This is a genomic window from Bartonella sp. CE47NXGY, from assembly GCF_042195415.1.
In the GTDB taxonomy this organism is placed as follows: domain Bacteria; phylum Pseudomonadota; class Alphaproteobacteria; order Rhizobiales; family Rhizobiaceae; genus Bartonella.
In genome coordinates, this window is sequence record NZ_JBHIOI010000002.1 from 75,523 (window position 1) to 190,865 (window position 115,343).

Genomic DNA, 115,343 nt, shown 5'->3' on the forward strand with positions numbered 1-115,343 from the left:
CGATGACACTTTCGGCTCCACAATTTTTCTTTGCGCGTTCGCGCCAAATTGCTGATCAAGCCTATGCTGGTGATATCGTAGGGATTCCTAATCATGGAACATTGCGTATTGGCGATACTTTGACGGAAGGAGAAGATATTCTTTTTAAGGGAGTACCAAATTTTGCACCAGAGATTTTGCGTCGTGTTTGTTTAGGCGATCCAATGAAAGCAAAAAAGCTCAAAGAAGCTTTGCAACAAATGGCTGAAGAAGGGGTTGTACAATTGTTTATTCCTGATGATGGGTCGCCTTCTCTCATTGGTGTTATTGGTGCTTTGCAAATTGATGTCTTAAAAGAACGATTAAAAATAGAATATTCTTTGCCAGTGAATTTTGAGTCTGCGCGCTTTAATTTATGCCGTTGGATTTCAGCGCAGAGCAAAGATGAGTTGCAAAAGTTTCTCAGCAATCACCGCTCTGCTATTGCGTATGATTTAGAAGGTGATCCAGTTTTTTTAGCGGAGAACCATTTTTCATTAAATTATGAAGCAGAAAGAGCTCCTAAAATAAAATTTTCTGCTTTTAAAGATTATCAAGTACGCTCTTAAAATAAAGAAGAATTTTTTATGTAACAATTTGGTTGATAATGATTTTTCATATTGAGTTGGGGATCTGAATATTGTTATTTTTTCTGAAAACAAAAGGAGTATGTAAAGAACACTTTCAGATTGCACTGTATAAAGAATACGGTAAATTTATTTTATAATATTCAATAAGTTATAATATATTTGTAATTGTAACGTCTTTTAAAATTTTGATATATTTTTTCACAATAGCTTAAGACAAGGTCATATATTTCAGTATTTTGAATGTCAGCTAAAAATCTCCTGTATAAATAGAGCTTTTCAGTTTTTTCTTGTATGAAAATTGTATACAGTCAAAATAAAGCAAATAATCAATAAGATGAAATTTGTTATTCCCAATATGAGATCATATGACTTATAAACCACGTGTCTTTTCTATATCTTCTGGAATGGCTTTTTTGCCTCACTTTGTTGAGGCACTGCTCTCCGGTACCCTTATTGATAATTTCGCTCCCAATGGAGACATTCAAACTGCCCTTGCCGATAGCCTTATTTATGTTCCGACACGTCGTGCTGCTCGCGCTTTACGTTTAGCCTTTGTTGAAAGAAGCGATACACAATCAACTTTCTTACCAACCATTCGTGCTCTAGGAGATGTCGATGAAGACAGTTTCCTTTTTGTTGAAAATCATACCAGCACTCTGAATCCACCCATTGGAAAAAGTGAACGCTTACTGCTTTTAGCGCGCCTTATTCGCCCATGGCGTGAAAATTTACCTGCGCATCTGCGTGCCATGTTTGGTACAGAAGATGTACTTATTCCGGCTCATAGTGCTGATGCAATTTGGCTTGCTCAGGATTTAGCGCATTTGATGGACGAAATTGAAACAGAAGGAGCAGATTGGTCGAAACTTAAAGATATTGCACCTGATATGGTCGCTGAATGGTGGCAAATAACGCTCGACTTTCTGACTATTGTTACGCAAAATTGGCCACAAATCTTGACCGAAAGGCAACGAAGCAATCCCGCGGAATGGCGTAATCAAGCACTCACAATGCATGCAGAGACTTTGCGATGCACGCAGCCTGATAAACCTATCATTGCTGCTGGTGTGTCAGGTTCTATGCCCGCAGTTTCTCATCTTTTAAAGGTTATAGCTTCTCTGCCCAAAGGGGCTGTTGTTCTTCCTGGCCTTGATCTTCATATGGATGAAGAACAATGGAATGCACTAAGCACAAGCAATAAAGAAAAAACAGCTTGTGATTTTTTTGATCCTGCAGAAAATGTTTTTAGCCATCCTCAATATCATTTAAAAAAACTTCTAACTCTCATAGAGTGTCAACGTCATCATGTTTGCGAAATTGGCCAACAAAGTATAACAAAGAAAAAACGAATGGCTCTTTTATCAGAAGCACTCCGACCTGCTTCTACAACAGATAAATGGATACAAATTATCCGTGATGATTATGAAAATCTTTGTGCAGATTGGTCATTTATTGAAGCTATAAATGAACGTGAAGAAGCTCTCGCTATAGCTGTTACCTTACGCAAAGCTATTGAAGAACCTCAAAAAACTGCAGCCCTTATTACAAATGACCGTAATTTAGCACGCCGTGTTGCTGTGGAATTACAGCGATTTGGAATTGAAGCAAATGATTCAGGCGGAATACCACTTGCACAAACATTGCCTGTAACTCTCTTACGACTTATCTTAGAAAATGTATTGCAACCTGATGATCCCATTGCTTTTCTTTCTCTTCTTAAACATCCCCTTACAACACTCCAACAAAATCGTCATCGTTTACGGGAAATGGCAGAAAATTTTGAACTTTTTGTTCTTCGAGGGAATACAGGGCGTATTAATCTTTGCGAATGTGATCAATTTCTTGAAAAATGGATTGAAACATCTTTTCATAATAGTTCTGAAAATAACACCCTTGATCAGCAGAAATGTGAAGAAGCACGTCTCTTTTGTCATCTTTTAAAAAAAGCTGTTGAGCCTTTAATGTCTCTTATGAAACAAGAGAAAGAATGCACCATCAATGAGGCTGCAATAGCAACTGTTGAGGTTTTTGAAAATTTTGGTCGCAATGAGGATAATTCTCTTGCACATCTTTATCAACATGAAGCAGGACAAGCCTTATCAAATTTTTTGCGTGAATTGGTCAGTGATCAATCGGGATTAACATTTCATCTTTGTGAATGGCCCGCTATGTTTTCTGCCATAATAGCAACCCGTTCCGTCGCACCTTCGCCTGGAGGACATCCACGTTTATTCATCTGGGGTACTTTGGAATCGCGTTTGCAAACGGTTGATACAGTGGTCATTGGTGGTCTTAATGAAGGATCATGGCCGATATCAACCCGAAATGATGCTTTTTTATCGCGACCGATGAAAATGATGTTAACTCTGGAACCACCAGAACAGCGTATTGGTCTTTCCGCGCATGATTTTCAATGGGCGATGGGAATGGATAAAGTGGTGATGAGCCGAGCACTACGAGTTGATCATGTTCCTTCTCTCCCTTCACGCTGGCTACAACGCTTAGAAACTGTCGTAGGACAACAAGTTTGGAAACAAATCCGTGCACGAGGTGAAAAGATACGCCATTGGGCAAAGATGCTTGACAATACGGACATGTCTGCTTGTGCAACACGCCCTTGCCCTGTGCCACCCATTGCAGTGCGTCCACGTCATTTTTCCATCACCGAAATAACAACGTTACGCCATGACCCTTATGCCATTTATGCTAAAAAAATCTTAAGGCTCAAACCACTTAAAGCCCTTATTCATGACCCTGGTGCTTCTGAACGCGGAACACTTTATCACGCTATTCTTGCAGATTTTTGCACACAAATAAAAAATCTAAATGCTGCAAATGCATTAGATGTGTTGCTCGCTATTGGACGTAAAGAATTTGATAAGTTTAATTTGCCTGCTGATGTTGAAACAATCTGGTGGAATACATTTGAAAATCTTGCTCCCTTTATTTTGCAATGGGAACAAAGTCTAGAACCCCGAATACGACATTCGGAAGTGGAATCGCAAAAAATACCCATAGGTACAACAGGGGTAACTCTTTCAGGACGTGCTGATCGTATTGATATATTGCCAAACAAAACGGTTGAAATACTTGATTTTAAAACGAGTACACCCCCTTCATCAAAACAGGTTCGCGAATTATTATTTCCACAATTAGCATTGGAAACCGCTCTATTAATGAGAGGAGCTTTTACAGATTTTCAAAATCTGTCCCCCTCAAAACTATTTTATATTCCTCTTAATGGAAAAGGTAAGATTACTCCTCAATTAATTCTTTCAGAAAAAGCGGAAAAAGATCACCAAAATGTTATTAATCTTGGTGAAAGGGCGTGGGAACATCTTATCGCGTTAATGGAGTATTATCAAAATCCACAACAAGGCTATCTTTCACACGCAGTCCCTATGTTAAAACAATATGAAAGTGACTATGATCATCTGGCACGCTTATGGGAATGGTCAAATGGATTTCATAAAGGAGATCAATCATGACTCTTTTTTCTATTCCTGAAGCAGCCCTTGATGCACAAGCAACAGCAACACATCCAAAAACACATGTATGGGTTTCTGCAAATGCAGGATCTGGAAAAACCCATGTTCTAACCGAACGCGTTATTCGTTTGCTTTTAAACGGTACTTCTCCAGCACGTATTTTATGCCTTACTTACACGAGAGCCGCCGCCGCTGTTATGCAATCGCGGATTTTTCGCACACTCTCCAGCTGGAATGAACTCGATGATGCACAGCTTAAAGAAATCTTATCGAAGTTTGAAAACAAACCTATCAGTGCAACAAAAATAACCTATGCGCGCCAACTCTTTGCTCGTGCTTTAGAAACACCTGGTGGTTTGAAAATACAGACTATTCACGCATTTTGCGAATCTCTCTTGCATCAATTTATGCTAGAAGCCAATATTGCTGGACATTTTGAACTTATAGATGATATCAACCGCAAGAAATTACTACAAGAAGCCCGCTGCCAACTTTTAAAGCATCATGATATACAACCCGCTCTAAAACAGCTGCTTAAGGTTATCAGTGAACATACTTTTAACCAATTGCTGTATGAAGCAGCTGAAAAGCAACATAAACTGTCTGATTTTTTGTCTTCTCTTCTGTCTGAAAATGGAGAAGAGAAATTGCGGGCGCTGTTTAATTTAGCACCTGATGATACAAATCAGCAATTACTAGAAAAAATTCAACAGACTGCTCGTCTTCCTCTTTATGCTCTTAACCATTGTGAAACCCATGGGAATAAAAACACTAAGAGTATCATTGAAAAACTTCCCCAATTAGAAACTGCTTGTGATGAAGAAACTATCATTGATATTGTTTCAAATATTTATTTTACAACAGAAGGTAAACCTCGTAATTTTGCACTTATATCGTCTAAAAAATCAGATGAAATTTGGCCTTTTATTCAACAATTGATTAAAGATAAACAAAGCAAGCTTTCTGTTCTTTTAGAAAAATATCACTGTGCAAAAGTTGCCACCCTCAATATGGCTGCTTTTCAGCTTTGTGCCCTTTATCTCAAAATTTATGCAAATTTAAAAAAAGCCAATGGTTTTTTAAACTTTGATGATCTCATTGAGCGCACACTCCATTTGTTACAGCGCAAAGGTGCAAGCCAATGGGTGCACTATAAACTTGATAAGGGTCTTGATCATATTTTGCTTGATGAAGCACAAGATACGAACCCTGATCAATGGAAAATTATTCAACTTTTAGCGCAAGAATTTTTTACAGGTCATAGTCAACGTGACAATATACGTACTCTTTTCGCTGTTGGAGATGAAAAACAGTCTATTTATTCCTTTCAGGGCGCTGCACCAGAAAATTTTGCTGCAAATGGCAAAATTATTCAAAAAAAAGCACAACAAGCAAAGCAGAAATTTGAAAAAATACAATTGAATTACTCTTTTCGCTCCACAGCCGATGTTCTTAAAAGTGTGGATCTTGTCTTTGAAACACCAGAGAATTATAAAGGGCTTTCAGCAGAAAATACAAAAACCATACACGAAGCTATCCGTACTCACAGTCCAGGTGAAGTTATTTTATGGGATGCCATTTCTAAAGAAAAAGACGAATTTCCTGATGATTGGCATGTAACTGTTGATCATTTAGATATACCAGCAGTACGTTTGGCAGAAAAAGTTGCTGAAACGATTGCAGGCTGGTTACACAAAGGAGAAATGCTTCCAGCAAAAGGGCGGTTATTGCGTGCTAGTGATATTATGGTTTTGGTTCGTAAGCGTGATCAATTTGCCCTAGCGCTTTCTCGTGCCCTTAAACAACGCAATATACCCGTCGCTGGTGCAGACCGTTTACAGCTTATAAAACATATGAGTGTGCGTGATTTAATGGCACTCGGACGTTTTGTTTTGCAACCACAAGACGATTTGTCTCTTGCTTGTGTTTTAAAAAGTCCACTCTTTGCGCTTAGCGAAGAGGAACTTTATCAACTTGCCGCTCACCGTACAGGCTCCCTTTGGAAAAGCCTTTGTGAACAGGCATCGTCGCATATTCCTTTTAAAGATACTTTTGAAAGCTTGAGTCAATATCGTACTTTAGTGGATAAAATACCAGTCTTCGAATTCTATAGTCATATCTTAAATGATGATAAGGGACGACAAAAAATTTTAGCGCGCTTAGGCTCGGAAGCCAATGATGTGCTTGATGCTTTTATGGACTACACACTCGCGATTCAAAAAACGGGGTTACCAGGATTACAAGCTTTTTTGGAAACATTAAGTGTCAGTGAACCAGAAATTAAACGTGAGTTTGACCAAAATCATGAAGAAATTCGCATCATGACTGTTCACGCCGCAAAAGGACTGGAGGCTGCTGTTGTATTTTTAGTTGATCCCGGTAGTGCGATTTGGCATCCCCAGCATTCACCTCACTTGCTTGAAGTTCCCTTGAACAATGCATATTTGAGTGACCAACAAGCTTTTATCTGGCGCCCTAATGCAGAATTCGATACAATGCCTTCTAAACAAGCAATTTTGCGTTTAAAAGAGCGTGCTGAAGAGGAGTATAGGCGCCTTCTTTATGTAGGAATGACACGCGCTGAAGATCGCTTGTTTGTTTGCGGGTATAAAGGTCCGAAAACGCCATCTCATACATGGTTACAACTGGTAAAGAGAGCTCTCGAACCACATGCGGTAGCTATAAAAGGTCCTGCGGAAGATATTGCAGCTTGGCGTTATTGCATTACACCGCCTTCTTCTACTTCTATAAACCAAAAAATTTCTTCCGTTGAGTGCCAAACACTTCCACCTCTACCAGACTTTTTCTCCCATAAAGTACCAGCAGAACCAGTGTTACCAAAACCGTTAAAACCGTCAGTGGCGAGCCTTTCCATTGAAGCTGATACAGAGCTGTCCTCAAGTCCAAAACAGCTTACCACTTCACCTGTTTTAGGAGCCATGAACACAAACAGAGCTTTTTCCATTGAATATGGTAATCTCGTTCACCGATTGTTACAGTATTTACCCGATTGTCCCCCACAAAAACGTCGAGATTATGCTCGAAACTATCTCAATATCAAAGCCTCTCATTGGCATGAGAGCCAAAGAGAAGATGCTCTTTGCCATATTTGGAAAATATTAGATCATGTTTATCTCAAACCCCTTTTCTCTGAGCATTCACGTGCTGAGGTCTCCTTAATGGGTATTGTGAAAATTCGTGGAAAAGAACAAGCAATCTCTGGTCAAATTGACCGTCTCTACATCACGCAAAACAGCGTTATCTTTGCAGATTTTAAAACAGGAACCCCGCCAGAAAATGAAGCTGCTATTGCTTCTCATCATTGGTTGCAAATGGCTCTTTATCGAAAGTTATTGCAAGCTATTCATCCCGATAAAGATATACAGGCTCTGCTTATCTACAGTAAAGAAGCCAAAATTTTTAAACTTCCTCCAGAAAAACTTGAGGCATTTCTTAGTGAAGTTGCCTTATAAGTTACTCTTTTCCTTGCAAAGCATTTTTACATTTTATTTACTTTCATAAAATCGCTCAAACAAACACAACGCACAATCCCTAGTGTAAAAAAGTCCTTTAATAATTTATCTTTGCAATAACTTGATATGAATTGTTATTATACCAATCTATAAAAGGTGAATATAAAGGATAAATCAATGACGTGTATAAAAGTTGATAAGGACAATTTCGAAAGTGAAGTTCTAACTTCTTCCACCCCTGTTGTGGTTGATTTTTGGGCAGAATGGTGTGGCCCTTGCAAAGTGATTGCTCCAATGTTGGATGAAATTTCAATAGAAATGCAAAATCAAGTTAAAATTGCTAAGGTAAATATTGATGAAAATCCGGAACTGGCTACCCAATACGGAGTACGTTCTATCCCTACATTATTAATGTTTAAAAATGGAAATATTTCATCGAATATGGTTGGCGCTACCTCTAAAGGACGTCTTTCTGAATGGATAAAAGATGGGCTTAGTTAATTCCACGTATAATTACTATAAAGGAGAGAAATTTTGTCTCTCCTTTTGACTTTTTTAAAATATTCTTTTTTGCATTATGTTATAATGAAAAGACAATAAAAATCAAAATTTTAAATGAATTTAAGAATTCGTGCTTTTATGCATGATTCAATTGGCCATTTTTTATAAAAAATTGCTTTGTATGAAGAATATATGCAATTCTTTCCTTATAGGCGCGTTAAAAATATTGGGTGAATGATAATTTCATTAAAGGTATTTCTTCTTAGATAAGACTATTGAGATAGATAGTGTTTTCAACACATAAAGGGAGATTTTAAGCAAAAACTTTGCAAATTACTTTTCTGAAGCTCACAATTTTTAAGCAGAAAGAGACAAGCAATTCACTACAGGTTATATAATGCTCTTCTAAAGGGTTATCACTTCAATTTAAAATTCTCTTATACTATTCTCTAAAATCAAAATTGTAGGTATCAGATTCTCTAAAATAAATTGATGAATTTCTATAAATTAACGGCTGTCCTTTGCAATTTATGTCATTGTTATATAAAAGAGTCATCATTTCGTTTCATCTTCCATGGTTGGTGCCTCCATGAAGCCTTCTTTATGTTGTCTATCATCTCAGATTTCATAGGTAGTACTGAGGTATTATCAAATTAAAAAATGATGATGTTCATGTTTTTTTAAAATGTACGAATTGTAAAAGACTGTTGCAAACATTCAATGGAATGTTGCGCTGATCTAACTGTTACATGACGCCCATGTTCTTTATAGTGTAAGGTGAGTGCAAAAGTGGCGAGTTCTAAAAGAGCTGTATTTCTTTCTGGCCATTCAACAAGTAAAATATTTTTCTCACGAGCTTCATGAAGCCCTAATTCATCAATTTCTTCTGCCATAGAAAGGCGATAAAGATCAGCATGAATAATTTCAAACTTTGGAAGTTGATAGCTTTGCACAAGAGTAAAAGTAGGGCTTGGAACATCCATAGTGTTATCGTTCGCAAGTGTTTGAATGATTGTACGTGCAATGGTTGATTTTCCAGTTCCAAGATCTCCTTGCAGCGTTACAAGATCTCCTGGCTTTAAAGAAAGAGCTAAATTTTGTGCAAAAAGCTTTGTTGCCTCTTCATTTTCAAGAAAAAAACTAAAATTCATTAAAAGTTCCATGAAATGGATGAAAAATTTTTGTTATCATAAAGGTTAAAATTAAAAAATCGTATCTCCTTTGGAGAGTGGGAAAAAACATTTAACTGTTGTTCCTTTTCCAGAACCGGTAAGAATTTCAACATGTCCACCGTGTAGTTCAACGAAACTTTTTACAAGGGAAAGGCCAAGACCCGCTCCCGCACGCCCACCATGGTGTGAATGGGAAGAAAAACGTTTAAAAATACGATCAAGAACGTCTTCTGGGATGTCAGAGCCCTGATTGTGAACGCTAAAGACAATGTTATCATCTTGTTCATCGACGCAAAATTCAATAGTACTCGCCTCCGTTGCAAAATTAATAGCATTACTCAGTACATTCACAAAAATTTGATGCAAGCGCTTTTCATCAGCAGAAATAGAATTTAAGGAAGGAGAAATTTGTTGTAAAAGCGTAATATGCCGTCCATTAAGGCGATCTTCTACACGTGCTACTGCTTGTATCATAGCATCTGCAATATTAACCGATTTTATGTCCAACTCCATAATGCCTGCATCAAGGGTAGCAAGATCAAGAATATCGTTAACAATATTTAAAAGAGTTCCTGATTCTGAATGAATATGCCCAAGATATTCTTGTTGACGTTTATTGATAGAGCCGAAAATTTGATCACGTAAAATATCCGAAAATCCAATAATATTGGTGAGAGGTGTACGCAATTCATAGGAAACATGTTGGACAAATTCATTACGCAAACGATCAGCACTTTCTAATGCTTCATTTCTTTCTTGAAGAGCACGTGCAACATGGACAGTATCTGTAACATTCACAAAAGTAAGCATTGTTTGTCCATCGGGAAGAGGAACCAGAGTATAGTCAATAATCATATCATTTTTAAGATCTATACGACCTGAATATGTTTCACGTTTTTCAGCAAAACCGGTAATGAATTTGGTAAATTGATCCCATTCTTGTCCTAAGGTTAAGGCTGAACAATGGCTTTGTAACTGTGTAATATGGGTCCCTTCTACCAGTAAATTATAAGGAAGAGACCACAATTTCGACAAGGCAGGATTCGATAAACGAAGGCGTCCATCAGTACCAAAAACAACCACGCCTTCGGAAAGTTTATCAAGTGTTTCACCTTGTATTTTAATAAGTGTATTATAACGGCGTTCAAGATCAATTTTTTCTGTAAGGTTTTCGTAAAGCCAAGTGACACCTCCTTGTGGATGAGGGTTCGAGATAACACGCACCGTACGCCCATCTGGAAGATTCCAAATTTGTTGGTTCGATTCTGTTTGTCGATAGGCTTTAAAAAGTTCTTCTTTCCATGCGCGCCAATCGGGGTGTTCAGCAATGAGCCCTTTTTCACGTAGACGTTCAAGAAATAATGTATGGCTTGGTTCACTTTCTAAAAAGGAAGTCTCCAACGGCCATAAAATTTTAAAAGCATGATTACAGAATTTTAATTTTTGGTTTGTATCAAAAATAGCTACAGCTGTTGAAATTTGGTCAAGTGTTTCACAATGGCTTTGAAGAACATAACTTAATTCATGAGCAAGATTTTCATATGCGCTGTCATCACGCGCAAAAGCTGCCATCCCTTCGGCTGTTGTAATACGTGTGAGATGAAAACGATGTCGTTCTCCATCAATAACTGTGTGAACATGTTCTTGAAAAATTGTTTCTATTTCATCTGTTTTGCGTTGTGTATTTTCATTGAAAAGATCCCCCACTTCATCACTGCCTTCACGAAAATCTGTCATTTCTCTAAAGGCGCGATTGATAAAACAAACTTTTCCTTCACAATCTTTTATCCATACGGGCTCTTGAATAAGATCAAGAAGATTACGCTGCATTCTCAGTTCAGTAAGAAGGCGGGCGATATCTTTCTGTAAACGAGCATTTTCACTCTGTTGTTTTGAGATATCTTGAAAACGAGCAATAGCGACTGTTCCTGCGATGACTCCTGTAACTTGTAGCGGTACATTGTTTGTGGTGGTGATAGAAAGATCAAAAGGGTGACATTTACAACGTAGTTGAGTCAATGCATAATCAAGTTCTCGCAGAGAATTTTCTTCAACCCAGAGCTCAAAACGCTGAAAATCTTTCTGGTCGATTCCTATTTTTTGCAATGCAGAAAGGGCACCAACGACACGGGGTAAGGTTGTTGGATTTTCCCAAATAAGAAGGAATTGCTCGGTTTCTTCCAGAAGCCATTCATAATATTTAAGTTTTTCAGAAAAATTTGCCTGAATTATCTTCAAAGGCTTCTGTGCAGTTTTTTTTGCACGCATAATAACAGCTAGGCACGTGAGAAGTGAAGCACAAGAAATTCCTCCACACAGCGCTAAAAGCAGCCATGGACCATTCGGCAAAGTGAAGAAAAATGGTAAATAACCTTCCAATGACTGAGCAAAAGCGCATGTTGGAGAAAAAAAGAAAAAAAGGCAAAATATATACGTATAGATTCGGATCTCTTTTTGAGCTTTTTCTTTGGGGTTATAGTCACCAAAGCTGAGCACGGCATCTTTCCCTTTTTTAACCCAAGGAAACGTATTAGTAACGATAATGGTTTGGTTTATAAGGTCCTTGTGGTGAGACTCCAATATAAGCGGCTTGTTCTTCTGATAAAACACTTAATTTTATTCCTAACCGATCCAGATGTAGACGTGCAACCTTTTCATCAAGATGTTTAGGCAAAACAGTGACTTCATTTGTATAGTGTTCTGAACGGGTAAAAAGTTCAATTTGCGCTAAAACTTGATTAGTAAACGAGGCTGACATGACAAAAGAAGGATGCCCAGTCGCATTCCCGAGGTTTAACAAACGCCCTTCAGAGAGCAAAATGATGCGTTTTCCATCGGGAAAGGTGATCATATCAACTTGTGGTTTAATATTTGTCCATGGCAAATTTCTAAGGGCAGCGACTTGGATTTCGTTATCAAAATGACCAATATTTCCAAGAATACACATATCCTTTACTTGTCGCATATGATCTAAACGAACAACATCTTTATTGCCTGTTGTCGTGATGATAATATCAGCACTGGAAGCAGCATCATCCAAATTAACAACTTCATAGCCATCCATAGCGGCTTGAAGAGCGCAAATAGGATCAATTTCTGTTATTTTAACACGAGCCCCAGCACCAGAAAGAGATGCTGCTGAACCTTTTCCTACATCACCATAACCACAGACAATGGCAGTTTTACCAGCGATCATCACATCTGTTCCACGTCGAATACCATCGACCAATGATTCTTTACATCCATATTTATTATCAAACTTTGATTTAGTGACGCTATCATTAACATTAATAGCAGGAAAAGGTAGAAGTCCTTCTTTTTGTAACTGATAAAGACGGTTTACACCTGTTGTGGTTTCTTCGCTTACACCTTTAATTGCCGCGCGCTGTCGTGTAAAAAAAACTGGCGTTGCATCCATACGCTTTTGTATTTGTTTGAAAAAAATTTCTTCTTCTTCTGTTTTGGGATGCGATAAAATATCTTTATTTTGTTCTGCACGACTTCCCATTAAAATATAGTTTGTGGCGTCAGCTCCATCATCTAAAATAAGATTGGAAGGATTACCATCTGGCCATTGGAAGATTGCATCTATATAAGTCCAATATTCTTCCAATGTTTCACCTTTAATGGCAAATACAGGAATGCCTGTTGCGGCGATAGCTGCTGCTGCATGGTCTTGCGTAGAAAAAATATTGCTAGAGCTCCATCGTATATCGGCGCCAATCGCTTTTAATGTTTCAATTAAAACAGCTGTCTGAATTGTCATGTGCAATGAGCCAGAAATACGCGCTCCGCGCAAAGGTTGGCTGGAAGAAAACTCCTTACGACAAGCCATCAAACCAGGCATTTCAGTTTCAGCAATATCAAGTTCTTTACGACCATAAGCGGCAAGTGCAATATCTTTGACAACAAAATCTTGAGCTGCCATTCTTCATTCCTTTAAAATAAGTTTTTCCAAGACGGTAGGAGAAATTAAAAAAAAATGCAAGACAAGAAGAGGACTTCTTTATGTGAAAAAGCTCTTTTAAAATCTCCATAAATTTGTGCAAAAAATATGCATTTATGGATCTGAATAGTGATATTACTGACAGAATAAGAGATCTTCATGATAAGTCTTATTATATAAACAAAATTCTATCCTTTTCACGTAACTTTAAAGCTTTTAAAAGTCTCCAGAGGGAATACCTTTTAAATAATAAAAATGGTGCATTGCTTTACAGTTTTTATATTGATTTTTATGGGATAATATCGAAAGTAGTATACTCGTATTCTACTCACTTATGCGGTTGTTGAAAAAGGAAGAATTACTTTAATCTCATTATTAAGCTTTTTAGCAAAATAATATAAATGCAAAGCCATAGATTATCATGTTTATGGATAGGCAGTTCAGAATCGGTTCTTTAGGATTCCAATGTTGAACCTGCTCTTTGATAAAGACAGTTTATAAGAAGTGCTTTTCTCCTGTTTTCAACGATTTTTATCAAAAGACTATAGATATACGATTAAACATTTTTTGTGATACTAAATGGAGCATTAAAAATGCAAAAACATCACTCTATTGAACACTCTGATTCTAAAACCGCTAACAACGCGCTATGAATTATAAATCAAATAATTAACTCAGTTTTGGAAGAATTTATTCTAGACGAGTAGATTTTGGGAAAATTGACCATGTGGACGAAATCGCCAGAGATAACTTGGCAAGAATGCTGCCATTGCTCTAGGAGTAACTCCTACTCCTTCTAGCGTATATCCATTCTCTATAGCTTCTTTAGAGACAATGTTATCCATTTGCAAAAAACGTATCTGATTGGCTGTTACGAGTGTTGGTACAAAAGGCAATTTACCGATTGTTCCCAAAATTCCTCCAATCAATAGACCGACAGAAAGAGGCATAGATAGGATTGTTTTTTTACGACGAATGATTTTAAGTATATTTTCAAGAGCATTTTGGAGGGTGATAATCTGGGGACCACCAAGATCATAATTTTTTCCCCAAGCAACCTGTCCATCTAAAGCGCGCACGATAAACTCAGCAACGTCACCAACATACACGGGTTGCAATTTGCTTTGTCCACCTCCAAAAAGAGGCATAATTGGTAAAAAACGTGACAAATCTGCTAAGGTGTTAAAGAAACAATCCTCTGGTCCAAAGATAACGGATGGACGGATAATAATTGCTTGAAGATGCTTGTTATGAATGATTTGTTCACCCATAAACTTAACACGTGCATAAAGACATGAAGCATTCTCGTTAGCCACAAGTGTTGACATATAGATGAGCGGAATACCAGTTTCTGCTGTTAATTCAGCAACATTGTAAACACCATCAATTTGTGTGTTTTTAAAATTCGATTGATTTGCTTGTTTTAAGCTACCGGGTAAAAACACTGCCGCATCAGCTCCAAGCAATGCGCGTGCAACAGAGGCACGATGCTTGATATCTGTTTTAAGCATTTGGGTTTGTCCTACTTCTCCTATTTGGAGCATATAATAAGCTTTTTGTGGACAACGAACAGCGATGCGAACGCGATATCCCCGCTTAGTCAAAGTTTCAACGACATGTCGTCCTACAAAACCGGATCCGCCAAAAACAGTAATGAGTTTAGGATGTTGATAAAGTGCACAATCAAGTTGCATGATTAAAAAGTCTATCTTTCAAAGCTTTAAAAATAGTTAATTATCTAGCACGGTGGTGTTTTATTGTCACGCAAAATATCACCCGCAAGATAAAGAGAACCACTAATAAGGACAATAGCCTCTTTATATTCCATTTTAATTTTATGCAAAGCATCTTGTAGGTGCGCTTTTGGGGCAGCAGGGATTCCTACTTTTTGGGCTGATTCAGCTAAGTCTGTTGGAGAGATACTGGCATTATTGTCAAGCAGCGGTATCGTATATACTTTATCGACAAGGTTAGCTAAAGGACGAAAATAACCGACAGCATCTTTGGTATTAAGCATGCCAGCAATCATAATAATGGGGCGATCTGTTTTTTTTCTCCATTGTGTAAGTTCTGCCGCAATAACTTTTCCTGCAGCAGGATTGTGACCACCATCTAACCATAAATCAATATCAGGAGATAGTTGATCAACCAAAAGTCCTTGGGTAAGATGCTGCATTCGTGCGGGCCAATAAATATTTTTTAAAGCGTCATTTATGGTTTGTTCTGAAAGTTGAAAACCCGCTTGATAAACTGCTTCAAGAGATGCACCAGCATTGGCAACTTGGTGGTCTCCAATAAGGTTAGGAAGGGGAAGATCCATGAGACCTTGATTGTTTTGAAAAACCATACGTCCATGTTCTTTATAACTTTGATAATCTTGATCAAAGAGAGCATAAAATGCTTTATTTTTATTAGCAAGGGGTATTAAAGTAGCAAGAGTTTCTTCATAATTTTGCTTCCCAATGACTACAGGAACGTTTGGTTTGATAATCCCTCCTTTTTGAAAAGCGATTTGAGCAATTGTATTTCCAAGAAAGCTCTCATGATCATAATCAATGGGCATAATAAGCGATACAGCTGGTTTGTTAACGACATTGGTAGCATCAAAACGTCCTCCCAATCCAACTTCTAAAATGACAACATCAGCTGGATGTATACTAAACAACATAAAGGCAGCGGCTGTAAAAATTTCAAAAATAGTAATCGGCTCTTGACGATTTACTTTTATAATTTCACGGATTGTCTCAGCCAATTGGTTTTCTGTAACAAGTTGACCACCTCCTTTTTGACCTAACCGGCAGCGTTCATTCCAGTTGACGAGATGAGGTGAGCTATAAACATGAACGCGGTATCCTGCACTTTCCAAAAGAGCACGGCAAATTGCTGAAGCAGATCCTTTGCCATTTGTTCCAGCGATGTGAATAACAGGGGCAAGTTTTAAATGTGGGTTACCAAGACGCTCTAAAAGGTGAACAATACGCTCTAAAGAAAGATCAAATTTTTTCGGATAATTTTTTAGTAAATCATCCACCACCCTTTGTATTTGACTTTGTTGCATAAACTTAAGCTGCTTTTGTCCTAGAAAGCGATGTTTGAGAGTCTGTTGGGGATGGATCGGAAGGGTTAAAAACAGCAGGGCGTTTCATCATCAAGCGTAAAATACGCGCAATTGTTGTTTTCATTTCTAAACGCGATACAACCATATCAATCATACCATGTTCAAGCAGATATTCACTACTTTGAAAACCTTCTGGTAGGGTTTCGCGTATAGTTTGTTGAATCACACGTGGACCAGCAAAACCAATCATAGCGCCAGGCTCGGCAATGTGAATATCACCAAGCATGGCGTAAGAAGCAGTAACACCACCGGTGGTTGGATTAGTCAGCACAACAATATAGGGAAGCTTTGCTTCTTTCAACATTTCAATCGCTACTGTTGTACGGGGCATTTGCATCAACGAGAGTGTTCCTTCTTGCATGCGTGCACCACCAGAAGCAGCAAAAAGAACCAGCGGACGCCTTTCAGCAATGGCAGTATCAAAAGCTTTGATAATAGCTTCTCCTGAAGCCATACCAAGTGATCCACCCATAAAGGCGAAATCTTGAACAGTTGCAATAATTGGCAAACCCTCAATCGTACCACGTGCACTTAAAATATTGTCATCAACCCCAAGTTTAGAACGATAATCTTTTAACCGGTCAATATAGCGTTTTTCGTCACGAAATTTTAAAGGATCTGTTACAACTTTTGGATTTTCAAGAGCTGTATAAACACCATCATCAAAAAAATGCATGAGACGATTTTTAGCACTGATACGCATATGATGACCAGAATTGGGAGCTACAAATTGATTAGCTTCCAGATCTTTATGGAAGACCATTTCACCACTGGTAGGATCTTTAATCCATAGATTTTCTGGAATTTCACGGCGCCCCAATATAGAGTTAATTTTAGGACGAACATAATTTGTAATCCAGTTCATCTTTATAACCTTCCTTTAAATATTGTGCATCTTTTGCATGATTTGAAAGAATATAGAACTTAAGCAGTCACATTTGCTTTACCGGTTGAACAAAGGAGTCTATTTAATACTTTTATCAGTGTACGTATAGCTTGTTTTTTAATTTTTAATTTTTCCCATATTATAACAATCATATGCATCATGAAGAGTATTCCCTATAATAAATTTCTCATAAGTTTTAAGAACTTACATGTTTGTATTTTTTACTTTGGTGTTAAAATTTACTCCTTGCGATGGTTAACAAACGCCTTATTTTTTAATAAAAATGAATATCCAATTAATCATTCGTATCAACAGTTTTGAAGAAAAGAAACCTTATAGTATAAGGCGCTAACAAGGCTAAAATAATCCATTAAAGATAATGAATACAATAACGCTATATTAGCGAAACGCTAACATCAGAGCAAGATTTTTTTCAAAAGGTTTCTTTAAAGCGCACGCTTTTTACAATTAAAATAGAATACGCTCAAAATACCATTATATTACTCATTTACGTGCTTGTTTTACACAGATATCTTTCAATAATTTCCAAAACTCTCTTATGAAGAATATACACTCTCCATGAATGGTATAAAAGACATTATGCTATCCGTTTTTACTGAAATAGAAGGTACAAAGCGGCACCATCATACTCTTTTTCAGTTTTCAATGCGACGATAATGTTTGCATTAAGAGGATTCATATAAAGATATTTCACGCCTTTTTGAAAGTACTTTTATCCGCACACCACCTCCGTTTATGACATTTCAACAAACGATTTCAATTGATCCAATATGAATAGGATTAAAATGAGAAACCCTCATAATATTTAGGTTTTTCACTCATGTTGTGAAACGATAAGTTATCATTATAAATCAATATATTGCTTTAATAAAAGATAAAGCATAAAATTTTATATTATGCTTTCTTTGGCTGGCAAGTTTTATTAACCTTAAAGTCAAGGAACACTATTTTTGTGTAATGCGTGCTATGGTCTTTTGGGAAAGCATTTTGTGTAAATGTGTCATAAAGGCGGCGGCAAAAAGCGGTGTTGCTAGATTAATAATAGGAATCGAAACAAAAATCGCTATCAATAATCCTGCGCCAAAAACTGTTGTGTAATGAGTATGTAAAAAAGCACGCGCATTTTGCTCTGTTCGAAAACGGTAAGCCGCAAACAAGAAATATTCATGACCGAGCAAATAACCATTAATAAGATAAAAAGCAATTAAATTAATACCTGGTATGAAGAATAAAATAAAAGCAATTCCATTACCAAGAAGGCTTAAAATAACAAATTTAAAGGAAATGATAAGAGAACGCTGAAACGGCAAGGCTTGTCCAATAGGCTCGTTTGGGTAATCCTCCTTTTCAATGATTTCAGCAGCAGAGTCAATGAAAAAACCACCAATCATAGCTGTGATGGGTGCAATCAAAAAAGCCAACAAAAGAGCCAACCCAAGATTAAAGATGATAAGCATGCTAAAACCAATCCATCCCGCCCAACTAGGGAGTCCAGGAAGAAATTGAGCAATCCAGGGCCAAAAGTAAGACACAAAAAGTTGGTGCACACATAACCATAAAATGGTGAGAATGAAAAAAGTAACCCCCAATGCTTTCAGTATCATAATACGATATTGCGAGGTCAGAAGACGTTGTAAAGCACGATAAGCAGCAGTAAAAATCATAGATTAATAAACTAAGGAAAGAAGCAAAAAAAACAAGAAATATATTTAAAGTATGTACAGTGTAATTTTTTCTTTCTTTGAATTACAAGATTTTTTTCAAGAACATTATAAAAAACGGTTAAGGTTTCTTTGTTAAAAATAAAGTTTGAATAAATAGAAATTTTGATTTTTAAAAACAAAGAAGAATTTAAAAAGTAGCTGTTGTAGAAGAAATTTTTAGTATTTTTGTACATAGTGTAGATTATTGCGTTTATATGATATATGTAAAAAATTAAGGAATAAGAACTATTTGGGAGAAAAGTTGTTTATTTCTATTTATTCAGTAGAGTTATCTAACTTCGTTTATCTAAATGTTTAATTGTTTTGCACAATTCCTAAAATTCTGTACTTTTCTACTATTTGGCGGCATGCTTTTGCCTCTCACTTTCAAAAAAATATTGAGTTCAATGGAATAGGGGTAACGTAGTAGCTCCGTAGATATTCTAATTTTGGGCAACAGAATGATTAATATGATAGAAGTGGAAAAAATAAGCTTAGGCGATTGACTGTCAGATCCCATAGAAGAGCAGTTTTTTGAGAAGAAGCAAAGAAAGGGAGATGTCACTGATGCTTAAAAATGATGAGATTTTGAATTTTAAAAGCCATAAGTGCAATGAAGTAAGAATTCATTGAAGCACTTTTCATACAAGTGGTTCACTGTATCAAATAATTTTTAGATAATAACACCACTAATTTATCGAAGAGAATTGATCATTTTCAACTTGAATAAAATCCCAAATATAGAAATATTCTTTAATTTCAAAGACTCTATTCAACATCAAAAAATTATTTACGTACACATTATAGGCGAGACCAATGTATGGATACAAAGCTTTCGATAAAGGAATAAAAATGCTTCTCATGAAACATCACAATGTGAAGATATCATGGATAAAATTCTAGTCTTTGTGGTCTTGGTATTCTGGAGAGAGGACACAGACATTTAATCTTAAAGACCGATCACTGAGGAAAATAATAAAGGCTTCAGTTTCATAAACTTATAGACAGTGGTACAATGAATTTTGTCTACATTCTTTATGAGCGTCAGCATGAAGTATGCTTAAAATTGCATTGAGATGTTATAATATCATTGATTTATACATTATTTTTCATAGCGAATAAGAGCTCAAAATAAAGTTGTCATATTTTCTCATTAGCTGCTCTCATCATGAAACAATCAAAATCATTTATTTGCATATCATAAATATGACCAATATGTGGATAAAAACATTGAAGAAAGAAAATGCTTTTTATAAATTTTATCCATTACAAGAGCTTTGTCAAAATTGATGGTAGCCAAAGTGAATGATAGCTTGTTTTTTTATAAGCTGGCGAGACAGTGGTGCAATAGATCCTGCTTTTATGAAGGCTAGGGTGAGATAGGATTTTTTAAAAAAACATTTCCCAACGGCTCATCACACCCATTTCGCAACAGCGTTTGTGAATGGTATATGGGTAAAGCTCTCGTGAATAATATAAAACTTATAGGGCATCACTAACTTTACGCTTAATAAAAAGAGCACGTTGGCACCATCATCCTCAGTGTTGTCCGAGACAAGCCCTTGGTTCTTGAGACGGTCCATTATAAGCGCTTTTAGTTCTTTCTGAAACGTTTTGTATTCATACAGTTATCCTTGTTTACAACGTGCAAGAAAATGATTTTTATTGATTCAACATGAGAGAGATTAGGAATGAGAGAATCTTATGATATCTGGGATTCTAATTTAATATGAACAATGCGATATTATCATTATAAACCAGAAATATTATATACTAATTGAGATGGATAGACACATATTGTCAGTTCTATTTTATAAGGTGTTTTAATATCAACGCGTTTGAAGAGTTCTTATTTGCAAAGGGGTATATTTTCCTCATGAGGAGTAGGTGTTTTGGGGGCAAAAAATGATACAATCACGTTTGCTAATTTTTGCGCTACGTGTTGTTTACTCATATGGGGCCATTGTTCAACTTTTTTTCTACTTACGAGATAAACTTGATTTGTATCAGCACCCATGACACTTGTACCATCTAGTTGAAGAGAAATATCATTAGCAAGAATGAAATCAGCTCCTTTTTCAACACATTTTTTTTGCGCATTGGCAATGATATCACATGTTTCAGCAGCAAAACCAATGACCAATGAGGGGCGGTTTGGAGCGTGTCCAATCGTTGCTAAAATGTCAGGATTTTCAACCATATGAAGGGATGGTGGTATTTTATGAGCATTCTTTTTAATTTTGTGTAAAGACTGCGTTTGACTGCGCCAGTCACAAACAGCGGCAACAAAGATAGCACCATCAGCAGGCAATGCGGTTTGAACGGCTTGTAACATCTGTTGTGCTGTTTCAACATGGATGGTTTTTACTTCTTGTGGGTCTGCAAGATTAACAGGTCCACAAATAAGTGTTACTTTTGCACCCAAATGCGCAAGAGCGGTTGCGATGGCATGGCCTTGTTTACCTGAAGACCGATTAGCAATATAACGCACTGGATCAATTGGTTCATGGGTAGGGCCAGAGGTAACGATGAAATGGCGGCCAAAGAGAGGTTTTTCATGCACATTCAAAAGATTCTCTATAGCAGCGATAATAGTTAAAGGTTCGCTCATACGTCCATATCCAATCTCGTCACGTTCAGCCATCTTTCCGATTTCTGGTCCGATGATATGAACGCCATCTGCGTGCAATTGTGCAACATTACGAATAGTTGCTGGATGCACCCACATGGACGGATTCATGGCGGGTGCAATCAAGAGTGGACAGCGTGCTGCTAAAAGGACACAATCAGCCAGATCATCTCCTATGCCATTGGCTATTTTTGCAATGCGGTTGGCTGTAGCAGGAGCTAAAATAATCAGGTCAGCATCACGTGCTAATCGGATATGTCCGATATCGTGTTCTTCTTCACGTGAAAATAAATCAGTATATACAGTACCACCGCTTAAAGCTTCAGCGGCTAAAGGCGTAATAAACTTTTGCGCTGCTTTTGTCATCACAACTTTTAAATGTGCTCCACGTTCTTGTAAACGGCGAATCAAATCAAGGGCTTTATAGGATGCAATACTTCCACCAATAATAAGAAGGAGAGATTTTGATTTCAATGATTGCACTTCAACAGCACTAGTATGAAGGGGTTGTGTGGTGAGAGGAGTGGGATTGCTTAAAAGGCGTCGAACTTCTTCTTCCATAGAAATACCATTTTGCGCGGCGCGTATGCGTAAAGCTTCTTTGGTTTCAGGAGACAGGTTACGAATGGTAATACTGGCCATAAAATACCTCCAAGAAATAAAATGATTGCAATGATTTCATTGTTGATATTTTTAGCATATTAAGGAGATTAGAAAAGGTGAAAAAAGTAAAAAGTAAGACAAGCGCAACAAAGTGCAATGATGAAAAGACTATAACGACCATAACGGTTTCTGTGACTTTGTTCTACAGCAAGTTGTTTGAGGGTAGCAGGAGAAAGATTAAAACCTGTTTTTCTCATTTGATTGAAATCTTCTTCTATTTGTTGGAAATTTTGAACCAATTGTGGTGTTTTGCGTGCCAGCGAAAGGAGAGCTTGTGCTCCTTCACTAAAGTCTTTTACAACGCCTACGGGTCCTAAATTTTTACTAATCCATTCTTTGACAATGGGTTCAGAAGCTTTCCACATATTAAAAGTGGGGTCTAATGTGCGGGCAACACCTTCCACGACAACCATCGTTTTTTGCAGCAATAAAAGTTCAGGTCGCGTTTGCATGTCAAATAATTCAGTGACTTCAAACAATAAAGTGAGCAATTTAGCCATGGAAATGCTTTGTGCTGATTGTCCGTGAATTGGTTCGCCAATAGCGCGGTTGGCTTGCGCAAAGCTTTCGATATTATGGTGTGAAGGAACATAGCCGGCCTCAAAATGGGCACGTGCAACTCGATGGTAATCGCGGGTAATAAAGCCGTAAAGAATTTCAGCAAGGAAATGCTTTTCTTTTTTGCCAAGCCTTCCTGTAATGCCTAGATCAACAGCAACAATACATCCTTTTTCATCTACAAATAAATTACCAGGATGCATATCGGCGTGAAAAAAACCATCACGCAGTGTATGACGAAGAAAAGATTGAATAAGCGTAATAGCAAGCGCCTTCAAATCAAATCCTGCTTCTTTGAGTTTGGAAGTTTCGGATATTCTTATACCATCAATCCATTCCATTGTAAGAACATTACGTCCTGTCCGTTCCCAGTCAATACGTGGAACCCGAAAGCCTGTATCATGTTGAATATTTTCAGCCATTTCAGATATAGCTGCTGCTTCTAAGCGTAAATCCATTTCAAGTCGTGTTGTTTGTGCTAAAGTATCCACCACACAAACAGGACGAAGCCTTCGAGAGGCAGGGATATAGCGCTCTTGTAAATGAGCAATGAGATAGAATCCTCTAAGATCTTTAGAAAAACGTGCTCTGATATTGGGACGAATAACTTTTACAGCACATTTTTTCTTATGGCCAGTTTCATCACTGTATTCAGCTGGATGAACTTGAGCAATAGAAGCGGCGGCAATGGGGGGATAAAAATTTACGAATAAATCATCAATAGAGCGACCAAGAGAACTTTCAATTTGAGCAATAGCGGCAGTGCAAGAAAATGTTTGGACACGATCTTGTAGCTGTGACAAATCTTCCGCAATATCACGCCCAACAATATCAGGTCTTGTGGCAAGAAATTGACCAAGTTTTATGTAAGAGGGTCCAAGCTTATTAATGGCATATGAAATATTTTCAGATCGCTGTTTCTTTTTTGTTTTGCGTCGTGCTAATGCACTCGCTATACGATGACATAGCGCTGGAAATCCTTGAAGATCATCATGAGGAAGAGCACTTAAAACACCTTCACGTGTTAAAACCCATCCTGCACGCATCAATTGAAAGTAAGGGGAAATTTGCACCATTTTTAAATTTTCCAACCTGAATGCAGCGCTGCAATCGCACCGGTGAGATTGCGGTACGATACCCGCGAAAACCCCGCATGCTTGATCATATGGGAAAAATCATCTTGCTTAGGAAATTTGCGGATAGATTCAACCAAATAACGATAAGCATCGCCATCATTTGCGATAAATTGACCTAGCTTAGGGATAGCATGGAAAGACCAAAGATCATAAATTTTATCGAGCCAAGGCATCTCGACATTTGAAAATTCTAAACATAAGAAACGTCCACCGAGCTTTAAAACACGAAAAGCTTCTCTAAGAGCTTGATCAATATGAGGAACATTGCGAATTCCAAAAGCAATCGTGTAAGCGTCAAAGCTTTGATCTTCAAAAGGTAGATTTTCTGCATTGGCTTCAACAAAATCAATCAGAGGGGCAAGACCATTTTTTTGTGCGCGTTTTTTGCCAACGCTGAGCATTGAGCCATTAATATCAAGCACTGTAGCATGGGCTTTTTGGCGTGAAGCATTAAGAATACGAAAAGCAATATCACCTGTACCGCCAGCGACATCAAGAACTTTCCAATGAGAAAGTGCTGGTGGGGAAAGCCAAGCAATCATGGAATTTTTCCACACACGGTGTAGCCCTAAGGATAAGATATCATTCATCTTGTCATAATTTTCAGCAACAGAATGAAACACACCATCCACCATGGATTGTTTTTGTGTTTCATCTACTATTGTAAAACCAAAAGAGTGCTCCATGCCACCCTTGGTTCCTACACGTTCTGTTTCAATTGCCATGTATATGATCTTCCTTATTTTTCTTTTATCGTAAATGAAATAGAGAGGGAATGTTCAACTACGAAAAAACAACGTATAAAACTACGACGTTTACACAGCCAAAAACAGAAGAGTACCTTTAGATATCAAGATTGGCAACGCTTAAGGCATTGTCTTGAATAAAAATACGTCTAGGTTCAACTTCATCACCCATGAGACGAGAAAAGAGTGAATCTGCATCGGTTGCATCATTAATCTTTACTTGTAAAAGAGAACGTGCATTGGGATCAAGCGTTGTTTCCCAAAGTTGTTCAGCATTCATTTCCCCAAGACCTTTATAACGTTGAAGAGTAACACCTTTTTTACCGTTTGTAAAAATGCTCTCTAAAAGGCTCATAGGACCAAAAATACGCTCTGTTTTATCTTTGCGACGTAAAAGAACAGGAGGATGATATATGTCGATAAAATTTTGGGAAATGCGATCAATTTGGCGTGCGTCAGTTGAATTTATAAGTCCCACATCAAGCGTAACAACATCTTTAACACCACGCAAAATACGCTCAAAACATAAACTTCCATCTGCTGTATATTGTCCACTCCAACCTTGTTCCATATCATCAGCAATCAGATTAAGGCGGTGTGCTGTAGTATCTGCTATTTTTTGCGCTTTTTCTTGTGTTGCAAAGACTTCAAGATTAAAAGCGCCAGCAATTGCTGCTTGTTCAACAATATTACGGTCATAACGGGTATGAAGACCATTTAAAAGTTGACGTAATATACGAGCATCTTTAGCGAGTTGATACAAATCAGCCCCTGCACGAACTTCTCCCGTTGAAAGCTCAAGCGTTGTTTCTTCTAATCCAGTATCGATCAAGAATTCTTCAAACGCTGCTTCATTTTTAATATATTGGGAAGATTTTCCACGCGATACTTTATAAAGAGGAGGCTGAGCAATATAAAGATGTCCACGTTCAATCAACTCGGGCATTTGTCTAAAAAAGAAAGTGAGCAGCAGAGTACGAATATGGGCTCCATCAACGTCCGCATCCGTCATGATAATAATCTTATGATAACGTAATTTATCCGGCGAAAATTCATCCTTACCGATAGACGTTCCAAGAGCTGTAATAAGTGTTCCAATCATATCAGATGAGAGCATGCGGTCGAAACGTGCTCGTTCAACATTGAGGATTTTACCACGAAGGGGTAAAATTGCTTGATTTTGACGTGAGCGCCCACTTTTTGCTGAACCGCCAGCCGAATCCCCCTCGACAATAAAGATTTCTGATTTTGCGGGATCTCGTTCTTGGCAATCGGCAAGCTTTCCTGGTAGAGAAGTGATATCAAGCGCCCCTTTTCGTCTTGTGAGTTCACGTGCTTTGCGTGCTGCTTCACGTGCTGTTGCAGCTTCTACCACTTTACTAATGAGAAGTTTTGCTTCATGAGGATGTTCTTCCAGCCATATTGAAAGACCTTCATTGACCAAACTTTCAACAATAGGGCGCACTTCAGAAGAGACTAACTTATCCTTTGTTTGTGAAGAAAATTTTGGATCAGGAACTTTGACAGAAAGAATAGCTGTTAATCCTTCACGGCAGTCATCACCGGTTAAGTTCACTTTTTCTTTTTTAGCAATACCTGAAGATTCAGCATAGCCATTAATTTGGCGTGTAAGGGCACTTCTGAAACCTATCAAATGCGTTCCACCGTCACGCTGAGGGATATTATTGGTAAAACACAAGACCTTCTCATGATAGGAATCATTCCACCACAGGGCAACATCAACGCTCATACCATCCTTTTCACTTGCAATATAAATAGGAGTATCAAGCAGAGCTTTTTTTGATTGATCAATATATTTCACAAACTCTATTAATCCACCTTCATAATGCAATTCAACGGATTTAATATCAGCATGACGCTCGTCAACAAGAAGAATATAAACCCCAGAATTTAGAAAAGCTAATTCCCGTAAACGACGCTCTAAAGTTTCAAAATCAAACTCAACCATAGTAAAGGTTTCAGAGCTTGGTAAAAATCTAATTTCTGTTCCACTTTCTTGATCGCAATCGCCAACAACTTTTAATGGAGCATCAGCTACCCCGTGGGTAAATGATATTTCATGAATTTTACCATTGCGTTTGATTTGCAATTTAAGCCAAACGGATAATGCATTCACAACAGAGACGCCAACACCGTGTAATCCGCCTGAAACTTTATAAGAGTTTTGATCAAACTTTCCACCGGCATGAAGCTGTGTCATAATAACTTCAGCGGCAGAAATACCTTCTGTTGGATGGATATCTGTCGGAATTCCACGTCCATTATCACGAACAGAACAAGAACCATCAGCATGGAGTGTGACGTTTACAAGAGTTGCATGACCGGCTAAAGCTTCATCGATAGCATTGTCTACAACTTCATAGACCATATGGTGTAACCCCGATCCATCATCAGTGTCACCGATATACATACCAGGACGTTTGCGTACAGCATCAAGACCTTTGAGAACTTTGATAGAAGCGGCATCATAGTTATTGCTTTGTGCTGGTGAGGTTATTTCATCACTCATAAGTTAGTCCATTCCTGTGTTCAATTTACAATATTTTATCCGCTTTTTTTAAAGCTCAATGTTCTGATCAGTTATTTATGGAATAACCACATTAAATATTTACCGTATATCAGATCTAGATTCAATATCTGTCGATATATAATGGAGAGAATGATAAAATGATAGTGTACTGCTATGCTGTAAAACACTAGGGCGGTGATATAAGGCGAATAAACACTTATGACTTATACAAAAAGCTGTTTCATAAACGATGCTATTTACTTTGTTTATTTTTGCATATGCGTAATGTTTCAGAATTAGTTATGCATTTTTGTGTTACACTAATAAAGGTCTCACTTGTTTTATCCATAAATCAATTTTTCAATCCTAATTCTACCATATATTTAAAACAAAGGTTGCGAGCTCTCTAAGCAGTTCAAACTTTTGTATGTTAGATTGAGGCGAAAATATTGTGTATATTGGTTTGTGTCATCTTTAAAATGTGAAAAAAGCTTCATTTGAGGAAAATATAAATGCGTAAATGTAAAAACACGTTTCCACGATCATCTTTTATATTCAACTTTACAATTTAAAAAAACGTCTACGGTGATGTTTTTGAATAATGAGGGTAATGACGAATTATCTTACGCTTTTGTTTCTTGCATTCTCGTGAGGTTGCATCGCTCATTCAAAACAAAACGCCATTGTACTGTTTATTCACGCGCTTTTTTAAGGAGCATCTCTCAATGTTCCCAAACTCATTTTACAACGATGTTTGAATAGTATAACGCAAAATACCCTGTGAATACTACAAGATTTATGTCCCCCATCTTTCCCATCGTGACAATAAAGTGCAAATCAGAATCATCATTTTATTTTTCAGCTCTTAAATGTTGATGCAACCTTAATGTTGAGAAAACCCTCGGCATTTGAGGGGTATTTTTACTCTTTTCTTCAATATATCTATATACTTCCCAGGTTGTGATACGCAAGGAAATGGTCTTAATATTTTAAGATACGCAATAAAGTATATACAGCTTATTTCTTATATTAAAAAATTAAATCGCTTTTCTCTAAAATTACTTTTTATATATTCATTTTGGAAAATTAACATCAGAAATCTAAGCATTTTCAATGGTTTCAAAAATAGCAAGAATTTTATTTATTAAACGCCAGATATTTTGGTGAAGTGCGTTAGATAATAGTTAAGAAGTGTTGCATCTTAGTTTTGAAAAATGGGGGAGAGATTTTGAAAATAAAAAAATCTATATATGTGAAACATCTTCAATTGCGTTTACAGTACTTTTTATTCAATAATCCATACAATATTTTTATTCGTATTTTATTTGTAGCGGGGGGGGTTCTATTTTCCTCTTACGCAGAAGCTGAAAGGTTGCCTTCTTTTTTTGATTCGCATGAACATTTGGTACAACCTGATACAACGGATATCTTTCGTTTGCGTTTTGTAACAACTTTTGATTTTCCTCCTTTTAATTTTATTGATCAATCGGGGTATCTTGCAGGTTATAATATCGATTTATTGCGTGCTATTTGCTCAAAATTAAAATTAGAGAAGCTTTGTGAAATAGAAGTGATTCCTTGGAAAGAGCTTGTAGAACATGTTAAAAATGGTGGTGCAGAAGTCATTATTGCGGGTTTAAAAGAAACAAGTAAAACCCAGCAAGATCTTGTTTTTACAAAGTCATATTTGCGCTTTCCAGCGCGATTTGTTGCTTCTCGACGTTTAAATCTCGATGAGCCAATAAGCGATCAATTGATACATTTAACCAGTGGTGTTTTGTCTAAAAGTGTTCACGAAAAACTCTTTCAATATTATTTTCCTAAAGCCAAATGGCAAGGGTTTAAAAAGAGAGAAGAGCTCTATAAAGCATTACAAGAGCGTAAAATTGACCTTATTTTTGATGATGGATTTGCTTTATCATTATGGTTCAAAAAACAAAAATCTGTTGATTGCTGCCATTTTGTTGGGGGGGCATATATGGCGCCACAGTTATTGGGGCAAGGAATGCAGCTTGCTGTTGCAAAAAAGAATGAAAAATTGGTTGATATACTCAATTATGCGCTGAAATCTCTAGAAGAGGATGGTAAACTTACAGAACTTTATTTGCGTTATTTTCCAATAAGTTTTTATTGATGAGTAGTTTTTTAATTAAGGGCTGTTAATCTTTCTGCGCCTAGTCGATAGGAAATAGCTTCTGCGAGATGATAGCGTGAAAGAGTATCTGATCCGTCAAGATCAGCAATTGTGCGTGCAACTTTGAGAATGCGATGATAAGCGCGTGCGGAGAGGTGCATTTTTTCACTCACATCTCGTAAGAGTATGGTCGCACTTTTATCAGGAATGGCAATCTGTTCTATAATTTTGGCAGGGCAATCGCCATTGGTACGAATATGATCAAACCCCATTGTTGAAAAACGTTTAGCTTGAATGGTACGGCACCGTGCGACGCGTTTGGCAACGTCGCAGCTTTTTTCTGATTGTTCTGGTTGCATAAGGTCCATAGCCGTCAAAGCAGGGACATCAATCCGTAAATCAATTCGGTCAAGCAGAGGACCAGAAATACGGGACTGATAATCGATTTGACAGCGTATCCCTTTAGGGCAAACATGGTCTTTTTCGCCTGCCATACCACAACGGCAAGGATTCATTGCGGCAATAAGTTGGAAGCGAGCAGGATAGCTAATATGGTGATTAGCACGGGCGATAACTGACTCCCCACTTTCTAAAGGTTGACGAAGAGAATCAAGAACCCGTGGAGAAAATTCAGGCAATTCATCAAGGAATAACACACCATTATGAGCAAGGGAGACCTCTCCCGGTCGTCCTTTAAGCCCTCCACCAATCATTGCGGCCATGGAAGCAGAATGATGTGGGGAACGAAAGGGGCAATGAAGTGAAATGGTATTATGAACCGTTTCTCCTGTAATAGAAGCAATCAGAGAGACATCTAAAAGCTCACGGCTATCAAGAGGTGGCAAAATGGAAGGTAAGCGTTGCGCTAGCATAGATTTTCCAGCACCAGGGGGACCTACAAACAAAAGGTTATGGCGTCCAGCAGCACAAACTTCTAAGGCACGTTTGGCTGTTTTTTGTCCTTTGATTTCGCAAAGATCTGGAAGTTCAGTTTCGATAGTATATTGGCGCGGTTGTGGACGTTTTTGAATTTGGGTTCCTTTGAAATGGTTGACTATAGTGAGCAGAGTCTCTGGGGCAAGAATATTTATTTCTGCATTTGCCCATGCTGCTTCAGGTCCACATTGGAAGGGACAAATCAGTCCTTTATCGAGTGATAAAGCTGTCATGGCAGCTGGTAAAACACCATTAACGGCGGTAAGTGAACCATCCAGTGATAATTCTCCTAAAATGACATAGTCTTGAGCTACTTCGGGAGGGAGGATTCCCATAGCAAGCATTAAGCCTACGGCGATTGGCAAATCATAATGCGATCCCTCTTTAGGCAAATCAGCTGGTGCAAGATTAATCGTAATTCGTTTAGTAGGCATAGAAAGTCCACAAGCGTGGAGGGCTGCTTGTACACGTTCACGGCTTTCTGCAACTGCTTTATCAGCTAATCCAACAATAGCCATTCCTATTTTACCAGACGAAATCATAACCTGTACATCGACAGGGACTGCTTCTAGACCGCGAAAAGCAACAGTTGTAATACGTGCGATCATTTATTTATTTTCCCCCTTTAGACTTGGTAGAGACAATCATATCTATTTATAAAAATCAAGAAGCATCTCTATAGCTTTTTTTATAGAGAGAACTATATACGTGGGCAGTTTTTTAGCATTCCCATGGAAAGTCATTTGTACAAATTTAACCATGATGATATGGGACGCAATAAAACATTTATAATAAGCTAAATAAATATGTTAAGAAAAAAAGAATGAGGCTGTTCGTGTTATACAACAGTGCAAAATTTTATGAAAATATAAGGGGAGGATAACGTTATGTATCGCAGAGTGTTATTTGATGTGATAAAACGTGTAAAATGTGCAAAGTAATTATATTTACCTTTCTTATTTTTATATTATTTAAAGCGTAGTAGATGCAAAGTGTATTATAAGGTATCTGATTTTATGGTATACCAGACAAGAATTTTGTTAAAATCAGGGACTGTGCGCTGTGTATTTATAGGCTTGTGTTTTACTTTTTCTTTTCCACAGCCACTTGCTGCATTTGATTTTTTCGGCATCCCTTTTTTTGGTCAAAAGAAAACAAATTCTTCTTCACATTATACCAAAAGTACAGAGAAATTTTATAAAGTTGATGTTGTTGCACCGCCAGGTGCACCATTAGAAGGTATAAAAATAGTTAAATCTGTTTCTTCTCTTGTTGCTGATAAAGAGAAAGCATCCGCCAGTTCTTCTGGTTTGCTCGCCAAGGCGCGTTCAGATTATCGAGCAATTCTTTCTGCTCTTTATGCTGATGGACGCTATGGTGGTGTTATTAGTATTAAAATTAATGGCTTAGAAGTCGCTGATTTAAGTCCGGTAACTCAACTTCCAGCACAATCGAATATCGTTATTACAATTAATGCTGGTCCACAATATGTTTTTAGTATTGCCAATATTGATAAAGTAGCTCCGTTTGAAAAACGTAAAGCGCATAAAATGCCCACAATTGAAGAATTGGGCTATAAATTTGGGGCTATTGCTAAATCTGAAACCATTTTGAAAGCAGAAAAATGGGCGATAGAAGGATGGCGGCAACAAGGTTATGCTAAAGCTAAAATTATGAAGAGTGAAGTCGTGGCTGATCATGCTACATTGCGTGTTGAAGGACGGATTGTTGTTGGTCCTGGACAAAAGGCTTATTATGGTCCTTTAAGTGTGCGTAATATAAGTAAGAAACCACGTGTAGATTCAGCTTATATCGCGTGGATGACCGGATTGAAACCAGGGCAGATATACGATTCTGATGCGTTAGCTAAGGCAAATGAACGTCTTGCGCGCCTTGGTGTTTTTCGTGCTATCAATATACGTGAGGCTGATACTATTAATCTAGATGGTAGTTTACCGCTTGCACTTGTTGTACAAGAACGTAAACCGCGTCGTTTTGGTGTAGGCGGTAGCTATTCAACTTTAGACGGTGCTGGTTTTGAGACTTATTGGATGCATAATAATCTTTTGGGTCATGCAGAGACTCTTAAAATTGAAACAAAAATAAGTGGTGTTGGTAGCAATAAAAAGCAATCATATAATTTTAAAAATTTTGATTATCTTTTCGGTGGTACATTTGTAAAGCCCGGTGTACTCACGCCAGATACAGATTTCAGATCAGAATTAAAAATACAACAAGATGTTTTAGAAAATTATACGACAAAAGCCATCAAAGGAAAATTAGGTATTACGCATATTTTTAATGGTAATCTATCGGGACAGGCTGCTGTAGAAGTTTCAAATGGTTATTCACGTGATATCTATTTTGGGAGCCGTAATTTTACAACAATCGGTTTCCCTAGCGGCTTGATTTACGATAGTCGTAATAATAAGTTTAATGCAACAAAAGGTTTATATGGTGAAGTTTTCATTGAGCCTTTTTATGAGATGCGTTTTAGCAACTTTGTTGCAAAAGTAACAGCAGAAGGTCGTTCTTATTGGGCGTTGGATGAAGGGGATCGTTTTGTTGTTGCTGCGCGGGCAAAGCTTGGTACAATTCTTGGGAATGATACAGCACAAGTACCCGCAAATACGCTTTTTTTTGCTGGTGGTGGGGGCTCTGTTCGTGGTTATGCTTACCGTAATATTGGTATCAAAACAGAAAATGATGGGGTTGTTGGTGGACGGGCGCTTATTGAGGGGTCAGCAGAATTGCGTGTTTCTTTAAATGATAAAATAGGGTTTGTCAGTTTTCTTGATGGAGGTTTAGTAGGGAAAAAGGCGAATTTTGATTTTTCTCAAAAAATTAAATGGGGAGCCGGTATAGGAGGTCGTTATATGACGGGTCTTGGTCCTTTACGCGTTGATTTAGCCTTTCCTTTAAAGAGAGAGAAGGGTGACCCTCGCATTGGTTTTTATGTGGGTATAGGGCAAGCATTTTAATGAAAAAAGGTGTACGTTTATCAGCTTTCTTCTTTGTATTTTTGTTTTTTGGGGTGGGTAGTTTTGTTTTTGCGCAAAGAGGAGACATTCTTCCCTCTAGCGAAATGAAAACAGATGATCGCTCATGGTTTGTTTCTTTAATTGAACGAAAGCTTTCAGCGCCTAATCGTCAAGTTCGTTTACACAATATGCAAGGGACACTGTCTTCTCAAACATCAATTGATACTATTACTGTCAGTGATAAAAAAGGGGTTTGGCTTAAAATTACCAATGCTAAAATGGATTGGAATCGTCTAGCGTTGCTGAGAGGGCGGATGGATATTAACCAGCTTTCGGCAGAACAGGTTACATTTTTACGCAAACCGCAAGGCAATTCTTCTTTTGTTTCTTCCCTTGAGACTGGTAAATTCTCTTTACCAAAATTACCGCTTGCTCTTTCTATCAATACGCTTACAGCTCAACATGTGACATTTGAACAGAATCTTTTTGGTTTTTCTGCTGATATGTCCTTAAAAGGCAATTTCACCTTGGCTGGTGGTAATTTTGATGTCGATATAGCGGCGCATCGTTTAGATGCACCGGGTTCTTTTTCTGTTCTCACCAAGATATCTGATAGTAATCGTACAGCTCAAATTGATATTTCTGCTAACGAACCACAAAATGGTATTTTGGCGAATATTTTTAACATTGAACAACGTCCAGCATTAAGTCTCGTCGTGAAAGGTGATGGTACTTTTGATGATTTGGTTATCAAACTTTCTTTAGAGTCCGATCATCATTCTATTTTAGATGGTAATGTTATTCTTGCAAGTGTTCCAGAAGGACAGAGTTTTTCTACGAAATTAGAGGGAACACTGAGCCCTTTAATACCTGTTCAATATCGTAGTCTCTTCGAATCTGATATAACATTAAAAGCAAAGGCAAGAAGAACAAAAGAAGGTGTGACACACCTTGATCAGATGGTTATTCAGAACAAAGCAATGAATGTTATAGCCAATGCTGAAATAACCGCTGATGGATTCTTGCGACGGCTTTTTGTTGATGGCAAAATGGCTCTTGATAACGAAAAGGAGTCTATTCATTTACCTATATCAGAAGTGCCAAAACCTGCGAATACTCTTGCTTTGAACATTGACTATGGTCGCGAAGGTCAACAATCTTGGAATGGGCGGTTGGTTGTAAATCATTTAAGCAATAAAAATATTTATATTCGCGATGCAATTTTTGATATGGGAGGAGTAAGCGAAAATCTTGATAATGCAGCTTCTCGTCATGTTGGTGTTCAGGTTAAAGGGACGCTTCAAGGGGTTAAAAAGATTAAGGGAGCGTTAGTAGAAAATTTAAGCCAAGCGGTTCATGTGCATTTAGATACGGATATTGTTTCGAACAAACCAATTTTGATTCATGATCTGAGTGTTACGGCTCAGGGTTTTTCTTCTTGGTTAAAAGGGACAATGGAGAATTTTGTTTTTAAAGGCGATCTCGGTTTAAAAGCTCAAACATTAACTCCTTTGGAAGTGTTCAGTAAACAATCACTTTCTGGTAATGCAGATATTAAAGCCAAAGGAACGATCAGTTTATTGAGTGGCATTTTTGATCTCCAATTATCAGGAATGGCTGACGATATGAAAATAGGCGTGCAGTCTTTTGATCGTTTATTCAAAGGAAATACTACTCTTTCAGGTGGCACTGCTCGAAATACAAAGGGCTTCACTTTACGTCATTTTAATTTGAAAAATCAATATACAAATATAGAGGCTAATGGTTATTTTTCAGATGAAAGCGCTAAAATGGATCTATCTGCTCAAATATCTGATTTGTCCAAATTAGACTCAAAGATAAGCGGTGCACTTACAATTCAAAGTACGGCGAGAGGGCGCAATAGCCATATAAAACTAAATACGCGTGCCCATATTTCTGAAGCATTAATTGTAGGGAAGAAACTTCAAAACACAACATTTAACATAGATGCATTTGTAGATAATACAGCACCAGTTACTTCTTTAACAGGGGTGGTAAAGGGTGAAGGAATTTTTGCTAAGAAACCTTTGCATTTATCGGCCTCTTTTGAAGATTCTCATAAAATTCGAAAACTTGAAAATATCGATATTAGAGGGGGAAGTGCAAAAATAACGGGTGATCTTTCTCAACAACTTGGCGGTTTTTTGAAAGGAGCGCTGCATATTGATGCCGATGATATTTCCGTACTTTCAGCGTTATTTTTGCAGGATGGTAGTGGAAAAGTAAAAGGAGATTTTATTTTTGATGAACAAAATGGCAGACAAAAAACCAATGTGAAGGCGCATGTTAACCATTTGAATTTTTCCAAGAATAAAATAAAAAAATTGGCAATAGATGCTGACATATTCGATCCTTTTGGCATGACTCAGTTTGAAGGAGTTATCAATGCAGAACATATTCAAACACCTTTGGTAATGGTCAATCGTTTAAATGCTCACGCTGATAGGAATAATGGACAAACGGTTTTTACTGTCCAGGCGATGTTGCATGATACTCTCAATGCAAGGCTTTCTGGTCGTTTAATGGTTGAGGAACTTCCAGAAAGTATAAAACGAGAAGTGCAAATTGAAGCTGTGGACTTAAAACAACATACTTTTCATGCAACATTGCCGAAGCCATCTATAATTTCTTTTGATAAAGATGGAATGACAATCAATGAATTAGGAATTGCAATAAATGGAGGCAACATCATTTTAGCAGGAAATATTCAAGATACCCTGAATTTACAACTTACAATGAATGCGCTTCCTGCTGCTTTAGTCAATCTGTGGAAATCCGATCTTGGAGCAGCAGGGAGTGTAACAGGGCAGGTTATGATTCGTGGTCATTTAAAAAAACCTGATATAACTTACGATATAAAAGGTGAGGGACTGACAACCGTTGCTTTTCAAGATAAAAAAATTATGCCTTTTTCTCTTTCTGCTACGGGAAATACTGTAGATCAAAATCTTACTTTGAATGCAAATTTAACAGGAGAAGGAGTACAAGCACAAGCTCAGGGGCGTGTATCTCTAGAGAAAAATGCGCTTGATCTTCATATTAATTTGCAAAATTTATCTGCACGTTTGGCGAATGGTTTTATTGCAGGACAAGCGCTTGATGGGACAGTGATAGGTAAAGTTGATATTGGTGGAACAATGAAGGATCCATCTGCTCATTTTGAGCTTTCTAGTCAAAATTTAACCGCTATGACGCATAAAGGACCGATGTCAATCAATATAAATGCTCGTGGTTCTTATAAAAAATCGACATTTCATATTGAAAATATGATAGCTACTGGAGATAAAGGATTAGATCTTTCCATCCATGGGCCTGTATCTCTTAATGGTTCAGAGGCAAAATTAAACGTTAAAGGGATAATGCCTCTTGATTTTGTTAATCTCTTATTAGCTAAGCGTGGTGCACATATAACGGGTACAGCAAGAATTGATACAGCTCTTAATGGGTCATTATCAAAGCCACAATTGATAGGAAATATTTCTATAGGCGACGGTAGCTTTTTTGATTCACAAACAAATGTAGGATTAAATAATATAACAATTGAAGGCAAATTGAAAGGTGATCATATCCTTATAGAAAAAGCTTCAGCTTCTTCGTTTGAGGGGGGAGGAATTTCTGCTTCAGGTCGTATCTCTAATGGTCTAGAGACAGATTTGATATTTCATCTTGATAATGCCAATTATAATGATGGTTCTATGATTCTGGCAACATTATCAGGTGAGATGACAATGACAGGTCATTTTTTAAATAGTCTTGTTCTTGGTGGTGATATCATCGTTGAAAAAGCTGAAGTTTTTGTTCCTGATCATTTTAAAAGTGCCAAGTTTCTTGATGTTAGAAATAAGAATTTAACTAAATCGATTCAAACAACACTTGAACGTGCTGATGTTAAGAACACGAACAAAAGCAAAAGCCGTATAGTTACACAAGAATCTTCATCTGTCGTGCTATCAAACATGCGTATTACAGCACGCAATCAATTTTTTGTACGCGGAAAAGGCTTAGATGCTGAACTGGGAGGACGCATTAATCTAGCAGGTCCATTGAATGATGTGCATCCAGTTGGTGAATTTAGAATGATTCGTGGACGTTTTGATATCCTGTCGCAACGTCTTAATTTTGATCAAGGACAAGCGAGTTTTAGTGGTAATCTTAATCCTACGGTTTATTTTGTAACCAACAATAACAGTGGTGATATTCGTGTCACTGTAACTGTAAGTGGGACGGTTGATAATCTTGATATTAATTTTTCATCACAACCAAATTTGCCTCAGGATGAGATTTTGGCGCGTTTGATTTTTAATCGCTCTCTTAATGAATTATCACCATTTCAGATTGCTCAACTTGCAGCAGCAGCGGCTGATCTTGCAGGTAGTTCTAATACATCTTTGTTGAATACTTTACGAACTAAAATTGGACTTGATGATCTTGATGTTATCGTTAATGAGAAGGGGAATACAGGCTTACGTATTGGACGCTACATACACAATAATATTTATTTGGGTTTTGAAGCAGGGTCTGATGGAACGACGAAAGGGACAATTAATTTAGATATTTCGCGTCATCTCAAAGCTAAAGGTGCCATAGGAAATGAACAAAATTCTAGTATAGGTCTCTTTTATGAAAGAGATTATTAAAGATTGAATTTTAAAAAAACAATTTCTTCGTTTTGTCTCTCATTTCTAAATCTGAGGAAGGAGGCATAGACTAGAAATCCTATAAAAGAAGAAGCTTTTTGTTGAGGCGTGAAGAGATATATCTGAAATATTCGATTTTTGTTATGCTATTCTCTAAAGGGACAAAATCTTCACGAAAGATAGTATGTTATTTTGCTGCTATATATTTATTTTAGAGAAGTACCTTACCTTGTTTTCAAGCCCATATCATGCTGTTGCCTAAAGAATGGAGTCTGTGCAATATATTGATTTATAAAGATAATTTATTGTTATTCAACTTGAATTAGAACTTTGCATATCGTACGAATCTCTTTCGTATTGAATCAATCAAAACCATTCGGTTTGTATACTACAAGCGGAGAATCCTGTGTGGATAAAACTATTAAGAAATGACTAAAAATGCCTCTTATGAATCATCTCGAGAGCTAAGAGCTGTCGCAACATTAGGAGTTGGCAGAATAGTGTGAATGGTGCCAGCTTGTTACTCCATAAGCGTAAAGATAGGGCAGCTTAATGGATTTATCATTATACAATTCACGGACGTTATCGCGAAATGGGCTTGGGGAAGACTTTGAGAGAGGTTTCTTTAAAACAAGCAGGTGAATTTGCAACACAATGGCATTCTGTTTTTACGTGAAGGACATGATTCCATTAAAGACCGTCAAAAACGTGAGGCAAGCAGAGAATTCATAAGATATCGATTTTATTGTCAAACGCATTTAAAGCAATATTTTTTAATAATAAAAATTACCTATTATTTTAGATTTTGTTTATTGTGTCTGGAATAAGATCACTTTTCTTATAACGAATAGCTCCCCAAACAGAATACTCCAAAATATAACATTATTGTGTTGCAAGTTTATGTACTTGTTTTAAAGGAACATTTCTCAGTGTGCGCTTGAGTCTATTTCATAAGATTGCTTGTGAAATGGTATAAAGTATCTCTTATGAATGGTATAAAATCTACACTACCGTTATTAATAAAGGTATAAGTATTTACTAAAGCTATAAGCCGGCATTATCATTCTATTTTCCAGCTTCTCATGTTGCTGACAATCTTTTCACTTGAAAGTGTAGAGGTATTTTTATTGCTTATCTTAAGAGTTTTTATGCATATACCAATATCTCTTATGACGTACAACAAGCGCTTTTGATTGATTCATCATAAATATAAAGAAAATTTGCAATAAGCAAATTACATCTTATCTTTTGCATTCAACAAAACAACGAGTAAAGTTTTCATCTAAATCCAAGAATTTTATTTTCAATAAACCATAAATTCTTTACCAATTCTTGATTGAAGTAATGCTTTTTCTTGATAACAAGTCTTTTTTTATAAATGGAGCATTACCTTCTATCCATTTTTTATTTCAAATCTTATTTAAGGATCTAGAAATTAGGGGGTATGTTTTTTGAACTGGATATTATGAAGTTTTTTATAAAACCCATGTTCTTTTGCGAGCAATTCTTTTTGAGTACCTTGTTCAATCAGTTGTCCATTTTGTATGACCACAATTTTATGAGCACGAGCAATCGTTGAAAGGCGATGAGCAATAATGATTGTTGTGCGTCCTTTAGTAAGGTGGTGAATGGCTTCATTAATTTGTGCTTCGGTGTGTGAATCGAGCGCACTTGTTGCTTCATCAAGAATCAGAATTTCACTATCGTGAATCATTGCTCTAGCGATAGCGAGTCGTTGTTTTTGCCCCCCTGAAAGATTACAGCCATTATCACCTATCTGTGTATCATAACCATTTGGCAAACGCATAATAAAGTCATGAGCATTTGCTGCTTTTGCTGCTTCGATAATTTCGTCATCACTAGCCCCTTCTTTTCCAAGCCCGATATTATATTTAACAGTTCCTTGAAAGAGAAAAGTATCCTGTCCTACATAGGCCATCAGGTTTCTCAGAGAGCGAAATGTTGTGTAGCGGATGTCTTGATCATTAATTAATATGCGTCCTTTTGTGGGATCATAGAGTCGCATAATAAGGTTAATAAAGGTAGACTTTCCCGAACCTGATGGTCCCACCAATGCTGTCATTTTCCCAGCTTCTATTTCTAGGTTGATGTCTTTCAATACCATTTTGTTCTCAGTGTATGCAAAAGAAACGTGTTCGAAGCGAATAGCTCCTTGCGTTTTATTCAGATCTTTAGCTTCTTTATGTTCTATAACTGTAAGAGGATGGTCGAGTATTTCAAACATCGTGCGGATATTGACCAATCCAGATTCAATTTTTACACGTACATTTGCTAGTCTTTTTGCGGGCTCATAAGCTAAAAGTAAAGCAACAATAAAAGACATAAATTCACCTTGAACACCTGCGCGTTGGGTTGCAAGGTAACCGGAAAAACAGATAATACCAGCAATGGCAACACCTGTGAGTGTTTCCATAATCGGATTGGTAATAGCTTCGAGTGTTGCAATACTGTTTGTTTGTTTTTCAACATCACAAATGGCTTTGTCCATCCGTTTTTTCATGACTTCTTCTAGTGAAAAGGCCTTGATGATTCGAATGCCAACAGCCGTTTCCTGTACGATTTTGATAATTTCACCAAGTGAAAGGAGCTCTTTTTCCATCAAGCTGCGAACGCGTTTTAAAGCCATTCGAACGCCTAAAAAAGCTAGTGGTCCTACGATTAAAGTAATGGAGATTAACACAAAGTTTTGAATGAACATGACAAGCAACAGACCACTAACGGAAAGCAAATCACGTACAAAAGTTGTGATAATAGTATCAATTATATTACGTACGGCTGTCGCGTTATGAGTTACACGAACAAGAAGATCAGATGAAGTGTTATTATGATAAAAAGAGACTCCTTGTTCCATAAGTCGTGCAAAAATTTTACGCTGTTGTTCAGCAATGATACTATTGCCTGCTTTGTTTAGAAAGTAAGTTTGGAAAAAAGTTGCAACTCCTTTGAGAATAAAGATAAAAGCAATGAAGCTAGAAATCAAAACAATCATAGGAAAATTTTGTGCATCAATAATCTGATTAACAACATCCCGCATAATCCATGCACTGGTTGCTGTGGTACAAGAAATGATGATCATTGAGAAGATAGCTGCACTGTACCAACGCATATGTTTACGAAAATTTTCTCGCAAAAGGCGGATAATAAGATGTTTGTCAAAAGAGGAAATTTGTTTTTTAGCCATGAAGAGCTTCTATATTCTCTCATTATTTTATGCAAGATTGAAACACTCTTAATTAAAAAGCCCCTTAATCTTTTTTACAAAAATAGCTTTTTCTTTCAAGGTTCATCACATCAATTTCACGACGGTGAGAGTGAAGAATGTAGTGCAAAGTTTCTGTGAAAGGTATAACGAAAATTCGTTGTTCATCATTATTTTTAGTTTTCAATAAAAGGTACCGGCGAGTTTCTCTATTGTATTTACCAATTTCCATATTGTGATAGTCTTTGGCACTTGAAATGGTTCACAAAAAACATTTCTGCTTTTTTAATAATTTTATGTATCATCTCCATTTGTGATGTGTAAGCAAACAATTTTGCCGCATTGCATGATAAGAGAGATTGAAATAAGAAGACCTTACAATGTTTGAGCTTTCTCATTAATATGCAAAATAACGAATTCTTCTTATAAATTGATAAAGCATTATTAAACTCTTAAAAGGATTTATACACATTTATAAAACCTTAAAAGCACCACAAAAATTCTATGTGGTGCTTCTAAATTATAGCTATACGCTCATTTGATGAATTGCATGCGAATATTATTCCAATGCAAAACTATTTAGGTGCTATCACCATCATCATTTGCCGGCCTTCAAGCTTTGGCTCCAATTCGATTTTGGCAATTTCACTTGTATCTTCTTTTACACGCTGAAGAAGCTTTAATCCAAGATCTTGGTGAGCCATCTCACGACCACGAAAACGCAAAGTAATCTTTACTTTATCACCATGATCAATAAAGCGATGAACAGCCTTGAGTTTAACTCCATAATCATGGACATCAACATTTGGGCGCATCTTAATCTCTTTGATTTCGATGACTTTTTGCTTCTTACGTGTTTCAGCAGCTTTTTTTTGGGTTTGATATTTTAATTTTCCCAAATCGATGATTTTACATACAGGTGGCTCCGCATTTGGTACAATTTCAACCAAATCAAGTCCCGCATCTGCAGCCATAGCAAGAGCTTCTTGTATCGCAACAACTCCCTGATGTTGTCCCTCATCATTGATAAGCTGAACATGAGGTACCCGAATATCCTGATTTGAACGTGGTCCGTCTTTTTGGGTAGGTGTCATTTTAAACGGTTTACGAATGGTTTATGCTCCTTAAATTTTGATTCAACTACAGTTAATTTAATATACAATTATGTACCTAAAAACAACTATAATTCGTGTTATTTTCATTATTTGATTTATTACTTTTTGGAATGATTTAGATTATAAAAGTTTTTCTCTTAATTTAAAGAAATTGTTTTATAGAGGATAAAAAATCATGGATCAAAATATTCCTTGTCAGTTTTTTTCATTTGAGAACACCGCACTTGCAGTACGCTATCGCAAGGGGCGCCAATCTCCAGGTTTGGTTTGGCTTCCTGGCTATCAATCCGATATGTTAGGAAGTAAGGCAACGTTAGTTGATCAGTTTGCTCAGAAGAATGATTTGTCTTGTTTACGTTTTGATTATTCTGGACATGGAGAATCTGAAGGTGATTTTTTTCAAGGAACAATTTCGCGTTGGGTTAAGGAAAGTTTAGCGACTTTTGAAACCTATTGTGAGGGTCCACAAATTTTGATTGGTTCCTCTATGGGGGGGTGGATTGCGCTAAGGCTTGCAATGATGCTAGCACAGAAAAATAAGAAGCTTGCTGGCATGATATTGATTGCTCCAGCACCTGATTTTACACAAACATTGGTGGAACCAAAATTAGGCCCAGAAGAATGGAAGATTTTGGAGGAGAAAGGCTATATTGAACGACCTGCAGTTGATGATACAGAGCCAATGCCCTTTACAAAAACATTGATTGAAGATGGGCGCGAAAATTGTGTTATGAAAGGATGCATTGATGTTGGATGTCCAGTCCATATTCTACAAGGGATGGAAGATGAAGATATCCCCTATCAGCATACATTGACTTTACTTGATCATTTACCTCTCCATGATGTAACATTGACACTTGTTCGTGATGCGGATCATCGCTTTTCTCGTCCACAAGATTTAGATTGCCTTGAAACAGTATTGAGATCTTTTATTAATCAGATTAATGCAAAGTAAGGGGTACATTTATTGATGAAGATAAAAATATATGAGCATTTCTAAACAGCATTTTATTTTTTCTGAGCGCTCTGTACCTGTACGGGTGCGGGAAAATAAGTATGCGCGCCGTCTTACCTTACGTATTGATGCCAGAAGTCAGGAGATTTGTGTAACAACACCACCAGCAATAAATCTCTATGCGGTTGAAAATTTTATTGAAAAGCATCGATCTTGGATTGAGGCACGTCTTGCTCATGTACAAATCTCTCATAAAAATGCTTATCTCAAAGAGGGGGCGACAATTCCCTTATTGGGTGTTTCTCATACCATAAAGCATAGAGAGGGACGTGGGGTAACAGAAATCATTACAGCAGATGCGGAGCAAGGGCCTGAAATTATTGTTTATGGTCAATTAGAATATCTCCCAAGACGCATTGCTGACGTTTTGAAAAAACAAGCGGCGCTTATTATAACGCCTTTGGTGGCACATTATGCTCATCAGGTAGAGCGTAAAGTCAAATCCATTTGTTATAAAGATACGAGAAGTCGTTGGGGCTCTTGTTCAATCGATAAGCGTCTTTCTTTTTCTTGGCGCCTTATTATGGCACCAAAAGAAGTTGTTGAGTATGTTGTTGCCCATGAAGTTGCTCATCTTGTTGAAATGAATCATGGGCCAAGATTTTGGGCTCTTTGTGAAGAGCTATGTCCTGATAGTAAAACATATCGTGCTTGGTTGAAAGAAAATGCTCCTAGACTGCATGCAATTAATTTTGATTCATATAATTTAGAGGCGTAAAAAACTTTCAAATGAAGGCAATATTTAACGGAACTTTTTGTTGAGTGTTTTGTTGAGTGTGTGCTTGCTCATGTATAATGAGGAAGCCATTGAAGCTCTCAGCACGATTGTTCTCCCCTGCTTGGTTTGCTGAGTGTCTTCAATGTTTTGCTTTATCTTTTTTGTAATTCAGCGTAATAACCCTAAGTTCCGATGACTTATAAAAAAATGGGAAGGTTTTTTATGTCTGTTCTTACAGATCCACTTCAGCTATTACAGGCACTTATTCGTTGTCCTTCTGTTACACCTCATGAAGCAGGGGCTTTATCAACTTTGGAACAATTTTTGAAAAAAATGGGATTTCACGTCGATCGCCCTGTTTTTACGGATAAAAATACAGATAATGTTGAAAATCTTTATGCAAAAATGGGGAGTGAAGGACCCCATCTTATGTTTGCGGGTCATACGGATGTCGTACCGCCAGGTGCATTGGAAGATTGGACTTACCCACCTTTTGAAGCTGTTATAGATCAGGGGAAATTATATGGGCGGGGTGCTGTTGATATGAAGGGTGGTATCGCTTGTTTTATTGCGGCTCTAGCGCGAGTTCTTGAGAAACGACCCATTAAAGGAAGGGTAAGCCTTTTAATTACTGGTGACGAAGAGGGGCCTGCTGTTAATGGTACGGTAAAACTTCTCAAGTGGGCAGAAAAAAAAGGCGAAAAATGGACTGCGGCTCTTGTGGGAGAACCAACAAGCGTAAAGACTGTTGGTGATATTATCAAAATTGGTCGCCGCGGATCGATTTCTGGTGTCATTACCGTGAAGGGTCGTCAAGGTCATGTTGCTTTTCCAGAGAGGGCTGCCAATCCCTTGCCTTTGGCAAGTAAGCTTATTCAAGCATTGACACAAATCGTCTTAGATAAAGGGACAGAAAATTTTCAACCCAGTAATTTAGAGCTAACAAGCATCGATACCGGTAATTTAGCGGTCAATGTTATCCCAGCGCAGACAACAGTTCATTTTAATATACGCTACAATGATCTTTGGACAAAAGAAACACTGATGAAGGAAATTGAAAAGCGTCTTGCTTTGGTGCAATCAAAAAACAATGGTGATCAATATCCCTCTTATCAGCTTGAATGGATTCCAAGTTTAGGAGATGTTTTTTTGACCAAAAATGATAAACTCATTCAAACTTTATCCAATGCTATTAAAAGTGTAACAGGGAATATACCAGAATGTTCCACTTCTGGTGGTACTTCAGATGCGCGATTTATTAAGGATTATTGCCCAGTGGTTGAATTTGGCTTACCAGGGCAAACGATGCATATGGTAGATGAGTGTGTAGCCCTTGATGCAATGGAAACACTTACTACTATTTATGAGCGTTTTATTATTGAATTTTTTGCATAAAGAAAAGGTTGCTGGTTCAAAAATACCTTTATCTTGTTGTGCCATAAGATATTGCCATTTATGGTGTGGTGATACGAGACTCGTAAAACTTAATATATTAAGTAGTCTTAGAGTAAGTAATGAATATTCTTAAGTTGGGATTCTTGCCTGTAGAGTCTTTAAGTTAAGTGAATTACATAATTGAAAAGCCAAAAGAGACCTGCTTGAAGAAGCAGAACTGTTTAGACCATATTGGATTGAAAATATTCGTTCTTTAAGGTGTAGAAAGGCGGTGCAATCATATATGGAAAACAATGAATATTATATCATCATTGTGTAGTGACAGGTTGAAGCCATGAAGACACACAAAAACATGCTGCTATTGTAAAAAGTTCGTACAACATAAATGCGCTCATTCACAGCTCATGTTTTAATATGGTTTCTGAGCTCTCACAAAAGGCACTTCTTGTTCCAATTAGACTCTCTTAGAATAAAGACTATAGGAAAAGCGCTTTAAGTTTATTTTATTTCATATATTTTGCTCTGCTTTTTTTGTCCCCAAGAACTTCCGTTGCAATATCATTACGAGATAGAAGGTGAGGTTATTTAATCAGCTTTAATATTGGTTATGATAAAGGTACACAGAAATTCTTTTGTAGCATCACGTTGACTTCTTTAGCCAAGGATTGTCCTAGTATTATTCTCAATTTTTTAATTAAATAACTTTAAAGGACGCGTATAGACACTTATAAGCATATACGCATACAAGTAAGATCATATGAGATTAACATCGTTTCACTCGCTAACAAAGCAATACCGATTCATATTTAGTATATTTGTCATTTGAGTGCATTATTTGTTTAGTAAAGCTCATGATGTTGCTGTTACCTATAAATTAATACCGATCATACGGCCGCGTATCTCAAATAAATATTGGTTCAGTATTTTTTGCGATAACAGCTTTTACATGCCAGAATAGGATAAAAGCATTGTGTATATCTATTTTTTATAATCTCTGAAACAGACATACAAACATAACCTCATTGAGGGAAAATATAAAAGGTATAAAGGTGAAAATCAGCGTGCTTTTTTTACTTTCTTTTTTATTCGGCTTTACGGTTTTCAAAAGTAACTAGAGTAATATCTTTTTAAATAATCAGAGACTGATGCATGGCTTCATGCTTATTTCTCTGGTTCTTTAAATGGTGCCACGATTTCATAAAGAACAATACATTATCGTATTATGCATTCACATACTTGTTTTAAAGAAATTTTCTCAATGTTTGTCACATTTGTGCTACTACGGTGCTTATGAATGTTGTAATATAAAATCTATAATGCCTCCCCATCTTTATGTTTATGAAAAATAAAGTTAGAGCACCATACACTTTCTAGCTCAAAATATTGCAATAGCTTTTAGCACTTAAGAGTGTTCATAAGAGGCCTTTTTACTCCTTTTTTATAGTTTTTATCCACATGCTTCTCCCTTTTTAAGGTGTAAGCAAATGGCGGTAACTAGCTTGCTATAAATAGTTTTGAAATGAGAGAATCTCACGATATTCTAATCTCACCTTTGCTGTGAAAAATGATAATTATGATTAAAATAAGTATGTTGTTATAAAAACTTTAGTTTGCGAGTTGGCTGATGATGTGATCAAGAACAATACGTCCTTTGGTTGTTGCTTTTAAGCGTTGGTTATCCACCATTTCTATCAATTCTTGGTGTTGTAAATCGATCAGTTTTTCCATTGGAATGCGTTTAGGGCTTAAGGTTTCATAGCGTATAAGTTCTAAGCCTTCGCAAAGGCGTAATCCCATAAGGAGCATTTCATTTGCCTGTTGTTCAGTGGTTAAATGTTCCGTTTCAATACAGCCATGTCCTGTTGTTTCTACCAAATTAAGCCACTGTTCGGGATGCTTTTCATTTATTGTGACATAACGTTCGCGGTTTTCAAGGTGTGATGACAATGTTTTTGAACAGAAAGAGGAATGATTCGGTGTATGCTCAATGAAACGTCCATGTGCTCCTGGACCAAAGCCTGCATATTGGTGATAACGCCAATAAAGAAGATTGTGTGCTGATTCGGCACCGGGCATTGCATGGTTTGAGATTTCATAGGCAGGAAGTCCATGTAGTGCCGTTATTTCTTGAGTAAGATGATACAGATCTGCTGCTAGCTCTGATGGGGGAAGGATAAGTCTTCCTGCATCATGAAGCCGTTTAAAGGCGGTTCCTTCTTCGATCGTCAATTGATAAAGAGAAAGATGGTCCGCTGCTAAATCAATTGCTTGTACAAGTTCAGATTTCCATTGTTCAAGGGTTTGTTCGGGGCGGGCATAAATGAGATCAAAAGATAAACGTGGAAAAATTTGCCGTGCTAAAGTAATAGCGCAAAGAGCTTGTTCCACATTATGGAGTCGGCCAAGTTTGCGCAATACTTTATCATTGAGCGCTTGTATCCCTAGAGATAAGCGATTAACACCTGCCGCACGGTATCCACGAAAGCGCTCTGCTTCCACACTGGATGGATTAGCTTCTAATGTAATTTCAACTTTATCATCGACTACCCATTTTTTTGCAAGTGCTTGCAATAGGGCATCGACAGTTTGCGGCTCCATAAGAGAAGGGGTTCCTCCACCAATAAAAATACTTGTAATATGGCGTGGGCCTATTTTGTGGTATTGCGTTTCTATTTCGCGCTTAAAGGCGGTGACAAAACGTGGTTGATCAACACCATGGATGCGAACATGCGAATTAAAGTCACAATAAGGACATTTAGCTGCACAAAAGGGCCAATGAATGTAAATGCCAAAAGGTTCATTCATGAGAATGCTAAAAGGTTTTCTGCCAAAAGTTTGAAAGCACGTGCGCGATGTGAAAGAGGGGGAATATCATTACATTTCCAGTTGTGTTTTTGCTCTGTTGACATTTCTCCAAAGGTATTTTCATATCCATCGGGTAAAAAAATAGGATCAAAACCAAAGCCTTTGTCTCCCCGTGGAGGCCAAATGAACGTTCCTTCAACGCATCCGCGGAAGTAATCTGCATGAGCATCAGGCCATGCAATGCAAATGACGGATATAAAACGGCATTTCCGTTGGTTTTTTTCTCGTGCTCCGACTTTTTGGAGTTCATTTTCTATTTTTTTCATAGCTTTTGGAAAATTACGTGTACCATCGGCTTGAATTGCCCAATCAGCGGTATAAACGCCTGGCGCACCCTCCAATGCATCTACCTCTAAGCCTGAATCATCAGAGAGGGCAGGAAGTCCTGTCTTTTTTGCTGCTGAAAAAGCTTTAATATAAGCATTTTCTTCAAATGTTTTTCCTGTTTCTTTTGGTTCTGGCAAGCCCAGTTCTTTTGCCGATTGTATTATTAAACCGAAAGGCGTAATTAAAGTAGTGATTTCATGCAATTTTCCGGTGTTATGTGTAGCAATGACAAGTTTTTTATCTGCTATGCTTCTCATATAGATTTCTCCAAAAATGAAAGGGGAATTATTTTTGTGCTAAAAACGGTTTAAATGCTCATACACACACATTCTGCTTGCTCTAAAGGGTGAAATTTTCTATTTACAGCGGTTTTTAATCAAGCTAGATTCTCTTGACAAGTCCCTACAGCAGACCACTTTACAGATCAATTCTTAATCTTAAATATTTCTCACACACTCTAACAAAAATATTTCCTGCGTAATTTATCAAGCATCACTCTGAAAGGTAGCATTTTACAGCTCAATAGGATAATATGTTTTTATACTACTTTAGACTATTTGACCAAACCTTGGCAAAACTTATATAAGAGATGAGGATTTTAAAAGTAGTGAAACAATTGTGATGAAGCACAAAACTATTGATAATGAACTAAAATATCTTGATGAACGTTCGCGTGATATTTTTCGCCATATTGTTGAAGCTTATCTTAATGATGGTGAACCTGTAGGATCACGTAATCTTTCGCGGCTTTTACAACAGACATTATCGCCTGCGACGATTCGCAATGTGATGAGTGATCTTGAACACCTCGGTTTGATTTATGCACCACATGTTTCTGCGGGTCGAATGCCAACACAATCAGGTTTACGCTTTTTTGTTGATGCATTTATGGAAGCGGGTGATTTGCCAAACGAAGAGCGAGAAAATATTGAAATGCAAGTCAAAGAGGCTGGTCATGCACAATCGGTTGAACATTTTCTTGTTCAAGCAAGCCGAGTTCTTTCAGATCTTTCACGTGGGGCAGGGCTTGTTTTAGCAACAAAACAAGAAGGAACATTGAAACATATTGAATTTGTGCGCCTTGATAGGGAGCACGCTCTTGCCGTTTTGGTGACTCAACAAGGTGAAGTTGAAAATCGTATTGTTCATTTACCAGAAGGGGTTACCCATGCACAATTGACGGAAGCAACGAATTTTCTCAATGCCCATATTCAAGGGCGTACATTGAGTGAAGCTAAAGGGGAAATTGCCCGCTTATGCGCAGAAACAAGGGCCGCACTTGATGATTTATCACATCATCTTGTTGAAACGGGATTAGCTCTTTGGGGAGGAGAAGATGCTGATCATAAAATACACCTCATTGTTCGCGGGCGTAGCAATTTACTTGAAGATGTGAAAGCAGAAGAAGATTTAGAACGGTTACGCCATTTGTTTGATGATCTTGAAACGCGCGAGAGTATGGCACAGCTTCTCGATTTAACGGATGAAGGTTCTGGGGTTAGAATTTTTATTGGTTCAGAAAATAAGTTATTTTCACTTTCTGGTTCTTCTTTAGTTGTAGCACCTTATCGAGATTCACAACAAAGAGTCATTGGTGCTTTAGGTGTTATTGGTCCTACACGGCTTAATTATGCAAGGATTGTGCCCATGGTTGATTATACAGCTCAACTTGTGTCACAGTTATTGCGTTAAAACGATGCAAGTAAGTATTTGTACTATAAAAGCTCATTGTATTATATACATCGCTACCCCTTGATTTTTGTCTGTAGAATTTCGATATCGAGAATAACGAATCTTATGAAGGAATAAAATTTTTATGTCTGATGAAAAAAACAAATTTACTGACGCTTCATTTGAAAATTGTGATTTAAAAAATCCAGCTGATCGTAATACACTTAAACAGGCAGCCGATGAATTTTTAAAAACACATAAAACAGAGGAACACGAAGTCGTTGAAACAGAAAGCAATGAGGTTAGTGATCTTTTAGCGTCTTTGCAGGATGAAAATAAAGAACTGAAAGATCAGCTTTTACGTCTTGTTGCAGATATGGAAAATCTTCGACGCCGTACTATGCGAGATGTGGCGGATGCAAGAGCTTATTCCATTGCTAATTTTGCACGGGATATGTTATCGGTTTCTGACAATCTCAATCGTGCTTTGGAAGCTATTCCAGAAGGTGCACGGGAGAGTGATGCTGGTTTGAAATCATTGGCAGAAGGCGTTGAAATGACTGAACGTGCCATGATGGCAGCATTAGAACGTCATGGGGTGCAAAAAATTCATCCAGAGGGGCAAAAATTTGATCCTCACTTTCATCAAGCGATGTTTGAAATTCCCAATGCTGATGTTCCAGATAATACTGTTCAACAAGTGGTTCAGGCAGGTTATATTATCGGGGAAAGGGTACTACGTCCAGCTATAGTGGGTGTAGCTAAAGGAGGAGCAAAAGAAGCTTCTGTTGAAGCTGATTCGGCTTAAAACACATCAATAATAAATCTCCAACATAAAATGCAGTATTCCCTGCAATTACACATATATGAAGTCTTTTCTTAAAGGGTTTTTAAAGGGTGTTATAAACACCCTTTTATCTTTGAAGCGCCCAACTTCCTTTTACAATATAGGGAGCCTTATTTAAGGGAGAGGCCGATAACAATAAAACAAAATGATCAACTTCAAAAGGAGGGACAAAAAAATCATCTTGAAAAGATAGATAAGAAGAAAGATCTTTAAGATTAATATCAAATATTCGTGCAAGAGTGATATGCGGAATAAACAGTCTTTCATCAGGCTTTAACTCTAATTTATTCCGAATATATTGCATCTTTTCATGTAAAAGAGTAAGCTTTTCACAAGGTTCAATGCGAACCACAAGAGAATGAGGAGCATTTTCTGAACCAAAAACTTCAAAACCTTTTATCTGTAGCGTAAAAGAAGGAAGTTCTATAGTGTTAAAGGTATGCATAATTTCATCTGCTAAGGAGCTTTCAACTTCGCCAAAAAAAGATAAGGTGACATGAAAATTTTGCGGGTTGATCCATTGCGCTTTTGGTAAGCCATTTTGCAATGATACGAGGGCTTTTGTTGTTTGTTGAGGAATCTGAAGAGCACTAAATAGACGACCCATGATATTATCTCCTTATAATGAAAGATGCTATCCCAAGCGCAATATAGATAATAAGGGCGGGGCACGTACCACAGAAAACAAGGCAATAGTATAGAAAAAGAATGTCTAAAAAATGCTTACTATAATTATGGTCGTACAAAGCTTATTCGTTTTAAGAAAATGGTTATGATATTGATAAGAATTGCGTTTTCAGGATCTGTATCACAATGATGTGCAATGGAAGATTACTTGTGTATTATAAAGGCTACAAAGTTAGCAGAAAATAAGAAAAGTTGATAGATTTTTGATGTGCGAAATTATTTTGACATTTATCTTTAGCCTAAAATAAAGCATACTTTAATACAAGGTGAAGAGTTCTCTTTTCTGTAAAAATTTAATTATATGATTAAGTCGGGGAATAGCCATAATACGCAAAACTATTCAAATTGGTCAAATAATGTTAGGAAAGGAAGAAAAAAATCGAGCATAACAAAATTACTATAAGCTTTTACATTTATGATCATTATGCCAATCTATAATGGATATGAATATTGGTATAAAAGCGGGAAGAGAAATTAAAATTCAAAATAATGATCGAAAGTTCCTATTTTCTAAGAATTATCATCTTTGTTTATGATGAAAAAGCACTAGTTTTCCTCTCCAAAGTTGTTATTGATGAGCTTTTCAAGAGCATTAAGAGCATCTGTTGCTTCTGGTCCTGAAACACGAATGGTGAGGTTGCAACCGGATGAAGCCGCTAGCATCATAAGTCCCATAATTGATGATCCGCCAACAATTTTCCCGTCCTTTTCAACTTCAACAGTAACATTAAAATTGTCAACAGTTTGTACAAATTTTGCAGAAGCACGTGCATGCAACCCACGTTTATTACAGATATTGAAATGACGACTTATACATGGGAGGGTATCTTTGGAAAACATTGGTATTTTATTATCCGCTATAAAATCATACTTGGTACATTAATATATTTACGCCCTGCTTCTTGTGCTATTCTTAACGCGTCTGATAATGAAATATCAGGACATTTGCGAATAGAAATTAGTTTAATAAGCATGGGCAAATTAACACCCGCAATCATTTCAACGCGTCCTTTTTCAATAGCAGGAATAGCTATATTTGATGGTGTTCCACCGAACACATCTGTTAATATGATGACGCCATGATCCGTATCTGTATCGGTTACTGCGGCTATAATATCACCTCGGCGCTGATCTATATCGTCATCGGGATAAACGCATATTGTTGCGAACTTTTCTTGTACTCCAACAACATGTTCCACGGCATGTAAAAATTCGACAGCCAGCTCACCGTGCGTTACAAGCACGAGTCCAATCATTTACGCAAACTCCTGTTAACTAATAAGACCCAACCATAGTTGGTGGGAAAGACATTGTACAAGGCTTTATCTTGCTGCCAAGAAAAATTTGCAAAAAAAAGGCAAAAATTGTGATTTTTTTATCTTTAGAAAAAAATTAGACAGATTTTTGCCATATTTTTCTAAACAAAAATGCTTCAATAGCTTGACAAATGGCTGTACAATCGGCTTCACGAAGAGAGGGAAGTTTTAAAAGAGGAATGTGCAAATTTTCAAATTGAAAAGTTTTATTTGTGGAAAAACGTTCATATTCCGGACCGAGAAAAATAACACAATCGATAGTTGTGTGCTTTTTGAATTCTATCATATAAAGACCAACGCCACGAATCTCGATGCCGCCCTCTAAATTATCGGGAGTGTATCCGTGAAGCTTTCCATTTTCCGCACGCAACATTGTATAATCATCACTGATAAGCTTCGCTTCACGTTTTGACCACTCAGCGCGGTCAAGCAAAGAAAGGGTGATGGTTGATTTTCCTGATCCCGATGGACCTATAATTAACAGCCCCTTGCCGCCCAGTTGAAGGCAATTTGCGTGGAGTATTTCACATTTTGTTTTCATGCCTTTTACTTTGGATAAAAGATTTATTTAGCAAGCGGAAGCATAATAGTAAAACGTGCACCAGTTTTACACTTCCCAAGTGTAGGATCGATAATATTTTCGGCTGTAATTGTCCCATTATGAGCCTCGATGATTTGCCGACTAATAGAAAGGCCAAGTCCAGAGTTTTGTCCAAAAGCATCTTCATTTGGTCGATCTGTATAAAAACGTTCAAAAATGCGTTCAATATTTTCTGAACGAATACCTGGGCCATTATCTTCAATGGTTAAAATAAGGGTTGAAGCATGACTTTTCATAGTAATGCAAATTTTGCCACGATTCCGAGGAATAAAAGAACGCGCATTTTCAAGAAGATTTGAAATCACTTGTCCTAAACGAAGTTCATGTCCCAATACAAGATAAGCTTTTCCATGAGGACGTGGGACAATATTAAGGCTTATATCAATAGTTTGCGTATTACGATACACTTCCTGAACAGCATGAACAAGACTTTCCAAAAGCGGTGTCATATCAACAATCTCTGCGGTTTCTCGTGCAAGCTCTGCATCGAGTCGCGATGCATCAGAAATATCTGTAATCAACCGATCAAGGCGGCGCACATCATGTTGAATAATTTCCAGCAATTTTTCTTGTGCTTCTTCATTTTTAGCCAGAGGGAGCGTTTCAACAGCACTGCGTAGAGAGGTGAGAGGATTTTTTAATTCGTGGCTTACATCAGCAGCAAAGCGTTCAATGGCTTCAATACGCATATAAAGGGCATTGGTCATATCACGAATAGAAGTTGAAAGGTGACCAATTTCATCTTCACGCATTGAAAAATCAGGAATTTCTACACGCTGATTATTACCATTACGCACTCGATTAGCCGAGGCAGATAATTTACTTAATGGATGGGCAATCGTATGGGCCAAAAAGAGAGAAAGAACCAAAAGTACGCTACCTACAACGGCAAAAACTTTAAAGATAACCAGTCTTTCGCCTTTTACAATGTTATCAATATCGGAACCAGTGGTTGAAAGAAGAAGAGCTCCAACCACTGCGCGATAGCGTTGAACAGGAACGGCAACAGAAACAATTAATTGCCCTTGTCTGTTGCGTCTTTTAGCCGTAGCAAGAGATCCGTTTAATGCGCGGTACACTTCTGGATAAGCAATACCACTGGTTTTTGTTTGTTCTCTGTCAAGAGCAATACCTTTGCCATAAAATGCGCTTGAATACCATGAAGTAAGGCGATCCCACATGTTTTGTTCTGTTTTAAGTGGGGGTAAATCATAACTAAAAACTTCTCCACTAGAATAAAGAACGCGCGAATCAAGAAGGAGAGTAGCATCACGATCATAGATACGTGCTCTTGTCGTTTTAGGTGTAATAAGACGCCGTAAAAGAGGGGCAACTTGCTCAGGGTTAATAGGAAAATCCCAAGAATCGGTTGATTGAGGAGCGGGTGTAACGCTTTCACCAGTCTGTAACTCTAAGAGTTTTTGAGGGTCAATGAGGATAGAATTTGTATCTACTGTTGCAGAAGCAGCAATAGCCCCAGCAATAATTTTTCCTTGGGTACATAAACTTTTGATTTTTGCTTCAATTAAACCATCGCGAAATTGGTTAAGGTATAAAATGCCTGTAACTAAAACGGCAAGAGCAGCAATGTTTAATATAACAATGCGACGTGTGAGGCTGGAAAAAAGCAATTGTCTAAAGAGACGTTGTGTTCGAAGATGCAAACGAGCGAACATAAGAAATGGCGTTGAGGATGTACCATTAACGGTTGTTTTTTGTAAAGTTTCCAGTTGAGAATTGTCTGTCATCGATTTGATTGCCATTCAAATTTTTGCGACAAAGTAGTTTTATACCTCGTGGAAACGATAACCTACACCATAAAGTGTTTCAATCATTGCAAAATCATCATCCACTTGTTTAAACTTTTTACGCAGACGTTTAATGTGACTATCAATGGTGCGATCATCTACGTAGACTTGATCACTATAAGCAGCATCCATTAAAGCATCACGACTTTTTACAACTCCTGGTCTTTGTGCTAAGGTTTGCAGAATCAAAAATTCCGTAACGGTTAAAATAACAGGTTTATCTTTCCATGTACAGGTGTGGCGTTCTTGATCCATCACAAGATCTCCGCGTTTGAGAGAAGAGGTGGAAGAAGTTCCTGTAGAAAGCGGTTGGTTACGTGCATTAGAACGGCGTAAAATAGCTTTCACGCGTTCAATAAGAAGACGTTGGGAGAAAGGTTTAGTAATAAAATCATCAGCTCCCATTTTGAGACCAAATAATTCATCAATTTCATCATCTTTAGAGGTAAGAAAAATAACTGGAAGATCAGATTTTTGACGCAAACGACGCAAAAGTTCCATCCCATCCATTCGGGGCATTTTAATATCAAAAATAGCTAAGTGTGGAGGGTGAAGTGTGAGACCCTTGAGTGCAGATGCTCCATCTGTATAGCTTTCAACCCGATATCCTTCTGTCTCAAGCGCAAAAGATAAAGATGTCAAAATATTGCGATCATCATCAACAAGTACAATCGTTTGCGTGATTGTTGGTGTATCTTTCATGGTTTCTTAGACCTTTCTATTGCTGTGGTAGCAAATTACCCACACTTATTTATATGGGAGTTCATATTTTTTTTGCAAAACAAATATGATACAAATTGTAGCAAAGTAAAAAACCTTTTGTCATTACTGTAAAATCTTGTTTTGCTTTCATAATTTATAATGTTTCTACGTCTATTAAGATCCCTTCATTTGAGAGAAAATTTTCATAAAGGCTTTTTTTATCAAGGTTTATTACAAAGTTTATTATTGTATTTGTCTCATAATTGAACAGATGTAGTTTTGATTGTTGAAGTTTAGAAAATCTGCCTATGTGTTTTAAGAGCAAAGAAAAGAATGTGGCAATATATGCACAAAAATTTGTTTCTGCTACACGAAAGGAGGTCGTAATGGGATTTTTTAATTTTATTAAAACCGTAGGGGAAAAGTTAGGTATTGGGGACCATGAACCAAAAGAAAAGGATTTTAAGAGAGCATTTGATCATTTTCAACTCGGTACAGAAAAAGTCAATATTCAAGTTGAAGACGGGAAAGCTATTTTAAGCGGTGAAGTTCCAGATAGGGAAACACTTGAAAAAGCACTGCTGGTTGTTGGCAATTCACAAGGTATCTCTTCTGTAGATGTTAATCAATTAAAGGTTATAGATACAACGCCTAGAAAAACTTCTCGCTTTTATGAGGTTAAATCTGGTGATAATCTTTGGAAAATTGCTGAAGAGGTTTATGGAAAAGGGCAAGGTAATAAAAACACATTTATTTTTGAAGCCAATAAGCCAATGCTAAAATCTCCCGATAAAATTTATCCTGGACAAGTTTTACGTATTCCTGAAATTGACCATAGTTAATTCATCAAAGGGGATAATTTTTTACTGATGGCATTAAACAAAAAATAAAGAAGCGTAAAAAATTTCACGCTTCTTCATTTTATAAAGTGTGTATTTATAATAAAAGGAGCTTAGTGAACAGGAGAGGATTTAGAAGGTGATGGTACTTTCATAGCGTTTACAGAGAAATCAACATCAATGGTTCCTGCTTTCTCAAATGTTAATTTTGCGCTAATTTTATCACCTAACTTAAATGGTTGTGAAAGCCCCATGAACATAATATGATCACCGCCAGGCTTAAGCGTGATTTCGCCATTTCCCGGAATTTCAATGCCATTGTGCATTTTTTCCATTTTCATAATATCATTAACGACAGCCATAGAGTGTATCTCTGTTGTTTTTACTCCGTTTGTGGAAATAGAAACCAAACGGTCTGGGGTATTACTGTGATTAATAATGTAGAGATAACCGCTACCAACTCTTATACCTCTAGGTGTTTCGCGTGTCCAAGGATTGAGAATTTCTATGTCGCCAAGTTTATATTGCTGAGCACCTGCTGGCAAGGTTATACCAGCAAAGAGAAGAGCACACACGATATTTATGATAACCTTTTTGTATGGATATTGTGTATGTATTATATTCTTAAAGATGAGATTTGTTATTTTTTTAATAATAGATGTCATCATTGATTTACCCTCCTTCATAAGATTCACACTTTGAATATTTTTATTTTAGCAGAGCTTTTATTTAAAATAAAAGAAAGAAATGCTAAAATGAAATTGATTTGAATATAAAAATCATAGAATTCTTGAAATTTAAAAGAAGACAGTAAGATTTACAATGACAACACACCTCTTAACGCTTCCGTGTTCATCTCATAAATAGTATTTGCAAATGGTATAAAATCTATGATGCACTACTATTTTACTTAATGAAGATATAATACAGAACAATCATCAACTACTTTACCAATTTTAATATTATGACAGCTCTTGGCATTTTAAAGCGTTTATACAGAGGTATTTTTATATATTTTCAAAGTTCAAAATTATACAGTTAAGAAAAAACGCTTTAGATGAATTTAAAGCACAGATTTCAAATAGCCGCAAACAATGAGACCGTTAGAAGGAGAATTTTTAAAAGGAGATCGATAGATAATACCTTTACTGATATGAGCATTAGATATGATGACTATTTTAGTCCAAGGAAAATTTATAATATTTGTGATATAAATTATTCGCCTTTTAAAAAGCTTTTACGTGAGTATGATTTTATCAATGATGAGAAGATCAAGAGCGAGAGTGCAATCATTCTTTTATTTTTTAATTTTTATAGAAAGATATATTTTTTGAGAATTGCAAGAAAAATATATTATGCTCTCAAGTCTCTCATAAATATGGTATTTATGGGTCATTAGAGTGCCTATTTTAAAATAAATTTTTTATTTTGGAGATGTTTCTCTCATTATTCTCTTGTAGCAATAAAAGCCTGTTCTTATATACGAGGCAGCAAGGCTTGTTGCGACTTGCAGTTTATTATTATTTATATTGCTTGAAGCAATATACGGGCTTTAGGTGTTATGAGGAGCTATCTTAAAAAGATGCTTTATGAAGGTTGAGGTAGCTTGCTGAATGGAGATTATAATATGGCAAAAGTAATTGGTATTGATTTGGGGACAACGAACTCTTGTGTGGCTGTTATGGATGGCAAAAACGCAAAAGTTATTGAAAACTCAGAAGGAGCGCGAACAACACCTTCCGTTGTTGCCTTTACTGATGGGGGGGAGCGGCTTGTTGGGCAGCCTGCTAAACGGCAGGCGGTGACAAATCCTGAAGGGACAGTTTTTGCAGTTAAACGTTTGATAGGGCGCCGTTTTGATGACCCTATGGTTGAAAAAGATAAAGCGCTTGTTCCTTATAAAATTGTTAAAGGTGACAATGGTGATGCATGGGTTGAAGAGGCGGGAAAGAAATATTCTCCGTCACAAATTTCAGCTATGATTTTGCAAAAGATGAAGGAAACAGCAGAATCTTATCTTGGTGAAAAAGTTGAACAAGCCGTTATTACGGTTCCTGCTTATTTTAATGATGCGCAACGTCAAGCCACGAAAGATGCAGGTAAAATTGCTGGACTTGAAGTTTTACGGATTATTAATGAGCCAACTGCTGCTGCTTTAGCTTATGGTTTGGACAAAAAAGACGGAAAGACAATAGCTGTTTACGACCTTGGTGGTGGTACATTTGATATTTCAGTCCTTGAAATTGGAGATGGCGTTTTTGAAGTTAAATCAACCAATGGGGATACGTTTTTAGGGGGTGAAGACTTTGATATGCGCTTGGTCGGTTATTTTGCAGATGAATTCAAAAAAGAGCAAGGAATTGATCTGAAAAATGATAAACTCGCTTTACAGCGCTTAAAAGAAGCGGCAGAAAAAGCAAAAATTGAGCTTTCTTCGTCACAGCAAACAGAAATCAATTTACCATTTATCACGGCAGATCAATCCGGTCCCAAGCACTTAACAATGAAATTGACTCGGGCAAAATTTGAATCTCTGGTTGATGATTTAGTGCAGCGTACCATCGAGCCTTGTAAAGCTGCGTTGAAAGATGCTGGATTAAAGGCTGGTGAAATTGACGAAGTTGTTTTAGTGGGTGGTATGACACGTATGCCCAAGATTCAGCAAGTTGTGCAGAGCTTTTTTGGCAAGGATCCCCACAAAGGCGTTAATCCTGATGAAGTGGTCGCAATGGGTGCTGCCATCCAAGGAGGTGTATTGCAAGGCGATGTCAAAGATGTATTGTTGCTAGATGTAACACCTTTATCTTTGGGTATTGAAACCTTGGGTGGGGTTTTCACACGCCTTATTGAGCGCAATACCACTATCCCGACGAAAAAATCGCAAGTTTTTTCGACAGCTGATGATAACCAGAGTGCTGTGACGATTCGTGTTTTTCAAGGTGAACGGGAAATGGCAAGTGATAATAAGTTATTGGCTCAATTTGATCTTGTTGGTATTCCTCCAGCCCCACGTGGTATACCTCAAATTGAAGTTACTTTTGATATCGATGCGAATGGTATTGTTAATGTTTCAGCCAAAGATAAGGGAACAGGTAAAGAGCATCAAATTCGTATTCAGGCATCAGGTGGTTTAAGTGATGCTGATATTGAAAAAATGGTAAAGGATGCAGAAGAGCACGCGGCTGAGGATAAAAAACGCCGTGAAGGTGTTGAAGCTAGAAATCAAGCGGAGGCTCTTATTCATTCAACTGAAAAGTCGCTCAATGAATATGGCGATAAAGTATCAGCTGAAGAAAAGGGACAGATTGAAACAGCAATATCTGATTTGAAATCTGCGCTTGAAGGCAGTGATACGGAAGAAGTAACAACAAAGATGCAAAAATTAGCAGAAGTCAGTATGAAGCTTGGACAGGCTATGTACGAAGCCTCACAAGCAGCGAGCGCTGACACTGAAACAGAGGCAAAGAATGATGATGTTGTTGATGCTGATTTTGAAGAAGTTAATGATAAGAAGAAATAGTGTCAGCATATGTGTTGATTAATTGATAAACCCGGCCTTTGAAATATAAGGCTGGGCTTTATTATTTGAGATAAGTTGCAACTTTGTTGCTAAAAATATAAATTAAAAGCAATATTATCCATAAAGATGGATGACAGAAAAATTATCAGGAATACATGATGAAGGTTGACTATTATGAAATTCTTGGCGTGACTCGCGAATGTGATGATAAAAAGTTGAAATCTGCTTTTCGTAAGTTGGCAATGCAATATCATCCTGATCGCAACGCGGGGGATAAAGAGGCAGAGCGAAAATTCAAAGAAATTGGCGAAGCCTATGAAGTTCTTAAAGATCCCCAGAAGCGTGCTGCTTATGATCGATTTGGCCATGCGGCCTTTGAAAATAGCGGTGGTCAAGGGGGAGCAAATCCCTTTGGTGGTTTTGCTGCTGGTGGTGGATTTGCGGATATTTTCGAAGACTTTTTTGGTGAGATTATGGGAGGGACACACCGTAAGCGTGGTGATAGTCGCGAACGTGGCGCAGATTTGAGTTATAATATGGAAGTGACTTTAGAAGAAGCATTTTCAGGAAAAACTGCAGAAATTAATATTCCCAGTTCCGTTACGTGTGATGTTTGTGAAGGATCAGGAGCGAGAAAAGGCTCTAAGCCGCAAGTTTGTGGAACATGTCATGGATCTGGCCGTGTGCGTGCTGCACAGGGGTTCTTTTCTATTGAGCGGACATGTCCTACATGTCATGGACGTGGTGAAACTATTACGGATCCATGCCCCAAATGTCAGGGGACACGGCGTATAGAGAAAAAACGTTCATTAAGCGTAAATGTTCCAGCTGGTATTGAAGATGGAACGCGTATTCGCCTTTCTGGTGAGGGTGATGCTGGTATTCGTGGTGGCCCCAATGGTGATCTTTATATTTTCCTTTCCATTAAACCGCATGAGTTTTTTCAGCGAGAAGGAGCAGATCTTCACTGTCGCGTTCCTATTTCAATGGTAACAGCTGCTTTAGGAGGAGAGTTTGAAGTTTCCGACCTTGATGGTGTTAAAGCACGCGTTAAGATTCCAGAAGGGACACAAAATGGACGTCAATTCCGCCTTAGAGGCAAAGGTATGCCCATGTTGCGCCGTCAGCAAGCAAGGGGTGATCTTTACATCCATATCACGATTGAGACACCGCAGAAATTAACGCAAGAACAACGTGAATTGTTGCAAAAATTTGAGAAACTCTCAAATCATGAAAATTCACCGCAATCACATGGTTTTTTTTCACGTATGAAAGAATTTTTTGAAAATATTTCTGGTTAAAATTATGTGAATGTTCTCAGAATAATTAGAGAGAACTGTGGGAAAGTTATTTTCATTAAGCTTTCTATTGTCTCATTATCTTTGAAAAGCATTTTTTCTTGAAAAGAAAAGAGAGAGACAGCTAATTTAGGATAAACTCCTGCTGCTGATAGTTTTTATATTTCATGAGTTTTATGGATAAGTCTTATTTTTGAGTGTCTATGACATTTTAAAAAGGGCTTATCCATATAAGAACGCAATTGAGTGATTGATAATAAATATTGCCAGTGTCATGATAACTGCCTTTATGCATTCAGTATTTTTGGTGTTTATTTTTCACTCAAAATTTCTTTTTAAAGGCTCTATAATAAAACTATAAAATAGGTAGCGGCTTGCCAAGAAACGCTAAATAAGCTGTTAGGCAATCCATCTTTTTCAAATAAAGTATCAACTTCTTATAACCGATTTTATTTTTGGCATTTTTCATAGTTTTAATCACTGCTTCCTTTAAAATAAGGGTTATTTTGTTCGGAATAGCTTTTACATGCCTCATCTTAGCTTTTAGCAGTAATCATGTCTTTTTAGATGCGGATTTAGTTTTGTATTTCTGATGTCATAAATAGTTCTTCCAGATAATAAAAACGCTATAATCAAGTTTATTTTGTTCCAAAGAAATTGTGGAATGAGATAATGTGTGTTGAATGCTAAAGAAGACATAACAAAACACTTTTTGAGGTATTCGATGTATCTCTCTTGTGGGGAAACAGATTCGATGGAATTCACTTAATTGAATTTATTGGCATAATAAAAAGTTGGTGGGAAGATAGAGGAAGTTACCTTTAAAAAGAAAAAACAAATACAATAAAAAAATAGCACAATATGCTTAGAAAACAGCACGACATATTATTGAAATTGTTAGTGATATGGAAAGAGAAGTATACGAAATGAATCTTTTTTCATAAAATAACATAATTAAAATAATACATTAAAAGAATTAACAATTCTAAAAAACATTGAATAATTCAAGCATGTATTGCTATGCAAAAAGAAAAACTTAATGACAGATCATGAAAATGAGAAATTTTATCAAATCTTACGAAGAGAGTAATCTAAACAATTAAATGCTTTTACGAAGATGCTTTTGAAGAGCTATCACAATATATGGATAATGTTGCAAAGCCTTTTTTCGATTTTACGATATAAAAAGATAAATTATTATTATAAATCAACTTATTATGATTCTCCATAAGGAGCGTTCAGTTGACATTTCCTCATGTTTTATGATTGAGAAAAAGTCAAATTTTTAAAACCAAAGTTATAGTTTATTGAGATAAGCTATAAAGCGGTTGAGTGATTTCTTAATCTTGGGAATATGTTAATTTTATTATTATAAGAAACTTTATTTTTATCTTATAAAATCAATGGTTGTATATATTCCCATTCATTGTTAAGTATCCGTAGGGATAAACTAATGAGTTGAATGTACGGCTTAGCTTCAAAATTTTGCTTTTCAATTTTATATATAAGATCATAAAATAATGACATTTTTTTACGTCTATTTTGTTTAATTTTTCGCTGTCAATTTTTAAAGGAAGTTTTTTGTATTTCATTTTGCTATTCCTTTTTCGTAATTTAGAGGAAAATTGACGGTTTTCAGGGGAGGGGGTGGATAGAGTAAAGTTTGGTTTTATTGTTTTCACTTTTCCTAAATTTCATTAAGAGATGGTAAAAAGTGATGAGGAGGCTCTATTGATGGATGATGCTAAAAACGGTGATGTAGATGTTTTGGAAAAACAAGCAGCATTTTTATCGTCTGCTTTACCTTATATGCAAAAATATGAAAATGAAACGGTCGTGGTAAAATATGGCGGCCATGCTATGGGTGATCCTGCTTTGGGGCGAGCATTTGCGCGTGATATTGCTCTATTAAAGCAATCGGGGATTAATCCTGTTGTTGTTCATGGTGGTGGTCCTCAAATTGCTGAAATTTTAATGAAAATGGGGATTGAATCACGATTTGAAAACGGACTACGGGTAACCGATGAGCGGATCGTTGAAGTGGTTGAAATGGTTTTAGCGGGTTCCATAAATAAAGAAATTGTTGCTCTCATCAATGCTGAGGGTGAATGGGCAATAGGATTATGCGGCAAGGATGGCAATATGGTTTTTGCCGAAAAGGCTTATAAAACTGTCATTGATCCTGATTCGCATATTGAACGTGTTTTAGATTTGGGGTTTGTTGGTGAGCCTGTTGAAGTTGACCGCACATTGCTAGATCTTTTAGCATCTTCTGAAATGATACCAGTTCTTGCTCCTGTAGCTCCAGGACGCGATGGTAAAACTTATAATATCAATGCTGATATTTTTGCTGGAGCTATTGCTGGTGCATTAGAGGCTAAACGCCTTTTATTTCTCACTGATGTTCCTGGTGTTTTGGATAAACAGGGTAAACTTTTAAAAGAATTGACAGTTGCTGAAGCTGAGAAATTTATTAAAAATGGGACAATTTCAGGAGGCATGATTCCAAAAGTAGAGACTTGTATAAAAGCCCTTCAAAATGGCGTGGAAGGTGTTGTCATTTTAAATGGTAAAACTCCTCATTCTGTTTTACTAGAGCTGTTTACCGAACAGGGAGTTGGAACGCTTATTGTTTCATAAATTGTGGGGAAAATTGGAAGAGAAAGTTTTTCATGGTGAATCTAAAACAGTTTAAATATCCTTTATTAAGTAAGCCAGAATTGGCAATATTTACTGCGACAATATTGTGGGGCGTTACATTTTTAGTCATTCACATTGCGGTACGCTATAGTGGTCCTCTGTTTTTTGTTGGATTTCGTTTTATTGTTGCATCTCTTATATGTGGGGTAATTTTTTGGCGCTCTATAAAAGGTATAACTGTTTATGAAGTTTTCGCTGGGATGGCAATAGGTTTAGCCATGTTTTTTGGTTATGCTTTTCAAGCAGCTGGACTTCAAACAATTATTAGTAGTCAGTCAGCTTTTATCACAGCGCTTTATGTACCGATGGTTCCAATCTTGCAATGGATTGTTTTTAAAAAACCTCCCCGTTTAGCTTGTTGGATTGGCATTATTTTCGCTTTTATTGGGCTTGTATTTATTTCAGGACAAAAGCCGGGAAATTTTGATTTTTCAAAAGGCGAAATTTTAACTTTGTTAGGCGCTTTAGCGATTGCTGGAGAAGTCATACTCATCGGAATTTTTGCGAACAAGGTTGATAGTCGGCGTGTAACCATTATTCAGTTATTTTTTAGTGGTTTTTTTTCATTTGCTTGTATGCCTTTGATGGGAGAAAGCATTCCTGAATTTTCGTGGGTTTGGTTTAATATTGGTATAGGATTGGCATTAATGAGTGCCATCATTCAATTAGCTATGAATTGGGCACAAAAGTCTATTTCCCCTACGCGTGCGACACTCATTTACGCAGGTGAACCGGTATGGGCTGGTATTGTTGGGCGTTTGGCTGGAGAACATTTATCTCCCTTAGCTTTATTGGGCGGTTTGCTTATTCTGATTGGGATCATTGTGGCTGAATTACAACCTTCACAATGGCGTAAAAAAAATAAAGCAATTAAAAAAATTGATTAGCTATACATTTTTTTATTATGATTTTATTGCATGAGATTTTTGCTTGTAGAGTTTTCATTTTTGGAGCTTTTTTAATATTAAGATGATTAAGAAGTTCTATAAATTATTCCAGTTTTTGCATGCCAAATTGGAGAAATAGTATACTTCTATCTGTTTGTCTAATTTCTAAACCGGGCAGACAATCTTCATTGAGCCAAAACATGAGGTGATATAAAGGTAAAAATTAACGCTCATCTTTAAATTCGGCTTTAACAACTTTCAAAAACATCTACAGTAGTGTTTTTGAATAATGAAAATTACGCACTGTCGCACGTTGTTTCTTTTGTCCTTTAATAGAGTTACGCTTCTCACGCAAAATAGAACGCCCAAAGTATCCCCATAACGTTGTACATTAAAGCGTTTTTTTAAAGATAATTTTCTCAATATACATCATATTCATTGACGGTTTGCATGAAGTATAGAAAAACCACAGAGCATTATCATTTTACTTAAAATAAAAGGCACGAGCATTTTCTTTATCTGTTCTCAATATTACGATAGCTTTTGGCATTTGAAAGAGAGAGGTATTTTTACTCATTTCTTAAACGTTTTTATCCATACACTAGCTCTGTTTTATAATGGGGGAGCAAAAAATTTATTGATTCATTATGAGAAGATTTAAAATGAGAGAAGCTCGCGATATTCAGAGCTTTAATTTAAATTGCAAAACAATAAACGATCATTATAAATCAATGCGTTATCCAATGAATCGAAGAGGATTTGTGTGTTTTATATTTAATGAAGGAAGGGAGGAGTTGTATAAAAAGGACATAAAAACTTTGCTCAATAAAGCCTATTTCTAAAGTTTTAAAAATTAAGAAGAAACTCCCTCGATATTCATGTTATCTTATATAAGATTGCTAAAAAAGAAGATTATTGCGTACAAATAAAAAAGCATTTCTTGCGAATTTATTGCAAGCCTAAATGATATACACGCCCATCATATAAATATGATAATACATTGATTTATAATTATAATATATCATTATTCACATTGAATTAGAACCCTGAATACCGTAAAATTTTCTCACGTCAAATCATTTTCATGTTAAATCAATCCAAATCACTTGCTTACACGTCACAAGTGGGTGGGGGCATGTGGGTAAAGACTGTACAAGAAAGGCATATCTCTTATAAACTTTTTCAAGTGTAAAGGATCGTCGCAATATTGGAGATTGGCAAAGTGTGTGATGGTGCTAGCTTACTACAGCATATGAGTTATCAAATAAGATGCGAAAGGATCATTTTAGCAGCCTTGGATTTAATTTAGCAAATAAAGCCTCATTTTTTAGGCTATAAAAAGTTGTGTTTTGAGAAGCTTTTTAGGTTTATATTCTTTTGATAGAAGCCGGAACATAATTGGTCTTTGCGTTTTGTATTATTCTTTGCTAAATCGCCTTATATGACAATAGATCGTAATTATATTCGTAATTTTTCCATCGTGGCGCATATTGATCACGGCAAATCAACTTTAGCTGATCGTTTGATTCAAATAACAGGTGGGCTTGATACACGTGAGATGAAAGAACAAGTACTCGATTCCATGGATATTGAGCGTGAACGTGGAATTACTATTAAAGCACAAACGGTACGTTTACACTATAAGGCAAAGAATGGTGAAACCTATATTTTAAATCTTATGGATACACCTGGTCATGTGGATTTTGCTTATGAGGTTTCGCGTTCATTGGCAGCTTGTGAAGGTTCTCTGTTGGTGGTGGATGCAAGCCAAGGCGTAGAGGCGCAGACGTTAGCAAATGTTTATCAAGCCATTGATAATTCCCATGAGTTGGTTGTTGTTCTCAATAAAGTTGATCTTCCAGCAGCAGAACCTGAGCGTGTTAAAGAACAAATTGAAGATGTAATAGGCATTGATACATCTCAAGCAGTAGAAATATCAGCAAAAACAGGTTTGGGTGTTCCTGATGTTCTGGAGGCAATTGTTGCACAATTACCACCTCCACATACAGGCGATGTTGCAAATCCCTTGAAAGCAATGTTGGTTGATAGCTGGTATGATGCATATCTTGGTGTCATTGTTTTGGTACGGGTGATAGATGGTATTTTAAAAAAAGGCCAAACCATTCGTATGATGGGTACAGGAGCAAAATATCCAGTTGAGCGCGTTGGGGTGTTTACACCTAAAATGGTACAGGTTGATGAATTAGGACCGGGCGAGATTGGTTTTATCACTGCTTCTATCAAAGAGGTAGCAGATACACGGGTTGGGGATACGATTACTGAAGAGCGCCGTCCTTGTGAAAATGCTTTACCTGGTTTTAAGCCTGCGCAACCGGTTGTCTTTTGTGGACTTTTTCCAATTGATGCTGCCGATTTTGATGATTTGCGTGCAGCCATGGGCAAATTACGCTTAAATGATGCGAGTTTTTCTTTTGAAATGGAAACATCTGCGGCTTTGGGGTTTGGTTTTCGCTGTGGCTTTTTGGGACTTCTGCATCTTGAAATTATTCAAGAGCGATTAGAGCGTGAGTTTAATTTGGATTTAATCGCGACAGCACCTTCGGTTGTTTATCGCATGAATATGAATGATGGTTCTGTTAAAGAGTTGCACAATCCAGCGGATATGCCTGATGTGGTTAAAATTTCTTCCATAGAAGAACCGTGGATTCGGGCGACAATCATGACTCCTGATAATTATCTTGGGTCAATTTTAGAGCTATGCCAAGAGCGGCGCGGGGTACAGGTTGGGTTATCCTATGTTGGAACCCGTGCTATGGTAACGTATGATTTACCACTGAATGAAGTTGTTTTTGATTTTTATGACCGGCTAAAATCAATCTCAAAGGGTTATGCTTCTTTTGATTATCAAATGACAGATTATGCAGAAGGTGATTTAGTTAAAATGTCTATTTTGGTGAATGGAGAGCCTATTGATGCATTATCGATGCTTGTTCACCGCACGATTGCAGAAAAGCGTGGGCGTTCAATGTGCGAAAAACTGAAAGATCTTATTCCTCAGCATATGTTTCAGATTCCAGTTCAAGCGGCTATTGGTGGTAAAGTTATAGCGCGCGAAACGATTCGTGCTTTGCGTAAAGATGTAACAGCGAAATGTTACGGGGGTGATGTTACGCGTAAGCGCAAACTTTTGGAAAAGCAAAAAGAAGGCAAAAAGCGGATGCGCCAATTTGGAAAAGTAGAAATTCCACAATCGGCATTTATTCAAGCGCTCAAAATGAACAAATAATGAAAAAAGGGGTATTTTCTCTCATTGATTGCGCTTTTGCTTTTGTCGATTGGTTCAGGTGTTTAAAGAACACTTTTAAATAGAATTGCGTCGTGCTTCATGTTCTTGTGTATTGCATAATGGTGTCACTTTCTCACGTAAAACAGAATGCTTTAAACAAAATACATTTATGTTGCATATTGGCGTGCTCGTTTTCGTAAATCATCACTCAATACATCAAACTCCATTTCACAACGGGGGCTGTGAAAAATATAACGTAAAATACACTGTGAATGATATAAAGTCCATTTGGCATTACCGCTTTTACGCGTCAGAAAGGTGCAAAGCGCACCCATCATACTCTTTTTCAGCTCAAAATATTATGACAGTCCTTATCACTTGAGAGAATTCATTAAAGGTATTTCACTCTTTTCTTAAAGTGTTTCTTACCCACATACCAACTGTGTTTGTAACGTGCAAGGAAATGATAGTGATTGATTCACTATGAAAGGATTTGAAATGAGAGAATCCTTGTATTCGAGGTTATTATTCAAGTTAAAAAACGAGGAAATATTATTATGCATTAATCTTGTTGTCTAAGAACGTAAAAGATCATTAATGGATGTTTTTTCTCGTGTTTTTTGATCAACGCGTTTTACAATAACAGCACAATAAAGGTTTGGGCCTGCTTCACCATTTGGTAAAGGTTTTCCAGGGAGAGAACCTGGTACAACCACTGAATAGGCTGGTACTTCACCAATAAAAATTTCACCTGTTGTACGATCAATAATCTTTGTTGATTTTCCAATAAAGACTCCCATTCCCAAAACAGCACCTTCACGGATAATACAGCCTTCAACAATTTCAGAGCGAGCACCGATAAAGCAATGATCTTCAATGATTGTTGGATTTGCTTGCAGTGGTTCTAAAACACCTCCAATACCAACACCGCCAGAAAGATGGACATGTTTACCAATTTGTGCACAAGAACCAACGGTGGTCCATGTATCAACCATTGTGCCCTCATCGATAAAAGCACCAAGATTGACAAAGGATGGCATCAATATAACATTGGGTGCAATGTAAGCAGAATGACGTACAATGGCTCCAGGAACGGAACGGAAATCAGCACTTTTAAAATCTGCCTCTTGCCAACCAGAGAATTTTGAAGGAACTTTATCCCACCAATGTGTCCCATTGATTCCACCAGTAATAATTTGCATAGGATTAAGCCGAAAAGAGAGTAAAACCGCTTTTTTCAACCATTGATGAACATGCCATTGTCCATTTTTTTGTCGTTCTGCAACACGGATTTCACCTTTATCAAGAAGGTTCAATGCATGTTCAACACTCTCACGTATTTCGCCTTTTGTGGTAGTATCGATAGAATCGCGATCGTCAAAAGCTTGTTCGATAATAATTTCAAGTTGTGTGATATGGGTCATGACGAGAGTTCCGTTAAACAAGTTGAAAGCTTCAAGATTTATTCTCTATGAACTACGCGAAGAAATGTGTTCAGTCAATAAAACGATGAGGAAGTAGGACAGGTGCATGAAAAAAGGCTGTAAAGAAAAAAGAAAAAGGGAGCAAGAAAACTGGACACCACTTCTCCATGCGAAGGATACGCTACAACAAATCCATAAAGTCTCTAATTCAGTACAGGTGCGTTCGTCTACTTATCGTTTAGCCTATATCGATCAAGAGTTTATGATGCGTCCAGAGTTGCGCTCACAACGTATTAGTCTTGAATTTTTAAAGCCGGAAATAACCCTTAAAGAATATAATATTCAATCAACAGTTGTTTTGTTTGGTGGTGCGCGTATTCCTGAACCTGGGCAAGCAGCGTGGGCTGCAAAGAATGAAATACAAAAGAAAAATTTGCGTGCTATGTCACATTATTACGATGAAGCAAGAGAGTTTGCACGTTTGTGCTCACTCTATTCTGCTACGACACAATATCGTGAATTTGTAGTTATTACAGGGGGCGGACCAGGAATCATGGAGGCGGGAAATCGTGGTGCTTGTGATGTTGGTGCCCCAACGATTGGCTTGAATATTATTTTACCACATGAGCAGGAGCCTAATTCGTATGTGTCACCGCATTTGTGTTTTAATTTCCACTATTTGGGGATGCGCAAAATGCATTTTTTAGTACGAGCGAAAGCCCTAGCCATTTTCCCTGGCGGATTTGGAACTCTGGATGAACTGTTTGAGACGCTAACTTTAGTACAGACGGGGCGTATGAAACAGGTACCAATTTTATTGTTTGGCAAAGAATTTTGGAGCAATACTGTCAATTTTGAGTATCTGTCTGCACAAGGTACAATTTCTCCTACTGATATTAATTTTGTGAAATTTGTTAATACAGCAGCAGAAGCTTTTGAAGAAATTCGTTCTTTTTATAAACTGCCTTAACGACTTTTGAGATGCTCACTCTTGAAGGATAATTAATACTCTACTTTGGTTAAATAAAGTCCTGAGGGGGGGGCAACAACACCACAACGTTTACGATCTTTAGCATGAAGAGCTGTTTCGAGATCTTGAGCTGTCCAACGTCCAATACCCACTTCCATGAGGCTTCCTGCGAATGAACGGATTTGATGATGAAGAAAAGAACGAGCTTGTGCATAAAGGAAAATTTCTTCACCTTCTCTTTGAATATCGAGACGTTCAAGGGTGCGAATAGGGCTTTTGGCTTGGCAATGTGCTGAACGGAAAGTTGTAAAATCATGTTGTCCTACAAGCTTTTGCGCAGCTTCATGCATGGCTTCAGCATGAAGAGGTTTTGGTATCCACCACACGCGTTTGGCATTTAAAGCTGGTGGAGAGCGACGATTAAGTATTTTAAAAAGATAATGGCGTTTTACAGCGGAAAATCGTGCATCAAAGTCATCAGGGACATTTTCTACATTTAAGATTGAAATCGCCTCTCCCTGTTTACGTAAAAGAGCATTGAGCGCGTCACGCACAGTATGGGAGAGCCAGTTTTTTTCAAAATCAACATGCGCAACTTGTCCCGTAGCATGTACGCCCGCATCGGTTCTTCCTGCTGTTGTTATGGTCAATTGTTGTCCACTAAAGCAAAAAATTGCTTGTTCAAGAGCTCCTTGTATCGTGTGAAGTTTTGCTTGACGCTGCCAACCAGCATAATTTGAACCATCATATTCAAGAGTGAGTTTAAAACGTGGCATCTTAAAAAACAGCAGAAATATGAGCACCTCGCAAAAAGGTTGCGCACTCAAGAATTTTACCGCCAGATCTTTGGAGAGAGGTTATTTCTATACGTCCTTGCCCACAATGGATAATCAAAGAATCTGGTTCTATCCGTCCAATTTCAAGAGAAGGACCTGTTGTTAAACGACTATCAAGAATTTTTACACGTTCTTCTCGTCCACCGATATTCATATTGCACCAGCAACTAGGAGAGGGAGAGAGCGCGCGAATATGCCTATGAATAAACTCTGCAGGTTTTGTCCAATCAATGCGGGTCTCTTCTTTTCTAATTTTGGCGGCATAGGTGATGCCTTCTTCTGATTGTGGGGTCAGTTTAAGTTGTCCTTTTTCAAGAGTGGATAAAGTCTCTACCATAAGTTCTGCGCCAATATGTGAAAGTCTGTTTGAAAGCTCAGCAGTGGTGGTGTTATCAGTAATGGGGATGGAGCGAGAAAGAGCGATAGGCCCCGTATCAAGTCCTTCATCCATTTTCATGATCATGATACCTGTTTCTTTATCACCAGCCATAATTGCTCGTTGAATAGGCGCAGCACCACGCCAACGTGGTAAGAGTGAAGCGTGGGCATTAAAACAACCAAAACGTGGCGTTTCGAGAATAGCTTTGGGTAAAAGGAGTCCATAAGCCACCACAATAGCAGCATCAACAGAAAGTGCTGCAAATTGCTCCTGTTGTTCGATTGTTTTGAGTGTTTGAGGCGTGAAGACAGGAATGGATTTTTCTTTTGCTACGGTGTGAACAGCGGAGGGGATTAATTTAAGTCCTCGACGTCCTGCTGGACGAGGGGGTTGACTATAAACAGCAACAACATCATGACCTGCATCCAATAAAGCATGTAAAATAGGAACAGAAAAATCTGGTGTTCCCATAAAACTTAATCGTAAAGCCATTACAAAACTGCTTCCTGCATGTTTTTTTCTTTTGCGCGTTTTTTAAATTTTCGTATCACCATATCGCGTTTGATCTTTGAAATGTAATCAATAAAAAGGCGCCCATCTAAATGATCAATTTCATGCTGCAAGCAAGTTGCTAAGAGATCGTCTGCTTCAATTTCTGTTTGTTTTCCTTCACGGTTCTGATAGCGAACACGAAGGCGTTTAGGACGTTCAACCTCTGCAAAATAATCAGGAATAGAAAGACAACCTTCTTTGTAAATATTACGCTCATCTGAAAGCCATAAAATTTCAGGGTTGATAATAACAAGTGGTTTTTTCTGCTCATCTTCAGAATTTCCAGAGACATCTATAACCAACATACGTAGCGGTATACCAATTTGAATAGCAGCAAGACCAACGCCTTTAGCATTATACATGGTTTCCAACATGTCATCCGCAAGTTTTTGGAGAGCTGAATCGACCTGCTCAACAGGTTTGGACACTTCCCGTAAAATCGGATCAGGTAAAGTAACTAAAGATCTCATTGGCATAAGTAGAGATTAATCAATGGTTTGTTATTGGTCAATATTGAATAACGGATTCTTGCGTTTTTTTACAATAAGAGCGTTATATTACAATTTATGTTTGATTCGTTTTTTTCCATACTCGCTGGTGATTTTTTTTCTAAACTAATGCTTTTGCTTTTATTTATACTTGTCTGTTTGGCATTTTTTATGTTGATACATTCTCATCGAAAAAAAGCATTTTTGGAAAATGAAATTGCTGAACGCGCACGTGAGGCACAAATGCAGATGGCTACCTTGCTGAAAACACAAGCTGAAATGCAAGGACGAATGCAAACGATGGCGGAAATTTTTGGTCAACGGCAGGCTGAATTGAATAAATCACTCAGTGAGCAACTCAATGGGATGACAACAAGCTTAGGCCAAACACTTCAGGTACAGACCAAATCCACTTATGAAAATTTGAATCGTTTGCAAGAGCGTTTAGCAGTGATTGATGCAGCACAAAATAATATTCAATCGCTTACGGGACAAGTTGTTCAGTTGCAGTCCATTTTAAGCAATAAGCAGACGCGTGGTACTTTCGGTCAAGGGCGGATGGAAGCAATTATTGCCGATGCCTTACCAACAAACGCTTATGCTTTTCAGGCTGTTCTTTCCAATGGAAAGCGCCCAGATTGTCTCATTCATATGCCCAATAAAGCTCCTTCTCTTGTTGTTGATGCTAAATTTCCTCTGGAAGCTTGGAATGCTATGCGTAAGGCAGAATCAGCGCAAGAGCGTCAAGAGGCAGAACGCCAATTTCGTACCGATATGGAAGTTCATATTCGTGATATTGCACAAAAATATTTGATTCCTGGAGAAACCCATGACACTGCTTTCCTTTTTGTGCCATCTGAATCGATTTTCGCAACAATTTATGAGGACTTTGAGGCATTGGTACAAAAATCCAATAGAGCCCATGTGATTATTGTTTCACCATCTTTGTTGATGCTCTCTGTCCAAGTGGTACAAACCATTATGAAAGATGCGCGTATGCGTGAACAAGCGCATTTAATTCAATCAGAAGTAGCAAAATTGATGGAAGATTTTGGACGAATGGATACGCGTGTTCGCGCACTACAGAAGCACTTTCATAAAGCAGGTGAAGATATAGAGGGAATTTTGATATCGTCCTCCAAAATCATGAAACGGGCAAATCGCATTGAAACTGTCGAATTAAAAGAAAATTACTCTGAACCAACAAAAATGACAACATTGGCTCAGTCGCAAACATTGCGTTTTGCTGATGAGGAATAAAGCAAAGCAAGCTTCTTAGATATTACAAGTTAGATCATGTTCTTTATTGATTGGTAATCATTTTTTAGTATCTCTATCTTGTTTTATTTCTTAAACGAGAGGAATAGGAATATGCGACACCTTTTGTTTTTAGGGGCACTGGTGTTTTTGCTAGAGGGATGCGCAACAACCACTCCCATCCACACAAATAATGCTTGTGCTATTTTAGCACAAAAAAATGGTTTTTTTGACAATTGGGGTAAGGTGTCTCAAAGAGCGGAAATGCGCTATGGAATTCCTATGCCTATTATTCTTGCAACCATTAAGATGGAATCGAGCTTTCGTCACAATGCACGCCCTCCACGCAAAAAACTACTTGGTTTTATCCCATGGAAGCGTCGGTCGACAGCTTATGGTTATGCTCAAGCGCTTGATAGTACATGGGCAATGTATCTTCGCTCTACAGGAAAGTCTTTTGCATGGCGTACGAATTTCGCAGATGCTGCTGATTTTGTTGCTTGGTATCATAGCCAAAGTGTTCAACGCAATGGGGTGAGGTTTGATGATGCATATAGCCTTTATTTAAATTATCATATGGGGCATGGTGCTTATGCACGTAGTGGTGGGCATGTCAGTGCTGCGCTTTCACAGACAGCACAGCGCATGGCAAGGATATCGAGGCTCTATGAACAGCAATTAAAAAGATGTGGATGGCATTAGGGAAGATTTTTGAAAATCTCAATCAGGGAATTGATGGGATAAAATTATTCGAAAGCAAAATTCCGCATGATATGATAAAATAGTGTCGTTTTCCGATCGTTCAATGAAATAAATTGTTATTTTTTAGAATAAACTCAAGCAACAGAAAGTTTTTGCAATACACAATATATTTGAAGATACTCTCGACATTTTTACTTCCTTTGTTAAAAAAATTTATAATAGAAACCATTTTCTATTTAGTGTTGGCATTTCGCATTGGGCTAAGTACTAGAGGTTATTGAAGAAAAATTTTAAAATATAATATCATTTTTTATTTTCATTATGCGTATTACTGGCTGATTATTATATGAATATTTTCTTTGTTAAGCGTATAAAATAGCAATTAAAACAAATGCAATTCGGGCATCATAAAAAGGGTAAAATATTCAATATAAAAAAACGAGAAATGCATTAAACGAAAAAACGTTGTTTTGTATAAAGAGGGCGCTACAGTCTTCAAAAAAACTAAGTGTATTTAGTATTGTATGAAATAAAACATAGTCGTCCATCCAGTTCATCTTAATTGAAAGAAGTTATCTTATTGTATTGTAAAAATACTCCTGTTTATAGGATGATAAGGTATATGCAACTTTATACACAATGAATATTCAGGGTAGGGAATATTCAGAGAAAGATTTGTAACGCCTATGAAGTAACAAGTCAGTCTCCAATGTTGTGATAGCTTTTGCATTTGAGAATATTTATGAGAAGCATTTTTATTCTTTTTCTTAAATGGTTTAAGATATTGATTTATAAAGATAATATATCGTTATTCATATTAAAGTAAGAATCTCGAATGGCGTAGGGTTTTATCGTTTCAGATCTCTTGAGGTTGAATCAATAAAACCATTGGCTTGCACATAACAAGCACAATGGGTATGTGGATAAAAACTGTGAAAGAAAAGACTAAAAATGTTTTTTTATGAACATACATTCTCAAATGTAAGAATTATCCGTAACATTGGGAATTAGCACATATAATGATAGCACCACTTTGCTCTTACACCTCGACCTTGTTTATGACGTGCAGGGAAAAAAATTAATTGATTCAATATATTATTTAAGTGTTAATATACCTTAGTATTGAGCAGGTATACGCTACTCAAGGTGGATAATTTTTAATTGGCAGAACATCTGATCAGGCTAAAAATACTCGAAAAAAGTTCTGATTCGCAATAATTGAGAAGTATATTTTAATATTTTATTCTCTACTCTTTGTTTAAGTACTTCATATCTTTAAAAAAGATACCGGTAACCAACATATTATGATATTTGTGGAAATATTGTGGTAAAGGAAATTCAAATTTTGTCCTTTAAGACAAGGCGCAGGTTAAACAGCTCATTTTCTATTTCTGTGCAAAGCATAAAAAATTATCTACTTTCACGGTTGCGACAGTAAATTTTATAATCCAACAAATGATTAAAAATGTATTATAATATCATTAAGATGCAAGGAACAGGCGCTATTGGAATGATAATTAAATAGCACATAAACCTTTTAAATTGATGCACACATCTTTTATTATAATTGATTCCCTTGATAGAACAGTTGGTCTTTTTGGTGGAGCTAAGCGGGATCGAACCGCTGACCTCTTGCATGCCATGCAAGCGCTCTCCCAGCTGAGCTATAGCCCCTATAAAAACAAATTGTCCCAAAAAGACAGTATACAATTCCAGCTTTTCTAGAACGATCAAAATTGAAGATCAAGAAGAATTTACATTCAATAGAAAAGATGTCCTCTTTTACTTCTTTTAAGCATCGTCATCATTAGAAACACCGCCTCCGAGAATATCAGTAACGTCATCATCTTCATCGTCACCATCATGAGACAAAAATGTATCATCATCATCACCAAGATCTACATCACTATCTTCTAAATCAGGAAGATCGTCATCTTTAGAATCCACATCATCATCTTCAAGAAGCATAAAAGCAGATTTTTCAAGTGCTGTATCAAGCTCTTCAGTATCAACTTCTTCTTCATTATTTGCTTCCGCTGCTGCAACTTCAAAGTAAGAACGCGGATAAGAAATCCCTGTATAGGGCGACACAATAGGATCGCGATTTAGATCGTAAAATTTTTTTCCTGTTTCTGGATCAACACGTTTAGTTCCAAGTTCTTGTTTTGCCATAAACCGTGCCTCTTTGATTAACTATTATTCCATTAAAAGATAAATTTTATGGTGCTTAATCGAAAAATAATACCTTTGTCAAAGATAAATACACTGTTCCACAGTGATTTTTTCATGACGTCTTTTAAAGCATGTGCTAAAGGATGCACAATTTCATAAAAGTTAGATAGAATTAAATAGAATTTCCATGCAAAAAGCAATCCCTATAACCACCTATAAATCGAGTAGTCTCTCTGGAAAAATTCAAATACCAGGAGATAAATCAATCTCTCATCGCTCTCTTATATTGGGAGGATTAGCAAGTGGTGAGACATATATTCATGGATTACTTGAAAGCGCTGATGTACTCAATACAGCTGCTGCTATGCAAGCTATGGGTGCCTGTATTATTAAAAAAGAAGACTTTTGGATCATACGAGGAACAGGGAATGGTTGCCTTTTAGCTGCACAAAAACCTTTAGACTTTGGAAACGCTGGAACAGGTGCTCGTTTGGTTATGGGAATGGTTGGTCCGTATCATATGAAAACAACCTTTATTGGTGATGCTTCTCTCTCTAAACGTCCAATGGGACGTATCCTTGATCCACTGCGTCTCATGGGGGTTGAAATTGAGGCAACGCGCGACGATCACCTTCCTTTAACGCTTTATGGTCCGAAAATGGCTAATCCGATTCGTTACCGTGTTCCAATAGCTTCCTCCCAAATTAAATCAGCAATCCTGCTTGCTGGACTCAATACCGCCGGCACTACAACTGTTATTGAACCAGTTCTGACACGAGATCATACGGAAAAAATGTTAAAAGCATTCGGTGCGCAACTTGAAATAGAAAAAGATAACGAAGGTGCGCGTTTGATTCATCTTAATGGTCAACCCCATCTTACTGGACAAACGATTCATATTCCGGGGGATCCTTCTTCTGCTGCTTTTCCAATTATCGCAGCCCTTCTTATAGAAGACTCTGATATCACCATTGAAAATGTTTTGATAAATAACTCTCGAATAGGACTTATCGAAACATTGTGGGAAATGGGTGCTCAAATTGAATTTTTGAACCGACGTCAAACAGGTGGAGAGGATGTTGCTGATCTACGGATAAAATCATCGGTCCTTAGAGGCGTTACGGTGCCCAAAGAACGTGCTCCATCGATGATAGATGAATATCCTGCTTTGGCAGTAGCAGCTGCCTTTGCAGAAGGCAAAACAGTTATGCTAGGAATTGAAGAATTGCGTGTAAAAGAATCGGATCGATTGTCTGCTGTTGCTCAAGGATTAAAAATTAATTGCGTAGACTGTGAAGAAGGTCAAGATTTTCTTATTGTTTATGGAAAAGGTTCTGCCAAAGGTTTGGGGGGTGGGTATGTTGCCACACATCTTGATCATCGAATTGCTATGTGTTTTCTCATTTTTGGGCTTGTGTCAGAAAAACCTGTTACCATTGATGATAAACGAATGATCGCTACGAGCTTTCCAGAATTTATTCCTTTTATAAAACAACTTGGGGGAAAAATCGCTTGAAGCCTTTTGTTATCGCCATTGATGGACCTGCTGCCTCAGGCAAAGGAACCTTAGCACGCAAAATTGCTGCACATTATCGCCTTCGTCATCTCGATACTGGTCTTACTTATCGTAGTGTTGCTCATACGCTTTTACAACAAAATTTAGCTCTTAATGATGAAAAAAATGCTATTATTTATGCTAAAGAACTTGATTTTAATACCTTAAATCCTTCTCTTCTTTCTTCTCATGAACTTGGTGAAGCGGCTTCAAAAATAGCAATTAACCCTGCTGTACGCAAAATTCTTGTCGAAAAACAACGCAACTTTGCTAAAGTTTTGCCCGGCTGTGTGCTTGATGGGCGTGATATCGGAACGATTGTTTGTCCTGATGCCGATATCAAGTTTTATATTCTAGCCAATGTTCAAACACGCGCCAAACGCCGCTACCAAGAGATTTTAAAAAAAGGTGTTCAAGCAAATTATCATGAAATCCTAGCTCAACTTGAACAGCGCGACAGTCGCGATATAACGCGCAAACAAAGTCCACTAAAACCAGCAAAAAACGCCCACTTGCTTGATACGTCAGAATTGAGTATAGAAGCAACATTTGAAATTGCATGCAGTTTTGTTGATCCAATCATAAAAATGCATATAATTGGATAAATTCGTTAAGGTAACTTCCAGCCTAGCGCTAACTTTTTTCCTTTATTCAAGGAAAAGGCTAGGGAGTTACTCATGTTAACACTAACCTAGCGCTCATACCTTATAATACAAGGTATATATTAGGAGTTCTTATGTCACAATACAATCCCACAACAGCGGATTTTGAAGCCCTTTTAACAGAATCTTTTCAAACTAATGATCTTAATGAAGGATCTGTTGTTAAAGGTCGTGTTATTGCAATCGAAAAAGACATGGCCATTATTGATGCTGGTCTTAAAGTCGAAGGACGTATTCCTCTCAAAGAATTTGGAGCTAAAGCAAAAGATGGTTCTTTGCAAGTTGGCGATGAAGTTGAGGTTTACATTGAACGCATTGAAAATGCGATGGGTGAAGCTGTTTTATCGCGTGAAAAAGCACGGCGCGAAGAAAGTTGGGTCCGTTTGGAGGAAAAATTCAATGCTGGTGCACGCGTTGATGGAGTGATCTTTAGCCAAGTAAAAGGTGGTTTTACAGTTGATCTTGATGGTGCCGTTGCTTTCTTGCCTCGCAGCCAAGTTGATATTCGTCCCATTCGTGATGTTTCACCCCTCATGCATAATTCACAGTCCTTTGAAATTTTGAAGATGGATCGTCGTCGTGGCAATATTGTGGTCTCACGCCGCACTGTTTTAGAAGAAAGTCGCGCTGAGCAACGTTCAGAAATCGTACAAAATCTTGAAGAAAATCAAATCGTTGAAGGTGTGGTGAAAAATATTACAGATTATGGTGCCTTTGTTGATCTTGGTGGGATTGATGGTCTCTTGCACGTTACAGATATGGCATGGCGGCGTGTTAATCACCCATCTGAAGTGCTCACAATTGGCCAAACGATTAAAGTGCAGATTATTCGCATTAATCAAGATACGCACCGTATTTCTCTTGGAATGAAACAGCTTGAAAGTGATCCTTGGGAAAGCATCAGTGTCCGGTATCCGATTGGTAAAAAAATTACGGGTGCTGTTACCAACATTACTGATTACGGTGGTTTTGTTGAAATTGAACCAGGAATCGAAGGGCTGATCCATGTTTCTGAAATGAGCTGGACAAAGAAAAATGTTCATCCTGGAAAAATTCTGTCTACATCACAAGAAGTAGAAGTGGTTGTTCTTGAGATTGATCCTTCTAAACGGCGTATTTCTCTTGGCTTAAAACAAACATTTGAAAATCCATGGGAAGCTTTTGCCAATAAATTTCCTGTCAATTCGCAAATTGAAGGAGAGGTTAAAAATAAAACAGAATTTGGTCTGTTTATTGGGCTTGAAGGCGATGTTGACGGTATGGTTCATTTGTCTGATCTTGATTGGAACCGTCCTGGTGAACAAGTTATTGATACTTATAATAAAGGCGATATCGTTAAGGCTGTGGTCCTTGATGTTGACATTGAAAAAGAGCGCATTTCTCTTGGAATTAAGCAGCTTTCCAGCGATAAAGTTGGAGAAGCAGCTGCTTCTGGCGAATTGCGAAAAGGTGCAGTTGTAACATGCGAAGTGATTGCTGTTAACGACAATGACATTGGTGTGAAATTGATTGACCACAACCTTGAGACAACCATTCGGCGTGCTGATCTTGCGCGTGATCGTGATGAGCAACGTCCTGAGCGTTTCGCAATTGGGCAAAAGGTTGATGCTCGCATCACAGCATTTGATAAAAAAACACGTAAAATTTCAGTATCGATTAAAGCTTTAGAAATTGCAGAGGAAAAAGAAGCTGTTGCACAATATGGTTCTACAGATTCAGGTGCTTCTCTTGGTGATATTCTGGGTGCAGCTTTGAAAAAACAAGAACAAGATTAATCATCAATCATTAAAGTTGGTTTTATTATTAAGGTCACTCATTAGGAGTGACCTTTTTATTTTATAAAAAAAATTGTCTGCTTATTTTTAAATTATTGAAACAAAAATTATAAATGCTTGCAAATAAAAACAAAAAGTTTGTTTTTTGTCTAACAACGGTTCACTATTCAGATAAAATGCTTAAAATTTAAATAAAAAACAATGTAATTGAATAACAATGGGACACTATGACGTGCATAATACCTTTCATAAAGTGCTTTTTTTCTCAAAAAGAGAAAAAAGATCATTTTATTAATACGGATTTTCCTCTTCGTGCAATTTATAAGGTACAGGAAGATCTTTATAACTTAGGGCATGATATAGCTTCTGGTAAAGAAATTTTACTCCCTGAATATGAAGGAGTAGGAGATTTTCGCAAGAGATTGAATGAAAATGCTAAACTTATTCTTCATGCCTTTCATACCAGTGATTTTGCTGCTCGAAATGATGAAACCATCGCACCATCTGCTCAATGGCTCATTGATAATCATTACACCATTGATAAAACCATACAAAAGCTACGTCGTAATCTACCCAAGTCCTTCATAAAGCAACTTCCTCTTTCTACACACAAAGCCGGAATACCACGAATTTTTGCTTTAACTTGGCTTTATATTGCGCATACCGATAGCAGCTTTTCACAAGAAACACTCATGGCTATGACCAACGGATTTCAAGAAGTTTGTGCGCTCACAATTGGTGAATTGTGGGCTCTTCCTTCAGTTATGCAAATGCTGCTCATTGAAAATGGCCGTCGTCTTTCAGTACGTATCGAAAAAGCGCGACATATGCGCCATCTTGCTAGTCAAGTAGCTGATAAAATTTCTCTTTTAGAAAATAAAACAAATCTACACTCTCTTTTTACGCAGTATAAACCATTTACTGTTGATCCAACTTTTTCAGCACATTTATTCTATCGCCTGCGCAGTGCATCTGTCGATTCAACCGTAGCATTAACTTGGCTTGAAAAGCAATTGAAAAGCCAAGGCAGTAGCTTAGAGATTGCAACAGCTGATGAACATACCCGACAAGCAGCAGATGGTGTGACCATGGGAAATATTATCTGTTCTCTTAAAGCTATAGATGATGTTGATTGGACAGCATGGTTTGAAACAGTGAGTTGTGTCGATTCTATTTTGCGTAAAAATAGTGATTTTTCTGAAATTGATGCTCACTCACGCAATATTTATCGACAAGTCATTGAAAAAGTTTCTCGCTTTTCGCCTCTTAGTGAACTGGAAGTTGCACATAAAGTTGTAGAAATGGCAAATTCCACTTCTAAAGATATGCCTCATCATTCTTGTGTGGGGTGGTACCTTGTTGATGATGGTCGTGGCATATTTGAAAAGGCTTGTGGGTATATTCCGCCCTTTCTCATAAAATGGACACGCGCTTCCTGTTGCTCAAAATTGAGAGTCATCGCCGTTCCTGTCTCTCTTCTGACGCTTGCTCTTTTGCTGGTAATTTACGCCCTTTTACAGCTATCTGGCATGACACAATGGATGTCTTTTTGCTTTACTGGATTGGCGCTTTTTCCTGCTATCGATGCTGCTTTTGCTTTATTTAACACTGTTGTTTCGTGGTTTGTCCCATCAAAACAACTCATTGGTTATGAATATAAAGAAGGTATTCCAAAACATGCACGGACAATGGTTGTTGTACCTACTTTGATGACATCACGCGCTGACATTGATGAACAAGTGCGCAATCTTGAAGTGCACTATCTTTCCAATCCTAAAGGTGCCATTCATTTTGCACTCATTACAGATTGGGTGGATGCTCCATTGAGAGAAACGCAAGATGATCTTGATTTATTGCACTATGCGCAAAAGAGTATTGATAAACTCAATAGTCGTTATCATCGTGATGAACTTCCGCTTTTCTTCCTTTTACATCGCCGACGCCTTTATAATACAAGCGAAAAATGTTGGATGGGATGGGAACGAAAGCGAGGAAAACTTCATGAACTTAATCGGCTCTTAAGAGGCGATAAAAATACAAGCTTTTATCCTCCCAATCCACATCTTCCCATGGATTGCCGTTTTGTTATGACGCTGGATTGTGATACACGTCTTACTCCAGAGAGCGTCGCGAAACTTGTTGGAAAGCTTAACCATCCACTCAATTATCCCGTTTTTGATCCACAAAGTGGAAAGGTTGTAAAGGGCTATAGCATTTTACAACCACGCATTATTCCTTCTCTTACAACAGGAAAAAAAACATCAATTCTCCAACGGGTTTTTTCTATAAACCGTGGCATTGATCCTTATGTTTTTGCTGTTTCTGATACTTATCAAGATCTTTTAGGAGAAGGCACCTTTATCGGTAAAGGTCTTTATAATATTGATGCATTTGAACAAGCGCTTGATGGCAAAATTAAAGAAAATACTATTCTTAGCCATGATCTCTTAGAGGGAGGTTATGCTCGTACTGCTCTGGTAAGTAGCATAGAAGTCATTGAAGACTATCCAACCGCTTACAATATTGATGTTATGCGTTATCATCGTTGGGTCCGCGGTGATTGGCAGCTTTTGCCTTATCTTTTTCCCCACCGTCAAATAAGTTCCGTGACGCGTTGGAAAATGCAGGATAATTTACGTCGTTCTCTCACGCCACTTATGTGGTTAATCGCAGCATTTGCAGGATGGGCTTTTTTGTCTTTAAAGAGTGCAATCGTCTGGCAACTATTCTTGTTGTTTAGCTCCTTCATTTCACCCATTCTATGTGTATTAAAAACGCTTGTCTCATCCAATATAGATCATTCTTTGCGTGGACATTTTCAATTAATTTGGAACAAAATTGCTCTTACAAGCGCTGATATATTTCTTAAAACGACGTTTCTTGCTCATTCGGCGTATTTTATGACCGATGCGATTATTCGTACACTCTATCGTATGACGATTTCAAAACAGCATCTTCTTGAATGGAAAACTTCTGCCGCAACAAAATCAATACCCAATAGTTTGCGTTTCTATGTTTTTACAATGGCACCAGCATCGCTTATTGGTATTCTTACTATAGCACTCCCTCTTTTTTCTGATAGTTTTGCAAGCTTGGTTGCTTTGCCTTTTGGGATAGCATGGTTTTTTTCACCCTTCATTGCTTGGATTGTGAGTCAACCTTCAACCTTTCAAGATAGCCTTGATCTTTCTTCAAAAGATGAAAAAAAACTCCGTTCTATTGCACGTCGGACATGGCTTTATTATGCAACCTTTGTCAATGCACAAAACAACTATTTGCCTCCCGATAATTTTCAAGAAGATCCTGAACCTCTTGTTGCTCAACGTACATCGCCTACGAATATTGGGGTTTATCTCCTTTCTATTATTGCAGCACGTGATTTTGGCTGGATTGGTTTTGAAGAGACCATCACCCGTATTGAATGTACATTACGCTCTCTTACAAAAATGGAAAAGTTTCGTGGTCATCTCTATAATTGGTATGAAACGGATACACTCAGGCCTCTTTTACCTACTTATGTATCAACCGTTGATTCAGGAAATCTTGCCGGTCATTTGGTAACACTCTCTTCAGCCTTAAGTGAATGGGCTGAAAAACCTCATGTTTTTTTTCAAAGTGATCGAGAAGGCTTATCGGATGTTCTTGCTATTCTTGAAGAAACTGTCAGAGAAATTCCAGATCATCAACCCAGTTTACGCTCTTTACGCCAAAAAATCGAAGAAAACATCACTCGTTTTCATGATTCTGTCTTCACTTTTTTAGAACAAGAAAATACGGTCCCTTCTCACATCATAGATCTTTCACTTGCAGCCCACGATATTGTGCACTTAGTCGGTGAACTTGACCACAAAATTCAAACGATAGAATCTGCTCGTGCGCTTTCTTGGGCTAAATGCCTTATCGACACCTGTAACGCTTATCATCATGATGCGACTGCTCATTGTGATACTGAAAAATTACGTAAAAAACTAAACAGGCTGGCTATAATGGCACGGCAAATAGCCTTTGATATGAAATTTGACTTTTTAGAACAGCCTAAACGGCATCTCTTATCCATAGGATATCGTGTTCAAGAAAACAAACTCGATGAAAATTGTTATGACCTACTTGCTTCAGAAGCACGTCTTGCAAGCTTTTTTGCCATCGCAAAAGGAGATATAAAACTTAAACATTGGTTTCGTCTTGGTCGACTTCTCGTACCCATAGGTGGGAAAAGTGCACTCCTATCATGGTCTGGATCAATGTTCGAATATCTTATGCCATCTCTCGTAATGCATGAACCTTTAGGGTCTCTCCTAGATCAAACAAATCGATTGATTATTCGTTGTCAAATACAATATGCCCATAAACGGGAATTGCCATGGGGTATTTCAGAAGCCGCATTTAATGCTCGCGATCATTTAATGAATTACCAATACGCTCATTTTGGTGTTCCAAACCTCGGACTCCAACGTGGTCTTTCACGCAATGCTGTCATTGCTCCCTATGCCAGCCTTCTAGCGGCACAATATGTTCCTGCTTGCGCTGTCGCTAATTTAAAACGACTCCGTGATCTTGGAGCTTTAGGAACATATGGTTATTATGACTCTGTTGATTTTACTCCAACACGCGTGAAAACAGGGGAAAAATACGCCATTGTACGCAATTATTATGCGCATCATCATGGCATGTCTATTCTTGCTCTTAACAATGTTATTTTTCAAGGGCGAATGCGTGATCGTTTTCACCGTGATCCCGTTATTGAAGCAACACAATTGCTCTTACAGGAAAGAGCGCCTCATCTCATTCCTATTATTCATACCAAAGCTGTTAATCGTATGCGCAATAAGTCTCAAGCATTTGACGCAGCCCCTTTGCGCATTATTACAAACCCGTTACTCAAACCACGAGCAACTTTACTTTTGTCTAATGGCTTTTATTCTACCATGTTAACAGCGAACGGTTCTGGTTACAGCCGTTGGCACGATTATGCGATTACGCGCTTTATTCCTGATGCAACAGAAGATCAACAAGGTACTTTATTCTTCTTACGTGATACGCATAGTGGACGGTGGTGGTCTGTTACTGGTGAGCCAACACGTGTTATTGAAGAAGACGCTGTCAGCATTTTTACAGATGAAAAGGCTGAATATACAAAAATGGTTGATGGTATTAAATCAACACTTGAATGTCTTATTACATCTGAAGGATGTGGCGAAGGGAGACGTATTCAACTGATGAATACGACAAATAAAGACCGACTCATTGAAGTGACTTCTTATGGTGAATTAGCGCTTGCCACGATGGATACAGACCAAGTTCATCCTGTTTTTTCCCGTATGTTTATAGAGACAGAAATTACTGAAGAAGGTAAAACAATTTTTGCCAAAAGGCGCAAACGCTCGCCTAGTGATCCTGAAATCTATGTTACCCATTTTGTTTCTAGTACAACAGATATTCTCCAAGAGACAGAAGCTGAAACAGATCGCTCTCTGTTTATTGGTCGGGGGCGATCCATTCATCGTCCTGCTGCATTTGACCAAAATGCTCGTTTCAGTAACAGTCAAGGTTGTGTTCTTGACCCTGTTATGTCATTGCGATGCCGTATAAAAATTCCAGCCCATGAAAAAGCAGAACTTATTTTTTGGACTTTTGCTGCTCATACAAAAGAAGCGCTAAATAATCATATTAAACATTATCGACAACCTGATATGTTTCAAAAAGAACTTTCAATGGCATGGACGCGCTCACAAGTCGCACTGTATCAGAGCGGAACCCAGCTTAAAGACGCTATTGTCTATCAAAAATATGCAACACCACTTATTTATCCAGAAAGAACGTGGCGTCTTCCTTCTGAAATATTAGCAAAAACGCTAGGAAAACAGTCTAATCTTTGGCCCATGTCTATCTCAGGAGACAATCCACTCTGTCTTCTTAGATTAAATAACGAGGGAAATATAACTGTACTGCGCGAGCTCCTTAAAGCACATGAATATTGGCGTATGCGTGGACTCATTGTTGATTTGGTCATTCTTAATGAACAAACATTTTCTTATATACAAAGTACACAACGCGCTCTTGAGTGGGTCTGTGAATCTTATTATCACCACACGCAAAAAGCAGATGAACGCCAACATATTTTCATGCTTCGACGCGATCAAATGAGTGAACAGAGTTTTAAAACGCTTCTTGCATCAGCGCGTATCGTTCTTGATGCCCAAAATGGCTCTTTATCTGAACAACTTAAACGACTTGATGAGAATGATTTTAATCTCACAGTTCGTAAAAATTATCAAGAACCTTATGATCAATTAGACTTGCCAAGATATAACGAAGGACAGCAATTTACAACACAAACTGAACAAAATCTTTTTTCTTCCATTGGTCTTATTAGCCAACAAAAACCATCCTCTTTTCTCCCAAATGGAGAAGATCTAAGATATTGGAATGGTTACGGTGGTTTTAATCAGCACAATCATTATGTAATACGTCTTCATGGACGTACCACTACACCGCATCCGTGGATTAATGTCATTGCTAATCACAGATTTGGTTTTCATGTCTCTGCTGAAGGTGCAATTTTTACTTGGGCTAACAATAGCCGCGATTATCAACTAACTCCTTGGGCGAATGATCCAACGTCTAACCGACCAGGAGAAGCTCTTTATCTGGTTGATCGCCAGTCTTTAAAACGTTTCTCACCCGTTTCTACTGTTGAATGTGACGAAAATATTGTCTATGAGGCGTGTCATGGGTTTGGATTCTCAACTTTTAAATCAACACATTCAGAAATCGCATTAGAACTGACTCATACACTTGATCCCGAAAAACCTATTCGCTTTTCACGTCTTATCCTTACGAATGAAGGGAAAAAACCACGCAGTTTACGCCTTTATAATTATGTTGAATGGGTTTTGGGAAATGTCCGTACAAAATATGCCCCCTTTATTGTTTCCTCTTATGAGACAAGATGGGGTGCACATTTTATTCAAAATCCCTATCACATCGAGAAATCTCAACAAGTTACATTTTTATCAGCATCCGAAATGCCAACCAGCACGACGACCAATCGCGCTGAATTTATTGGTGCAACGGGAACCGTAACACGTCCAAATGCGATCCGTAAAGCCGCTGCTCTTTCAAATACCATTGAAGCAGGATGTGATCCTTGTTCAGCATTCGCCTATGATATTGATCTTCAACCAGGGCAAACAAAAGAAATCATCTTCTATCTTGGCAGTGCTGAAAATAGGCAAGAAGCTGAAAAATTACTCAATCAAGTACGTGCAAGTGATTTTGAAATTCAGCTCACAAAACAAAAACAGCAATGGAGTGATTTTGTTTCTCCTTTCCAAGTCAAAACACCTGATGCTTCTTTTAATCTTATGGTCAACCATTGGCTTCCTTATCAAATCTACGCATGCCGCATCATGGCACGCGCAGGCTTTTACCAAGCGAGTGGTGCATTTGGTTTTCGTGACCAGTTACAAGATAGCTTGTCTTTGTTATTGCTGGAACCACAATTAGCACGTGAACAATTGTTAAATGCAGCAGCGCACCAATTTCTTGAAGGTGATGTGCAACATTGGTGGTTGCCTGACACAAATGCTGGTGTTCGTACATACATTTCTGATGATATCGTTTGGCTTGCATATGCAACAGCTCTTTATGTCACTACCACTGGTGATGACGCTTTTCTTGATACGCTCATTCCTTTTATTGAAGGGGATGTTCTCAAAAGTGGGCAACAGGATGCTTATTTTCAACCCACCCAATCCCCAAAGGTTGCAACAGTTTATGAACATTGTGTTTTAGCTTTAGACCTTGCCATTAAACGCTGCGGACCACATGGTCTCCCTCTTATTTTAGGTGGGGATTGGAATGATGGCATGAATTTGGTCGGTGTGGAAGGAAAAGGCGAAAGCATTTGGTTAGGATGGTTTCTTGGGTACACATTACAAGCATTTATCTCTTTAGCCAAAAAACGTGGTGACAATAGCCATATGCAAATATGGAGTACGTACCTTGAACATTTAACAAAATCCCTAGAGAAAAATGGTTGGGATGGTGCTTGGTATCGACGTGGTTATTTTGATGATGGAACACCTCTTGGCTCTAAAATCAATGATGAATGTCAAATTGATACCATTGCTCAATCTTGGGCTGTCATTTCTCAAATGGCATCGCCTGAACGTCAAAAACAAGCAATGACATCAATGTTGGAACATCTCTATGATAAAAAAGGCGGACTCATTCGCCTTTTTTGGCCGCCTTTTGATAAAAGTACGCTCGAGCCTGGTTATATAAAAGGTTATCCTCCAGGAATTCGAGAAAATGGTGGTCAATACACGCATGGTGCCATTTGGAGTATTTTTGCGTTGGCTGAAATGGAACAAAACGATAAAGCTTATGCTTTATTTTCTATGATAAACCCAATTACCCATGGACAAGATCCTGAAATTTATCGTGTTGAACCTTATGTAATGGTCGCAGATATTTATGCTGTTGAACCACGATGTGGTCAAGGCGGTTGGACTTGGTATACAGGTTCAGCCGGTTGGTTTTATCGCGCCGCAACACAAGCTATTCTTGGAATACAGCGTCAGGGAGACCTATTGTTTTTGCAGCCACATTTACCCTCTATTTGGCCAAAATATGAAGCAACAATGAAGTTTTATGATGCCGTTTATTGCATTAAAGTAAAATGGGGACCTAAAAATATGCTCTATATTAATAGCAAAGAATATACCGAAGTTCATATAGGGATAAAGTTACAAAAAACAGGTCAGCATGAAATTATACGTATTGTCAAATCTTAAAGATTAAAGATGAAAAAAGAGAGCAGACTTTTTATTCTTGTCCAAAACTGTAGAGTTGTTATATTGCACCGCCTATATTAGCCGTGTTGGTGCATAATATTTTAGATTTTATGAAAATGAAAGAAAAAGGTTATGAATCATCCGGATATTGCTAGACGTGTTTACAATCACACTTGGAAACTTGATCCCATTATTCGGTCACTTCTTGATACGGATTTTTATAAGCTTCTAATGGTGCAGATGATTTGGGGGTTATATCCTAATGTTAATGTTACTTTTTCCCTCATAAATCGCTCTAAAACAATACGTCTTGCCGACGATATTGATGAGAGTGAATTGCGTGCCCAACTTGATCATGCTCTTAGTTTGCGCTTTACAAAAAAAGAAATGATTTGGCTTGCTGGTAATACATTTTATGGACGCAAACAAATTTTTGAACCGGATTTTCTTCAGTGGCTTGAGAATTTTCAACTTCCAGAATATGAACTCACCCGCAAAGATGGCCAATATATCCTTCATTTTCATGGACCCTGGGCCCATAGTTCCATGTGGGAAATTCCTGCCCTTGCTATTATTAGTGAATTACGTTCACGTGCTGCTCTCAAAAAACTAGATCGTTTTGCTCTTGATGTACTTTATGCGCGTGCTAAAGCAAAAATGTGGAGTAAAGTTGAACGTCTCAAAAAATTGCCTGATATTAAAATATCTGACTTTGGGACAAGGCGTCGCCATTCTTTTTTATGGCAGCGCTGGTGTGTGGAAGCATTAAAAGAAGGCATTGGTCATTCTTTTACTGGAACTTCTAATGTTCTTCTTGCCATGGATACGGATTTAGAAGCTCTTGGAACCAATGCACACGAATTGCCTATGGTTATTGCGGCTCTCAGCAACAATGATGATGAATTACGCAGAGCTCCGTATCAAGTCTTGCAAGATTGGAATCGTTATTATGGTGGAAATCTTCTCATTGTATTACCTGATACCTTTGGTACAGAAGAATTTTTACGCAATGCACCAGATTGGGTCGCTGATTGGACGGGTTTCAGACCCGATAGTGCGCCTCCTATTGAAGGTGGTGAACGTATTATTCAATGGTGGAAAGAAAAAGGAAAAGATCCACGCAAAAAACTTTTAATTTTTTCTGATGCTCTTGATGTCAATACAATTGAAAAAACCTATCATCATTTCCATGGTAAAGTGCGCATGAGTTTTGGATGGGGCACGGATCTTACCAATGATTTTACAGGCTGTGCACCTCAGGAAATCGAAACTCTTGATGCTCTTTCCCTTGTTTGTAAGGTGACCTATGCCAATGGTCGACCAGCCGTAAAACTTTCAGATAATCCTGAAAAAACGATTGGTGATTCAAAAGAAGTACAACGTTATCTCAATTTTTTTGGTAATAAAAAACGAATTGCTAGACCTATAAAGACATAGTTTCCGGTTCTTTAAAACAAGTATATTGATCCATCATATTGTTTATAAGATTGATTTTTGTCCTACCCTAAGGACGAGGATTCTTAACCTTTGCTGGTCTGTAAACAGTTCGGCTGTTTTTGAGCAGATTCTACTTGGCCTACCACGCATACGCTTCACTTACATAAGGCGCGATAGATAAGACTTAAAAATATTTACGACGCATTAAAAAAATACTTAACGGGCCAAGGAAGTTTAGCCAAGAAGATTTTCTCATTTTAACCCTGTTAAATCAAGCACACTCATCTCCTTGCATGTATGAAGGTTTTCAAGTTCTAAGGGTTATTGTTGTAGTTTGACAGTAGGTTTTATACTAAGTGGGAAGAGGTTGGATTAAGTAGGAATACGTGGTAATTTGTTGTTTTTATGTACAATTTTGACCATTCAATGCGCGTTTTATCAAAATAGATTTTGACACCTAAAATTGCAAAAATTACCGAAAATCAGAAAAAAGTGCGTTTCCATAAATAAAAATGAGAAAAGGCTTTCAAAACCCTTTGAGAACATCTTTAAACTCTTTGAAAAAATAAATTGGTACAAAATCTAGTGTCAAAATATACAAAACCAGATGACAAGCTATAATTGTAGCATTAGGAATTACTAAGGCAAAATTGGAGGATGACAAATAGCATGGTGACTATTGGTGTGCATTTTGAAAGGCAAGGATGATGGTGCTCAAATAGATTTTATACACGTTACAATGAGATTTTACTTTATCCATGTATGGTCTGCTATTATGAAATGAGTAAAGTGTTGGGAGATGTTTCATTAAAATAAATGTGTAAATAACATGATTTGGGAGACCTTTTGTTTTACGTGAGGGGCATGACTTTATTAAAAACAGAGAATGCAATAATATTTTTATTTCGAATAAGCTTTATACAAAGACAGAGAAATTATTTATTCGCATATTATAATAAGAATGCGTGTATATATAAAACCATTTGAAAAACTCTGTTGTTTCTTATGAATTATTCTTAAGTTAATAACAGATGTAACATTAAAGATTGATATAATAGACCGGCTTCTTAACTGTATAAGTATAAAAATGATGGTGTTTAGTAAGCTTTGTATTATATCCTCATTAAGAGATATGAAAACAAACGAAATGTCTTTTAGAAAGAAATGACTATCATATCAATGACTTTTTAATGATGTATATGTAGAGATTCATACAAACATGCTTTACAAAAATAATGACTCTCTTCCATGAATGTGATTTATCATTGTTTACCAAGTGAGAACATTTTGAGTGTTCATAAAAATTATTTCACAAACATATTATTAATTAATTGCGTTCAAAAAGCTTGCTATTTCATATGCATTTTGGAAATGGAGAGCTTATATTCAAAACTTAAAAGTTCTCATAGTTTTTACAAATAAGTTGAAGCTAAAAAGAGTATCCCATAAAGCCTTTTTTATCATTAGGAAGATGGACGTGTTACAATATAAATGGCAATCAGCAATAATATAACCGCAACAAGTAAAGAAATCCACAAAGGAGGGTGTAGCATTACAAAAAAGGATAAAAATCCTCCTGTCATACTCATCATTGCAAAAACTTTAACGAATGGAGAGATTGCTTTTTTTTCTTCCCATCGCTTAATAGGGGGACCAAAAATACGATGATTATTCAACCATTGATGAAAACGTGGAGAAGAACGCGTAAAACACCATGAGGCAACCAATAAAAAAGGCACAGTTGGCATAATAGGTAATACGACACCGATAATACCTAATATAACCATCGCCCACCCTGCTATATAATAGCAGATACGTAAAGGGTGCGATATCTTCAAATCTTTTTTCATTTTCTCGTACTATTTTCCTCTACGCAAAACCCTATACAAAAACATTGTATCTGTTTTTTTCTGTTTACATGTCTGAGTGTACAATTACGCTCTACCCCTTCATGCGTAAGTGTCTTTGCTGTTATAAGTTCCTTGAAAATACCGAATAGCTTACACAATATTATAATCATTTTAAATGATTTCAAGAAAAGAGGAGAGATTTTAGAAAAACAAAAAAATAAAAAGGCTGCAGAAAAAATCAATGCAGCCTCTTAATTAAGAATGCAGTGTTGGGGGGGGGGAGAAAATTTACTGCATTCACCTGCTAGATATTAGGAGGAAAAATAACCTAGCACCCCAAACTCTAATTAAAATAAAAATGAGAAACAATATATAAAAATGCATGGCTGATATGCATGAATTTTAACACTTTCAAGTCTCTTGAACTGTGTTTCGACGAAAGAAAATCATCATGAAAATAGCCATAAAAATCAACGTCAAGATCAACACAATTGTGGAAGCAGAATCAGAGCCGATAAATAAGCTGAGATAAATCCCTAAAAAACCAGAAAAAGCTGCAACAAGTATCGCGATCATTAACATAAAAGAAAACCGCTTTGTGACAAGATAGGCAATTGCTCCTGGTGCTATCAGTAAAGAAATAACGAGTACGATACCTACAGCTTTCAAAGCCGCAACAATTGTAAGAGAAATCATCGTTAGCAGGGTATAGTGGAGTAGAGATATTGGTAACCCCATTGCACGTCCTTGAACTGTGTCAAAAATATACAGCATAAAGTCGCGCCATTTTGCTGCTAAAATAAAAGTGACAACAGCAGAAATGATTGCCGTCTGCGTTATATCAAGCCAGTTAACACCCAAGAGATTACCAAATAGAATATGATTCAAATCTAAGCTACTATAAATAGACGTGGCTAAAACAAGCCCCAAACCAAACATTGAAGAAAAGACCACACCCATCACCGTGTCCTGTTTGATACGGCTATTGCTCCCTAAAAAACCCGTTAATAGTGCACACACCATTCCTGCAACAAAAGCACCGCAAGTAATCAAAGTCATTGTAATATTCTCTGGACGCATATGCTGAAACCAAGCAAATGGCAAAGAAGTTAAAAATGCGATTACCCATGGTGTTGTCATATAACCAACAACAACACCTGGAAAAACTGCATGAGAAATGGCATCGCCTAACAGCGCCCATCCTTTCAAAATAAGAAAACAGGAAAGCATCGCCATGGGAATAGAAAGAATCATGACAATAAGCATACCCTTAAGCATAAAAGAAAACTGAAATGGAAGCAGTAATTGATCAATCATGATAATATTACACCCTTTTTTGCCGCATTTATGCGTAAGCGCGCAGCAATAAACCCATGTTTAGGAGCAAAAATAAAAGCCAAAACAAATAAAGATGCTTGAAAAAGCACTACAACCCCCCCCGTTTGTGCATTCAAAAAATAACTCACATAAACACCCAAGACACTTGTGAAGGTTCCAATTACAACTGCAATAACCAAGATGTTCACGAAACGATCACTTAAAAGATAGGCCGTTGCCCCAGGTGTCACAACAAGACAAATGACTAAGAATGCTCCAACGGTTTGCATCGCAGCAACAGTACAAGCGGCAAGCAATGTGAAAAAGAGAATCTTTAAAAATTTTACGTTTAATCCAATGGCATGCGCATGCGTTTCATCAAATAATGACACAAGAAGATCTTTCCATTTCAAAAGCAATATAAGCAACGAAACAAAGCCGATAAAAGCCAATTGTAGAATATCTGTTGAACTCACTGCTAAAATATTTCCCAAAACAATCGTATCAATATTAACAGCCATTGGTTTTAATGATTTGAGAAACAACCCAAAGGCAAAAAAGGAAGAAAAAATGAGCCCAATAATGGTATCTTCTTTAAGCTTTGTCCGGTGGTTAAAAAAGAGCATTGCTGCTGCTGCAAGACCACCAGAAAAAAAAGCGCCGAGTGAAAAAGGTAACCCTAAAAGGTAAGCTCCTGCTACACCAGGAACAATCGAATGGGAAAGTGCATCACCAATCAATGACCAACCTTTTAACATCAAAAAAGCTGAAAGAAAGGCACAAACACACCCAACTAACCCAGAAACCCACATTGCATTCACCATATATTGATAGCTCAGTGGCTCAAGCAACCAAGAAATCATGCAACGTGCTCCACTCTTTCAATATCTTCACAAACGCTAGACTGCTTTCTTCCCATGAAAACATCATTTTTTTTTGTGGTTTGAAGATCAAAAATATGGTGATGCAAAGACCCTCCAAAAGTTTTCTCCAGATTTTCCTTTGTAAAGATTTTTTCTGTTAACCCAGAAGCTAAAACAGTACCTTTTATTAAAACTGTATGATCACAAAATTCGCGAACAGAACCCAAATTGTGAGTTGAAACCAAGATCACTGCTCCTTCTTTACGGAGATCTTGTAACAAAGCAATGATTTTATCTTCTGTTGTAACGTCAACCCCTGTAAACGGCTCATCTAATAAAATAGCTTTTGCTTTCTGTGCAAGCGCGCGCGCTAGGAAAACACGCTTTTTCTGTCCACCAGAAAGTTCTCCAATTTGGCGCTTGGCAAAAGCCAACATATCAACGCGTTCTAAGGCAATACGAACGGCCTCATAATCTTGTGTACGGGCATAGCGAAAGAAATTCATATGACCGTACCGCCCCATCAATACAACATCTTCAACCAAGACAGGAAAATTCCAATCAACATCTTCACTTTGAGGAACATAAGCAATAAGATTTTTTTTCAAAGCTATATCAACGGGCAAATCAAACATACGAATTTTTCCCTTTGAGGGGCGTACAAACCCCATAATCGCTTTAAATAACGTTGACTTACCGGATCCATTAACACCAACCAATGCCGTAATAGAACCCTTTGGACTTTCAAAATTCACTTCGCGTAAAGCTGTATGTCCATTACGATATGTTACCGTTACTCCTTGGGCAAAAATTCCACATTCCGTCATTGGTTTTTTACTCCCTCTACTAAAGCATTGCTAATACGCCCACTCGTGACACGTAATAAATCAATATAAGTGGGTACCTCACCATTTTTCTCACTTAAAGAATCAACATAAAGAACACCACCGTATTTAGCTCCTGTTTCTCTGGCAACCTGCTTAGCAGGCGCAGGGGAAATAGTGCTTTCAGAAAAAACTGCATGAATATTGTATTTGCGAACCATATCAATAACATGCTTGACCTGCTGTGGTGTTCCTTGTTGGTCAGCATTGATGGGCCATAAATAAAGTTCTTTTAGATCAAAATCACGCGCCAAATAGCTAAAAGCCCCCTCACTAGTCACAAGCCAACGTTTATCTTGCGGTACAGCTTCTAATTCAGCCCTAATTGGATCAATCGTTGCACGAATTTTCTGTTTATAAATTTCAGCATTCTGTTTATAAATTTCAGCATGTTCAGGATCATATTTTACAAAAGCATCGCGAATATTATCAACGTAAATCAAAGCAGAGGTCGGTGACATCCACGCATGAGGATTGGGTTTACCGCTAAAGGGGCCCTCACCAATTTTAATGGGTACAATACCTTTTGAAACAACAACACTTGGAACATCCTTGATATTTTGAAAAAACTTTTCAAACCAAAGCTCTAACTCTAAACCATTCCACAATACAAGGTTAGCTCCCTGAGCACGCATAAGATCGCGTGGGGTGGGTTGGTATTCATGAATTTCCGCACCTGGTTTTGTAATGGATTCAACATCAGCGGCATCACCTGCTACATTGCGTGCCATATCAGCAATGATAGTGAATGTCGTAACAGCTTTAAATTTACCAGCACACAAAGCAAAATTGGGTGTAAAAAAAATAACACTTCCAAAAACTATGGTGAAAAACGTTCTTACGTTCATTGATTCTCTCTTTCCTTTATATGCCTTCTTTTTATTGCAAATAATTTGCATTATCATTTAGCAATAGCAGTTATCTTTTACATTTGCAATGAAGGATTAAGAGAAAAAATAACTTTTCAAGATGTTTAAAAACAGTTTTTTCATATTGAAAAAACTGATGATTTAAGCAGCTTGTTTTGGTAATAAGATCCCCTTTCAAGAAGCTCTATAGCTCTTGAGTGCTAAACAAAAAGGGAGTACTCAAACAAGCTCCCACTTCATGTAAAATATCTCATAAAAAATGAGAATACTCAGTAGCGCAAATATGCACCTGTCATTTTGGTAACATTATCCACGATTTTTGAGGCAAGCTTTTCTAAATCTTCATCTGTTAGAGTCCGTTCTATGGGCTGAATAGTTACTTCAATTGCGACAGATTTTTTATCTTCACCAAAGCTTAAATCTTCAAAAATATCAAAAACCTGCACTGAATGAATAAGTTTTTTATCGGCTCCACCTGCCGCACGAATAATAAGAGAAGAGGCAACAGTTTTATCCGCTATAAAGGCAAAATCACGCCGCACCATTTGAAAAGGTGAGAGTTTCAAAGGAGGACGGCTTTTGGTCGTTTTTTTCTTTGATTCTGGAATTCGATCTAGAAAAATTTCAAAGCCGCATAAAGGGCCACTGACATCTAACTTTTCTAATGTAGCAGGATGAAAAACACCAAAAAAACCAAGAATAATCTTTGATCCAAGTTTTATGACACCTGAACGACCAGGATGATACCAATCCGGTGCTCCAACTTCAATCTGCACTTTCCCAACATCCATATCGCATGCTTCTAAAATAGCTAAAGCATCTGCTTTGGCATCAAAAACATCAACGACGGTTGCATTTCCATTCCAAAAACGCCCAGCCCCTTTAAATTGCTCTGTTCCGCGACGAATTCCACTAACAACACGGTGTTGTTTATCAGGGGTGTCGCCCTCATAAATACTTGAAACTTCAAACAAAGCAAGATCGGAAAAACCACGATCAGCATTTCTTTGTGCCGCCATAATCAAGCCAGGTAAAAGGGAAGGACGCATCATTGACATATCAGCAGCAATAGGATTAACTAATTTAAGCTCTTCTTGACCTCCTCCAAAAGCAAGAGCTTGATTTTCAGAAATAAAAGACCATGTCACCGCTTCTTTCATACCACGTTGCACTAGAGCCAAACGTGTAGCACGTGAACGAATTTGTGCGCATGTTAAAATTTGATCTTTTCCTTCTGCAAAGTTTTCCAAAGGAATAGGTTTAATTTTATCTAACCCATAAATTCTCATAACCTCTTCCACCAAATCGGCTTTACCCATAATATCAGGGCGCCATGATGGTACTTTTACCGTAACGACTTCTCCTTTTCCTTCAACAAAAAATCCAAGTTTTGTTAAAATAGAGATGACTTTTTCAGGTTCTATTTCCAAATTTGTTAAACGTTTAATTTCAGAAAAAGGAAAAGCGATTTGTTTGATTTCTTGTTGCTGATAGCCAACGATCTTCTTTTTAGATACTTCACCACCACAAAGACGTAAGACCAATTCTGTTGCAATCTCAAGTCCTGTTTCTATAAAAGCCGGGTCAACACCTCGTTCAAATCGATAACGTGCATCACTGATAAGACCTAATGCTCTTCCTGTTTGTGCAATGCTTCGCGCATCCCAAAGCGCCGATTCAATAATAACGCGATGTGTTGTTTCATCACAACTCGTTCTTTCTCCGCCCATGATACCGGCAATCGAAACAACCCCCTCGTCGTCTGCAATGACACAATTCTTAGGGCCCAGATGATAGATTTTTCCGTTCAGTGCTTGAAGCTGCTCTCCTTCACGCGCGCAACGTACACACAAATTACCTTTAATTTTATCTGCATCAAAAACATGGAGCGGACGACCAAGGTCAAAACTGATGTAATTGGTCATATCAACAAGCGCATTAATCGGTCTCAGACCAATTGCATTCAAACGCTGTTGCATCCACTGTGGTGATGCACCATTTTGAACATTGCGCACTTCACGCCAAGCAAAACCTAAACATAATGATGAATCTTGCGAAAAATCTAATGAAACATCGAGAGGTGTTTCAAAGGAAGGATCAAATTTTGACAAGGATAATTCTTTTAATTTTCCCATTCCAGCGGCAGCAAGATCACGTGCAATACCACGAACACCTGTGCAATCGGAACGATTAGGGGTCAAACCAATATCAATAACCGGATCATCTAAACCAGCATAAGCTGCAAATGAACCTCCAATAGGTGCATCTTCTGGAAGTTCAATAATCCCATCATGCTCATTTGATAATTCAAGCTCCGCTTGTGAACACATCATCCCAAAACTTTCAACACCTCGGATTTTTCCTACAGATAATGTTACATCAAGTCCTAGAATATAAGTGCCTGGTAGTGCCAGAACACCAACAAGACCTGCGCGTGCATTTGGTGCTCCACAGACAACTTGAACAGGTGTGGAAGTCCCTGTATCGACTGATAAAATTTGAAGTTTATCTGCATCAGGATGCTTTATTGCTGTTAAAACTTTTGCAATCACAAAACCTTTTAAAGAAGACCGATCATCAACGTAATCAACCTCAAGACCTATAGCGGTTAATTTTTCACAAATTTCATTCAAAGATGCATTTGTTTCTAAGTGATCTTTTAACCAGGACAATGTAAACTTCATTTTAAAACCTCACATGAAAGCGATGACTAAGATCACACATTTCTATTAGGAAAAAAAGCAGGCATATCAAAGCAACGAAAGCCATAATGGTCTAACCAACGCAGGTCAGCGTCAAAAAAAGCCCGCAAATCAGGCATACCGTATTTCAACATGGCAATACGATCAATGCCCATGCCCCATGCAAAACCTTGATATTCATCTGGATCTAAACCAACATTTTTCAACACCTGCGGATGCACCATTCCGCATCCTAAAATTTCCAACCAATCCTGTCCTTCTCCGAACTTTACTTCTGAACCAGAACGATCACATTGAATATCTACCTCCATAGATGGTTCGGTAAACGGGAAAAAAGAGGGACGAAAACGCATTTTTACAGAGGGAACTTCAAAAAATGCTTTACAAAAGGTTTCATGTAGCCACATCATATGGGCTATGGTGGAGGTTTTATCGATGACAAGACCTTCTACCTGATGGAACATGGGAGAATGTGTTGCATCCGAATCCATGCGGTAAGTTTTTCCAGGAATAATGATCCGTATCGGTGCTTTTTGTTTTTCTAGTGTACGAATTTGTACGGGTGATGTATGGGTTCGCAATAATTTTCGTTCTCCCATTTTATCAACATCAAAAAAGAAGGTATCATGCATTTCACGCGCTGGATGCCCTTCAGGAAAATTCAATGCTGTAAAATTATAATAATCTGTTTCAATATCAGGTCCCTCTGCAAGAGAAAAACCCAACTTTGTATAAATGGCAATAATTTCCTCAATCACTTGTGAAATAGGATGAATGCGTCCCCGTTCTATAGGTGAAGAGCGAACAGGCAAGGTAACATCAACTTTTTCACGAGAAAGACGGGCATCCATTGCCTGTCTTTTCAGAAGATCACGCTTTTGTGCCCATAATTCTAAAATGCGATTTTTTAATCTATTAAGAACTGGTCCAACTTTATGGCGCTCGCCAGCATCCATTTTTCCTAATTCTTTTAATTTTTCAGAGATACTACCTTTTTTACCCAATGCTGCAATACGCACTTCTTCAAGTGCTTGTTCATCACCTGCTGCCTCTAAGGCTAAACAAATTTCTTGTTCCAGACGCTCAATATCATTCATATTTTTGCCTATTTTTTAATAAAGAAAAACCCGCACTCGCAATAGCCAGCACGGGACCTCGAATAAATGAATGCTTTAAGAGAACACGACTGGCTTATTTGACAGCGCCTTCGAAAGCATTAGGTGTCGTATCTTTTAAATATTCTAAAGCTTTTTTTGCCGAAGCTACTAAAGCAGAAAATGCTTCTGCCTCATGGATTGCTATATCTGAAAGAACCTTACGATCAACCTCAATACCGGCTTTTGATAAGCCATCAATAAAACGTCCATAAGTTAAACCTTCTGCGCGAACAGCCGCATTAATTCTCTGAATCCACAAAGAACGGAAAGTACGTTTCCTATTTTTGCGATCACGATAAGCGTATTGCTTTGAACGATCAACCGCTGCTTTAGCTGCACGAATGGTATTTTTACGACGACCGTAAAAACCTTCAGCCTGTTTAAGAACTTTTTTGTGCTTAGCGTGTGCTGTCACACCTCTTTTCACACGAGCCATATTATAATCTCCTCAAAATCAAAAGCGTAAGGTTTAAATACCATTCGGCAAATAATGCTGAATGACTTTTTTAGCATCTTGTTCACACAAAACCATTGTTCCACGTGCATCGCGAATAAATTTATTCGAACGCTTAATCATGCCGTGGCGCTTACCGGCAGCTGCTACTTTAATTTTGCCTGACGCAGTGATTTTAAACCGCTTTTTAGCGGATGATTTGGTCTTCATCTTGGGCATTTTGCTACTCCGTACATTAATTTATTCAATCAAACATTTTATTCACTCAAGCGGACCAACGCTTGAACAAGCATTTAAACAGCCACGGCATGCCCTGCCGGGCGGCTCTTAAAGACGTTTTCATAAGCTAGTATACACAAAATAGCAAGACCGTATTACAAAAAAATCGGCGCTCCATTGTCTTGAAGCTCAACCAAAGGTGCTGGAATTGCATTTGTTTTGATGGCTGCTTTACATAAATCGGCAATAATGCATTGCGTACATTGTGGTTTACGGGCTTGACAAATATAGCGACCATGTAAAATCAGCCAATGATGCGCATGGCGAGTATAATGAACAGGTATAATCTTTAATAATTTTTTCTCAACAATTTCTGGTGTTTTTCCAGGCGCCAAACCAAGACGGTTGCTTAAGCGAAAAATATGTGTATCTACTGCCAATGTAGGCTGACCAAAAGCAACATTCAAGACCACATTAGCCGTTTTGCGCCCAACTCCAGGAAGGGCCATGAGTGCTTCACGCGTATCGGGTACTTGACCACCATATTGATTAATTAAACAGTTGCAAAGCGCATAAACATTACGTGCTTTTGCACGCCAAAGGCCAATTGAACGGATATGATTTGCTATTTCTTCTTCCCCTAATGCAACCATTTTTTCCGGTTGATCAGCAAGGAAAAATAATTCTTTTGTCGCTTTATTAACGCTTACATCTGTCGCTTGAGCCGAAAGCACAACGGCAACTAAAAGTGTAAAAGTATTTATATAGTTAAGATCACTCTTAGGTGTTGGGCGTTGCACAGAAAAACGGCGAAATATTTCCGCAATTTCATCTTTATTATACAATATACTAGATAAATTTCGCACCTTTGATAATTTTATGTTACTTTGAGGCATTGAACTCTCTTAAATCTTCTCTCTTGAAGTTATCATTCACGCTCGCCATATGAGAGGAGTGCAGCGAACACTTTTATAGAGTTGGTCAAGTAAAGCCGTTTTAAAGAGGATACTCATGAATGACACATGTGACGCCTTTCTCCAATCCTTTTCTTTTAGGGTTTGAAACCGTAGAAAAAATATTGCAACGTATCGGTAAAGCTGATGAGGCTTACCCAGCCTATAATATTGAACGTTTGCATAAAAGTGATGATGCAAATCATATCCGGATAACTTTGGCTGTTGCTGGATTTAAGATTAACCATCTTAATATTTTACTCGATGACAATCAATTGGTTATTCATGGTAAACAAACAGACAACCAAAATCATCAATATTTATATCGGGGTATAGCTGCGCGACAATTCCAGCGAACCTTTGTTCTCGCGGAAGGGATGCATGTTACAAATGCAGAGTTGAAAAATGGTCTTTTATCAATTAATCTGTATCAACCAAAATTAAAAAAAGAAATAAAACAGATTCCAATTAAAGTCAGTAGTGGTGAGTCATAAAAGTTAAGGCGTAAAGGAACAGTGAAATGGGAGAACACAAACAAAACTTGTCGTTTCAGAACACATCCTACTCTGATGCGGGACAGATTGCCTATTTAAAAAAAGTTTGTACAGATGATCTGGCTAAAAACTTTCCAGATCTTCCACCAATGACCCCAGGCATTACGATATGGGCTCTCTTTGGTGAAACAGGTTATCCTATCATTTTATCCGATGAGCGTTCTATCGCCCTTGCTGGAGCCAATGAGCATGAACTACAAATTGTAACTCTGCACTAGATTACCTTACGAGAAAAAGCTGTACTCTTTATAAATTCTATCTATTTTTTCGTAAAGGGTGTAATGTGAGTTATAATTAGATTAAGTATTGATTTATATTCATAATTAATTTTTTACAACTGGAATGAGAGTCCCGAATATCATAAGGTTCTCTCATTTGAGATCTTCTTATATTGAAACAATTAAAGTCACTTGCTTGATGTCATAAGCAGGGAGAGCCATGTGGATAAAAACACTTGAAGAAAGGAATAAAAATATCTCTTTTTAATTGTCTCAATTACCAAGGACGTTCACGATATGGGGATAAAAAAATGTATGATGGTGTCAGTATTGAAGAGTGTAAAAACAAAAGCATGAGATAATGCGTCATCATTATTTAAAAGATATTTTTATGAATGCGTTTGAAAGGTGTAAAGCTGAATTATAAGGAGATGATAGATTTTTATCACGATTTCTTTATATTCTTTCCAATTCCAGAAATTACGCAAACAGATAGATGCAATATGCTAACCAAATCTGGCATACAAAAATCTGGAACAGTTCGTGTCATACTGAAGCGTTTTGATATTTATCTCAAACGTGGACTTGCACAGGGATTAGATGTTGACTAACAGGTAATAAAAAACAAAGGCTTTATGAAAAAGTTTATGCAGAGCTTTTAATTTTGTGCTTCAAATGCCGCAGTACAAGGTATTTTTCTCTTTTGAATATTAAAGCTCTTGTTTTTATAATGAAGTTACAGCACAACAAGCAAAATGGAATTATTTGAGGGGAAAAAAATAATGCCTTCTTACCGTTCAAGAATATCAACCCACGGGCGTAATATGGCAGGAGCCCGCGGACTTTGGCGTGCAACAGGGATGAAAGATACTGATTTTGGTAAACCCATTATTGCGATTGCGAATTCTTTTACACAATTTGTACCAGGGCATGTTCATTTAAAAGATCTTGGGCAATTAGTCGCACAACAGATAGCAGTTGCCGGTGGTGTTGCGAAAGAATTTAATACCATTGCTGTAGATGATGGAATTGCGATGGGGCACGATGGAATGCTCTATTCGTTGCCCTCACGTGAAATCATTGCTGATTCTGTAGAGTATATGGTTAATGCACACTGTGCAGATGCACTTGTTTGTATTTCTAATTGTGACAAAATTACACCTGGTATGTTAATGGCTGCTTTACGGTTGAATATTCCGACAATCTTTGTTTCAGGCGGTCCTATGGAAGCAGGTAAGATTAAATGGAAGGATCAAGATCTAACGGTTGATTTGGTCGATGCCATGGTTGCAGCAGCTTCAGAACAAAATTCAGAAGAAGAAGTTGCTGAAATGGAGCGTGCTGCTTGTCCTACATGTGGTTCTTGTTCAGGAATGTTTACGGCCAATTCTATGAATTGCTTAACGGAAGCATTGGGGCTTTCTCTTCCCGGAAATGGATCAATGTTAGCAACACATGCAGATCGACGAATGCTTTTTGAAGAAGCTGGAAAACAGATTGTTGCATTGGTTAAACGTTATTATGAAGAAGATGATGAAACAGTTTTGCCGCGCTCTATTGCTTCACGCAAGGCTTTTGAAAATGCAATGACCGTTGATATTGCCATGGGGGGATCAACCAATACAGTACTGCATCTTTTAGCTGCAGCGCAAGAAGGTGAGGTGGATTTTACCATGACGGATATTGATCATCTTTCACGTTGTGTTCCTGTTTTATGTAAGGTTGCTCCTGCTGTTGCAAATGTACATATGGAAGATGTTCATCGCGCTGGTGGTATTATGGGGCTTTTAGGTGAACTGGATGCGGCAGGACTCATTGATACATCAACTTATACGGTTCACGCAAAAACAATGAAAGAAGCTCTTTACCGCTGGGATGTAAAGCAAACTAATGAGCCAACAGTTCATGCATTTTATCGTGCCGCTCCAGGTGGTATTCCAACACAGACAGCTTTTAGTCAATCTTGTCGCTATGAGACCCTTGACCTTGATCGTGAAAAAGGTGTGATTCGCGATAGGGAACACGCATATTCACAAGATGGGGGATTGGCAGTTCTTTATGGAAATCTTGCAAAAGATGGCTGCATTGTAAAAACAGCAGGCGTTGATCAATCAATTTTAACTTTTAAAGGTCCGGCAAGAATTTTTGAAAGCCAAGATTCAGCTGTTTCAGCTATATTAACTGATAAGATTAAAACAGGTGAAATTGTTTTAATCCGTTATGAAGGCCCACGTGGTGGACCTGGAATGCAAGAAATGCTTTATCCAACGAGTTATCTCAAATCTAAAGGATTAGGCAAGGTTTGTGCACTTGTTACAGATGGACGTTTTTCAGGGGGAAGTTCAGGGCTCTCAATAGGACATATTTCACCAGAAGCTGCTGAAGGAGGAGAAATTGCGTTGGTGGAAGAGGGGGATATCATAGAAATTGATATTCCAAATCGTAGAATTCATATGTTGGTGGATGACGTTGAGATGAAGCAGCGCCGTTCTAAGATGGAAGCAAAAGGAAAAGGCGCTTGGCAACCGATTGAGAAGCGTCAGCGTAAAGTTTCAAAGGCTCTCAAAGCCTATGCAGCGATGACCACATCTGCTGCAAAGGGTGCAGTACGTAATATTTGATGAGTTGAATAGAGATAGTGCTCTGATTTTTTGCATCTTTTGCACGATATTCTAAGCTAATTATTTTATGAGTTTATGAACTTATCAGAATATTTCGAGTCATGATGAGTATGATTAAAAAGCTATCAATACAACTAAAAACTGCGGTAGATTGCTTATTTTAGCAGCTATGTAAGACAGATACAGTATAATTACTTTTCATATCATATTCCAATCTTATATGAGATTATGATTTCTTATTACTCATAATTTATGAAAGATATTTATTGTACTGGTGGCATTATCTTGTTGTACCGTAAAAACACTGTCATTTAGAGCTGTGATATACGGCATCTTCCTTAAATATTAAGTGTGTTTTTAGTGTGTGGTGAATATTCTTAGACTTGTTTGTAAAGCTTTGAGTTTAAGAGAAGCACATGATTAGGAAGTCAAGGAAAATCCGTTAGAAGCTGGACTATTTGCAGACTTGATTCGAATGAAAATCCTTATCCATTAAGGTGTGGGAAGGAGTTGAAGGATGTTTATGAAAATAAAGTACAGCTGTGATATATCTGATTATATGTTTCATATGAAAACAGTAAAAGAGCTCTTTATAACTTAAAATGTGAAGAAAATGCGAGACCCATTATCCATGAATTTATTATGCAAAATGGGATGGTATTTCAACACCAACAGCTTTAAACTAGAAATGTTGCTATGATAACAATAATATCGATCATGAAAAAGCATAATTCACTAAATATGGCGTATTTGCAAGGTGGAGGAGATTTCATGACAATCTTTACAAAAAACGACTATCTTGTAAAAATAGTCGATATTGACCAATTTTGTGTATACGGGCCAATATTGATCTAAGGAAATATGAAATATAATGCATAGGGTTTTGCCTATAGGCAATTACACTTATCAAAATATATTATGTAGAAAAGCGATGGGAATACGATAAATAACTGTTTATGCTGTGGTATATCAAAAATGGTTACGTTATCTCCTATTAAGAAGGTTTTTTAATAAAAAATAACATCTGTTTTCTATAAAGGGTTACTCTTTTCAAGCTGTTTGAGGTGGTAAATTGCTTCTAAAGCTTGTTTAGGAGAGAGTTCATCGGGATGGATATTTTTTAAAGCTTCGTGAAGAACACAATGTTTGTTTCTTTCTTCATTGACGGGAGATGTTGCTTTAAGAGAAAAGAGAGGTAAATCATCAATGAGTTTATGTCCTTTTCCAGCCATTTCGCCTTGTTCTAATTGATGGAGTACATCTGTTGCTCGTGTAATAACGGCTGGGGGAAGTCCAGCAAGCTTTGCCACTTGTACACCATAGGAACGGTCAGCGGCTCCTGGTGTGACCTCATGAAGAAAAACTACATCACCATCCCAATTTTTGACTTTCATGGTTACATTATGCAGTCTGTCAAGTTTTTCGGTAAGTGCAGTCATTTCATGAAAATGGGTAGCAAGAATAGCACGACAATGGTTAACTTCATGGAGATATTCAACAGCAGCCCAAGCAATAGAAAGTCCATCAAAGGTTGATGTTCCACGTCCTATTTCATCAAGAATAACAAGGGAATGGTGGCTAGCATGATTGAGAATCGTTGCTGTTTCAACCATTTCCATCATAAAGGTTGAGCGCCCTCGTGCAAGATCATCGGAAGCCCCAACGCGACTAAATAGGCGATCAACGACACCAATATGTGCTGAAGTTGCTGGAACGAAGGACCCCATTTGCGCCATAATAGCAATAAGAGCATTTTGCCGCAAAAAAGTTGATTTTCCTCCCATATTAGGCCCTGTCAACAGCCAGATTGCTGCATATTGCTGATTTTCTTGCACAGAGAGATCACAATTATTGGCAATAAAAGGTTCTGCTGCTTGTTTGCGGAGTGCTTGCTCGACGACAGGATGGCGTCCTGCTGTAATGCGAAAGGTAAGTGAAAGATCAATTTTAGGGCGGCAATATCCTTGTTCTTCAGCAAGATATGCTAAAGCGACAGAGACATCTAAAATAGCAAGTGCTTCAGAGGCTTTACGAATAAAATCAACTTGTTCGGTAATTTCATGAACGAGAATATCAAAAATCTCTAGTTCAAGTGTCAATGCGTGATTGGCAGCATGGGCAATACGGCTTTCAAGGTCAGCAAGCTCTGTTGTCGTAAAACGCATAGCGTTTGCCATTGTTTGCCGATGAATAAAACTTGCTTTAGCTTGTGGATTATTTGTAAGAGCAGATGCTTGTGTGCTGGTTACTTCAATGAAATAACCTAGAATATTATTATGCTTTATTTTAAGCGTCTTAATATCTGTTTCTTGGGCATATTGCGCTTGAAGTTCAGCAATGACACGGCGAGATTCATCACGTAAAGCACGCATTTCATCGAGCTCTTTATGATAATTGGAACGAATAAAACCACCATCACGTTTAAGGAGTGGGAGATCATCAGCTAATGCTTGTTCTAAATGAAAGTATAACGCTGTGGGTAAGTTTGAGAACACCTGTTGTACATCACTTATTTCTTGAGGCAGAAGCTCATTATCAAGAAGTTGATGCAATTCACGAATGATTTCAAAGCCACGCTGGATTGTCGCCATATCACGGGGACCTCCTCGTCCAAGAGCCAAACGTGAAACGGCGCGGGGCATATCTGGTCCCCCCTTTAAAATAAGCTTTATCGCTTCTGCAAGAGAAGGATTACGTAGAAAAAAATCGATAGAATCCAAACGCGTATCAATAGCTGAAGGAGTGGTGAGGGGAGCAATAAGGCGGTCAATAAGAAGGCGTGATCCTCCTCCTGTTACAGTGCGATCAATAGCTTTTAATAAACTTCCATCCCGTTGACCTGATGTCGTTCGAATAAGTTCAAGGCTTAGTCTGGTTGCGGCATCAATAAAAAGAGTTGCACTTTCATTTTGGCGTTCAGGCTGCATGAGGGGAGGGCGATGCGTGATTTGTGTTTTTTCGATATAACGAATAGCAGCTACAATTGCAGAGAGTTCACAGCGTGAATAATCGGCAACGCCTTCAAGAGTTGAGAGTTTAAAATAATTGCAAATATCGCGTTCAGCGGTGAGTGCATCAAAGAGACAAGCAGGTTGAGGTGAAACGATACGATCAAGAACACTAAAAAGTGACTTGTGAGATTTATCATGAAAAAATGAATCAGAAACAATGATTTCTTGTGGATCCACACGCATAATATCTGCTAAAAGTTTTTCTTGGCGGCTCTCTGTTACACGAAATATGCCTGTTGAGATATCAATCCAAGAAAGAGCAAATTCCTCTCCATCATTGGTTTTTATACGGGAAAGTGTCATCAAATAATTTGCGCGTGTTGGATCAAGGAGTTTTTCTTCTGTTATTGTTCCAGGTGTTACAAGACGAACAACATCACGCCGAACAACAGATTTTGAGCCACGTTTTTTTGCTTCAGCAGGATCTTCTATTTGTTCACAAACAGCAACTCGGTAACCACAAGCAATCAGTTTTTGTAAGTAATCATCTGCAGCATGAACGGGAACACCACACATAGGAATATCTTGTCCTAAATGTTTTCCGCGTGCTGTGAGTGTGATTCCTAAAGCCTGAGCAGCTTCAATCGCATCATTAAAAAATAATTCATAAAAATCCCCCATTCGGTAAAAGAGAAGGGAATCATGATGGACGGCTTTGATTTCTATGTACTGCTCCATCATAGGTGTAAGACGTTCTTGAGAGGAAGCAGATGGGGAGGCAGGCTGTGGAATTAAATTATTTTTATGATTGTTTTTTTTATCCATTTGTACGAGGCCTGTTTCCTTTAAGTGAAGTTTTTACTCTTTTTTGTTTACTTCAATATCTATTTATCTCTAAATTGCAACGCATCATCAGATTTGCTAAGGCAAGAATAGCGATTTCTAATATATGAATCAAATTTAATGACTATACGCATTATCAAGCAAAATTTACACTGTTTTTGGAGAAAATAAAGTGAGATGAAAAAGAGCGAGCAGGATCAGAAAATGTCTCAAACTGTTTACAGTGCGAGCGAAAGAGAAGCTCTAGATTTTCATAGTCGTGGTCGACCAGGAAAGCTTGAGATTATTGCAACAAAGTCTATGGCAACACAGCATGATTTAGCACTTGCTTATTCACCAGGTGTTGCCGTTCCAGTTAAGGCAATTGCTCAAAATCCAGCGCTAGCTTATGATTATACAGCAAAAGGTAATCTTGTTGCTGTTATTTCAAATGGAACCGCTATTTTAGGGTTAGGCAATTTAGGTGCACTTGCCTCTAAGCCGGTCATGGAAGGCAAAGCAGTGTTGTTTAAGCGTTTTGCGGATATTGATTCCATTGATTTAGAAATTGATATAAACGATACAGAAAGTTTTATCAATTTGGTGCGCCATTTAGAACCTTCTTTTGGTGGAATTAATCTTGAAGACATTAAGGCGCCAGAGTGCTTTATGATTGAAAGCCGCCTACGCGAGGTGATGAATATACCTGTTTTTCACGATGATCAACATGGTACAGCGATTATTGTTGCTGCGGGTGTTCTCAATGCTTTGACTTTAACAGGGCGCGATATGCAAAATACGCGGTTAGTCTGTAATGGTGCTGGTTCTGCTGGGATTGCTTGTATTGAACTGATTAAAGCAATGGGCTTTCGTTCTGAAAATATCATATTATGTGATACAAAGGGTGTGGTCTATGAAGGTCGTAAAGAGGGAATGAATCAGTGGAAATCTGCGCATGCTATTCAAACGGATAAACGTACGCTTATGGAAGCAATGGAAGGAGCAGATATATTTTTCGGGGTTTCTGCTAAAGGTGCTCTTACCCCTGAAATGGTAAAATCCATGGCGCCGCAGCCGATCATTTTTGCTATGGCCAATCCCGATCCAGAAATTACACCGGAAGAGGTTATGCAAGTGCGTCATGATGCTATTGTTGCAACAGGGCGTTCCGATTATCCAAATCAGATTAATAATGTTCTCTGTTTTCCTTATATATTTCGTGGTGCGCTTGATGTGCGTGCAACAGTTATTAATGAAGACATGAAGATTGCTGCGGCAAGGGCTCTTGCCGATTTAGCGCATGAGGAAGTACCTGACAGCGTTGCAGAAGCTTATCGTGGAAAGCGATTAAAATTTGGTCCTAATTATATCATTCCCGTTCCTTTTGATCCGCGTTTGTTCACAGTTGTTTCAATAGCGGTAGCAAAAGCAGCAATGGAAAGCGGTGTTGCACAAAAGAACATAGATGATTTAGAGGCCTATGAGCGTGATTTAAATGCGAGGCGTGATCCTACTTCTTCGATAATGCGTGGGGTTTATAACCACGTTCGTCAAGCGCCAAAACAAATTGTTTTTGCAGAAGGTGAAGAAGAACAAGTTATGCGGGCAGCCGTTTCTTATGTTCATCAAAAATTAGGACAAGCGATTTTGGTTGGTCGGGAAGAGCAAATAAGAGAAGCAGCTGTTATCGCTGGAATTGATTTGGAGCGTGAAGGTATTTCTATTATAAATGCCAAGCTTTCTTGCCGTACAGATGCTTATGCGAATTATCTTTATAAAAAGATGCAGCGTCAAGGCTGGCTGTTGCGTGACTGTCATCGTCGTATCAATAATGATCGCAATTATTTTGCTGCGTGTATGGTGGCACTAGGAGATGCTGATGCAATGGTTACAGGGGTGACACGCAATTATGAAACAGCGTTGATCGATATACGTCGGGCAATTGATGAAAAACCAAAAGAACGATTGATTGGTATTTCAATGGCCATTTGCCGTGGCCGAACTGTGTTTATTGCCGATACAGCTGTTTATGAAAATCCTAATGCTGAAGAATTTGCTGATATAGCGGAACAAACAGCTTCGTTTGTACGTGGATTTGGGTATCAACCACGGGTAGCATTTTTAGCATTTTCTACGTTTGGCTACATGAAAGGGCAGACGACGCAGCAAATTCAGGATGCAATTAATATTTTGCACGAACGCAAGGTTGATTTTGAGTTTGATGGAGAAATAAGCGCTGATGTGGCGCTCAATTCCAAATTGATGCAGCAATATCCATTTATGGGATTAACGGAGCCTGCTAACATTTTGGTTATGCCTGGATATCACGCATCTTCCATTGCAAGCAAAATGTTACAAGAACTCGGTGAAGCAACTATCATTGGTCCTATTTTAATTGGATTGGAAAAATCTGTCCAAATTGTACCGTTTAGTGGGAGCGATACAGATGTTGTCAATATTGCAATGCTTGCGGCTTATCATGCCGCAAAAGTCGTCTAAAGGAAAAAAGCCCCTAATATACCAATAATATATCAAGGGGCTTTTTGATAGCAAAAAAATAAATTTTTTAAGAGGGCTGTATTTGATTGTCTTTTTGCTCTTCAGAAAGACGCTTTTGGAAGAGTGCTGCAAAATCAATAGGATCAATCCACAAAGGTGGAAAACCACCACTTTGAGTAGCATCAGATATAATTTGGCGAGCAAATGGAAATAAAAGACGGGGACATTCAATAAAGACCAGTGGCATAACATGTTCTTGTGGAATGTTTTTAAGGTGGAAAACACCACCGTAAATAAGTTCTACATGAAATAAGGTTTCAGTTTCATCATTGGCTTTGACGGAGAGAGACAAAACGACATCATAATTGTCATCACCAATTGGGTTAGCATTGACGTTAATATTGATATCAATTTGTGGTGATTTTTCACGTGCACGTAATGAACGAGGAGCACCAGGGTTTTCGAATGATAAATCTTTTAAATATTGAGTTAATACAGCAAAAACCGGCTCTCCACCACTGTTATTCATTTCATCTTCGGCCATACGACAAACCTCTTCCATTATAATATGTATATTTATTTTAGATCTAAAGACCAGATTGGTTATCACGCCTTGCAAAAGGTTGCAAGAAATGCGCTCTTTATCTTGAATATTTTTTTAGTTTGTTACAGATTTTTTAGGTATTTCAATGGTTATCATCATTTTTGCGCCATGGAGATTCTGTCGTATCATGAATTGTGTAATCTTCTGCTTTTAGATCAATTATTTTTTCAGAGTCATTTTTTCTTTTAGTATTGGGATTCATTTTGTTTTTTAATGATGCAAAGAAATGCCAAGCAACAGAGCGAATTGGTTTAATAAGAAGTAATATTCCCAAGAGGTCAGTTACAAAGCCGGGAAGAATAAGTAAAATTGCACTAAACATGATGAAAGCATCATTAATAATATTATTCTCTAATGTGCGTCCTTGGATAAGTTCATTTTGTATATTTTTTAAGAGGCTAATCCCTTGAATTCGCAATAAAACAACCCCAACTATGGTTGTGAGAATAACCAAGCTCAAGGTTGCCAAAATACCAATTTCTTGACCAACAAAGATAAAACCAGCAATCTCGATTAAAAGAATGCAAAGAAAGATAACAACAAAAAAACGAGGATTTATAGAATAAAGTTTTATCACATGAAAGTTTCCTTCTAGATGAGTAGGGGAGAAATTCTTAAGAGAACTCCGTTTAAATACAAAATCTATAAAAATATTTGAATGATAAGATTCCTTATTTTACATATTTATTGATAAATGGTATTGACTGCAATGTTTATTAGAGACTTAAGCTTTGGAGATTGATAGCGCCTATGGAATTTGACGTTATACTTGTCATAGCTCTTGTTGTTATGGTTGTTATTTTTGTGCAACTCCGTAATGTATTAGGGAAACGAATTGGGTTTGAAAAGCCACCCTTTGATCCTTATTCACGACGTTCTAAAAAACAAGTTGAAGCAGAAACGGCTGATAATATTGTTTCGTTCCCTCATCAGAAAAATTCACAAAAAGACGACTTTAGTGAAATTGATAAAATTTCACCGGAGGGGAGTGTTTTGAATAAAAATTTGCGGGAATTTCATAGAATTGATCCTCATTTTTCTCCTCAACTTTTTATAAAAGGTGCACAAATTGCGTATGAAATGATTGTAACAGCTTTTGCCAAAGGTGATCGCAATCAACTTAAAAGCTTGCTTTGTCAGGATGTTTTTGAGAGCTTTTGTATGGCTATTGAGCAACGAGAAAAAAATAAAGAAAGAATAGAATTCACTTTTGTTGGAATTAATAAGGCCGAATTTGTTGCGGCGGCAATACAAGAAAAAGATGAACTTTTAACGATACGTATTGTCAGTGAGATGATTTCTGTTACTTATAATGAACAGGGCGAGCGTATAGACGGTGATCCTGATGCTATTGTAGAAATCAGGGATATTTGGACTTTTGTTCGCAATAGTTTATCGTCAGATCCCAACTGGAAGCTTTTTGCTACAGAAAATGAAAATTAAAATAATTTTTGTTTTTCTTCCATAAGCATTCAATGATTTATGAGAAATTAAAATGTCCTCAAGTAAATGGAGACAAAAAAGAGATTTATTGGCTTCACAAGATCGTCTTTTATGGGAGATGGTTTGTCGTACGATAACACCGCTTCACGGTAAGATGCTCTCTTCTGCTTCAGAAACTATTGCAAATATTAATGATAAAAAACAGCCTGTAACTCAAATCTCCTCATTGTCTCAGGAAAATCAACAACCCTCGACAATTATTAAAAGAGAAAAGAGGTCAGTTACACAAGCACAAAAGATTCATTTTTTTGATCATGTTGCATATCGTAAAATTTCCCAAGGTCGTTGTCCTCTTGAGGCGCGTCTTGATCTCCATGGTTATATGCAGGAAGAAGCTTATTTTTTCTTAAAAAAATTTCTACAGTCCTCTCAGCAGAGAGGATTGCGTTATGTCCTTGTGATTACAGGAAAAGGACGATCCGTTGGGAGCGATGGAGCTTTGTATAGATTTGTTCCGTATTGGTTATCAACACCAGCTTTTCGATATTATGTCCACGCGTTTGAGCAAGCAGCGCGTCAGCATGGCGGAGAAGGTGCGCTTTATGTTTGGTTGCGCCGTTTTGTGTCGGGAGAAGGAAAGTGATGTTATTGTGGTCGCTCTAGATTTTATATTTATTTATACTTATAATTT

72 protein-coding genes, 1 tRNA gene and 2 pseudogenes are annotated in these 115,343 nt (G+C 37.6%); 33 read left to right on the forward strand and 42 right to left on the reverse strand.

From position 1 onward, the window contains the following. From prfC to trxA, 4 genes and pseudogenes are all read left to right on the forward strand, one after another. Positions 1 to 587, forward strand: a pseudogene (gene prfC / locus ACFIL3_RS01515) (peptide chain release factor 3); the annotation flags it as partial. A 386-nt stretch (positions 588 to 973) separates the two neighbouring features. Then, positions 974 to 4,096, forward strand: a complete 3,123-nt coding sequence (gene addB / locus ACFIL3_RS01520) for a double-strand break repair protein AddB (RefSeq protein WP_375681786.1) — start codon at positions 974 to 976, stop codon at positions 4,094 to 4,096. Continuing rightward, a complete protein-coding gene (addA, locus tag ACFIL3_RS01525; RefSeq protein ID WP_375612786.1) occupies positions 4,093 to 7,569 on the forward strand; it encodes a double-strand break repair helicase AddA in 3,477 nt (1,158 codons plus the stop codon). The genes addB and addA overlap by 4 nt, the downstream gene beginning before the upstream one ends. Positions 7,570 to 7,746: 177 nt before the next feature. After that, positions 7,747 to 8,070 carry a thioredoxin gene (gene trxA, locus ACFIL3_RS01530; protein ID WP_273790200.1) on the forward strand — a complete coding sequence of 108 codons (324 nt, stop codon included), beginning with the start codon at positions 7,747 to 7,749 and terminating at the stop codon, positions 8,068 to 8,070. Positions 8,071 to 8,750: 680 nt separating this feature from the next. On the opposite strand, the gene tsaE is transcribed toward trxA, so the two are convergent. The 11 genes from tsaE to gyrB all read right to left on the reverse strand — a co-directional run bounded on the left by tsaE (position 8,751) and on the right by gyrB (position 27,178). Further along, entirely contained in the window at positions 8,751 to 9,221 is a 471-nt protein-coding gene (tsaE, locus tag ACFIL3_RS01535; protein WP_375612787.1) for a tRNA (adenosine(37)-N6)-threonylcarbamoyltransferase complex ATPase subunit type 1 TsaE, read from the reverse strand. Between the two features lie 51 nt (positions 9,222 to 9,272). After that, a complete protein-coding gene (locus ACFIL3_RS01540; RefSeq protein WP_375628512.1) occupies positions 9,273 to 11,738 on the reverse strand; it encodes an ATP-binding protein in 2,466 nt (821 codons plus the stop codon). A gap of 34 nt (positions 11,739 to 11,772) precedes the next feature. Then, positions 11,773 to 13,170, reverse strand: a complete 1,398-nt coding sequence (ahcY, locus tag ACFIL3_RS01545) for an adenosylhomocysteinase (RefSeq protein WP_375612789.1) — start codon at positions 13,168 to 13,170, stop codon at positions 11,773 to 11,775. A gap of 713 nt (positions 13,171 to 13,883) precedes the next feature. Further along, positions 13,884 to 14,882, reverse strand: coding sequence for a complex I NDUFA9 subunit family protein (locus tag ACFIL3_RS01550; protein ID WP_375671718.1), 999 nt, complete (start codon positions 14,880 to 14,882; stop codon positions 13,884 to 13,886). A 44-nt stretch (positions 14,883 to 14,926) separates the two neighbouring features. Continuing rightward, entirely contained in the window at positions 14,927 to 16,246 is a 1,320-nt protein-coding gene (locus ACFIL3_RS01555) for a bifunctional folylpolyglutamate synthase/dihydrofolate synthase (RefSeq protein ID WP_375675477.1), read from the reverse strand. A 4-nt stretch (positions 16,247 to 16,250) separates the two neighbouring features. After that, positions 16,251 to 17,171 (reverse strand): acetyl-CoA carboxylase, carboxyltransferase subunit beta, encoded by a 921-nt coding sequence (gene accD / locus ACFIL3_RS01560; RefSeq protein WP_375611366.1) that lies wholly within the window; start codon positions 17,169 to 17,171, stop codon positions 16,251 to 16,253. Positions 17,172 to 18,157: 986 nt separating this feature from the next. Further along, entirely contained in the window at positions 18,158 to 18,877 is a 720-nt protein-coding gene (locus ACFIL3_RS01565) for a sulfate transporter family protein (RefSeq protein WP_375612793.1), read from the reverse strand. Between the two features lie 1,888 nt (positions 18,878 to 20,765). Next, the gene (gene coaBC, locus ACFIL3_RS01570) at positions 20,766 to 22,187 is read right to left on the reverse strand and encodes a bifunctional phosphopantothenoylcysteine decarboxylase/phosphopantothenate--cysteine ligase CoaBC (RefSeq protein WP_375668161.1); all 1,422 of its coding nucleotides are present in this window, start codon (positions 22,185 to 22,187) and stop codon (positions 20,766 to 20,768) included. A gap of 68 nt (positions 22,188 to 22,255) precedes the next feature. Beyond that, complete coding sequence (gene ubiB, locus ACFIL3_RS01575; protein WP_375611369.1) at positions 22,256 to 23,842, reverse strand: 2-polyprenylphenol 6-hydroxylase; 1,587 nt, start codon at positions 23,840 to 23,842, stop codon at positions 22,256 to 22,258. 2 nt (positions 23,843 to 23,844) lie between these two features. Then, positions 23,845 to 24,627, reverse strand: a complete 783-nt coding sequence (ubiE, locus tag ACFIL3_RS01580) for a bifunctional demethylmenaquinone methyltransferase/2-methoxy-6-polyprenyl-1,4-benzoquinol methylase UbiE (RefSeq protein ID WP_375612796.1) — start codon at positions 24,625 to 24,627, stop codon at positions 23,845 to 23,847. 118 nt (positions 24,628 to 24,745) lie between these two features. Further along, a complete protein-coding gene (gene gyrB, locus ACFIL3_RS01585) occupies positions 24,746 to 27,178 on the reverse strand; it encodes a DNA topoisomerase (ATP-hydrolyzing) subunit B (protein ID WP_375611371.1) in 2,433 nt (810 codons plus the stop codon). 1,228 nt (positions 27,179 to 28,406) lie between these two features. Here gyrB and ACFIL3_RS01590 point away from each other — a divergent pair. Continuing rightward, positions 28,407 to 29,312, forward strand: coding sequence for a transporter substrate-binding domain-containing protein (locus ACFIL3_RS01590; RefSeq protein WP_375632130.1), 906 nt, complete (start codon positions 28,407 to 28,409; stop codon positions 29,310 to 29,312). A gap of 11 nt (positions 29,313 to 29,323) precedes the next feature. Here ACFIL3_RS01590 and ACFIL3_RS01595 read toward each other — a convergent pair whose 3' ends face one another. Continuing rightward, positions 29,324 to 30,856, reverse strand: a complete 1,533-nt coding sequence (locus tag ACFIL3_RS01595; protein WP_375612798.1) for a YifB family Mg chelatase-like AAA ATPase — start codon at positions 30,854 to 30,856, stop codon at positions 29,324 to 29,326. Between the two features lie 408 nt (positions 30,857 to 31,264). Here ACFIL3_RS01595 and ACFIL3_RS01600 point away from each other — a divergent pair, with 408 nt between their 5' ends. The 3 genes and pseudogenes from ACFIL3_RS01600 to ACFIL3_RS01610 all read left to right on the forward strand — a co-directional run. Next, complete coding sequence (locus ACFIL3_RS01600) at positions 31,265 to 33,229, forward strand: autotransporter assembly complex family protein (RefSeq protein WP_375628501.1); 1,965 nt, start codon at positions 31,265 to 31,267, stop codon at positions 33,227 to 33,229. Then, positions 33,229 to 37,887, forward strand: coding sequence for a translocation/assembly module TamB domain-containing protein (locus ACFIL3_RS01605; protein WP_375628500.1), 4,659 nt, complete (start codon positions 33,229 to 33,231; stop codon positions 37,885 to 37,887). The genes ACFIL3_RS01600 and ACFIL3_RS01605 overlap by 1 nt, the downstream gene beginning before the upstream one ends. A 438-nt stretch (positions 37,888 to 38,325) precedes the next feature. Beyond that, a pseudogene (locus tag ACFIL3_RS01610) lies at positions 38,326 to 38,603 on the forward strand (integrase arm-type DNA-binding domain-containing protein); the annotation flags it as partial. A 719-nt stretch (positions 38,604 to 39,322) separates the two neighbouring features. Here the strand turns inward: ACFIL3_RS01610 and ACFIL3_RS01615 are convergent. After that, complete coding sequence (locus tag ACFIL3_RS01615) at positions 39,323 to 41,089, reverse strand: ABC transporter ATP-binding protein (RefSeq protein ID WP_375681787.1); 1,767 nt, start codon at positions 41,087 to 41,089, stop codon at positions 39,323 to 39,325. A 593-nt stretch (positions 41,090 to 41,682) separates the two neighbouring features. Beyond that, positions 41,683 to 42,201: a translation initiation factor IF-3 gene (infC, locus tag ACFIL3_RS01620; RefSeq protein ID WP_026500140.1), complete on the reverse strand. Its 519-nt coding sequence runs from the start codon at positions 42,199 to 42,201 to the stop codon at positions 41,683 to 41,685. Between the two features lie 196 nt (positions 42,202 to 42,397). Between infC and ACFIL3_RS01625 the strand changes: the two genes are divergently transcribed. From ACFIL3_RS01625 to dapE, 3 genes are all read left to right on the forward strand, one after another. Next, a complete protein-coding gene (locus ACFIL3_RS01625) occupies positions 42,398 to 43,177 on the forward strand; it encodes an alpha/beta hydrolase (protein ID WP_375612802.1) in 780 nt (259 codons plus the stop codon). 31 nt (positions 43,178 to 43,208) lie between these two features. Beyond that, a complete protein-coding gene (locus ACFIL3_RS01630) occupies positions 43,209 to 43,955 on the forward strand; it encodes a M48 family metallopeptidase (RefSeq protein WP_375611379.1) in 747 nt (248 codons plus the stop codon). Between the two features lie 222 nt (positions 43,956 to 44,177). Further along, positions 44,178 to 45,350, forward strand: a complete 1,173-nt coding sequence (gene dapE / locus ACFIL3_RS01635) for a succinyl-diaminopimelate desuccinylase (RefSeq protein ID WP_375611380.1) — start codon at positions 44,178 to 44,180, stop codon at positions 45,348 to 45,350. Between the two features lie 1,605 nt (positions 45,351 to 46,955). On the opposite strand, the gene hemW is transcribed toward dapE, so the two are convergent. Further along, on the reverse strand, positions 46,956 to 48,155 hold the full coding sequence (gene hemW / locus ACFIL3_RS01640) for a radical SAM family heme chaperone HemW (protein ID WP_375638155.1): 1,200 nt from the start codon (positions 48,153 to 48,155) through the stop codon (positions 46,956 to 46,958). Then, positions 48,152 to 48,799, reverse strand: a complete 648-nt coding sequence (gene rdgB / locus ACFIL3_RS01645) for an RdgB/HAM1 family non-canonical purine NTP pyrophosphatase (RefSeq protein ID WP_375606138.1) — start codon at positions 48,797 to 48,799, stop codon at positions 48,152 to 48,154. The genes hemW and rdgB overlap by 4 nt, the downstream gene beginning before the upstream one ends. Before the next feature lie 364 nt (positions 48,800 to 49,163). Here rdgB and hrcA point away from each other — a divergent pair, with 364 nt between their 5' ends. Further along, the gene (gene hrcA / locus ACFIL3_RS01650; protein ID WP_273790224.1) at positions 49,164 to 50,234 is read left to right on the forward strand and encodes a heat-inducible transcriptional repressor HrcA; all 1,071 of its coding nucleotides are present in this window, start codon (positions 49,164 to 49,166) and stop codon (positions 50,232 to 50,234) included. 124 nt (positions 50,235 to 50,358) lie between these two features. Further along, positions 50,359 to 51,021 (forward strand): nucleotide exchange factor GrpE, encoded by a 663-nt coding sequence (grpE, locus tag ACFIL3_RS01655; protein ID WP_375611384.1) that lies wholly within the window; start codon positions 50,359 to 50,361, stop codon positions 51,019 to 51,021. 106 nt (positions 51,022 to 51,127) lie between these two features. On the opposite strand, the gene thpR is transcribed toward grpE, so the two are convergent. The 6 genes from thpR to ACFIL3_RS01685 all read right to left on the reverse strand — a co-directional run bounded on the left by thpR (position 51,128) and on the right by ACFIL3_RS01685 (position 56,174). Beyond that, positions 51,128 to 51,667 (reverse strand): RNA 2',3'-cyclic phosphodiesterase, encoded by a 540-nt coding sequence (gene thpR / locus ACFIL3_RS01660; RefSeq protein ID WP_375611385.1) that lies wholly within the window; start codon positions 51,665 to 51,667, stop codon positions 51,128 to 51,130. Positions 51,668 to 52,293: 626 nt separating this feature from the next. Then, positions 52,294 to 52,587 carry an HPr family phosphocarrier protein gene (locus tag ACFIL3_RS01665; RefSeq protein WP_012754483.1) on the reverse strand — a complete coding sequence of 98 codons (294 nt, stop codon included), beginning with the start codon at positions 52,585 to 52,587 and terminating at the stop codon, positions 52,294 to 52,296. A gap of 17 nt (positions 52,588 to 52,604) precedes the next feature. Further along, positions 52,605 to 53,003 (reverse strand): PTS sugar transporter subunit IIA, encoded by a 399-nt coding sequence (locus tag ACFIL3_RS01670; RefSeq protein ID WP_375611386.1) that lies wholly within the window; start codon positions 53,001 to 53,003, stop codon positions 52,605 to 52,607. Between the two features lie 136 nt (positions 53,004 to 53,139). Then, entirely contained in the window at positions 53,140 to 53,604 is a 465-nt protein-coding gene (locus tag ACFIL3_RS01675) for an HPr kinase/phosphatase C-terminal domain-containing protein (protein WP_375612806.1), read from the reverse strand. Between the two features lie 23 nt (positions 53,605 to 53,627). Continuing rightward, positions 53,628 to 55,412: a stimulus-sensing domain-containing protein gene (locus ACFIL3_RS01680; protein WP_375611388.1), complete on the reverse strand. Its 1,785-nt coding sequence runs from the start codon at positions 55,410 to 55,412 to the stop codon at positions 53,628 to 53,630. A gap of 39 nt (positions 55,413 to 55,451) precedes the next feature. Further along, positions 55,452 to 56,174, reverse strand: coding sequence for a response regulator transcription factor (locus ACFIL3_RS01685; RefSeq protein WP_005774392.1), 723 nt, complete (start codon positions 56,172 to 56,174; stop codon positions 55,452 to 55,454). 386 nt (positions 56,175 to 56,560) lie between these two features. Here ACFIL3_RS01685 and lysM point away from each other — a divergent pair, with 386 nt between their 5' ends. Further along, positions 56,561 to 57,016 carry a peptidoglycan-binding protein LysM gene (lysM, locus tag ACFIL3_RS01690; RefSeq protein ID WP_375611389.1) on the forward strand — a complete coding sequence of 152 codons (456 nt, stop codon included), beginning with the start codon at positions 56,561 to 56,563 and terminating at the stop codon, positions 57,014 to 57,016. A gap of 110 nt (positions 57,017 to 57,126) precedes the next feature. Here the strand turns inward: lysM and ACFIL3_RS01695 are convergent, their stop codons facing one another. Then, positions 57,127 to 57,681, reverse strand: coding sequence for a copper chaperone PCu(A)C (locus ACFIL3_RS01695; RefSeq protein ID WP_375611390.1), 555 nt, complete (start codon positions 57,679 to 57,681; stop codon positions 57,127 to 57,129). Positions 57,682 to 58,640: 959 nt separating this feature from the next. Here ACFIL3_RS01695 and dnaK point away from each other — a divergent pair. From dnaK to lepA, 5 genes are all read left to right on the forward strand, one after another. Next, positions 58,641 to 60,533: a molecular chaperone DnaK gene (gene dnaK / locus ACFIL3_RS01700; RefSeq protein ID WP_273790233.1), complete on the forward strand. Its 1,893-nt coding sequence runs from the start codon at positions 58,641 to 58,643 to the stop codon at positions 60,531 to 60,533. 158 nt (positions 60,534 to 60,691) lie between these two features. Continuing rightward, on the forward strand, positions 60,692 to 61,834 hold the full coding sequence (gene dnaJ / locus ACFIL3_RS01705) for a molecular chaperone DnaJ (protein ID WP_375611466.1): 1,143 nt from the start codon (positions 60,692 to 60,694) through the stop codon (positions 61,832 to 61,834). Positions 61,835 to 63,565: 1,731 nt separating this feature from the next. Beyond that, positions 63,566 to 64,471 (forward strand): acetylglutamate kinase, encoded by a 906-nt coding sequence (gene argB, locus ACFIL3_RS01710; protein ID WP_375612884.1) that lies wholly within the window; start codon positions 63,566 to 63,568, stop codon positions 64,469 to 64,471. A 32-nt stretch (positions 64,472 to 64,503) separates the two neighbouring features. Beyond that, positions 64,504 to 65,418 carry a DMT family transporter gene (locus ACFIL3_RS01715; RefSeq protein ID WP_273790236.1) on the forward strand — a complete coding sequence of 305 codons (915 nt, stop codon included), beginning with the start codon at positions 64,504 to 64,506 and terminating at the stop codon, positions 65,416 to 65,418. Between the two features lie 1,441 nt (positions 65,419 to 66,859). Beyond that, positions 66,860 to 68,665 carry a translation elongation factor 4 gene (gene lepA, locus ACFIL3_RS01720; RefSeq protein ID WP_375611467.1) on the forward strand — a complete coding sequence of 602 codons (1,806 nt, stop codon included), beginning with the start codon at positions 66,860 to 66,862 and terminating at the stop codon, positions 68,663 to 68,665. Positions 68,666 to 69,240: 575 nt separating this feature from the next. Here the strand turns inward: lepA and dapD are convergent. After that, on the reverse strand, positions 69,241 to 70,089 hold the full coding sequence (gene dapD / locus ACFIL3_RS01725; protein ID WP_375611393.1) for a 2,3,4,5-tetrahydropyridine-2,6-dicarboxylate N-succinyltransferase: 849 nt from the start codon (positions 70,087 to 70,089) through the stop codon (positions 69,241 to 69,243). 106 nt (positions 70,090 to 70,195) lie between these two features. Between dapD and ACFIL3_RS01730 the strand changes: the two genes are divergently transcribed. Beyond that, positions 70,196 to 71,059, forward strand: coding sequence for an LOG family protein (locus tag ACFIL3_RS01730; RefSeq protein ID WP_375681788.1), 864 nt, complete (start codon positions 70,196 to 70,198; stop codon positions 71,057 to 71,059). Between the two features lie 32 nt (positions 71,060 to 71,091). Here the strand turns inward: ACFIL3_RS01730 and truA are convergent, their stop codons facing one another. The 3 genes from truA to def are packed head-to-tail and all read right to left on the reverse strand — an operon-like array spanning position 71,092 to position 73,302. Next, a complete protein-coding gene (gene truA, locus ACFIL3_RS01735; protein ID WP_375612809.1) occupies positions 71,092 to 71,835 on the reverse strand; it encodes a tRNA pseudouridine(38-40) synthase TruA in 744 nt (247 codons plus the stop codon). A 1-nt stretch (position 71,836) separates the two neighbouring features. Next, the gene (gene fmt, locus ACFIL3_RS01740) at positions 71,837 to 72,766 is read right to left on the reverse strand and encodes a methionyl-tRNA formyltransferase (RefSeq protein ID WP_375620855.1); all 930 of its coding nucleotides are present in this window, start codon (positions 72,764 to 72,766) and stop codon (positions 71,837 to 71,839) included. Beyond that, positions 72,766 to 73,302 carry a peptide deformylase gene (gene def, locus ACFIL3_RS01745; protein WP_375620854.1) on the reverse strand — a complete coding sequence of 179 codons (537 nt, stop codon included), beginning with the start codon at positions 73,300 to 73,302 and terminating at the stop codon, positions 72,766 to 72,768. The genes fmt and def overlap by 1 nt, the downstream gene beginning before the upstream one ends. A 90-nt stretch (positions 73,303 to 73,392) precedes the next feature. On the opposite strand from def, the gene ACFIL3_RS01750 reads away from it, so the two are divergent. Together ACFIL3_RS01750 and ACFIL3_RS01755 are read left to right on the forward strand one after the other, a co-directional pair. Next, a complete protein-coding gene (locus ACFIL3_RS01750) occupies positions 73,393 to 74,574 on the forward strand; it encodes a DNA recombination protein RmuC (RefSeq protein WP_375612812.1) in 1,182 nt (393 codons plus the stop codon). 111 nt (positions 74,575 to 74,685) lie between these two features. Next, complete coding sequence (locus ACFIL3_RS01755) at positions 74,686 to 75,273, forward strand: hypothetical protein (protein ID WP_375612813.1); 588 nt, start codon at positions 74,686 to 74,688, stop codon at positions 75,271 to 75,273. Between the two features lie 1,598 nt (positions 75,274 to 76,871). On the opposite strand, the gene ACFIL3_RS01760 is transcribed toward ACFIL3_RS01755, so the two are convergent. Continuing rightward, positions 76,872 to 76,947: transfer RNA gene (locus ACFIL3_RS01760), tRNA-Ala, on the reverse strand. A 117-nt stretch (positions 76,948 to 77,064) separates the two neighbouring features. Beyond that, positions 77,065 to 77,445 (reverse strand): TIGR02300 family protein, encoded by a 381-nt coding sequence (locus ACFIL3_RS01765; protein WP_375611400.1) that lies wholly within the window; start codon positions 77,443 to 77,445, stop codon positions 77,065 to 77,067. A 187-nt stretch (positions 77,446 to 77,632) separates the two neighbouring features. On the opposite strand from ACFIL3_RS01765, the gene aroA reads away from it, so the two are divergent. The 5 genes from aroA to pncB all read left to right on the forward strand — a co-directional run bounded on the left by aroA (position 77,633) and on the right by pncB (position 91,672). After that, on the forward strand, positions 77,633 to 78,961 hold the full coding sequence (gene aroA / locus ACFIL3_RS01770; protein ID WP_375611401.1) for a 3-phosphoshikimate 1-carboxyvinyltransferase: 1,329 nt from the start codon (positions 77,633 to 77,635) through the stop codon (positions 78,959 to 78,961). After that, the gene (gene cmk, locus ACFIL3_RS01775; RefSeq protein ID WP_375611402.1) at positions 78,958 to 79,605 is read left to right on the forward strand and encodes a (d)CMP kinase; all 648 of its coding nucleotides are present in this window, start codon (positions 78,958 to 78,960) and stop codon (positions 79,603 to 79,605) included. Before aroA ends, cmk begins: the two co-directional genes overlap by 4 nt. Positions 79,606 to 79,736: 131 nt before the next feature. After that, positions 79,737 to 81,437 (forward strand): 30S ribosomal protein S1, encoded by a 1,701-nt coding sequence (rpsA, locus tag ACFIL3_RS01780; protein WP_026500132.1) that lies wholly within the window; start codon positions 79,737 to 79,739, stop codon positions 81,435 to 81,437. A gap of 227 nt (positions 81,438 to 81,664) precedes the next feature. Further along, the gene (locus tag ACFIL3_RS01785; RefSeq protein WP_375681789.1) at positions 81,665 to 90,235 is read left to right on the forward strand and encodes a GH36-type glycosyl hydrolase domain-containing protein; all 8,571 of its coding nucleotides are present in this window, start codon (positions 81,665 to 81,667) and stop codon (positions 90,233 to 90,235) included. Between the two features lie 132 nt (positions 90,236 to 90,367). After that, positions 90,368 to 91,672, forward strand: coding sequence for a nicotinate phosphoribosyltransferase (pncB, locus tag ACFIL3_RS01790; RefSeq protein WP_375611404.1), 1,305 nt, complete (start codon positions 90,368 to 90,370; stop codon positions 91,670 to 91,672). 1,463 nt (positions 91,673 to 93,135) lie between these two features. Here pncB and ACFIL3_RS01795 read toward each other — a convergent pair. The 10 genes from ACFIL3_RS01795 to nth all read right to left on the reverse strand — a co-directional run bounded on the left by ACFIL3_RS01795 (position 93,136) and on the right by nth (position 102,883). Then, positions 93,136 to 93,522 carry a YbaN family protein gene (locus tag ACFIL3_RS01795; protein ID WP_375611405.1) on the reverse strand — a complete coding sequence of 129 codons (387 nt, stop codon included), beginning with the start codon at positions 93,520 to 93,522 and terminating at the stop codon, positions 93,136 to 93,138. Positions 93,523 to 93,933: 411 nt separating this feature from the next. Beyond that, positions 93,934 to 94,839, reverse strand: a complete 906-nt coding sequence (locus ACFIL3_RS01800) for a metal ABC transporter permease (RefSeq protein WP_273790250.1) — start codon at positions 94,837 to 94,839, stop codon at positions 93,934 to 93,936. Further along, positions 94,836 to 95,702: a metal ABC transporter permease gene (locus ACFIL3_RS01805; protein ID WP_375611406.1), complete on the reverse strand. Its 867-nt coding sequence runs from the start codon at positions 95,700 to 95,702 to the stop codon at positions 94,836 to 94,838. The genes ACFIL3_RS01800 and ACFIL3_RS01805 overlap by 4 nt, the downstream gene beginning before the upstream one ends. Next, on the reverse strand, positions 95,699 to 96,529 hold the full coding sequence (locus ACFIL3_RS01810) for a manganese/iron ABC transporter ATP-binding protein (protein WP_375638161.1): 831 nt from the start codon (positions 96,527 to 96,529) through the stop codon (positions 95,699 to 95,701). Before ACFIL3_RS01810 ends, ACFIL3_RS01805 begins: the two co-directional genes overlap by 4 nt. Next, a complete protein-coding gene (locus ACFIL3_RS01815; protein ID WP_375611408.1) occupies positions 96,526 to 97,434 on the reverse strand; it encodes a metal ABC transporter substrate-binding protein in 909 nt (302 codons plus the stop codon). Before ACFIL3_RS01815 ends, ACFIL3_RS01810 begins: the two co-directional genes overlap by 4 nt. Before the next feature lie 290 nt (positions 97,435 to 97,724). Continuing rightward, positions 97,725 to 100,139: a phenylalanine--tRNA ligase subunit beta gene (pheT, locus tag ACFIL3_RS01820; protein WP_375681790.1), complete on the reverse strand. Its 2,415-nt coding sequence runs from the start codon at positions 100,137 to 100,139 to the stop codon at positions 97,725 to 97,727. Positions 100,140 to 100,171: 32 nt separating this feature from the next. Beyond that, positions 100,172 to 101,254: a phenylalanine--tRNA ligase subunit alpha gene (gene pheS, locus ACFIL3_RS01825; RefSeq protein ID WP_375681791.1), complete on the reverse strand. Its 1,083-nt coding sequence runs from the start codon at positions 101,252 to 101,254 to the stop codon at positions 100,172 to 100,174. 94 nt (positions 101,255 to 101,348) lie between these two features. Beyond that, entirely contained in the window at positions 101,349 to 101,750 is a 402-nt protein-coding gene (gene rplT / locus ACFIL3_RS01830; RefSeq protein WP_375635419.1) for a 50S ribosomal protein L20, read from the reverse strand. Between the two features lie 33 nt (positions 101,751 to 101,783). After that, positions 101,784 to 101,987 carry a 50S ribosomal protein L35 gene (gene rpmI / locus ACFIL3_RS01835; protein ID WP_183193590.1) on the reverse strand — a complete coding sequence of 68 codons (204 nt, stop codon included), beginning with the start codon at positions 101,985 to 101,987 and terminating at the stop codon, positions 101,784 to 101,786. Between the two features lie 155 nt (positions 101,988 to 102,142). Next, a complete protein-coding gene (gene nth / locus ACFIL3_RS01840) occupies positions 102,143 to 102,883 on the reverse strand; it encodes an endonuclease III (protein WP_375681792.1) in 741 nt (246 codons plus the stop codon). A gap of 119 nt (positions 102,884 to 103,002) precedes the next feature. Here nth and ACFIL3_RS01845 point away from each other — a divergent pair, with 119 nt between their 5' ends. The 3 genes from ACFIL3_RS01845 to ilvD all read left to right on the forward strand — a co-directional run bounded on the left by ACFIL3_RS01845 (position 103,003) and on the right by ilvD (position 106,333). Then, positions 103,003 to 103,434 (forward strand): Hsp20 family protein, encoded by a 432-nt coding sequence (locus ACFIL3_RS01845; protein WP_375612819.1) that lies wholly within the window; start codon positions 103,003 to 103,005, stop codon positions 103,432 to 103,434. 26 nt (positions 103,435 to 103,460) lie between these two features. Then, entirely contained in the window at positions 103,461 to 103,712 is a 252-nt protein-coding gene (locus tag ACFIL3_RS01850; protein ID WP_012754519.1) for a DUF1150 domain-containing protein, read from the forward strand. A 782-nt stretch (positions 103,713 to 104,494) separates the two neighbouring features. Further along, the gene (ilvD, locus tag ACFIL3_RS01855) at positions 104,495 to 106,333 is read left to right on the forward strand and encodes a dihydroxy-acid dehydratase (protein ID WP_375611414.1); all 1,839 of its coding nucleotides are present in this window, start codon (positions 104,495 to 104,497) and stop codon (positions 106,331 to 106,333) included. A 1,031-nt stretch (positions 106,334 to 107,364) separates the two neighbouring features. Here ilvD and mutS read toward each other — a convergent pair. After that, positions 107,365 to 110,109 carry a DNA mismatch repair protein MutS gene (gene mutS, locus ACFIL3_RS01860; RefSeq protein ID WP_375681793.1) on the reverse strand — a complete coding sequence of 915 codons (2,745 nt, stop codon included), beginning with the start codon at positions 110,107 to 110,109 and terminating at the stop codon, positions 107,365 to 107,367. Between the two features lie 195 nt (positions 110,110 to 110,304). On the opposite strand from mutS, the gene ACFIL3_RS01865 reads away from it, so the two are divergent. Then, positions 110,305 to 112,605, forward strand: coding sequence for an NADP-dependent malic enzyme (locus tag ACFIL3_RS01865; RefSeq protein WP_375611416.1), 2,301 nt, complete (start codon positions 110,305 to 110,307; stop codon positions 112,603 to 112,605). A gap of 67 nt (positions 112,606 to 112,672) precedes the next feature. Here the strand turns inward: ACFIL3_RS01865 and secB are convergent, their stop codons facing one another. After that, entirely contained in the window at positions 112,673 to 113,149 is a 477-nt protein-coding gene (secB, locus tag ACFIL3_RS01870) for a protein-export chaperone SecB (protein ID WP_375611417.1), read from the reverse strand. Positions 113,150 to 113,291: 142 nt separating this feature from the next. Then, entirely contained in the window at positions 113,292 to 113,786 is a 495-nt protein-coding gene (locus ACFIL3_RS01875; RefSeq protein ID WP_375612822.1) for an FxsA family protein, read from the reverse strand. A gap of 173 nt (positions 113,787 to 113,959) precedes the next feature. Here ACFIL3_RS01875 and ACFIL3_RS01880 point away from each other — a divergent pair, with 173 nt between their 5' ends. Beyond that, positions 113,960 to 114,652, forward strand: coding sequence for a Tim44/TimA family putative adaptor protein (locus ACFIL3_RS01880; RefSeq protein ID WP_375612823.1), 693 nt, complete (start codon positions 113,960 to 113,962; stop codon positions 114,650 to 114,652). Between the two features lie 52 nt (positions 114,653 to 114,704). Further along, positions 114,705 to 115,295 carry a Smr/MutS family protein gene (locus ACFIL3_RS01885; RefSeq protein ID WP_375611420.1) on the forward strand — a complete coding sequence of 197 codons (591 nt, stop codon included), beginning with the start codon at positions 114,705 to 114,707 and terminating at the stop codon, positions 115,293 to 115,295. The last annotated feature ends 48 nt before the right edge of the window (positions 115,296 to 115,343 follow it).

What these genes read in the sequence shown, in the direction of transcription:
- pncB (WP_375611404.1), top strand. Translation starts at nt 90,368, where the DNA reads ATGAATCATCCGGATATTGCTAGACGTGTTTACAATCACACTTGGAAA.
- nth (WP_375681792.1), bottom strand. Translation starts at nt 102,883, where the DNA reads ATGCCTCAAAGTAACATAAAATTATCAAAGGTGCGAAATTTATCTAGT.
- hemW (WP_375638155.1), bottom strand. Translation starts at nt 48,155, where the DNA reads ATGAATGAACCTTTTGGCATTTACATTCATTGGCCCTTTTGTGCAGCT.
- ACFIL3_RS01795 (WP_375611405.1), bottom strand. Translation starts at nt 93,522, where the DNA reads ATGAAAAAAGATTTGAAGATATCGCACCCTTTACGTATCTGCTATTAT.
- ACFIL3_RS01555 (WP_375675477.1), bottom strand. Translation starts at nt 16,246, where the DNA reads ATGCAACAAAGTCAAATACAAAGGGTGGTGGATGATTTACTAAAAAAT.
- ACFIL3_RS01665 (WP_012754483.1), bottom strand. Translation starts at nt 52,587, where the DNA reads ATGTTTTCCAAAGATACCCTCCCATGTATAAGTCGTCATTTCAATATC.
- ACFIL3_RS01805 (WP_375611406.1), bottom strand. Translation starts at nt 95,702, where the DNA reads ATGATTTCTTGGTTGCTTGAGCCACTGAGCTATCAATATATGGTGAAT.
- ACFIL3_RS01755 (WP_375612813.1), top strand. Translation starts at nt 74,686, where the DNA reads ATGCGACACCTTTTGTTTTTAGGGGCACTGGTGTTTTTGCTAGAGGGA.
- ACFIL3_RS01845 (WP_375612819.1), top strand. Translation starts at nt 103,003, where the DNA reads ATGACACATGTGACGCCTTTCTCCAATCCTTTTCTTTTAGGGTTTGAA.
- ACFIL3_RS01865 (WP_375611416.1), top strand. Translation starts at nt 110,305, where the DNA reads ATGAAAAAGAGCGAGCAGGATCAGAAAATGTCTCAAACTGTTTACAGT.
- rpsA (WP_026500132.1), top strand. Translation starts at nt 79,737, where the DNA reads ATGTCACAATACAATCCCACAACAGCGGATTTTGAAGCCCTTTTAACA.
- mutS (WP_375681793.1), bottom strand. Translation starts at nt 110,109, where the DNA reads ATGGATAAAAAAAACAATCATAAAAATAATTTAATTCCACAGCCTGCC.
- aroA (WP_375611401.1), top strand. Translation starts at nt 77,633, where the DNA reads ATGCAAAAAGCAATCCCTATAACCACCTATAAATCGAGTAGTCTCTCT.
- addA (WP_375612786.1), top strand. Translation starts at nt 4,093, where the DNA reads ATGACTCTTTTTTCTATTCCTGAAGCAGCCCTTGATGCACAAGCAACA.
- dnaK (WP_273790233.1), top strand. Translation starts at nt 58,641, where the DNA reads ATGGCAAAAGTAATTGGTATTGATTTGGGGACAACGAACTCTTGTGTG.
- pheT (WP_375681790.1), bottom strand. Translation starts at nt 100,139, where the DNA reads ATGAAGTTTACATTGTCCTGGTTAAAAGATCACTTAGAAACAAATGCA.
- ACFIL3_RS01815 (WP_375611408.1), bottom strand. Translation starts at nt 97,434, where the DNA reads ATGAACGTAAGAACGTTTTTCACCATAGTTTTTGGAAGTGTTATTTTT.
- ACFIL3_RS01680 (WP_375611388.1), bottom strand. Translation starts at nt 55,412, where the DNA reads ATGACAGACAATTCTCAACTGGAAACTTTACAAAAAACAACCGTTAAT.
- ACFIL3_RS01730 (WP_375681788.1), top strand. Translation starts at nt 70,196, where the DNA reads ATGAAAAAAGGCTGTAAAGAAAAAAGAAAAAGGGAGCAAGAAAACTGG.
- rdgB (WP_375606138.1), bottom strand. Translation starts at nt 48,799, where the DNA reads ATGAGAAGCATAGCAGATAAAAAACTTGTCATTGCTACACATAACACC.
- pheS (WP_375681791.1), bottom strand. Translation starts at nt 101,254, where the DNA reads ATGAATGATATTGAGCGTCTGGAACAAGAAATTTGTTTAGCCTTAGAG.
- ahcY (WP_375612789.1), bottom strand. Translation starts at nt 13,170, where the DNA reads ATGGCAGCTCAAGATTTTGTTGTCAAAGATATTGCACTTGCCGCTTAT.
- ACFIL3_RS01785 (WP_375681789.1), top strand. Translation starts at nt 81,665, where the DNA reads ATGACGTGCATAATACCTTTCATAAAGTGCTTTTTTTCTCAAAAAGAG.
- tsaE (WP_375612787.1), bottom strand. Translation starts at nt 9,221, where the DNA reads ATGAATTTTAGTTTTTTTCTTGAAAATGAAGAGGCAACAAAGCTTTTT.
- ubiB (WP_375611369.1), bottom strand. Translation starts at nt 23,842, where the DNA reads ATGGTGCAAATTTCCCCTTACTTTCAATTGATGCGTGCAGGATGGGTT.
- lepA (WP_375611467.1), top strand. Translation starts at nt 66,860, where the DNA reads ATGACAATAGATCGTAATTATATTCGTAATTTTTCCATCGTGGCGCAT.
- dapE (WP_375611380.1), top strand. Translation starts at nt 44,178, where the DNA reads ATGTCTGTTCTTACAGATCCACTTCAGCTATTACAGGCACTTATTCGT.
- ACFIL3_RS01675 (WP_375612806.1), bottom strand. Translation starts at nt 53,604, where the DNA reads ATGAAAACAAAATGTGAAATACTCCACGCAAATTGCCTTCAACTGGGC.
- ACFIL3_RS01685 (WP_005774392.1), bottom strand. Translation starts at nt 56,174, where the DNA reads ATGAAAGATACACCAACAATCACGCAAACGATTGTACTTGTTGATGAT.
- gyrB (WP_375611371.1), bottom strand. Translation starts at nt 27,178, where the DNA reads ATGAGTGATGAAATAACCTCACCAGCACAAAGCAATAACTATGATGCC.
- ACFIL3_RS01765 (WP_375611400.1), bottom strand. Translation starts at nt 77,445, where the DNA reads ATGGCAAAACAAGAACTTGGAACTAAACGTGTTGATCCAGAAACAGGA.
- trxA (WP_273790200.1), top strand. Translation starts at nt 7,747, where the DNA reads ATGACGTGTATAAAAGTTGATAAGGACAATTTCGAAAGTGAAGTTCTA.
- argB (WP_375612884.1), top strand. Translation starts at nt 63,566, where the DNA reads ATGGATGATGCTAAAAACGGTGATGTAGATGTTTTGGAAAAACAAGCA.
- ACFIL3_RS01615 (WP_375681787.1), bottom strand. Translation starts at nt 41,089, where the DNA reads ATGGCTAAAAAACAAATTTCCTCTTTTGACAAACATCTTATTATCCGC.
- ACFIL3_RS01670 (WP_375611386.1), bottom strand. Translation starts at nt 53,003, where the DNA reads ATGATTGGACTCGTGCTTGTAACGCACGGTGAGCTGGCTGTCGAATTT.
- rpmI (WP_183193590.1), bottom strand. Translation starts at nt 101,987, where the DNA reads ATGCCCAAGATGAAGACCAAATCATCCGCTAAAAAGCGGTTTAAAATC.
- rplT (WP_375635419.1), bottom strand. Translation starts at nt 101,750, where the DNA reads ATGGCTCGTGTGAAAAGAGGTGTGACAGCACACGCTAAGCACAAAAAA.
- accD (WP_375611366.1), bottom strand. Translation starts at nt 17,171, where the DNA reads ATGAACTGGATTACAAATTATGTTCGTCCTAAAATTAACTCTATATTG.
- ACFIL3_RS01595 (WP_375612798.1), bottom strand. Translation starts at nt 30,856, where the DNA reads ATGATCGCACGTATTACAACTGTTGCTTTTCGCGGTCTAGAAGCAGTC.
- ACFIL3_RS01550 (WP_375671718.1), bottom strand. Translation starts at nt 14,882, where the DNA reads ATGCAACTTGATTGTGCACTTTATCAACATCCTAAACTCATTACTGTT.
- ACFIL3_RS01810 (WP_375638161.1), bottom strand. Translation starts at nt 96,529, where the DNA reads ATGACGGAATGTGGAATTTTTGCCCAAGGAGTAACGGTAACATATCGT.
- def (WP_375620854.1), bottom strand. Translation starts at nt 73,302, where the DNA reads ATGCCAATGAGATCTTTAGTTACTTTACCTGATCCGATTTTACGGGAA.
- ACFIL3_RS01715 (WP_273790236.1), top strand. Translation starts at nt 64,504, where the DNA reads ATGGTGAATCTAAAACAGTTTAAATATCCTTTATTAAGTAAGCCAGAA.
- secB (WP_375611417.1), bottom strand. Translation starts at nt 113,149, where the DNA reads ATGGCCGAAGATGAAATGAATAACAGTGGTGGAGAGCCGGTTTTTGCT.
- addB (WP_375681786.1), top strand. Translation starts at nt 974, where the DNA reads ATGACTTATAAACCACGTGTCTTTTCTATATCTTCTGGAATGGCTTTT.
- ACFIL3_RS01625 (WP_375612802.1), top strand. Translation starts at nt 42,398, where the DNA reads ATGGATCAAAATATTCCTTGTCAGTTTTTTTCATTTGAGAACACCGCA.
- ACFIL3_RS01600 (WP_375628501.1), top strand. Translation starts at nt 31,265, where the DNA reads ATGGTATACCAGACAAGAATTTTGTTAAAATCAGGGACTGTGCGCTGT.
- ACFIL3_RS01880 (WP_375612823.1), top strand. Translation starts at nt 113,960, where the DNA reads ATGGAATTTGACGTTATACTTGTCATAGCTCTTGTTGTTATGGTTGTT.
- ubiE (WP_375612796.1), bottom strand. Translation starts at nt 24,627, where the DNA reads ATGGCAATTGAAACAGAACGTGTAGGAACCAAGGGTGGCATGGAGCAC.
- fmt (WP_375620855.1), bottom strand. Translation starts at nt 72,766, where the DNA reads ATGGCTTTACGATTAAGTTTTATGGGAACACCAGATTTTTCTGTTCCT.
- hrcA (WP_273790224.1), top strand. Translation starts at nt 49,164, where the DNA reads ATGAAGCACAAAACTATTGATAATGAACTAAAATATCTTGATGAACGT.
- ilvD (WP_375611414.1), top strand. Translation starts at nt 104,495, where the DNA reads ATGCCTTCTTACCGTTCAAGAATATCAACCCACGGGCGTAATATGGCA.
- ACFIL3_RS01750 (WP_375612812.1), top strand. Translation starts at nt 73,393, where the DNA reads ATGTTTGATTCGTTTTTTTCCATACTCGCTGGTGATTTTTTTTCTAAA.
- grpE (WP_375611384.1), top strand. Translation starts at nt 50,359, where the DNA reads ATGTCTGATGAAAAAAACAAATTTACTGACGCTTCATTTGAAAATTGT.
- coaBC (WP_375668161.1), bottom strand. Translation starts at nt 22,187, where the DNA reads ATGGCCAGTATTACCATTCGTAACCTGTCTCCTGAAACCAAAGAAGCT.
- ACFIL3_RS01605 (WP_375628500.1), top strand. Translation starts at nt 33,229, where the DNA reads ATGAAAAAAGGTGTACGTTTATCAGCTTTCTTCTTTGTATTTTTGTTT.
- truA (WP_375612809.1), bottom strand. Translation starts at nt 71,835, where the DNA reads ATGCCACGTTTTAAACTCACTCTTGAATATGATGGTTCAAATTATGCT.
- dapD (WP_375611393.1), bottom strand. Translation starts at nt 70,089, where the DNA reads ATGACCCATATCACACAACTTGAAATTATTATCGAACAAGCTTTTGAC.
- ACFIL3_RS01850 (WP_012754519.1), top strand. Translation starts at nt 103,461, where the DNA reads ATGGGAGAACACAAACAAAACTTGTCGTTTCAGAACACATCCTACTCT.
- dnaJ (WP_375611466.1), top strand. Translation starts at nt 60,692, where the DNA reads ATGAAGGTTGACTATTATGAAATTCTTGGCGTGACTCGCGAATGTGAT.
- lysM (WP_375611389.1), top strand. Translation starts at nt 56,561, where the DNA reads ATGGGATTTTTTAATTTTATTAAAACCGTAGGGGAAAAGTTAGGTATT.
- ACFIL3_RS01800 (WP_273790250.1), bottom strand. Translation starts at nt 94,839, where the DNA reads ATGATTGATCAATTACTGCTTCCATTTCAGTTTTCTTTTATGCTTAAG.
- infC (WP_026500140.1), bottom strand. Translation starts at nt 42,201, where the DNA reads ATGACACCTACCCAAAAAGACGGACCACGTTCAAATCAGGATATTCGG.
- ACFIL3_RS01630 (WP_375611379.1), top strand. Translation starts at nt 43,209, where the DNA reads ATGAGCATTTCTAAACAGCATTTTATTTTTTCTGAGCGCTCTGTACCT.
- thpR (WP_375611385.1), bottom strand. Translation starts at nt 51,667, where the DNA reads ATGGGTCGTCTATTTAGTGCTCTTCAGATTCCTCAACAAACAACAAAA.
- ACFIL3_RS01695 (WP_375611390.1), bottom strand. Translation starts at nt 57,681, where the DNA reads ATGATGACATCTATTATTAAAAAAATAACAAATCTCATCTTTAAGAAT.
- ACFIL3_RS01885 (WP_375611420.1), top strand. Translation starts at nt 114,705, where the DNA reads ATGTCCTCAAGTAAATGGAGACAAAAAAGAGATTTATTGGCTTCACAA.
- ACFIL3_RS01565 (WP_375612793.1), bottom strand. Translation starts at nt 18,877, where the DNA reads ATGATTTTTACTGCTGCTTATCGTGCTTTACAACGTCTTCTGACCTCG.